We start from the raw sequence: 115,343 nt of genomic DNA on the forward strand, positions 1-115,343 counted from the left end.
CAACTAAGTTGGTGCCGGCGGCTTCAGTCGACTGAGCTCGAGCGATCGATTGGTCCTAGATCGAAGCGTCCATCGCGGCGTCTCCGCCGGGCGCCTTGAGGCTCTCGATCAACGTGATGAAGGTTTCCACCTCGGCGGATTGGGGGTCATGGGCAGGGGTTTTCACGCCATCGGCGACCCACCCCAGCCCCGTGCCGCCGAGAAAACTCACGATCAAACCGGCGATCACCCGTGTATCGACCGACCAGGTGAAACCGCCCGCCTGCGCATACAAGCGGAGAAAGTCCTCGACGTTGTCGATGAACGTCTGGAAATGCCGCAGGCGCTCCTTCTCGCCGTCGGATTCCCGCGCCGACGCCACCACGAGTTCATACAGCGTCAGCGTATGGCTCCAACTTTCCGCCATCAGCTTCGTTGCCGTGTGCATGAAGCCGCGAAGGTCGACGATCTCCTCGGAGTCGAAGCCCTCGCCCAACTCGGCGAGCAGCCGCTTGGTCATCATGGCGAAAAGTTCGTTCTTACCGTCGAAGCAATAGTGGAAGACACTCAGATGGGCGTTGGCGCGAGCGCACACGCTTCGCGTTCGGATTGCCTTGGCACCCTCTTCGGCGGCGATTTCCAGGGCCGCCTCAACGAGCATGTTCCGGCGGGCTTGTGCAGAAATGCGTAGGGACATCGAATTCTCTCCTCTCAGCTCAGGGAAGGGGGGACTGGAACTCCGGGGAGGCCCGGTTGCCCGGGCTCGTCGGGTTCACCCGGTAGACCGGGCCCGATCGGGATGTCGGGGTCCGAAGGGGCGTCGGGATCTTCGGGGCCGGTTGTCATGGCCACGCGAGAGCCTGGTCCCGCTGCGCCAGTGATGGCGAGTACGCCCATCTGAGCGATCCAATGCGTATTGGCATAGTCGTGTCCCCACTCCCAGACGGTGGGGCGGGCCATCTGCCATTCGATGAGCTCGGTGGCGTTGGCCGAAAGATCCTCCCGGCCAAGTTGTGCACTGAGCAATTTCAACGCGAAGGCCCTGCTGAAGTTCAGCGCGTTCGAATGTGCGTTACCGGCGTTCGGATACGCGGGGAAGTGAAGCCCCGAAGGGATGCGTTCCGACGCCCACTCTTTCGACGCATCGCCGTCGATGGCCATTACCGCCGCCAAGCGGAACAGGGCAGGGGCAAAATAGCCGGACCGATCCGACGATGCCGCGTCGAAGCTCGTGGGCAATGTCTCGTCGAGTGCCGGCTTCTTTAAGTGGCGGTCGGTCCTCGTGCGCACCCACTCCGCCAAATCCGAGTCCCCGGTGAATTGCGCCCACTCCCACATGTTGAGCAGGGCCCACGATGCGTTCTGGTACTCGGAGTCCCGGATGTTCCGCTGCCACGTGAGATCCGACCATCCGTCCATCCGCTTCTTCATCGCCGGCACGGCGACGTCGGCGAGCTGGCGCAATTGTGCATCGCCAGTGACCGACTCGCGTTCCCGTGCCAGGCGCAACAGCCACGCGAGACCGAACGGATTCTCATAGAGGTTCCCCGAGATGGCGTTTCCGCCCAGATAGTTGGCCTCGCGCTGCAGTCGATCCGGCGGAAGATCATCATGCGCGGCTTGTGCCCACCGAGGATCGCCGGTGTGGCCGGAAACCGCGTACAAGGCCCAATGGGCATGCACATCACTGTGCCAATCCCAGCAGTTGCCGAAAAGTGGGCTTGCCGGGTGCTTTCGCGACGGTTCGGAAATGCACTGCGCAGGAGCCGCCGCCAGCCGGGCCAACTGAGCCCGCTCGCCGGCGGTCACCGGCGTCGCCGTGGAACGTGCCACGAATGCCCCTGCGACCTCATCAACCGAGATGCTCGGTCGGGGCACGGCAGGCTCCCACGGCTGTGTGCCGTCGGGCGCGGCAGATGCAAGGGGAGCCGGGAAAAGCGCGACCAGTGGAAGTATGCAGGCCGAAACGACCGATAGTTGACGGTTCACTCCAATAATGTTAATGCACATTGGACAGTTCGGCATAGAAAATGGGGCAAAATGTCAAATGTATGGACAATCGGCGGTGTCCACGAACGGGCGGGCCCCGACCACACCGGTCGGGGCCCGCCCCATTTATCGACGCCTGAGCCCCCGCGGCCGCGCTTCCCGCCCGCCGCTCACGCCTTCGGCGGGAGATTGCGGCGGCCCCACTTCGCGATCCTCTTGAATCGCACGCCCGCGGCGCCGGCGTGGTCGTCGTCAAGCTCCAAGCCCAAGACGGCGGCCCACGCGGGGAGGGACTCGGCCTCATAACGGTGCCCATGCCCATCGCCGACGTTCACGCTGACCAGGCCATCGATGAGCACCTGCAGGAACGTCACCACCGGGAACCAGCGCATCGCCGACAACACGTCACGGCCCACCCGCTCGCGCAGCCAATCCGGCCGCCGCCACGCCAACGGATAATCCCACCACACGATCGGATCCGACGCGTGCTGCAGATACGCAACCCGCGGCCGCTCCCACTCGCCCAACGGCTCGCCGCCGAACGTCTCCCACAACTCCTGCGGCCGCGTGGCAAAGCGAATGTGCCGTCCCCCGTCCACCACCGGCGCGATCTCCGGCGACCCCGCATCGCGCCCGCGCGTCAGCTCCCGCCAAATCGGCGTGAACTGCGGCGTGCCCGTCCACAACGCCCCATCGACCGACGCCAGCATGTGCGCCGCCGAATCGAACGCCCCATTGCCGCCGAAACCGCCCAGCGACTCGCCCGCGATGATCAACTTCGGCCGATCGCCCTCCGGCAGGTGCTCCCACTCCTCGCGGATGCGCCCGAACAGCGCCCGCCCCGCGGCCGGCGGCGTCTCATGGTCCGCCAGCCACGCCACCGGCGACGGCAGATCCGAATACTGCAGCCCCACCTGCGCGCAATTGCCGCCGGTGAGGAACTCCACCGCCATCAGCCCCCACGGCGAAATCCACCCCGTCCCCGTGGTCACGTGCACCACCAGGTGATCGCGCCGGAACGCGCCGGTGCGGTGCAGCTCGCGGATGATCAGCTCCGTCTGGAATTTCAGCGGCCGCCCCCGCACCTTCCCCGCGTAGATGCGGATCGGTTCCATCACCTCATGCCGCCCCCGCTTGGTCACCGCCGCGATGTCGCGCGCCCGCGGCCCGTCGGCCACCATCGACCGCCCCTGCGCGCCCAGCGCATGCCACGGCTCCAGCGACCACGGGCTGCCCGACCGCTCCGGCTCCCACGGCTGCATCCGCCCCGGCATCACCCGCATGTTCACCCGGTGCGCGTTCCGGTAGACGCGCTCGATTGCCCTGCGCACCACGAGCTTGTCGACGACCAGCCCCACCCCACCACCGACCACCACCCCGGCGGCCACCGGCGCCACGCCGCGCGGCACCCACGGGCGGATCCTGCGGCGCAACTGGTCGAAGGCGAACTCCGCGGCGAACGTCAGCCCCTGCGTGGCCAGGTACGCCCCGGAGGCGAGGACCGTGCCGCCGAACTGGGCGCGCGCCGACGACAGCGCATCCATGCCGACCAGGCCGCCGATCGACTGCTGGTGCTCGATCGACCGCCACCACATCCACGCCGTCGCCGCCGTCATCGACCCGTGCCACGCCAGCGAGATCGCCCGCTCCGTGCTCACCGACGGCGCGAACCGGCCCAGCCGGGTGCGCCGCAACCGGGCATCGGCCAGGCGAAAGCCGTATCCGACGGCGACGCCCACGACGTGCCCCGTGACCTGCGCGCCAAACGACACCATCGCCGTCGACGCCCACGGCCGCGGCATCAGCGACGGGCTGAACGCCGCCCACGACGCGATCTCCGCCCCCACCAGACCCGGGTTCGACGGGATGCCCCGCCACGGCCGCGACCGCCGCCGGATCGGCAGCCCCGAACTCGCCGCCCGCGCCGTCTCCCGCGCCACCGACTCCCGCATCCGCGCAGCCCGCAGCCGGGTCACCGGCTTCAACGCGCGCACGAATTCCATGTTCCCAATAGTGTCAGACACCCGACGGAATGTCCGCCGGTCGGCGAGGGTGGGGCGGGGCGGGTGGCGCGCCGGAACGTCGTAAAGCAGTTACCGTGCATGTGTCCAGGGTCACCGGCCGCAACCCTGTCGCAGCCCATGCCCGTGCGGGCATACTCGGACACAGGTACACAACCATTGGGGCGTGATCGGACTTCCCGCCGCGGCACCACCACCGGCGGACGGCACCCGCCAACCCGCGCCCCGGAAGGACGCAACCATGAAGGTCTCCGCAGGAAACAAGGTCGTTCTCATCGGCGCCGGCGACGTCGGAGTCGCCTACGCCTACGCCATGGTCAACCAGGGCACATGCGACCACCTCGCCATCATCGACATCGACGAGCGCAAGACCGAGGGCAACGTCATGGACCTCAACCACGGCGTCGTCTGGGCCCCCTCCCGCACCAAAGTCACCCGCGGCACCTACGCCGACTGCGAAGACGCCGCCCTCGTGGTCATCTGCGCCGGCGCCGCCCAAAAGCCCGGCGAAACCCGCCTGCAGCTGGTGGACAAGAACATGCGGATCTTCAAATCCATCGTCGGCGACGTCATGGCCAGCGGATTCGACGGCATCTTCCTCGTCGCCACCAACCCCGTCGACATCCTGGCCTACGCCACTTGGAAATTCTCCGGCCTGCCCGCCCACCGCGTCATCGGCTCCGGCACCGTCCTGGACACCGCCCGCTTCCGCTACATGCTCGGCGAGTACTTCGACGTCTCGCCCATGAGCGTCCACGCCTACATCGTCGGCGAGCACGGCGACTCCGAACTGCCCGTCCTGTCGTCCGCCAACATCGCCGGCGTCGGCCTGCGCCGGAAGCTGGAGAAGAACCCCGAGCTTCACGACGAACTCGAAGCCATCTTCGTCCGCACCCGCGACGCCGCCTACGAGATCATCGACGCCAAGGGCTCGACGTCGTACGGCATCGGCATGGGCCTCGCCCGCATCACCCGCGCGATCATCCAGAACCAGGAAGTCGCCCTCCCGGTGTCGGCGCTGCTGCGCGGCGAATACGGGCACGAGGACATGTACATCGGCACCCCCGCCATCGTGAACCGCAAGGGCGTCCGCCGCGTCGTCGAACTCGAGCTCGACGAGTACGAGACCGCGCAGTTCGACAAGTCCGTCGCGACCCTGCGCGAGATCCAGGACCCGTTCTGGAAGGACGGCGAGTTCGTCCACCCGTAGGGGTGGGTGAGGTGGGGTGCGGGGTGTGGGGTGTGGGGTGTGCGCATCTCACCTCACTGTCGCAATTTCCATCGGGACCAGCCTGAGGCGGGCCGGCACACCGACCTTGCCTCAAACCCCATGCGCGCCGGCGCGATCTCCATCCGGACCTCGCCTCAAACCTCATGTGCGTCGGCGCGCACACCACTAACCCGGTCCGCGCCGGCGCACTTTCCATCCGGACCAGTCGATGCCGAGCTCACCCTCTTCGATTCGGCCGACCCACCGGCCGAAAACGCCCCCGCCCGTCGTCACTCCAGCACCACCAACCTCATCCGTCGTTAGCAAGTTTGCTATCGCCCAAAACGACTCACGTTCTCGTAGTCGACACTGTCCTGACCTGCCGTTTTTGAAACCGGCCATGAGTCGTTTTGGACGACTCGTGAGATTTTGGGGCGCGAGTGACTGGAGCGGCGGCCCCGCCGCGGTTTCGAGAACCGCCTGAGCGGGCTTGACGGGTATCGGCCACCGCCAACCCGAGCCCAACGCTTCTGAGAGCCTTCCGTGGTTCGTGTCAGCGGGCATGCACATCAGGGGTCATTGCGATTCGGTGGTGGACTATCTACTTCGTGGGGGTCGGCGCGCGTTCACCTCTCGTCGCACACCTTTCGTCTCGGCTGACGTGCCTTCCCATCTCCGCATCGGCCCGGTTGCCCTCCGAGCTTCACCTCGGCCCACGAGCCCTCGGGAATCCAGCTCGCGTGGCTGTCACACCAGCACCACTGACCCCTTCCGGCAATAGCGAACTTGCTATCGCCCAAAACGACTCACGTTCTGACAGTTGGCGGCGCCCTGACCTGCAAGTTTCGGAACCGGTCATGAGTCGTTTGGGGCGACTCGCCAGAATTTGGGGCACGAGTGGCTGGAGGGGCGGCGCTGCTCGGGTCCCGAGATTCGCCTGAGCGGGCTCGGCGGGTAGCGGACAGCGCCAGCCCGGGCTCAACGTCTCTGCGGGGCTTCGCGCGAATCGCCTCGGCGGTCGGCGGGGTGCGCCGATGATTACCAGTCAGCGGCGGAGTGTCGCAGATGATTGCCGGTCAGTGGCGGGGTACCTCAGATGGGTGCCGGTCACTGGCCGGGTGTCGCAAATGCGGCCCGTCAGTGGCGGGGCGCGAGGGGGATGGTCGCGACGGTTTCGTGCAGCGCACCGCCCGACCGCCCCTCGCCGAGGCGCGAGCTGACCAGCTCGATCTCCGTCGCCCGCCACGTGGGGCCGGAGTAAACGCTGAGGGCGTGGACGACATCGTGAAGAAGGCTCGCGCCATCATGCCGAGCAGGTCGTGCCAGGTCACGACCGAATTCTCCGCCGAATCCGCCATCAAACCCGCCGGCGATTCCGCTGCTCGCCTGGGGACCGGCACCGTGGCGGGATCTGCCGGTTTTGCGGTCCCCGGCCCATGCTTTACGACGGTGGTTCCGCCGCCCATCCCTGCGTCCACCCTGTTCACGGGCGCGCAAGCGGGCGACGGTGAGATGAGCGCGACGGCGTTCCTGCTGGTGGGAGCCGCTGGAGTGGGAGTTGGAGCTGCGGGAGGGGAAGGAATCGGAGTAGGAGTCGGATTCTGCGTCGGTGTCGGCGTCGGAGTCGGTGTCGAAGTCGAGATTGTGGGCGTGGGAATCGGAGTAGTCGGCGAGGGGGTCGTGGGCGCAGCCGGCCATCAGGCGCCGAAGCGGATCGACGTCCCCGCCGACGCCGATCCACAGCGTCCGGCCGGAAAAGCTCCCCGCCCCGCGAAGGTGCAGGTCGAGCGAGGGGGCATGGGGCGCTCCCGCTGGGTTCCACTCGGGGTCGGTGGAATCGGAGGGATCGGTGGGGCCGGTGGCATCGGCGGGAAAGGTTGGGGACGAGTCGTGGGGAGGGAAGTCGGTGGTGGCGACGGCGGCGGCGATGTGGCCGGCCAGCTCGTCGACGGAACCATCCGGGCGCTCGCCATAAAACGCCACCGTCAGATGCCACTGATCGGGATCGGTCCACCTCAACGACGGCCCGAGACCATCGCGGATCGGGCGCAAAGCCGTGACCAGGTGCTCCCGAACCTCTTCCGGCGGCCGGATCGACGCGAACAATCTCATGCCGCCACCGTAGCGACGGCGCGCACGCGCGGGGAGGCAACCGGTGTTGCCCATGTGAAACACGGGATGCGTGGGGGTAGTCGCCGTCACTCAACCAGGTGATCTGAGCCACATGGGGAGAGGGGGTGTGGTGTGGCACGTAGGCGTCGCAAAGCAGTGTTTTTGGCGATGCGCTGCGAAACTTGTGGACGCGTCCGCCGATTAGCGGCGGTTCAGATAGTCGCCATGAAGCCAACGAAACCCACGTGCGCGCCCGCTTTCTCCCACAATCGGGCACATTCGCGGTGCCGAAACGGCGCGAAACGGAACGCCTCGAGCGGCTGTCGCGGGCGAAAACTGAGAGAATCCTCATTAATCCACCGGGGCTGCAGCGGTCTCAAGGCTCAGCCTTGCGAAGAATGTGAACATTTCGCTGAACGTCATAAACGCAGGTCAGTGCGCCACGAACCTTTCGCGCGAATACCCCCCGCGGTGATCTTCGCTTTTTTCACCCCGAGGCTAACGCCCTTAGAATCAGTTCGTTGGGAAAAGGTACCCAAGAATTTTTTAAGGTTCCTCCGAAAGGTCAGGACATGTCACACCCCACTCCGGCGCCGGGCCACAGCCCGACGGAGGCCGAATTCGTCGAGGTCCAGGCCTCCGAAGAGTTCGCCGACCTCCGCAAGACGTTCCGCGGCTTCGTGTTTCCGCTGTTCGTCGCGTTCATCGCCTGGTACGTCTTCTACATCGTCACCGCCACGTTCTTCCCGGACGCGATGGCCACTTCCGTCTACGACAACATCAACCTGGGCATGGTCCTGGGCCTGGCGCAGTTCGTCACCGCCGGCCTGATCACCTGGGCGTACGTGAAGTTCGCCGACAACAAGCTGGACCCCGCCTCCGAGAGCATCCGCGCCCGCATGGAGGGCCGCGCCCCGAAGACCGAGGAGGTCTAGCAAATGAACACCGCATTCCTCGCGCAGGACACCGTTGAGACGGGCAACCCGATCCTCAACATCTCCATCTTCATCGCGTTCATCGTGATCACCCTGACGGTCGTCGTCCGCGCCACGCGCAAGACGTCGCAGAAGGGCACCGACTTCTACACCGGCGGCGCGTCGTTCAACGGCACGCAGAACGGCCTGGCCATCGCCGGCGACTACCTGTCGGCCGCCGCGTTCCTGGGCGTCACCGGCGCCATCGCCGTGCAGGGCTACGACGGCTTCCTGTACTCCGTCGGCTTCCTCATCGCGCTGCTGGTCGCGCTGGTGCTCGTCGCCGAGCCGCTGCGCAACACGGGCCGCTTCACCATGGCGGACGTGCTGTCGTTCCGCCTGAACCAGAAGCCGGTCCGCACGGCGGCGGCGATCTCGACGCTGACCATTTCGCTGTTCTACCTGATCGCGCAGATGGCCGGCGCCGGTGGCCTGGTGGCCCTGCTGCTGGGCATCGAGGGCGGTTTCGCGCAGTACTCGGTCGTCGCCATCGTCGGCGCGCTGATGATCATCTACGTCCTGGTCGGTGGCATGAAGGGCACTACCTACGTGCAGATGATCAAGGCCGTCCTGCTGGTCGGCGGTTCGATCATCATCGCGGGCCTGACGTTCTGGGCGCTCAAGGGCGGCTTCAACAACCTGCTCGGCGCCGCGGTGGCCAACCACCCGGACGGCGAGGCGATTCTGAAGCCGGGCCTGAAGTACGGCGGCGACGTCCTGACCCAGCTCGACTTCGTGTCGCTGGGCCTGGCGCTGGTCTTCGGTACGGCGGGCCTGCCGCACGTGCTCATGCGCTTCTACACGGTCCCGACCGCCCGCGAGGCGCGCCGTTCGGTGACCTGGACCATCGGCATCGTGGCGCTGTTCTTCCTGCTCACGGTCATCATGGGCTACGGTGCTGCGGCGCTGGTGGGCAAGGAGCAGATCATGTCGGCGCCGGGCGGCGTCAACTCCGCGGTGCTGCTGCTGGCGGCCGAGGTCGGCGGCACGATCTTCATGGCCATCATTTCGGCCATCGCCTTCGCCACGATCCTCGCGGTCGTCGCGGGCCTGGCCATCACGGCTTCGGCGTCGGTGGCGCACGACATCTACAACAACGTCCTGCGCAACGGCGAGGCGACGGAGGAGGAGCAGGTCCGCGTGTCCCGCGCGACGGTGGTCATCATCGGCATCCTGGCCATCATCCTGGGCATCGGCGCGCTGGGCCAGAACATCGCGTTCCTGGTCGCGCTGGCCTTCGGCATCGCCGCGGCGGCGAACCTGCCGACGATCATCTACTCGCTGTACTGGCGCAAGTTCAACACGACGGGCGCGCTGTTCTCGATCTACGGCGGCCTGCTGACGTCGATCATCCTGATCATCTTCTCCCCGGCGGTGTCGGGCCAGGAGACGTCGCTGATCGCGGGCGCGGACTTCGCGTTCTTCCCGCTGGAGAACCCGTCGATCGTCGCGATCCCGGCCGGCTTCCTGCTGGGCATCGTGGGCACGCTGATCGGCAAGCCGGACAATCTGCCGGGCAAGCGCGCCGAGATGGAGGTCCGTTCCATGACGGGCATCGGCGCCGAGGCGGCCGTCGAGCACTAGTCTCGCGCCGTTCCGGTCCCGGCTTTCCGGTCCTTTCGGATTCCCGCCGTCCCCCGCTTTTCGCGGGCGGCCGGCGGGTTTTCCGCTTTCCGGGTTGCTTTACGACGGCCACTGCCCGGCCGGTTTCGTCGTCAAGCGAAGGGTGCGGTGAGCGGAAGATGAATTCTCGGTGAAAACTTGTGCGAAACGCCGTTTGGGGTGTCGGTTTGCGGGCGGCGCGGGGATGATTGGGGCATACCGATCAGCCCGACGAGTCCCGGCGTCCGCGATCGGTCGTTCGCGTGGGGGCAGGCCCCCGGCGGCGGCCGCGGAGGTGGGGGAGGAGAACCCGATACACATGCAGCACGACGTCCGTCCCTTGATCGAGCAGCTCGACGAGATTCTCGGGCAGCTCGACCGCGTCACCGAGGATGCGGCGGACATGCTGGCGGCGGTGCACCCGGAGCATCGGGCGGGAGCGGAGAATCTGCTGCAGTACGCGCATCTGCGCACCATCGACATCCGGGAGCTGCAGAACGGGCTGCATGACCTGGGCGTGACCAGCCTGACCACGGCGGAGTCGGGGGTCTATGGGCGGTTGATGATCGCCCGGGCGGTGCTGCGCGCCCTCGTGGGCGACGAGGTGGACACCGACGTCGACGAGTACATCCGGCTCGACGATGCCGCGGACGTGGCGCTGGACCAGAACTCGGACCGGCTGTTCGGGCTGGAGCGCGAGGGCGTGCCGGCGCGGATCATGGTGACTCTGCCGTCGGAGGCGGCGGATGACGCGGAGCTGGTGCTGGGGTTCGCGAAGGCGGGGATGGACGTCGCGCGCATCAATTGCGCCCATGACGGGCAGGCGGCGTGGTTGAAGATGATCGCCAACGTCGAGGCCGCCGCCGAGCAGGTGGGGCGCGACATCGAGGTGTCCATGGATCTGGCGGGGCCGAAGATTCGTACCGGCGCCGTCGCCGATGGTCCGAAGGTCGGCCGGGCGCGCACGACCCGCGATGATGCGGGGACGGTGCTGACGCCGGCGAAGCTGTGGCTGGTGCCGCGGGTCGTTGACCTGGGCGGTCCCGGTGGGCCGGGTGAGCCGGACGAGGCCCGCGAGGGCGCCGTCGCCGCGATGCCCGCCCCGGTGCCGGAGGGGCTGCCCGGGCGTCCGGCGCTGCCGCTGACGGTCGATGCCGGGTGGCTGGGCAATCTGGAGGTCGGCAGCGAGATCACGCTGCACGACAATCGTTCCGCCAAGCGCCATTTCACGGTCACCCGCGTGGAGGACGGCGGCGTGCTGGCGGAGGGCGACCGCAACGCCTACATCGCCGATGGCACGCTGCTGCGCCACGACTACGACAAGACCCGGGCGACGGGCGTGCCGGCGGTGCCGCGCAAGCTGCGGTTCGAGGTGGGCGACGAGATGATCATCACCACCGAGGCCGTCGAGTCGGTGCCGGTGGAGGGTGACGGCGGGGTCCCGCGCCTGTCGTGCACGCTGCCCGAGGCGGTCGCCGCGCTGCAGGTGGGCCAGCCCGTGCTTTTCGACGACGGCGCGATCGCCGCGGAAGTCGTCTCCGTCGACGAGGTCGCCGCAGATGAGGTCGCCGCAGGTGCGGCCGCTTCGGATGGGGTCGCTTCAGGTGAGGCCGCTTCGGAGGCGGGGGCGGATGATGTTGAGGGCGGCGTCGCAAAGCAGCACGAAGCCCGCCTGAAGGTGACCCGGGCCAAGCCGGGCGGCCAGAACCTGGCCGGCCACAAGGGCATCAACCTGCCCACCACCGATCTGCCGGTGCCGGCGCTGACCGAGGAGGATGCGGCGAATCTGCGGTTCGTGGCGGAGCACGGGCACGTGGCGGCGGTGAGCTTCATTCGCACTCCCGACGATGTCGCGCACGTGCTCGGCGAGCTGGAGAAGATCGCTGCCGAGCACGAGGACGCCGGCGACGCCGAAATGGCCGAGCGGGTGCGGGGCCTGGGCATCGTGCTGAAGATCGAGACGATCCCGGCATTCGAGAACCTCCCCGAGATCCTGGTGGCGGGAATGCGCCACGCGAACATGGGCATCATGATCGCCCGCGGCGACCTGGCCGTCGAGCTCGGCTTTCAGCGCATGGGCGAGGTGCCCGGGCAGATTCTCGCGCTGGCGCAGGCCGCCCGCGTGCCCACCATCCTGGGCACGCAGGTGCTGGAGTCGCTGGCGAAGTCCGGGCTGCCGGCGCGCGCCGAGATCACCGACGCGGCGTTCGCCCTGCGTGCCGAGTGCGTGATGCTGAACAAGGGGCCGCACATCACCGACGCCATCGGCATCCTGGACAACCTGGCCAAGAAGATGGGTCGTTCGCAGCGCAAGAACCGCATCATGCTGCGGCGCATCCGCTCGTGGGACGGGGACACGCGATGACCGGGCCAGCGGGCGGGCAGGGCGTTCCGCGCGGACAGAGTGCTCCGCGTGGGCAGAGCATTGCGCGCGGGCAGGGTGTGCCGGGCGGACGGCCATCGGGACACCTGCCGTCCGCGCACGTGCCGCCGGCGTTCGGCCGCGGTTCGGTGACGGCGCCGGCCGGCCACGAGCTGCCCGGCGCCCACGGCCCCGGCCCACGCCCGATCCAGGGCGTGATCCAGCCGCGCCGCCCCGCGACCGAGCCGGTGCCGGCGCCGATCCCGATGGCCGGCGTCAACCCGTACCAGGCGCCGCCGGCCCCGGAGCCGGGGGAGGTCGTGCGGCGGCGTGCGGTGGCCTCGCGGACGTGGGCGATGGTCACCGCCGTGCTCTTCGGCCTCGCCGCGCTGGCGACGTGGGGCAGCTACCAGTCGCCCGGCGGCAGCCCGCTGATGTCGCTGCTGCTCGGGCCGCTGTCGTCGATCCTGTACTTCTGCGCCGTCGTGGCCAGCGGCGTGCTCGGCGCGTATGCCATCGCGACGCTGCGGGCGCTGGCCGAGCGTGCCCGCCGCTGGCAGCCGCCGCTGGCCCGCAGCCACAAAACCATCGGCGCCATGCACCTGTGGCCGGGCCGCAACGTCATGGGCCCGGTGGTCATCCTCGCCGAGACCGGCGTGCGCGGCCACGGCAAGTGGGCCTGGTTCGCCTCCTGCGCGCTGTGGCCGGCGGCGCTGCTGTCGGTGTTCCCCAGCAACTCGGCCGTCGGCGTCTTCCAGACCGGCGTGCTGGCCACTTTGGCCGCGGTCGCGTCCGCGCTGACCGCCGCCGCCCTGGCCCGGGCGCTGGCACCGCCGGACCCGCGCCGCATGGTGCCGGGTCAGGGAGCGCTTGACGACGCTGCCGCCGCAGCATTCGCCGACGCCGACGCAGCGGCCGAGCCGTTCTGGTCGCGCGGCCTCATCGCGCCGCAGCGCCGCGCGGCCCCGACGACCATCGTCCCGCCCATCGATGACGCGATCACGTCCCTGTACCGGGACCTGCACGAGGAGAAGCACTGATGGAGATCATCGCCCACCGCGGAGCCTCCGGCGCCCACCCCGAGCACACCATCGGCGCCTACGAGGCCGCGGTCGCCGAGGGCGCCGACGGCGTCGAGTGCGACATCCGCCTCACCGCCGACGGCCACCTGATCTGCATGCACGACCGCACCCTGAACCGCACCACCGACGGCTCCGGCCCGGTGGGCGCGGCGACGCTGGAGCAGATCCGCCGCCTCAACGCCGGGACGTGGGAGCAGCCGCAGCCGGTGCTGGAGTTCGACGTCTTCCTCGAGTTCGCCGTGGCCAACCCGGGGCTGGGGCTGTTCATCGAGACCAAGCACCCCGTCTCCACCGGCCTGCGCACCGAACGGGTGCTGCGCGAGCGGCTGCGCCATTTCGGGCTGCACCGCGATCCGCGGACGAGGATCATCAGCTTCGCCGCCCGGTCGATCAACGCCGTCGGCGAGCTGCTGCCGGATCTTGAGCGCATCCAGCTGGTCAAGACCCCGGGCGCCCGCACCGCCATGCAGCGCTATCTCGGCGGGCCGACGGCGATGGGCGTGGACATGTACGGCGCCCGCCGCGACCCGATGGGCATGATGTCGTGGAACCTGCCGCTGTACTGCTGGCTGGCCAAGACCGACGTCGACGTCACCTACGCCAAGGCCCGCGGCATCGACTGGCTGGCCACCGACTGGCCCGCCCGCGCCCGCCAGGCCATGGACTCCGTGCCGGCCATTGGTGGAGCCGGCGGATTCGGCGGCTTCGGCGCCGGCGCCACCGCCGCGATGACCTCCGGCATGAACGAGCGCGACGCCCGTGCCGCCCGCGCCGGCCGCGCACACCTCGCCGCCGATGCCATCGCCGCGCAGGACGCCGCCACCGTCGAGGCCAGCGGCACCCCGCTCGGCCAGCTCGGCCCGGTCGCCCCGGCCGATGCGCCCGGCACCGGTTCAGCGCCCGGTTCCTCCACCACCTCTTCTGCCACCACCTCTTCAGCCACCACGCCCCTCGCCGAGCGCGACACGGGCCTTCGGCCGGAGGATGCCGTCGGGTTCGACCGGGAGTCGTTGCGTCCGGAGGATGTGACGCGGGCCGTCGCAAAGCCGGGGACCGCACCCCGGAACTGACCCCGCCCCGACAACCCTGCCCCGGCCCAACCCGCGACCTGCCGCCCGGCCCTGCGCCGCCACCGCGGGCGCCCGGGCCAGTATGTTGGTGGCCGTGGGAAAAAAGTCTCGTAAGAAGAACGCCGCAGCCGACGCCAACGTGCCCGAGGGGATGAGCCGCCGCCAGGCCAAGCTCGCCGCCCGCGCCGCCGAACGCGAACGACTCGCCGGCAACCCCCGGCCCTTCGCCGGATTCGACGCCGAAGCCGACCTCGTCGCACTGCGCGAATTCGCGCCCTCGGCCACCGTGCCCGCCGAAGTCGCCGGCGCCAAGCGGTCCATCCACCTGTGCACCGTCCTGCCCGGCGGCATCGCGGCACTGACCCGTGCCACCGCCGAAGGCGGCGCCGCATACGTGGCCATGCAAACCCAGTCGCGCTCCAACGACGCCGCCGCCGACCTCGCCCGCGCCCTCGAATGGGCCCGCAACGCCGACGACGGCCAGCAGCTGGACAACGCCGTCGACGGCACCGACGGCGGGGCGCTCGGGGACATCCTCACCGGCATCAAGATCGGCGAGCTCGAGGTCCACCAGGACTTCGAATGGTGGATCCCCGCCGGCGTCGAGCGCACCCAGCTGGTGCAGCAGAACCTGGCCGTCGCCAACGACTCGATCATGCCGTCGCACCGCCTCGACCTCGACGTCCCCGGCGCCGTGTGGTGGATCGACCCCGGCGAGCGCGCCCACATCCGCTGGATCCGCCGCGAAGACGAGCGCCCCCTGCTCGACGCGCTGGCCCGCGTCCACGCCGCCGACCGCCTGAGCATGGGCGAGGGCACCAAGTTCGCCGGCGTGTTCCGCACCGACGGCGTCCTCGTGCCCGTCTGGGACCTGGACAACACCGTCGAGCACGGCGCGTGGGATGGCGTCATCGCGGAGGCGGCGGCGCGGATCGAGAAGGCCCTGGCCTCCGACGCGCCCCTGACCGCCGAGGAGCGGAAGTCCCGCGACACCATCGTGTCCCGCCAGGTCACGATCCGGTAGGTCGCGGGGCGGGGGCGAGCGCCCCTTTCCGCGGAGTGGCGCGCCATCTGGCGCAGACACCTACGTTTCGGCCAGATACCTACGTTCAAACGTGAGTATCTGGCCGAAACGTAGGTATCTCGGGGGTGTCCCGGGGCAACTCGGGGCGACTTGGGACATCTCGGGGCACCTGGGGTTCGGGGCGGCCGCTGAACCGCGTCGGAATCCTCCGGCCGGCCGTCCTGCCCGCCGCTGTGGTCCCCGGCGACTCCAAAAAGTCGTGGGGTGGACAGAAAGACTTGGTCAACCAACTCTTTCTGTCCACTCCACGTCTATCTACGAGGCGGCGGGCGCGCCGGGCGCCGAAATGGACAGGGGCGGGCGCGGGGCGGCGGAACTGGGGAGGTGGCGGGCGTGCGGGGCGACGTGGCGTCGTAAAGCCGTCACCGGCGGCGCGGATGCAACGCGATGAGCCCGTCGACAACGCCGGCGCGCCAACAGGCGTAGTCGTGGCCGCCGGCGAACTCCCGCGCGACGACCTCGGCACCGCTGCCGCGCACGATGTCGGCGAAACGGCGGTTCGACTCGAGCAGGTGCCCCTCCATGGTCCCCACCTCGTGGAAGATGCGGACTCCCGGAGCCGGATCATGGGCGGCCCACTCGCGCAGCTCGACGCCGCCGGGAACGGCGGGATCATTTGCGGGCCACCAGAACGACGCCGACTGGACGATCGCGCACGCCACCACCTCCGGCGCGACGCGGACGACGTTCGCCCCGGTCAGGCCGCCCAGCGACGCTCCCGCGATCACGCGGGCGCCCGGATCCCGGGGCAGCCGGCAACCCGCCGCCGCCTCGGCCCGCGGGATGAGCTCGTCGCGCAGGAAGCAATGGAACCGGGGGTGCCGGCCGAGCATGGTCATGCGCCCCGGGATGTCCATGGCGTTGAAGGCCACCACGGCGGTCGCCGCGGCCGCACCGGCCCCTTCGGCAGCGCGCACCTGCGGGAGGAGGGGGTAGTCGGAGGTGAAGCGGTGGCCGTCGGAAAGCAGGAGCAGCACTTCGGGGTCGGATTCGGGCAGGTCGACGCGGTATTCGACGTCGATGCCGAGGGCCTCGGACCGGAATCGCCGGGCGGGGGCGGGGTCCGGTGAGGCGGCTGCGCCGGTGGTCCACGGGTGCGTGGGCGCCCCGGGGAGTTCGAGGACGTCGGGCCCCCGGCTGCCCCGGCGAAGCGGCGCGAGTCCGTCCATCGCGCGGGCCCAGCTCGCGCGGTCGTGGCCGATGCGGGGATCCCACGGGTCGCGGGCGAGGATGCCCGCGGTCGAGCGCAGGTCGCGCGGCACGATGAAGGCGCCGACGTGGACGTCGCATCCGCCGGCGGTCACGCGCTCGAGGAGGAATGGCCGGAGGTCGCGGCGGTGCATGTGCGTCAGGGCGTCGATCATGAGAGCGGCTCGCTCGCCCGGGCCGGACGCTTGCTTTGCGACGGTCACCGTGCAGGTTCCCGCTGTTGGTTCGTCGTCGATGAAGCACCCGCCGGCCGCGTCCAACTGCCGGAAGAGTTCCTCGGGGCCGCAGGTGCCGCCGAGGATCCGCAGGGCGCGGACCGGCTGCGGGCGTCCCGGCAGGGGCGGGAAGAACGCGGGGGTGGAGGTCGGCCCGCCGACGTGCGCTGGAGGAGGGTTACTTGTGCGCGACATGAGCACAGGCTAGCCTAAGTGTGATTGATTTGGGGTGCCTGATCAGCATGATTGAAGGGCGGGCGAATGAAGCGAGTTCACGGGGCGGCGACCATGCTCTCCGAGCGGTCGACCGTTCGCCGCCTCACCGTCCTCGCCGTGGCCTCGGTGCTGTTGGCCGGGGCCATCCTCGCTTCCATCGCGGTGGGCTCGTCGACGATTCCGCTGGACCAGGTGTGGGCGCTGCTGCGCGCACCCGACCGGTCGATCGAGAGCCATACCGTCAATGAACTGCGGATGACCCGCACCATCATCGGCGTCCTCGTCGGCGTCGCGCTGGCGGTCGCCGGCGCCGTGATGCAGGCGGTGACCCGCAATCCGCTGGCCGACCCGGGACTGCTCGGGGTCAACTCCGGGGCATCGCTGGCGATCGTCCTCGGGGCGGCGCTGGGCGGGTTGACCTCACCGTCGGCGCAGTTCGCGCTGTCGGCCCTTGGGGCGATGGCGGCGACCGCGCTGGTCTACGCCATCGGTTCCGGGGCCGGGATCGCCGCCGGATTCGGATGGCGGGGACGAAGGGGCGGGCGCCGCGCAAAGCACGGAGGCATGGGCGGTGGCGTGGGCGGCGGCGCAACGCCGGTGCGCCTGGTGCTGGCGGGCGTGGCACTGTCCGCGGCGTCGACGGGCATCGTCGGGGCGATCCTGCTGCTCGACCCGGAGGTCTTCGACGCCTTCCGCTTCTGGGACGTCGGCGCCTTGACCAGGATGGACATGCCCTTGTGGATCGTCTCCGCCGCCGTACTCACCGGGGTGGCCATCGTCGTGGCGGTCGCCCGCCCCCTGTCGGACATCGCGCTGGGCGACGACGTCGCGGCGGCACTGGGCACCGACGTGGCCCGCACCCGCGCCATCGCGCTGGTCGCCCTGACCCTCCTGTGCGCGGCCGCCACCGCCGTCGCCGGCCCCATCAGCTTCGTCGGCCTGATGGTCCCCCTCATCTGCGCGTGGCTCATGGGCCCGCACCGCGGGTGGATCATCGCCGCCTGCGCCGTCACCGGCCCCGTGCTCGTCCTCGGCGCCGACCTGGTGGGCCGGATCATCGCCAGGCCCGCCGAAATGCAGGTCGGCCTGCTCACCGCATTCGTCGGCGCCCCGGTCCTGCTCCACATGCTCGGTCGTCTGCGGGAAGGACGCCGATGACGCTCGCCGGAAGACAAGGTGCGGGCCGGGCGGGAGGGGCCGTCGTCACGCAACACGGCGACCCGCCACCGGGAACCTGGCTGCTGCGCCGGGGACGCGACGGACGCTTCAGCGTGCTCGTGCCGCGGCGCGCCGCCATCGCGGGACTGTGCGTGCTGGCCGCATGCCTGATCCTCGGATTCCTGTCGCTCGGATGGGGCGCGGCGTCGTTCGGGTACGGCGACGTCATCGACGTCCTCGCCGGGCGCGGGCGCAAGTTCGCAGAACTCGTGGTCATGCAATGGCGCATGCCGCGAATCGTCCTGGCCATCGCCGTCGGCGCGGCACTCGGTTGCGCCGGCGCGATCTTCCAGGCCGTCACCCGCAACCCGCTGGGCAGCCCGGACCTCATCGGCTTCACCATGGGAGCGCAGACGGGGATCCTGTTCGCCGTGCTCATCGCCGGGACATCGCTGGCGGCGACGTCGGCGGCCGCTCTGATCGGCGGGCTGCTCGCCGGCGCGGTCATCTACGCGCTGTCCAGCCGCGGCGGTTTCGGAGGACTGCGGCTGATCCTCGCCGGCATCGCGGTCTCGGCGATGCTCGGTTCGCTGAACCGGTGGATGCTCGTCCACGCCCCCGTCGACGACGCCCACGGCGCCCAGCGCGCCATCACCGGCTCGTTGACCGGTGCCGACTGGGCCACCGCTATGCCCGTGTCCGTGCTGATCATTGCCGCGCTGATCGCCGTCGCCGCACGCTCCCGCGATCTGCGCGGCCTCGACCTCGGCCCCGACCTGGCCACCACGCTCGGGCTGCGCGTCGGGGCGGCCAGGGCGGTGCTGATCCTCCTCGGGATCATCCTCGTCGCCCTGGCCACCACCGCCGCGGGACCGATCACGTTCGTCGCGCTCATCGCCCCGCACATCGCCCGCGGGATCACCCGATCGGCCACCACGCCGCTGCCCGTCGCCGCTGGCGTCGGCGCGCTGCTGCTGCTCGCCGCGGACGTCGCCGGCACGGCGCTCCTCGACGGCCTGCCCGTCGGCCTGGTCACCGCATCCCTCGGCGGCGTCTACTTCATGGCCCTGTTGATCACCGAGGCGAGGAGAACCCCATGACCACGATTCCCGCAGGCTCCGCAGGCTCCGCAGGTCCCGCAGGCTCCGCGAACGCCGCGAACGCTGCGAACGCGGCGAACGCTGCGAGCCCCGCCACCCGTATCGCCGCCCGCGGCGTCACCGTCGGCTACGGCGCCGAGCCGATCCTCTCCGACCTGGACGCCGCCATTCCCGCGGGTGAGTTCACCGTCATCGTCGGCCCGAACGCTTGCGGCAAATCGACGCTGCTGCGGGCGATGTCGCGCCTGCAGCCGCCGTCGGCGGGCGCCGTGCTCCTCGACGGCGCCGACATCCACGCGATGAACACCCGCGAGCTGGCCAAGCGCGTCGGCCTGCTTCCGCAGAGCGCCACCGCTCCGGACGCGATGACCGTCCACGATCTGGTCGCGCGCGGCCGTTCCCCGCATCAGGGCCTGTTCCGCCAGTGGTCGCGCGCCGATGCCCGCGCGGTCGCCGAGGCCATGTCCGTCACGGGCGTCGACGCCTTTGCGGACCGCCCGGTCGACGCGCTGAGCGGCGGGCAGCGCCAGCGCGCCTGGTTGGCGATGGTGCTGGCCCAGGACACGGAGACGATCCTGTTGGATGAGCCCACGACGTTCCTGGACATGCCCCACCAGCTGGACATCCTTGAACTGTGCCGCACCCTGCACGTCGCGGCGGGCCGGACGGTCGTCGCGGTGCTCCATGACCTTAATCAGGCGAGCCGTTACGCCACGCACCTCATCGCCATGCGCGGGGGCGAGATTGTGGCGCAGGGCCGTCCGGGTGAGGTCATCACCGAAGACGCCGTCCGCGCCATTTTCGACCTCGACTGCCTCATCGTCCCTGACCCGATCACCGGAACTCCCATGGTCATTCCGCACGTCCCGGTGCGGGAAGCGGTTCCGTAGCCGGGCGGTTCTTCCACTGCCCCCATTCCGCGATTCCCCGCGCGCGCCGACGGTGCCGCGACCTCGACGATAGGATCCACGATTCCGATGAACGCGTTCCCGGGCTCCACGCCCCTTGCTTTGCGACGGCTCCTCGCCATCGCCGTCGCCATGGCTTTTGCCCTTTTCGTCGCAGCGTGCGGCGCATCCGCCGCCGGCGACGGTGATTCGGGGGCCTCGGCATCCGGTGCCGGCGACGCCGGTGCCTCCGGGGAGGGGCAGTGGCCCCGCACGGTCGCCACCGATGACGGCGATCTGACGTTGGAGGCCAAGCCCGAGCGCATCGTGTCGACGTCGATCACGTTGACCGGTGCCCTGCTTTCGATCGATGCACCGGTCGAGGCGACGGCCGTCACAAAGCCCAACATCCCGGAACTGTCAGACGCCAACGGCTTCTTCAGCCAGTGGGGCTCCGTCGCCGCCGAGCGCGGGGTGAAGGAGCTGTGGTCGATCTCCGCGCCCGACGTGGAGAAGGTCATCGCCCATGAGCCGGACCTGATCGTCGTGGCGAAGAACTCCGGTGACTCCGCATTCGACATCGTCGATCAGCTCCGTGAGATCGCCCCGGTCCTCGTCGTCGACTACTCCGGTGCGACCTGGCAGGACGTCACAGAGATGGTCGGCGAGGCCACCGGGCTCGAGGACAAGGCGGGAGAGGTCATCGGCGGCTTCGACGATCGTCTCGAGGAGGTCAAGGGCAACATCTCGGTGCCCGATGAGAAGGTCTCGCCGTTCATCGTCTTCCCCGATGACACGGGTGCCGCGGCCCTGACGGCCGAGTCTCCGCAGGTGCAGATTCTCTCGCGCCTCGGCTTCGCCATGGCGGAGGTCCCGGACGAGGTCAAGGGCGACACGTCGATGGGCAAGGACCGCAAGGACATCGTCAACTTGTCGAAGGAGAACGTGCAGAAGGGCCTGTCCGGCGCGGTGTGGATCTGCATCGCCGCCGATGACTTCGCGCGCAAGGCGGTGAACGACGATCCGGCGTTCAACACGTCGGCGGCCGTGAAGTCCGGCGACATCCACTTCACCCCGGGCGAGACGTTCCGCATCGACTACTACTCGGCGATGATCCTGCTGGATTCCCTCGAGGAGTCGTTCCGGGCGTAGCGCCGGGCCGTCGTAAAGCGACTCGCGCTCGCGGCCGGCGTAACGCAACCCGGCGCAGATACCCACGTTTCGGCCAGGTACCTACGTTCAAACGTGAGTATCTGGCCGAAACGTAGGTATCTCGGGGCGTCTCGGGGTCGACTCGGGGTGACTCGGTACATCTCGGGGCGTCTTGGGGCACCTGGGGATCACGGCGCCCGCTGAGCCGCGCCGGAATCCTCCGGTCGGCCGTCTTGCCCGCCGCCGTGGTCCCCGGCGACGCCAAAAAGACGTGGAGTGGACAGAAAGACCTGGTCAACCGCGTCTTTCTGTCCACTTCGCGTCTTTCTGCGAGGTGGTGGGCGCGCCGGGCGGTGAAATGGGCCGGAGGCTGGCGCTGGATGGCGGGATTCGCGAAGGGCGGGCGCCGGGCGCCGAAATGGCGAGGTGGCGGGGTCACGGGGGCGGTGGCCGTCGTAAAGCAGCGCCCGCCCGGCCCTACTTCAGGCCGTCGAAGAAGGCGGGCGCGGCGGAGTCGTCCCAAAGCAGCACATTGCCGGCGTGCCCGGTGTCCATGGTGCCGGAGGTGGGCACGGTCTCGGACTCGGTGCCCAGCGCCATGCGCAACATCAGCCACGCGAGGTGCCAGACGTGGTCGCCGGAGTCGACGGTCAGCGCCTTCGCGCCGGTCGACCCGAGCCGGTACCAGCGCCAGGGGTTGAGCCAGACGGCGGGGGAGGTGAGGCGGCTCATCATGGCGCCCATGAATTCGCGCTGGCGGGCGACGCGGTCGAGGTCGCCTTGGGCGGTGGCGCGGGTGCGCACGTAGCCGAGGCCGGCGGCGCCGTCGAACTCCTGGCAGCCGGCCTGGATGTCGAGGCCGGCGAGGGGGTCCTGGATGGCTTCGGCGGGGCACATCTCGATGCCGCCCATCGCGTCGACGATGGACGCGAACCCGCCGAAGCCGATCTCGGCGTAGTGGTCGATGCGGATGCCGGTGTTGTGCTCGACGGTTTGGGCGAGGAGCTGGGCGCCGCCGAAGGAGTAGGCGGCGTTGATCTTGTTCTGGCCGTAGCCGGGGATGTCGACGTAGGAGTCGCGCGGCAGCGACACCAGGCGGCCCTTCCCGACCAGGGGGAAGTGGGCGATCATGATGGTGTCGGTGCGTTGCCCGAAGTCGCCGGCGCCGGTGGAGAGGGTGGCGGCGTCGTCGTCGCTGAGGCCGGCGCGGGAGTCGGAGCCGACGAGCAGCCAGTTGCTGGCCATCGAGCGCCCGGGGCGGTCGTTGCCGCCGGCGAAGGCGTCGACGCGGCCGAGGTTGAAGTCGACCCACATGGCTCCGGCGCCGGTGATCAGCAGCAGGACCAGCAGGAACGCCTTGATTTTGAAGCCGAGGTTGCGGGGCCTGCGGTCGCGGGGGCCGCGGTCGGATCGGCGGCCGAAGGGCAGTGCTTTACGACGCCCACCTCCCCGCCCTTCGCCCCTGTCCCCACGGTCGGCGGGGTCGCCGGAGCGGCGGGGGCGGTCGGCGTAGTCGCGGTCGGGGTCGTAGCCGCGGGGCGGGAAGCGGGGATCGTCCTGGCCGCGATACAGCGGGCGGCCGGAGGGAGCGCGGTCGGAACGTGCCCGGTCGGGAGTTGCTCCCTGGGAGGAAGCGCGGTGTGAGGCGCGGCCGGCGCGGGCGTCGTCAGGGCGCTGGTACATCTGCGTCTCGTTGGCGCGGGGCCGGGCTGCGCGGGAGCCGGCGGCGCCGGCACCAGCGGCACCGGCTGCACCAGCACCGGCGGCGCCCGCAGCGCGGGCACCGGCTGCACCGCTTGCGTGGCGGGCGCGGCGGCGATCGTCCTCGGCCCGCATCCGGCGGAGCTTCTCCACGTCGGCGCGGGTGAAGTAGCCCTCGGGAGTCCGTGGCCGGGCGGGACGTTCCGGCCGAGCCGCGCGGTCCTGTCGGGCCGAGCCTTCGGGCCGTGCGGAGCGTTCCGGCCGTGCGGGGCGATCCGGGCGCGACTGCCCCGACCGCCGGTAAATCGGGCGGCCGTACCTGTCGCGCAGGGGCTTGCCGTCGCGGCCGCGAACGATGTCGCGGTCGTCGCGGGGCTGATCGCTTCCATCCATGGCTAAAGACAATAGGGCAGGGCCCGGATGCGGGATAACGATGAAGGAGCACTCCGGCGTTCTAAGTCCCTTCCAGTTATCCGGCATCACCGCGCGACGGCGATTGACACCATTGTGGTAGCGCTTCTGCCACCAGTGTGGTAGCAATGAGGCATGGCGATCACATTGAGATTGACGGACCAGCAGGACGCACTGCTGTCGCGTCTCGCGGCGGAAGATGGAATCAGCAAGCAAGAGGCGACGGTCCGGGCGATAGAGTCTGAGGCTGAGCGTCGGCTGCAAGGGGCCCTGGTGGAAGAACTGTCCGAGAAGGCCCGCAATCGATGGGCTGATGTTCTGCGTCGGCTCGGCGAATGACTCTCTACCTGAACTTCGACGACGCACTGCGGCTAGTGCGTGATTTGGGCATCGGCCCGGTCGTTGACCCGGGCATTCTCGACTCTGCGCTCCATCGACCCCGCTCCGTTATTTACGGGGAGGAGGTCTATGGGGACATTGCCGCAAAAGCAGCGGTGCTCCTGGAGTCGATTGTTCGGAACCATCCGCTGGTGGATGGGAATAAACGGCTGGGCTGGCTGTGCGTGGTCGTCTTCTGCGGGCTCAACGGCGTGGATGTCGAGGCGCGCGATGACGACGTCTTTGACCTGGTGGTGGCTGTTGCCGAAGGGAAGGCGCCGTGGCCGGAAGTGGCCGAGAAGTTGCGGCCGATGCTCCGCCTGGCGTGAGTGTCGGCGGGCGCGGGCGGCGGGATTATTCTGGGAGCATGTTCGCCAAACGCTCCGGCACCGGGTGGGAGCGCCCGGCCGCGAAGACCGCCGGCACCGCCCACGAGGGCACGCCCTCCCACGTCAAGACCCGCCCCGGCGCACCCGCCGGCTTCTTCGCCCTCGAGGCCGCCGGCCTGCGCTGGCTCAAGGAACCCGAGGCGGACGGCGGTGCGCGCGTCGTCGACGTCCTCGACGTGGGGCGCAACAAGCTGGTGCTGCGCAAGATTGAGGCGGGGCAGGCGTCGTCAAGCAAGGCCCGGGCCTTCGGCGAAGCGCTCGCCCGCACCCACGACGCCGGGGCACCCGGATTCGGCGCCGCGCCCGCCGGGTGGGACGGCCACGGGTGGTTCGGCCCGCTCGACGACCCGCGGACCATGCGCCTGGCCCCGCGCGCGACGTTCGGCGAATTCTGGGCGCACGACCGCATCGCCCCCGCCGTCGCGGAACTCGGGAGGCGGCCGGGGACGTACGCGCCGGGGGAGATGGCGGTGTTCGAGAGGCTGATGGAGAAGCTCCTCGACGGCGAATTCGACGACGACGAAGCCCCCGCCCGCGTCCACGGCGACCTGTGGTGGGGCAACCTGATGTGGGACGACGCCGGCGCGATCCTCATCGACCCCGCCGCACACGGCGGGCACCGCGAGGAGGACCTGGCGATGCTCGGGATGTTCGGTGTGCCGCACCTCGATGACATCATCGCCGGCTACGAATCCGTCCACCCGCTGCCCGGGCGCGAGGCGCGGGCGCCGCTGCACCGGCTCTACGGGGTGCTCATGCACGCGGTGCTCTTCGGCGGCGGGTACGCGGGGCAGGCGCTGGAGATCGCGAAGCGCTACGCGTAGGGCGCGGGGGGTTGGCCGGGCGGGCCGGCGCGGGCCGGCTGGCGCCCGCCGGAATCGCGCCTCGGCCTGCGTTTCCCGCGCACGTACCGTGGGGGCATGAGCGCCACCGACGACGTCATCTATCTCGTCGCGCCGACGGGCCACCCGAATTTCGGCGACGAGTACATCGCGGCCGCGTGGCTGCGGACGCTGGCTCGCCGCCGGCCGCGTTCGCGCGTGGTCCTCGATTGCCCGAATCCGGGGCTCGCGGCGGTGCTCCACGCGGGATTGCATCCGCATCTGACGGTGACGGACACGCTGTTCCGGCTTGCCGAGGACGTCCGCCACGCCATCCCGGACGGCGACCGCCACTGGCTCGACGCCGCGCGCCGGGCGGAAGATGCGGTCGGTGACCTGCGGGTTCTCGCCGACATCGCCCCGCGTCTGGAGGCCGGCCTCGACCTGCTGCGCACCGCCACCACCATCCACGCCATCGGCGGCGGCTGGGTCAACGACATCTGGCCGGACAAGTCGGTGGTCCTCGCCGCCGCGTCCGCCATCGCGGAGCAGGGCCGCGCCGCCGGGCGCGAGGTCCGGCTGCTGGCCACGGGCATGGGGCTGGCCCCTGCCGGGCTTTACGACGAGACCATGTCCCGCACCTGGCCCCGATTCGACCTCGTCGACGTGCGCGATGAGGAGTCGATGGCTATTGCCGGCGCCGCGACCCGCGTCACGCACTCCGGCGATGACGCGTGGGTGGTGCTGGGCTCGGGCGATCTCGAGGACAACGGCCTCGGCGGCGGCGAGGCGACGCCCGCCCTCGACCGGCCGATCGTCGTCTGCCTGCAGGGCGATCTGCTCGGCGCACCATCTGCCGACGGTTCCGGCTCCGACTCAGCACCTGACTCGGCACCCGACGCCACACCTGACCCGGCCACAACCGACCCCGCCGTCGCCCTCGCCGAGGCCGCGATCTCCACGCTGCGCGGATGGTCCGTCGATGGCCGTCCGGTGGAGGGCCAGGATGTGGCGGTGGTCGAGGCGATCCCGGGCGTCGACAAGCAGGTGTGGCGTGAGATCACGCGTCGCGCACCTGATCTCGCGGATGGCGCGCATGTGGTGCGGTTCGCCGAGCTCTGGGACCGTGGCCTGCCGGCGCGGGCTGGGCAGCGGTGGCTGACCACGCGTTTTCACCCGCATCTCATCGCCGCGGCGCGCGGTGCCCGGGGCGTCGCGCTCGACGTGCACGTGCGGCGGTACTACTCCATCAAGCACGCGTCGGTGGTCGCGGCGGGCAGTGGGTGGCCGGTGGCCTCGCTTGACGACGCCCACGTCGCCGAACCCGGCCCCGGCATCCCGGCGGAGGTGGCCGAGCGCAACCGTGCGGCGAAGGCGGTGACGGTGGAGGAGGCGTATCCCGTGCCCGGCGTGATGAAGGGCGTCATCGCCGCCGCCGTGAAGGGTCGCCGCGCCGTGCACCGGATCGGCGGGGATCATCCCGGGGGGATGTGACCGTTCCGTTACACTTCGGTGTTTTCGCCCGTGCCCGTTGGGTTTTCAGGCGAACACATTCGGGCGGGGGTGGGAGGCGACACGCTGGTGGCGCGGGGGTAAATGGACTTTGGCGGGGGCCGTCCCTAGTCTGATCACGGCTTGATAACGGAGCGGTTACGAACTGCTCACCACGACATCGCTCTCCCGACCAGAAAGTCGACTCATGGGTTACACCGGACGTCACCGCAAGATCAGCTCCTCGAAGATCGCCACGCGCCACATCGCGCTGGGCGCCGTCCTCGCGGGCATCGCCACCACCGGTGGCGCCGCCACCGCGACGGCCTCGCCCATCTCGAACGTGGCCGGCATCGCGCAGGAGATCCTCGGCGGCGCCGTCCAGGGTGCGGCCCCGGCCGCCGTGCAGTCCGTGGTCCGCCCGACCGACGGCACCAAGACGTCCGGCTACGGCCCGCGCTGGGGCACGATGCACAACGGCATCGACATCGCCAACGCCGTCGGCACCCCGATCTACGCCGTCATGTCCGGCACCGTCATCGATTCCGGTGCGGCCTCCGGCTACGGCAACTGGATCCGCATCCGCCACAACGACGGTGCCGTGTCCGTCTACGGCCACATGGAGACCCTGTCCGTCACCGTCGGCCAGGCCGTCTCCGCCGGCCAGTACATCGCGGGCATGGGCAACCGCGGCCACTCCACCGGCTCGCACCTGCACTTCGAGATCCAGCCCGACGGCTCCACCCCGGTCGACCCGGAGCCGTGGTTCGCCGAGTACGGCATCCACTTCTAGGCGGCTCGGCGCAGCGCAAGCGTCGATGTGGGCGAGCCGGGGTGGCTAGCCGTTGGGGGCGCATCCGCTAATGGGGAAGATTTCCGGCAAAGGTTGCGCCTTAATGAAATGAAGCATTGCGCAATGAAGCGGATATGACTACGTTCCTCTTAAGGGGTCGGGAAGGCCTCTCCACGCCGGTCACCCAGGGATTTGGGATCGGCGTGATCCAGCCTTCGAAGGGGTCACGTGGCGCGCACATTTCGAGTGGATGGCGCGACGTACCGCTACCGCCGGGCGAAAGCCGAGGTACTGAACCACATTGACGTGGAGATGACTCCCGGGCCGGTGCTCCTTCTCGGACGCAACGGCGCGGGCAAGACCACCCTGCTGAAACTCATCGCGGGCTTGATCAGGCCAACCGCCGGCAAGGTCAGCGCCGACGGCAGGGTCGTGTACCTCCCGCAGAAGTTTGTTGCCGTCAATGGATTCACGTGCCATGACTACGTCGCGTACGTGGCTTGGCTCAATGGCAGGCCGCGCGCCGCGGCGAAGCGCGATGCCGCCGGGTGGTTGGGAAAAGTGGGTTTGGCCGACCTCGTGGATCGCCCCTGCCCCGACCTCAGCGGGGGACAGCAGGCGCGGCTCGCGCTTGCGATGGCGCTGAACTCGGGAGCCGACCTCGTGCTTCTCGACGAGCCCGGTGCATCGCTCGATCCGCTCAGCAAAGAGACGCTGCGAGGCCTGTATCAGCTCGTGGTCGACTCGGGCAGCGCATTGGTCGTCTCCAGCCATGACCCGACGGACATTCATGGGCCATTCCACCGCATAGTCATCATCGATGGAGGCCGAGTCGTCTTCGATGCGGGGCCGACGGAGTTCAAGAGTTCGACGCATGCGGATCCGTTGGTCGCCGCGTTCGCCCGGTCCATGCATCCCGGGGCAGGTGAAGTGCGGTGACGAGGACATTGCGGGTTCTCCACCGCCCTTCGTGGTGGCTGCCGCCAGTGATGCTGCTCTTTTGCCTGTACGCGGCGCTGCTGAATCCGATCCCCAATGCGCGGCCCGAAACCGTCGGGGCAACGGCTCTTCAGGCGCTGACGTACTTCATCAGCGCACTGTGCGTGTGTGCGGCATGGGAAGCGGTTCGTTTTCGCGCAATCGCATCGGGCCTGGCTCGGCCGCCGAGCCTGCTCAAGCTCGTGCTCGATAGGTTGTGGCCGCTGTGGATGTGGACGGCCGTTGCCTTCCTGCTGCTGTGCCTTGATCAGGGTTCGCGTGCGGGCTCCGTTGTCGTGCCGCATCCGCTGACGATGGTTCTCGCCGCCGTTCTCGGGATCGTGTGGCCGATCGTCGGATTGGCATTCGGGTTGCGGCTGCCCCGGGCGGTTGGCCTGGTGCTCGCGGCCGCGATCCCCTTCACCGTCACGTCGTTCGCGTGGTCGCTCCCGGACTACCGGTGGCGCCACATGTTCGGGGTGCCGACCGGGTGCTGCAACACCTCGGCCACGATCAGCTCGGACATGGTGCTCGCGTCCATGCTGTGTCTCGGTGCCATCGCGCTGTCGTCGATTGCGGTGATCGGCCTCATGCGCGGTCGCCGCGAGATACCGGGTGCCCGGCTTCCGGCGGGCATGGGGCTGGCGATCATCGTTGTCGCAGGAACGGCGATCCTCGGGGCAAATTCCGTCGCGGTGGGTATGCACAATTTCGTCGCGCAGCAGTCCCGGGGCATCGACGAGATGGTGTGCAGCGAGGGGATCTGCCATTGGCCCGAGGCGACGCCCGAACAAATCCGCGCGAACCGTGCCGCCTTTGACATGCTCGCGTCATCGATGCCGCCGGAGTGGCTTCCCGACGACAAGCCCCTGATCATGCCCGACCAGCAGTATCGATACGGCGCCATCGACTTGACGCTGGAAGAGTACGGGCCGATCGGGGCCCCGCTCCGATTCATCGAGTACACCGATCCCGTGGAGATCCATCGGTCGTACGTGGATCTGCTTTTCCGCCGGGTGGGGCGTGGCGATGCGACGAACGCCGAAGCTTCCGAGTGGTGGGAGTGGGCATCCCGGCGAACTTCTCCCGCGACGCCCGAGGAGGTGTTCGCGTGGGTCGAGTCGACGAGGGCTCCGTGAGCGAATCGCCGTCGCACGATGACGCCGCCGGCGGCAACCCTGGCAGCGCGTCAGGCGACCCGGTCGGGTACTGGATCGGATGCTACTGCCGTGGGCATCGGCTTCCGTTGGCCATGGCGATGGCCTGGGGCGCGGCGGCGGTTTCGGCTCTGATCGGCGACACCGTGCTGCCCATCCCACTGTCGCTGTCCGGGATCGCGCCGCCGATCACCGTCGATGCCGCTTTGGCCCTGGTGGTGGCGGCGGCCGTGGGCATCGCCGTGGTGACGCCGTTGAGCTACTTCGAGGAAGCGTCCTCGCCGTTGTGGAGGATCGCGGATGCCCTGGTCATCGTCGTACTCGTCGTCCCGTCGATCATCGTTGCGCTGGCATCGACCGGCGACGGGTGGATTGCCCGGAACGTCGCGGTGAATCTGACGCTCGCCTTTCCCCTGGCTGCGGTGTTCGGCATCGGTACGGCGATGGTGGTGCTGGGCAGTTGGATGGTCCTCCAATGCGCCGTGTACGGCGGAGTTCACGGGCCGGTCGGCATCGTGTTCACCGTGATCATCAGAGAGACCCCGGGCTTCGTCATGCCCGTCATGTTTCTCGCGGCGGCGACGATGTGGTGGGCATGCGGCGCCCGGATCAAACGCGGCGCGTTGGTCGCTCCCAGCGACTGATCCCGCACACCCCGGCCACGCACACCCCGGCCCCTTTTTCCGGCCGTTCCACCCCGGCCGCTCTTATCCCAGCGACTCCAGCCACGGCGCGACCAGGGGGTAGCCCGTGAAGGCGACGGCGTCGATGAGGAAATGCGCGATGACCAGCGGCCACACCCGACCGGTGCGCAGGAACCACGCGGCGAAGATGACGCCCATGGCCACGTTGCCGAACCCCGCGCCGACGCCCTGATACAGGTGGTACGCGCCGCGGAGCAGCGCCGATGCCGCGATGATGGCGGCGATGGTGGTGCGCGCGGGGACGTCGTCAAGCGACCCCCGGCCCCACAGCTGCCGCAACCTGACCACGAGCCAGCCGACGACGACCAGCTCCTCGGCCACCGCATTCGCCGCCGCCCACCCGAGCAGCGGCACGGCGGTGATCGCGGTGACGCCCATCGCGGCGGGGTCGATCGGCCGCCCGAACCCCGCGACGACGCCGACGACGTAGAGCCCCATGCCGGGCACGCCGATCAGCGCCGCCAGGCCCGCGCCCCACGCCCAATCGCCGGCGCGCATCCGGCCGGGCATGCCGCGGATGCCGTCGGCGCGCAGGAGGTACCAGGCGAGGCCTCCCCACGCGAGCAGCCCCGCGATGCGGATCAGGTGCAGCGCGCCGTTGAGCCACGGGTCGTCGGCCAGCGCATCGTTGAGCGACACCGGCTGATCGCGCAGCGGGCCGTCCGCCAGCGCGCCGATCAGCCGCACGATCGCATTGAGCGCCGACGTCCCGAACGTCACCGCCAGCACCACCAGGATCTCCGCCTTCAGGCGGCGAGGTCCCGGGGTGCGGTGATTGCTTGACGACGCCACCGTCATCGCCCCGCGCCCTCATCTTCGCGGCGGCCGGACAGTGCGATGGCGCGCTCGGCGGCGTGGAGGTCCGCCGCCGGGTCGACCAGGTCGGCGGCCAGGCGCAGCAGCGCGAACTCGTCGCAGCGAACCGCCCCGACGTGCACCGATGCGCCGGCGCCGCCGAAGGGCAGCGACAGCCCCGCCCAGCCGGTGAGGTTCCACAGCGACAGCCACGGCGTCCATTCGGTCTGCGCCAGAAAATTCTCCTCCGGCGCCATCGCGGCGAAGTGCCCGATCGGCGGCGGGTCGAACGCCAGCGTCGGCGTGATCACGGCGTCGACGTCCCACCGCTCGTGGACGGCCTCGCCGAGCCCCAAGCGCGTGCGGTGGTGCGCCGCGGCTGCCTCGTCGCCGACGGCGGTGCCGCGCTCGCGTACCCAGCGCACCATCGGCGAGAAGTCGCCGTCGGGCAGCCGCGACGCGAAATACGCCATGACCTCGGTGAACGTATGAAAAATATCCGGCCCATCCGGCGCATACGGCGCCGGCACCTCCACGACCTCGTGCCCGGCGTCGGCCAGCCGGTCGGCCGCCGCCAGCGCCGCCTCGCGCCAATGCTTGTCGACGCCCACCTCCGCATGGAACGGCCGCACCGTCACCCCGACGCGCAGCCGGCCGGCGGGCGCGGGCGCCGCATCCGAGGGGGAGGGGAGGTTGGCGAGGAGTGCGGCGTCGTCAAGCGAACGCGTGAGAAAACCCGCCGTGGCCAGCCGACCCCCGCGGATGTCGTGCGCGGGCTTGAGGCCTACGAGCCCGCACGCCGCGGCGGGCACGCGGATGGAGCCGCCGCCATCGGAGCCCAGCGCCGCGGCCACCGCACCCGACGCCACCGCCACCGCCGACCCGCCCGACGACCCGCCCGGCGTGCGGCCCGGGCGCAGCGGATTGTCCGGCGCCGGCAGGCCCGTCGGCTCGGTGTAGGCCGTCGCGCCCATCTCCGACGTCGCCGTCGTCGCCGGGATCGTCGCCCCGCGCGCCAGCAGCCGCACCACCGGGTCGGCGGTGTGGTCGGCCGTCCGCGCCAACCGTGACGACCCGAACGTGCAGGTCACGCCATCGATCGTGTACAAGTCTTTGATGGCGACGGGCAAACCGGTGAGGGGGCGGGCGTCGTCAAGCGACGGCGGCCCGGAAGCACTCGGACCCGAAGCGAGCCTGGCATCGACGCCCTCCGCCGTGGCGCGCGCGAGCTCCGGCGTCAACGTGGCCACGCCCGTGACCTCCGGCGGACCCGCGAGCGTCCGCACCGCAGCCCGCGCAACCTCCACCGCCGACACCGCCCCCGACTCCACGGCGGCGACGACGCCACCGGCGGCGGACGGATCGGGCGCGCGGGTCATGGGCGAAAGTCTAACGGGCCACTTAGTCTGGAGGGCATGACCACCGTGACCTACCTGGGCCCCGCCGGAACCTTCACCGAGGCGGCCCTGCTGGCGATGGCGCGACGGGGCGAAATCGGGCCGGGGGGCGGCGAAGGGGCCGGCTCCGGCGGCCCCGGCGGCGATCTGGAGACCGTGCCCGTCGACAGCCCCGGCGCCGCGCTCGCCGCCGTGCGCAAGGGCGACGCCGACTTCGCGTGCGTGGCCATCGAGAACAGCGTCGACGGGCCGGTGACGCCGACGTTCGACGCGCTGACGCTGGGGCCCGAGCTGCAGATTTACCGCGAGACGGAAATCGGGGTGGAGTTCTCCATCCTCGTGCGGCCGGGGACGGATCCGGCGTCGATCCGGAGCTTCACCACGCATCCCGTGGCATACCCGCAGGTCAAGCAGTGGGTCGACGCGAACCTGCCCGGCGTGGACTTCCACTCGGCATCGTCGAACGCTGCGGCGGCGCACCTGGTGGCCGACGGGGTGCACGACGCGTGCGCCGCGCCGGCGCGGGCCGGGGAGCTGCTGGGGCTCGAGGCGATCGCCGAGGGCGTCGCGGACGTGCGCGGCGCCCGCACCCGATTCGTGCTGGTCGGGCGCCCCGGCGTGCCCACCGCGCGCACGGGCGTCGACCGCACCAGCGTGTCCTTCACCCTGCGCAACGAGCCCGGCACGCTCATGCGGTCGATGAACGAGTTCGCCGTGCGCGACGTCAACCTCACCCGCATCGAGTCGCGGCCGACGCGCGAGTCGATGGGCGCGTACCGGTTCCACATCGACGTCGCCGGGCACATCGACGACCCCGCGGTCGCCTCGGCGCTGGCCGCGCTGCACCGGCGGGCCGCCGACCTGCGGTTCCTCGGGTCGTGGCCGGCGGCGCAGGGGTCGGCGAGCATCGACGCCGGCCCGCCCGACGTCACCGACGCCCTCGACTGGGTGGCCGAGCTGAAGGAAGGGAAACGACGATGAGCAGCTTCGACGGCAACTTCGCCGCCGGCGAGGACCACTCCCTGGAGGAGTCGGTCGGCCGGGCGCATCGCGGCGAGGATCGGCTGATCCTCATCCGCCACGGCCAGACCCACGCGAACATCGCCCGCATCCTGGACACCGCCCTGCCCGGGGCGCCGCTGACCGACCACGGGATGATCCAGGCGCGGCGGCTGGGGCGGGTGCTGTTGCCGTCGTGGGAGCGGATGAGCGAGATCGTCACCTCCCACGCCCTGCGCGCGCGGCAGACCGGCGCGGGCTCGGTGGCGGGGCTGCATCATTTGGCGGGGCCGGGTGTGCGCCTGCGTCACGAGGCCGGTCTCCACGAGGTCCAGGCCGGCGAGATCGAGGGCCGCAGCGACTTCGACGCCCACCGCCGTTTCATGGAGATCTTCCACGGTTGGCTCCACGGCGACTTCGCCGCGAAGGTCCCCGGCGGCGAGTCCGCCGACGATGTCCTCGCCCGCTACCTGCCGGTATTGCGGACGCTAGTCGCGGAGGGCCGCGATGGGTCCCCCACGTCTTCGCTTGACGACGCCCCCTCCTCCCCCTCCGACACGCCCACCCCGTCGGCAGGGGCCACCGATTTCGGCGCGCGAGATTCCGGTGCCGGAGCTGCCGGCGCTGGAGATGCCGGTGCAGGAGCTGGCGGCGCTGGAGATGCGGGCCGCAACATTGTCGTGGTCAGTCATGGCGCGGCGATTCGCCTGATCGCGCAGCATTTGGCGAACATCGAGGGCCAGTTCATCTTCGACAATCCGCTGCCGAATGCGGCGCGGGTGGAGTTGGTGCGCGACGTCGATGCCGGCGATGGCGACAAGGCGGGGTCCTGGAAGCTGGCGCGCTGGGGCGAGCTGAGCAACGAGCCCGAGGAGCGGTAGAACCCGCGCCCGCTGGCCCCGCCCCGCATCTTCGCACTCCGAGATCTTCCGCCTCCGCGCCTCCGTGCCCCGCGCCCGCCGAAACGGTGCCCGCTGGTCACTCGCCCGCTGATGCCGCCCCACCCCAACGCCGCAGATACCTACGTTTCGGCCAGATACTAACGTTCAAACGTAGGTACCTGGCCGAAACGTAGGTTTCTGTGGATGAGGCGGCGTTGCGGTGGAGGCGGGGCCGGCCGTCGCCCCCAGAGCGGCAGAGAAAGTGGTCCAGCGGACAGAAAGACGTGGTTGACCAGCTCTTTCTGTTCACTGGGCGTCTTTCTGCGTGGGGCGTGGCCGGGGTGAAGCGGCGGGAGCTGGATGAAGAGGTGGGACCGGGGCGAAGGTGGGGGGCGGGCCCGGACGCGCGGCCGGGCTATCCGTACCCGAGGCGGTCGAGGTCGTCCTCGTCCATGCCGAAAAAGTGCCCCACCTCGTGCAGCACGGTGACGCGGATCTGCTCGACCAGCATCGACTCCGACACGCAGTAGTCGCACAAGGCATCCCGGTAGATGTGGATGCAATCCGGCGGCCCCCAATGGTCGGCGGTGCGCTCGGTCAGCGGCACGCCCTCGTACAGGCCCAGCAGGCTGGGGACCTCGGGGTTGCGCGGGGCGACGAGGATGACCACGTTGCCCATCATGTCCAGGAACTCATCGGGGATGAGGTCGATGGCCTCGTCGACGAGCTCGTCGAAACGCTCCTCGGATACGTCGATCACGGTTTCACCTCATCTGCGGTCACTGCGGCCAACCGGGGGAGGGGTGGGCGTCGTCAAGCGAAGGGCCCTCAGTACCCGGCACCCGACCCGTCGACGGTGCCGGTCGGGGCGCCGGCACCGGGCGCGGTCTGCTGCGGCGGCGGCGCGCCACCCTCCTCGCGCAGGGGGTTGCGCGGCGGCGGCGGCACCTTCGGCTCGCCGTTGATGGTGAACTCGCCGCGCGCCGACCCCGCCAGGGAGGAGAAGCCGCCGTAGCCGTTGTCCTTCATCAGCCAGCAGTTCACGGAATGCGTGCCGGCGTCGTAGGACTCGGGGGCGATGGTCATCCAGAACGGCAGCAGCGTCGACTGGTACAGGGCTTCCTCGCCGCCGAGGAATTCCTCGGCCGCGGTGACGCACGCCTGGCTGAGGTGCTCGTTCTGCTCCTCGATGGTGGGCGTGCGGTCGGGGAAGGTGTCGCGCAGGTCGAACAGGCCGACGGCTTCGAGCAGGTGGGGTTCGGCGCAGTCGATGGGCTGCAGGCCGCCGGAGTCGTCGAGGGCGACGCATTCGCCGGGCTGGACGACGTTGGCCTGGTCGAGGTCCGCAACGCGGCCGCTGACCTGCGTCGGGGCGCCGTCGGGGAGGGTGGGTTGGAGGCCGCAGAGCATGGTGCGGTCGCCGTCGGCCCAGGAGATGCTGGGCGGCAGGATCGGGGAGGGGACGAATCGGCCCTGCGGGTCGAGTTTGCCGTCCATGTATTCCTGCACGGGTTGCTGGCAGACGGCGTCGCGCAGCTGGAGCAGGGTTTCCTGGTCGGGTTCGGGGGCGTCTTCGTCGAATTGGCCGGCCCAGGCTTCGACGTTGCGCAGGTCGACGCGGTCGGCGACTTCGTAGCGGTGTTCCTGGGTGCAGGGCACGACGAGGAAGTTGCTGACGGTGCCGTCGTCGGCAATGTCCCAGGTGAGGCAGTCGCCGACGCCGGCGTTGGTGAAGGCGGCGGCTTCGACGTCTTCGACGGTGGTCGTGGTGGGGGTTGCGCCGCCGCCGGTGTCGGGGATGTCGGCGGGGCCCTGCCACCAGGCGGTGAGGCCGGCGCCGACGAGCATCGCCACGGTGGTGACCCGCAGGCCCCATCCGTCGCGCGTGCCGTTTTTGATCCGTCGCTCACCCATCCCTGCCATTGTGCATCACTCGGGCGGGCGGGCACGCACGGCTATGATTTCCGCCATGCCTGTTTTGCCGCGTTCGCCTCGCCCGTCCCCCATTTTCGGGGTGGCGCGGGGCCCGGGTTCCGGGGGTTGCTTGACGACGTCCACCGCCGATCCCCTCCGCCCCGCCCGATGAATTGGGCGGCTTTTTCGGCGATGCTGGGCCTCCACGTCGTGGGCATGACGTCGCCGGGCCCGGATATTTTCCTGATCCTGCGCATGGCGACGCGATCGCGGAAGCATGCGTTGGCGGCGGTGGCGGGGATCGTCACCGGGGCGACGGTGTGGGTGACGCTGACGGTGGTGGGCGTGGCGGCGGTGCTGTCGGCGACGCCGGCGCTGATGGGCGCGATCCAGCTGCTCGGCGGGGCGTATCTGGCGTACATGGGGTCGCGGATGTTGCTCGGCGCGGTCCGCGGGATCCGGGAGCTGCAGCGCGGCGGGGCGCCGGCGGTGGGGGCGGCGGCGCTGGGCAGCCTGGGCGGCGCGTACCGGCAGGGGCTGCTGACCAACCTGTCCAACCCGAAGATCGTCCTGTTCTTCGCGGCGGTGCTGTCGCAGTTCATGCCGGTCGGCGCGCCGTGGTGGGTGCAGCTGATCTACATTGCGGCGCTGCTGGTCAGCGCCATGCTGTGGTTCGGGTTCATCGCGGTGACGGTGTCCACGGACGTCGTGGTGCGCCGCCTGGTCACCGCCGGGCCGTGGATCGACCTGGCCGCCGGAATCGTCTTCGCCGTCCTCGGCGCCGCATTCGTGGTGCAGGGCGTGGCGACGTTGACCTGATCGCCACCGCCCCGCGACCCCCGCGGAGCCGGGACGGAACGGGCGGACCGGGTGCCGGTGGCCGTCGCAAAGCAGGGTTCGCGCGGTTGGCCGGAAAACGCCGCGGCCCTCCGGGTACCCTGGGCACGTGATCGATCTGAAATTCCTCCGCGACAACCCCGACGTCGTCCGTGAATCGCAGCGCACCCGCGGCGAGGACCCCGCCCTCGTCGACCAGCTGCTCGACGCCGACGCCCGCCGCCGCGACGCCATCGCCAACGCCGATGCGCTGCGGGCGGAGCACAAGGGCTTCGGCAAGAAGATCGGCGCCGCCTCCAAGGACGAGCGCCCCGCGCTGCTGGAGGAGGCCAAGGCATTCTCCGGCCGCGTCAAGGACGCCGAAGCCGAGCAGCGCGACGCCGAAACCGCCGTCCACGAGCTGCAGATGCGCCTGGGCAACGTCGTCGCCGGCGCGCCCCCCGGCGGCGAGGACGACTACGTGGTCCTCGAGCACGTCGGCGAGATCCCCGAGTTCGACTTCGAGCCGAAGGACCACCTCGACCTCGGCGAATCGCTCGGGCTCATCGACATGGAGCGCGGCGCGAAGGTCTCCGGATCGCGGTTCTACTTCCTCACCGGCGCCGGCGCGATGCTGCAGCTCGGGCTGCTCAACCTCGCCGCGCAGAAGGCCGCGCAGCACGGCTTCCAGCTGATGATCCCCCCGGTGCTCGTCCGCCCCGAAACCATGGCCGGCACCGGCTTCCTCGGCGCTCACGCCGACGAGATCTACCACCTGGAGGAAGACGACCTCTACCTCGTGGGCACCTCCGAGGTCGCCCTGGCCGGCTACCACGCCGACGAGATCATCGACCTGTCCGACGGCCCCGTGCGCTACGCCGGCTGGTCGTCCTGCTTCCGCCGCGAAGCCGGGTCCTACGGCAAGGACACCCGCGGCATCCTCCGCGTCCACCAGTTCGACAAGGTGGAGATGTTCTCCTACTGCAAGCCGGAGGACGCCGCCGCCGAGCACGAGAAGCTGCTGGCCATGGAGCGCGACATGCTCGCCGCCGTCCAGGTGCCCTACCGCATCATCGACGTCGCCGGCGGCGACCTCGGCTCGTCCGCGGCCCGCAAGTTCGACACCGAGGCGTGGGTGCCCACCCAGAACACCTACCGCGAGCTGACGTCGACCTCGAACTGCACCACCTTCCAGGCCCGTCGCCTGAAGACCCGCTACCGCGACGACAACGGCGGCACCCGGTTCTGCGCCACCCTCAACGGCACGCTGGCCACGACCCGCTGGCTCGTCGCCATCCTGGAGAACAACCAGCGCGCCGACGGCTCCGTCGTGGTGCCCGAGGCCCTGCGCCCGTTCGTCGGCCGCGACGTCCTCGAGCCCGTCGCGCCGAAGAAGTCGCCGGGCAAGAAGGCACCGGGCAAGAAGGCTCCGGGCAAGAAGTCCGAGGCCGCCCAGAACCCCACCACCGCCGAGTAGAAGGGCCGACGCCGCAGATGACCTTCGATGAGTCGAAGTACACGAAGATCAAGGGCTTCACGGTCCCGAAGTCCTTCCGCCCGGCGGCGCCGACCGCGGAGGCGAAGGAGTGGTTCTACGGGCGCACGATCCTGCCCGCCGCGATCAACTACATGCGGTTCCAGGGCCTGGACATCACCGTCGAGGGCGCGGAGAACATTCCCACCGACGGCGGCGCGATGGTCGCGGTGAACCACACCAGCTACTTCGACTTCATCCACGGCGGCATCCCGGCGTACCTCAACGGCCGCCGCCTGGTGCGGTTCATGGCGAAGAAGGAGATCTTCGACAACAAGATCGCCGGCCCGCTGATGCGCAAGATGAAGCACATCGAGGTCGACCGCTTCGCCGGCCGCGGCGCGTACGAGGAGGCGGTGCGCCGCCTGCGCGCCGGTGCCCTGGTGGGCATTTTCCCGGAGGCCACGATTTCGCGGTCGTTCGAGATCAAGGAGATGAAGACCGGTACCGCGCGCCTGGCCGACGACGCCGGCGTGCCCATGGTCCCGGTGGTCATGTTCGGTTCGCAGCGCGTGTGGACGAAGGGCCACAAGAAGCACCTCGGCCGCGTCAACGTGCCCATTTGGATCCGCGTCGGCGAGCCGATCTGGACCACGGGCGATGCGGTCGCGGACACGAAGACGCTTCACGACGCCATGGCCGAACAGCTCTCCGCCCTGCGAGCCGATTACATTGACCGCTACGGCGACGCGCCCGGCGCCTACTGGATGCCGGCGTCGCTCGGCGGCTCCGCGCCGACGCTGGAGCAGGCCAATGAGATGGACGAGAAGCTGCGGCTCGAGCGCATCGCCAAGCGCGACGCCAAGCTGATCAAGGAGGGCAAGGAGCCCATCGGCGACACGAAGGCCAACGGTGCCGCCGGCCGCGGCGGCGACGGCGACGGAGGGTTCGGCGACGGCGGCGGCAATGGCGGTGGCAACGGCGGCGGCAACGGCCCCGCCGGAGCGTCCGACGCCGACCCCCGGGAGCGCTGACCGGCCGTGGCCGACGAGGTTCCCCGGGGCCCCGGGGAGGAGGGCGCATCGGGTGGGCGGGGGCCGTCGCAAAGCAATGGCGGCGCACTGCCGCCGCTGCTGGTGGCCTCCGACATCGACGGCACCCTGCTCGACTCGCGTGACCGCGTGTCGCCGAGGCTGAAGGCGGCGCTCGGCCGCATGATCCGCCGCGGCGTGCCGCTGACGCTGGCCACCGGCCGGCCCGCGCGATGGCTGCAACCCGTGCTCGAGCAACTGCCCGTGCGGCCCGTGTGCGTGTGCGGCAACGGCGCCGTGCTGTACGACTCCGGCCGCGACGTCGTCCTCGCCGACCACAGCCTGCCGTCGGACGTGCAGGCCGAGATCGTGGCCATCGCCCGATCCGCCATGGCCGACGTCGGGCCCGTCGGCGTCGCCGTCGAGCGCGCCGGGCGGTCGGCGCTGGACCCGTCCGACGAGCTTTTCGTCGTCGGGCCGGCCTACGCCCACGCGTGGGAATCGACCGAACACGGCATCTGCGAGGAAATCGAGATGATGTCCGAGCCGGCGACGAAGATGCTGCTCAGCAACCCGGGGATGGCCAGCGCCGAGCTGCACTCCATCATCGCGCCGCACATCCCCGCCGACCTGGCGCACGTGACGTACTCGATGCCGGAGGGGCTCATCGAGGTATCCGCGCCGGGCGTGACCAAGCGCGCCGGGCTGGAGCAGCTCGCCGAGCTGGTCGGCGCGACCGCCGCGGACGTGGTGTGCTTCGGCGACATGCCCAACGACATCGAGATGCTGCGGTGGGCCGGCATCGGCGTGGCCATGGGCAATGCGGCGCCGGCGGTGCGGGAGGTCGCGGACGAGGTCACCGCCACCAACGACGACGACGGCGTGGCGAGGGTCCTCGAGCGCTGGTTCTAGCGGGCTCGGCGCCACTCCGGCACCACCTCGGCGTTCTGCCCGCGCCACTCCAGCACCCGCACATCCCCGCGCCAGATTCCTCCCGCACATCCCCGCGCCACTCCAGCACCACCCGCCCCAGGAGTACCACGCAGCGGTGATCGCGGCTCGGCGCCGCGGGAGTTATCCGACGAGCGCAGCCGCACGATTTCGCGTCCTGCGGTTATAACGACGTTCACTCGTCCAGTGGCTGCATCCGTCGGATAAGGGGTTGGCGCGGAGCTTCGGGGCGGCGGAAACATTGCGGACGGGGGCGAAGGGCGCACGCATCGGGGTCGGCGCGGGGCTGCGGGGCCGCGGAACCATCGCTGGTCGAGCCACGGCAACTAAACCCCGACATGAACGGCACTAACTGCCGACGCTTCCGGGGTTTGGTGCAACGAAATCGCGGAAGCGTCGGCAGTTAGTGCCATTAACCACGGGGTCGGCCGGCGATGTGGCTGGGAGCGTGGTGCGGTGGAGGTGGTTTGCGATGTCTCGGCGGGGGCGGCATTCCGTCGTAAAGCAAGGAAGCGGGGCGCGCACCGGCCGAAACCGATGCGCGCCCCGCCATCCAGCGTGGTGACCTGCTACTTCAGGTCGACCTTCACCTCGCCCGTCGCCTGATCGACGGTGACGGTGCCGCCCTGGAACTCGGCCTTCTCGACGCCATCCTCGACGGTCTGCGTCGACGTCGGGGCGCCGAGCTCGCCGATCTCGAAGCCCTGCTTCGCCCACGCATCCGCGATCGCGCCCCACAGCGCGACGGAACCGGTGGTCTCGGAATCGGTGATGATGCCCTCGTCGAACTTCACGTAGCGCAGCGTGTCCGCGCGGCCCTGCGGGTTCGCGACGGTCGCGCCCGTCTGGATGCCGGTCTGCGCCTCGCCGAGGACATCGCCGAACGTCTCGACGACGCTCTGCCACTCGGCCGCGAGATCGTTCTCCTCGTCGATGGCCATGATCTTCTCGGCCAGCACCGGGATGTCATCGATGGAGGGTCCGTCCTCGATCGACTTGCCGACGGCATCGAAAATCGCATCCGCCGACTGCCCCAGGCCCGGCGTGCCCAGGACACCGAACGCGGCGGCGAGGATGGAACGCGCGCCGGAGACGACGGTCATGGCGTCATCCTCGGAGATCGAACCGGACTCGCCGGTGTTGGTGCCGCCGGTGCCGGTGCCCGTGCCGCCGGTGTTGTTGCCGCCAGTGTTGCCCGTGCCCGGAGTGTTGGTGTTACCGGTGCCGGGGCGAGTGGTGCCGCCGGTGTTGTTGCCGCCGGTGTTGCCGGTGCCCGGGGTGGTGTTGTTGCCGCCGGTGCCGCCCGGCGTCACGCCCGTGCCCAGGCCATCGCGGCCCGGGACGTCGATGGTGATGCCGGTGTCTCCGGTCGGCGCCTCATTGGAGACGTTTCCGCGGGTCAGCGAGTCGTACTTCTGCTTGGCGATGTTGCGGATGTTGCCCATCTGCGCGTAACCGGCATTGCCCGGGCACGTGGTGTTGCCGACGTCGCGGTGCGCGAAGATGTTCGGCAGCTTCACCTGGGTTCCGTACGCGTACTTGGTGTACGACGAACCGCCCGACGTCAGCGTCGTGGACCCCTTCGGATCCACGCCGGCGACCTTGTGGCGCCAGCCGAGCATGTTGCCCACCGAGTTGATCATCGCCTGGGTCGGCTGGACGGACGAGTAGTCGCCCATCATCGAAATGCCCCAGGTGTTCTTGTTGAAGCCACCCGCGTGCGCGCCCTGGACGTTCTTGTCCAGACCGCCGTACCGGCCCTCGTAGATGTTGCCGAACTTGTCGACCATCGCGTTGTAGCCCACGTCGCACCAGCCCAGCGTCTGCGCGTGGTACTGGTACACGCCGCGCACGATGCCCGCGGCCTGCGCCTGGGTGTAGTTGTTCGAGCCCGCGGTGTGGTGGACGGTCGTCGCCTTGACCGAATCGTCGTACGTCGCATTGCGGCAGCGGGCGTTCTCGTTGGCGCCCCAGCCGGCGCGGGTGATCACGCGCGGCATGCCGGTGAGGTTCTTCGCGTCGACGATGGGGTCGATCGCGTCGCCCTCCTGGGCATTTCCGTCGATGAACACGGCCTCGACGTCGTCAAGCGGGACCTCGTCGTTGACGGCCTCGATGTCGCGCCACTGCGGCACGTCGTTGACCGTGAGGCCGTTGGCGCCCTCGGACTCCTTGACGTCGCGGGCGCGCAGGCCGGAGGAACCGCCGCCGATCTCGGCCGGCTCGCCGTCCTCGGTGCGATCGCCCAGGCTGCCGGCGCCGCCGGGGATGCCCTGGCCCTCCGCGGAACCGGTGTCGCCGGCCGCGTCGCCCTGGTCCTCGGAGCTGCCGGTCACGTCGCCGATCTCGCCGGCCTCGCCGGCGTCGCCCGTGCCGCCGCCGGAGCTGCCCGCGCCGAGGAAGTCCTCGAGGCGGCTGCGCTCGTCGTCGGTCAGGTCGGCGGAGCCCACGATGTCGTCCAGCGTCACGCCGGAACCCGGGCCGAAGACGTTGAGGCCGTGGGTGGAGATCTGCACGGCCGTCGTCGGCTCGATGAACACGAGCTCGGTGCCGTTGAGGCCGTTGCCCTCGCCCTCGGCGGGGTAGTGCGGCTCGGCGCTGTACCACTCCGACCAGGTGCCGTCCGGGCGCAGGGCACGGAAGTAGCTTGCGACGTCGGCCGACCCGGTCCAGGTCAGCGCGAACATGGAGAATTCCTCGTCGCGCCGCAGCTCCTTGACCACGCCGCGCGACGGGTGGTTCTCGTCGACGATGGACTGGGTTGCGATGGCCGCGTCCTCCACCAGCACCGAAGAGCCGGTGGACAGGGCGACCTTGTCGATGAGCGCGTCGATCGGGCCACGGCCATTGTCCTCGACGAGGTCGATGGCGGCGTTGCCTCCGAGCGCGACGAGCGGCGCGGCGATGAGCGCGGAAATCGCGCCGAAGATCAGCGGCTTCCGCGCGCCGGACTGGGCGCTGATGCGTCGTCGGTTGAACAAGGTAAGACTCCAGAGTTCGGGTGCAGGTCGTCCGCCGGGCCCACGATCCGGCCCGTTGCCGCAGGTCATGCGAATTTCGGGCAGGCTCGATTTGTGACGGATGTGCAATCAGTTACGAATGTTACCAATGTTACGGGAGTTGTCCATAGTTGTTGACGTGACAGGGGTGCATGTCACGGCCACGAAAGGCCGGCAGTAGATGCGGGACGGGCATGCCGGAGGCGAGCGGAAGGCCCCGCCGCACCACCGCACCCCGCCACCGCACCCCGCCGCCCCTGCCGCAGGCGGCGGCGGATGGCGGGGCGTCGGCACGTCGCAAAGCAAAGACACCCGGCCCGCCACCGCGATCCCATCCGCCCCACCCCCTATGCTGGCGACCGTGAACACTGACACCACGTATGACCTGTTCGTCGTCGGCTCCGGATTCTTCGGGCTGACCGTCGCGGAGCGCATGGCCGAGCAGCTGGGCAAGCGGGTGCTCGTCGTCGAGCGCCGCAACCACATCGGCGGCAACGCCTACTCCGAGGCCGAGCCGGAAACCGGCATCGAGGTGCACAAGTACGGCGCGCACCTGTTCCACACCTCCAACAAGCGCGTGTGGGACTACGTCAACCGCTTCACCGACTTCACCGGCTACCAGCACCGCGTGTTCGCCATGCACAAGGGCACGGCCTACCAGTTCCCGATGGGGCTGGGGCTGATCACGCAGTTCTTCGGCAAGTACTACAGCCCCGACGACGCCCGCGCGCTCATCCGCGAGCAGGCCTCCGAGATCGACGCCGACGCCGCCGAGAACATGGAGGAGAAGGCGATCTCGCTGATCGGCCGCCCGCTGTACGAGGCGTTCGTCCGCGACTACACCGCCAAGCAGTGGCAGACCGACCCGAAGAACCTGCCGGCGTCGAACATCACGCGCCTGCCGGTGCGGTACACCTTCAACAACCGCTACTTCAACGACGACTACGAGGGCCTGCCCGTCGACGGCTACACCAAGTGGCTGGAGAACATGGCCGACCACGAGCTCATCGACGTCGTCACCGACACCGACTGGTTCGACGTCCGCGACGAGCTCCGCGCCGCCAGCCCCGACGCGCCGGTCGTCTACACCGGGCCGCTGGACCGCTACTTCGACTACTCCGAGGGCCAGCTCGGGTGGCGCACGCTCGACTTCGAGACCGAGGTGCTGCCGACCGGCGACTTCCAGGGCACGCCGGTGATGAATTACAACGACGCCGAGGTCCCCTACACCCGCATCCACGAGTTCCGGCACTTCCACCCGGAGCGCGGCGAGTACCCGGCGGACAAGACGGTGATCATGAAGGAGTACTCCCGTTTCGCGGAGGGCTCCGACGAGCCGTACTACCCCATCAACACGCCGGACGATCGCGACATGCTGGCCAAGTACCGCGAGCGCGCCGCCGCCGAGGCCCGCGACAACAAGGTCCTCTTCGGTGGTCGCCTGGGCACGTACCAGTACCTGGACATGCACATGGCCATCGCGTCGGCGCTGACCATGGTGGACAACAAGCTCGTGCCCTTCTTCACCGAGGGCGCGGCGCTGGAGCAGGATCGCGGCCACTAGGTTGACGGTGCGAACCGCGGGTTTGCTTTACGACGTCCCGGCCTCCCCGTGACCCACCCCCGACCCGCGGGTGCGGCGGGGAATTTGCCGGGGAGCGTGCCGGGCGCCGAGGACGCGGCGGGTGCGGCGGGGAGCGCGGAGGCGCGCACCGCGCGCACGCCGCGCATTCACGGCCTGGACATTGCGCGCGCCGTGGCGATCATCGGCATGATGGGCGCGCACTTCGGCCCGTGGTCGGGCCGGCCGGCGTTGGCGGCGCCGTCGACGTGGCCGGCGGTGGTCAACGGGTATCCGTCGGCGTTGTTCGCGGTGTTGGCGGGGGTGTCCATCGGGATCATCGCCCGCCGGGGCGTGGCCGCCGGCGGCGTCGAGTTGCTCCGGTCGCGGATGCGGCTGGGCGCCCGCGCCGTCATCCTCATTGCGTTGGGGCTGGTGCTGGCGTCGGTGCAGTCCGACGTCATGGTGGTGCTGGTGCCCATGGGCGCGATGTTCCTGGTGACGCTGCCGCTGGTGTCGGCGCGGACCCGGACCGTGGCCGTAGTCGCGGCGGTGCTCGGCGTCGCCGGTCCCTTGATGATGGCGCCTGCCCGCGTGTTTCCGCAGCTCGTGACCAATCCGACGGTCGGCGATGCCATCGTTTTCACGTATCCGCTGACGGCGTGGGCGTTCTACGGGCTCGTGGGCCTGCTCGTCCACCGTCTCGTGCTGAAGTCTCCTCCGCGGTGGCCGTGGTTGGCCGCCGGCGGAGCGGTGCTGGCGTTGGCCGCGGCGTTCACGTGGAGCGCACTGGTGCCGGCGTTCGGCGTCGGCACGGGCGAGGGCGGTGGCGCCGACATCGACGTGGCCTGGGACGATGGTATGGGCGGCGTGAACTGGGCCGCCGACGTGTCCGGCGCAGAGGCCGTCCCTGAGCTCGAGGCGGGAGCCGATGGTGGGCCAGTTGGTGGACCCGATACCGGGCTCGATACCGAGCTCGACGCGGGGATCACCGATGGGCAGCGCCTGCTCGGTGCCTTCGTGGACGGGTCGGCGCATTCGGCGGGGCTTCTCGACGTCGCCGGCGCCGCCACCGCATCCATCGCCCTCATCGCGGCGCTGCTCATGGTCGGCCGCACGCGGTTCGGCGCCGCCGCCCTGCATCCGCTGAGGATGATGGGGTCGATGTCGTTGACCGTGTACGTCGCCCACGTCGCGAGCTTCGCCGTCCTCGGCGTCGCCGGCCGGTTCGTCCCCGCCATCGCGCAGGTGCCGGGGGAGATCTGGCTGGTCGTGTCCATCATCGCCGCGGTGCTGTTCGCCGTGGCGTGGAAGCGGCGGCATCGGCGCGGACCTCTCGAGGAGGCCATGCACCGGGCCACGGAACGTGCCGCCCGCATCGACGTGCGGGGCGAAGGGCGGGGCGGCGGGCCGTCGTAAAGCAATCGCGGCGCGACCGGAGCCGGAAGCCGAGCGTGGCGTGCCGGCTGAAGCGTCGCAAAGTACTACCACCGCTCCGCAAAAGCCCAGGTCGGCATTTTCCGGCCGGGAAGAATGTGCACTTTCATACGCCCGGACGCTGAGTTGGGGCAGTGCGGGGCGCTCGCGGAGGCTGAGTGGGCGCGGCGGGGGCGCGGCGGGGCCCTGCGAGGCAGCGGATAGACGCAAACCCACCCCGAATGTCTTAACCCACCCGCTGTAGCAGGTGGGTTAAGGCATTCGAGGTGGGTTAGCGGTCGGTCGGGGGAGGGCCTACGCGAAGGTGACGTTGACCGCGCGGGTGATGCCGTCGCGGGAAACGCTGCCGCCCTGGAAGTCTGCGCGATCGGCGCCCCAGTTCGGGGCCTGGGTGGTCGTCGGGGCGCCGAGCTTGCCGATCTCGAAGCCCTGCTTCGCCCACGCGTCGGCGATCTCCTCCCAAATGGCGTGGGTGCCGGTGGCCATCGACGAGACGATGACGCCGCGCTCGAACTTCACGTAGCGCACGGGGTCGGCCTCGCCGGTGTCGTTGGGCACCGTCGCGCCCTGCTGGACGCCGGTGACCGGCTGGCCCAGGACGTCTCCCCAGGCGTCGGTGACGGCGCGCCACTCGGCGGCGAACTCGTCGTCGCCCTCGTAGGTGGTGGTCGGCGGGGCCTGCACGGGGATCTCGGCGAGCGTCGGGCCCTGGTCGGCGCCGCGGCCGACGGCGCCGAGCACCGACTCCGCGTCGTTGCCCAGGCCGGGCGCGCCGGCGAGGCCGAGCGAGGCGGCGAGGATGCTGCGGCCGCCGGAGAACGTGCTGGCCTGCTCGCCCTGCGCCATGGCCTGCAGGCCCGGGATGGCGGCGATGGCCTCCGGCGGGATGTCCAGGTCCTCCATGGCCGATCCGAGGTCGGCGGCGATGTCGGAGACGTCGCGGCCGGCGATGGCGTCGGGCAGGTCGGCGCGGATGTCGGTGCCGCCGTCGGGGAATTCGTTGGTGATGATCCCGTCGCCGAGCCCCGCCGCCTTCTGCGACGCGATGGCGCGGATGCGGTCCATCTGGGCGTAGCCGGCGTTGCCGGGGCAGGTGGTGTCGCCGACGTCGCGGTGGGCGAAGATGCTGGGCAGCGTCGTCGACTGCCCGGCGCCGAAGCGTGCGCTGCGGTAGCCCTGGGACGTCAGGGTCGCCTGGCCGGAGGGGTTGAGCCCGGCGATGCGCATGCGCCAGCCGACCATCGCGCCGACGGAGTTGATCATCGCCTGGGTCGGGTGGGCGGTGGAGTAGTCGCCCATCATGGAGATGCCGAACGTGCCCTTGTTGAACCCGCCGGCGTGGGCGCCCTGCACGTTTTTGGTCAGCCCGCCGTAGCGGCCTTCGTAGATGTTGCCGAACTTGTCCACCAGGGCGTTGTACCCGACGTCGCCCCAGCCGAGGATCTGCGTGTGGTACTTGTAAATGCCCCGCACGATGCCGGCGGCCTCGGCCTGCGAGTAGTTGTTGGCGCCGGCGGTGTGGTGGACGGTGGCGGCGAGCAGTTTGTCGTCGTAGGAGGGGCCGTTGCCGCGGATCGATTCGTCGGCGCCCCAGCCGGCGCGGGTGATCACGCGGGGCATGCCGGTGATGTCGGAGTCGTTGGCCACGGGCTCGATGCCTTCGGGGGTGAGCCCGCCGTCGATGAACACGCCCTGGACGTCGTGGAGGGACACCGGGCCGAGCAGGTCGGCCAGGCCGGTGAAGTCCCCGGCTCCGGCTTGCTTGACGACGCCGATGAGCTCGTCCAGGTTCTCCCCGAAGATGTTCAGCCCGATCGTGGAGACCTGCACGGCGGTGGTGCGGCCGATGTAGACCGGCTCGGTGCCCATCAGCGCGCCGCCGGAGCCGCCGGCGACGTCGTGGGCGTCGGCGGCGAACCATTCGGACCAGGAGCCGTCGGGGCGTTCGGCGCGGAAGAATGCGGTGACCGGCGGGGCGTCGCGCCAGGTCAGCGCGAACATGGAGAATTCGCGGTCGTGGCGGAGTTCCTTGACCAGGCCGCGGTTGGGGTGCAGGGCCTCGACGAGGCCGCGGGTGGCCAGGGCGGCGTCGTCGACGAGGACGGCCGCGGCGTCGGACAGGGCGCTGGTGGCCATGTGCACGTCGACGGGGCCGGGCGCCGGGTTTTCGAGGAGGCGCAGGCCGGAGCCGACGATTCCGGAGTTCGCGATTGCCGCCGTCGATGCGGCCGCGGTGGTCACCGCCAGTCCCGCCAGGAAGGGGCGACGGCCGATCGCGGTGGAATTGATGCGACTACGAGTCGGCAAGAGAGCACTCCAGACTGATAAAAATGAGGCGTAACGGGATTGGTGAGGCGAATGTTACTCGTGTGACTGGTGATTGTCAGCCCGCCGCGACATGTTGCGCCGAATCCGGTGGCACGCACGCCGGGGGACCGTCAATGCCAGCCGCCCACCGCGCCGCCATTACTATTCGGGGTACGTGACCCACCAGTTACGAGTCGACCCGAAAGCCGTGATGCCACCCATGAGCACTGACGTCCAGACCGGAAGCCTCGCCGTCGAGAGACTCCAGCGGATCCTGCTTCCCAAGCCGGGCGAACCGCGCGACGTGCGGTCGCTGTACCTCGTCGAACCGGAGACGAACGCCTCCCGCGTCGTCGCCGCGTCGCGCACGGAAGCGACCGTCGCCGCCGGCGACGAGGTCAGCTTCGAGAGCTACTTCAACGCCTTCCCCGCCAGCTACTGGCGCCGCTGGACCTCGCTGGACGACGTCGTGCTGCGCATCGAGCTCTCCGGCGTCGCCCGCGTCGACGTCTACCGCTCCAAGATCGACGGCAGCCGCATCGCCGTGACCGGCGAGCTCGCCGGCGACCCGGCCGACCCGTCGCGGCGCACCATCGTTGAGATCCCGGTGTCGCTGGCGCCCTTCGAGGACGGCGGCTGGATCTGGTTCGACCTGACCTGCGAAACCGACGTCACCGTCCACTCCGCCGCGTGGTGGTCGCCGATCGCCGCGCCGGACCAGGTCCACCCCGACGGCTCGTCCCACCCCGCCCCCGAGGCGCGGGTGACGGTGGGCATCCCCACGTTCAACCGCCCCGACGACGCCGTCGCCGCGCTGGAGGCCCTGTCCTCCGACGCCGAAGTGGACGGAATCATCGACGCGGTGCTCATGCCCGATCAGGGCACCAGGCACCCGCACGACGAACCGGGTTTCCCTGCCGTCGCAAAGCATTTCGGCGACCGCCTGCGGATGTTCCCCCAGGGCAACCTGGGCGGCTCGGGAGGCTACTCGCGCATCATGTACGAGGCGCTCGGCGGCCCCGACGCCGATCCGGCGCGCGCGACCGACAGCCCGTTCATCCTCTACATGGACGACGACATCGCCATCGAGCCCGACTCGATCCTGCGCGCGGTGGCGGTGGGGCGTTTCGCGAAGTCGCCGATGCTCGTCGGCGGGCAGATGCTCAACCTGCAGGAACGCAGTCACCTGCACTCCATGGGCGAGGTCGTCGGCCGCCACGACTTCATGTGGACCTCCGCCCCGCACGTCCACTACGACCACGACTTCCACGCCCACCCGCTGCGCGACCGCGGCGAGCACGGCGTCAACGCCACCGGCGAGGCCATCGACTCGAAGGACCTCCACCGCCGCATCGACGTCGACTACAACGGCTGGTGGATGTGCCTGATCCCGCGCGTCGTCGCGGAGACCATCGGGCAGCCGCTGCCGCTGTTCATCAAGTGGGACGACGCCGAGTACGGCCTGCGCGCCGGCAAGAACGGCTTCCCCACGGCGACGTGGCCGGGCATCGCGATCTGGCACATGGCGTGGTCCGACAAGGATGACGCCATCGACTGGCAGGCGTACTTCCACCTGCGCAACCGCCTCGTCGTCGCCGCGCTCGAGCACGACGGGCCGGTCGACGGGATCGTGAAGTCCATGCGCAAGGCCACCGCCAAGCACCTGCTGTGCCTGGAGTATTCGACGGTGGCCATCCAGAACGAGGCGATGAAGGACTTCCTCGCCGGGCCCGAGGGCCTGTTCGACATCCTGGAGACCTCCCTGCCGCGCATCAACGCGCTGCGCAAGGAGTTCCCCGACGCCCGCGTGCTGCCCACGGCCGGCGAGCTGCCCAAGCCGACCGGCATCCCGGGCGTGCCCGTCAAGGACATTGGCGGCCGCCTGGCGCCGCTGAAGAAGTCCGTGTGGCTGGCCAAGGGCCTGCTCCACAGCCTGCGCCCGCACGACCCGGCGCACCACGAGACCCCGCAGGCGAACCTGTCGCCGCTGGAGGCGCGCTGGTTCTCCCTGTCCCGCGTCGACGGCGCGACCGTGACCACCGCCGATGGGCGGGGCGTGGTGTTCCGCCAGCGCGACCGGGACAAGGCGAAGGAGCTTCTCGACGAGTCGCGTGCACTGCAGAAGCAGGTCGCCGAAAAGTTCGACGAGATGCGCCGGCGATACCGCGGCGCGCACGCCGAGTTGACCAGCCGGAAGAGGTGGGCGGATGTCTTCGAGCAGCAGTGATCCCGTGAGCATCCCGCCGGCAGCCGGCGAGGTGGCGCTGCTCATGGCGGTGCAGGAGCGGCTCACCGACGTGCCGGGCGTGCTGCCCGCCGCGACGGCGATGAGCTTCTTCGGCGAGCACGCCGCCGGCTGGATGGGCCTGGCCGCCCTCGGCGCGGCCGCCGACGCCGACCGCCGCCGCGGATGGGCCGTCGTGGGGGTGTCGGCGTTCGCGTCGCATGCCGCGTCGGTGATCATCAAGCGCGTGGTGCGCCGCAAGCGCCCCCACCACCCGGGCATCCGGGTCGGCGTGGGCACGCCGTCGAAGCTGAGTTTCCCGTCGTCGCATGCGACGTCGACGACGGCCGCGCTGGTGGCCATGTCGCGGATGGGCTTCGGCCCGGCGCCGCTGGCGGGGGTGCCCGCCATCATGCTGTCGCGACTGGTGCTCGGCGTGCATTACCCGACGGACGTCCTCGCGGGGGCGGCCCTCGGTTGGACGACCGCGACGATCACGGACAAAATCCTCGGGGCCCCCGCTGCGGGGGACGAGGCGACGACCGCCGCTGACGGAAGGACCCACAAGTGACCGACGACCGCGAGGGCCTGAACCTCGGTTCCGAGCCGCACACCTACGGCATCGACGAGCCCGCCAATCCGCAGGGCCATCCGCCGAAGAACCTGCTCGACGGCATGTACAAGGCGCTGCGCCCCAAGCAGTGGGTGAAGAACGTCCTCGTCATCGCCGCGCCCGCCGCCGCCGGCGCCGAGGCGCTCACCGATGGCCGCACGCTGATCGACGTCCTCATCGCATTCGTGGTGTTCTGCCTGGCGGCGTCGTCGATCTACCTGATCAACGACGCCCGCGACGTCGAGGCCGACCGCGCGCACCCGACCAAGCGCTTCCGCCCCATCGCGGCGGGCGTGCTGCCGGTGTCGCTGGCCTACGTCATGGCGGTGGTGCTCATCGCGGCGTCGGTCGGCCTGTCGTTCCTGGCGTCGTCGGGCCCGGGCCTGGCCATCGTCGTGGCGGTCTACATTGCGCTGCAGCTGGGCTACTGCTTCGGCTGGAAGCATCAGCCGGTGATCGACATCGCGCTGGTCAGCTCCGGTTTCATGCTCCGCGCGATGGCCGGCGGCGTTGCGGCGTCGATCCTGCTGTCCCAGTGGTTCCTGCTGGTCGCGGCGTTCGGTTCGCTGTTCATGGCGGCCGGCAAGCGCTACGCGGAGCTGCTGCTGGCGCAGCGGTCGAAGAAGAAGATCCGCAAGTCGCTGGAGGGCTACACCGCCACGTACCTGCGTTTCGTGTGGACTCTGTCGGCCACCGCCGTCGTGCTGGCGTACTCCCTGTGGGGCTTCGAGATGGGCAACCGCGCCGGTGGCGCCGCCGCCGTCTGGTATCAGATTTCCATGGTGCCGTTCACGGTGGCGATCCTGCGCTACGCCGCCGACGTCGATCGCGGCACGGCCGGCAGCCCGGACGAGATCGCGCTGCACGACCGCGCGCTCCAGGCGCTGGCGCTGCTGTGGGTCATCTCCATCGCCATCGCGGTGTACGCCGTTCCCGCGCTGTAAAGGGCTCCCGGGCCCCTTCCGTGGCCGTGACCTCCGTCTCATTCCGGAGGTCGCGGCCACTTTTTCGCGCATTTGTCGACTGCTTGACGACGAGCGTACGCGCACGTCGTAAAGCGAAAAGCTTCGAAGTATTGCCCTCTGAAGCAACCAGGGGGAACCGATGGGGGGATGTCGCAACATTGCTGCCCGATAACGGTTTGAGAAATTGTCGCGAAACGGTAACGTAAGCGGCCACGTGCCCGATGAAACCATCGGAAAGTGCGCCCCATCCCGAATTGCCCGGGATCCCCGCCGGACAGAGTCGACGGGCGATCACCGGATGTTTTCGCGGTGCGGCGGACGCATAGGAACGTCAACGAGGAGAACTATGAGCTTCACCGCTACCGCGCGCGGGTGGAAGACCAAGGCGCTCGCCGCGCTGGTCGCCGTGGCCGCCATCTTCGGCGCCATGCAGATCGCCGGCACCGACGAGGCGGAGGCGCACCCGCACCGCGGTTGGCTGCGCCCCGGCTGCGTCTGGGACGCGCACGAATACTGGGTGCAGTACTGCCAGGTGTACTCCGCGGCCATGGGCAAGGACATCACCGTCCACGTCCGTCCGGGCCTCGCTCCGGGCAGCCCCGGCCTGTACCTCCTCGACGGCCTGCGCGCCGGCGACGTGTGGTCCGAGTACCTCACGCCCGGCATGGCGCACCAGCAGTTCGAGCACGACAACGTGACGCTGGCCATCCCGGTCGGCGGCCAGGCGTCGTTCTACACCGACTGGATCGGCCCCGCCGTCAACAGCAAGGGCGCCCCGCGCAACTACAAGTGGGAGACGTTCCTGACGCAGGAGCTGCCGGTCTATCTGGAGCAGCACTTCCAGACCAACCGCTACAACAACGCCGTCGCCGGCCTGTCCATGGGCGGCTCGGCGGCCATGTCGCTGGCGTACAACCACCGCGACCAGTTCAAGCAGGTGTCGGTCTTCTCCGGCTACTTCCAGGTGTCCAACCCGGTCATGTCCACCGCCATCGCCGGTGCGCAGATCGACCAGGGCTTCGAGCCGAACGCCATGTGGGGCCCCCCGGGCATCCCGACCCCGCAGCGCGTCTACAACGATCCGTCGATGAACCTGGGCAAGCTGCAGGGCCTGCCGATGTTCATCACCTCGGCCAACGGCTACCCGTCGCACTGGTCCTCGCCGGAGGCGCTCCTGGGCGCGCCGGCGGAGCTGCCGAACATCGGCATGGGCATCGCGCTCGAGGGCCTGTCCCGCGCGTCGACGCAGGCGTTCGAGTCGCAGGCCCGCGCCGCCGGCCTGAACCCGACCATGCACTACAGCCCGGATGGCATCCACGCCTGGTCGCTGTGGCAGCGTGACCTGGGCATGGCCCGCCCGCACATCCTGGCGGCCCTGGGCGTCTAGCCCGGTTCCGGCCGGCGGTTCGCCGCCGGCCACCGCGTTTCTCCTCGTTCACGGTGGCCGTGCCCGCGCACTCGCCGCAGGATCTTCCCGATGCCCGTCCCGACCTCTTGGTCGGGGCGGGTTTTCGCATGCCCGGGTGGCGGGTGTGCGTCGGGTCGTCGTGAAGCGCGTGCCGGCGCCGGGGAGGGGGCGATGTCGGGGTCTGGCTCGTGCGGGAGGCGGCCGGAAGGGGCGGCGCGGGGCCCGCGCGTGGAGTTTCCGCGGCCCAAACCCTAAAGTTGAACTTAAACCTGAGGTTTGTGGCGCGTCGCGCGGGAAACCGCGCCGCGCCCGGGTAAGAATCAGGGTCGAAGCGGAGGTCGGGACGCGGCCGCCCATCCGGGAGAGGGGAACTCCCGGAAGGCGAACGCCGAACGGCCGCCACGGCGATGGGCCGGGCACGCCCGGCACGCCGGCGCACCCGGGCGGCTTCGGCCGCCGCACCCGGCAACGGGCATGCGGCACCGAAACACCGCAACACCGGAACGCCGGACAAGTCCAGACGACACGTTTATCTGTAAGGGGAAGCCCTCATCATGCGAGATACCGCACACTCCCCCCGGGGCCGCTGGTCCCGGGTGCTCGCCGCCATCACGGCGATCCCGCTGGCACTGTCGCTCGCCGGGGTCCCGGCGCATGCGGCCCCCGCGGAACCCGACGCCACCGCCCTGCCGCTGCAGTCCTCCCTGTGGACCCCCGCGCCCGAGCCGGAGGGCCAGCCCGCGCCGATCCGCGAGACCGAGCAGAACCTGCCCAACCTCCCCGGCGACGTCGAGGTGGAGAAGGTCCAGTGGCTCACCGAGCGCCGCGCCCTGCTGCACATCAACTCCGCGGCGATGCCCGGCGACCCGGTGAAGGTCGACCTGCTGCTGCCGCGCGACTGGAACCGCAACCCCGAGCGCACGTTCCCGACCGTCTGGCATCTCGACGGCATGCGCGCCCGCGACGACTGGAACGGCTGGGTGCTCGAGACGAACATCGAGCGCTACTACGCCGACAAGAACGTCATCGTGGCCATGCCCATCGGCGGCGAGTCGTCGTTCTACACCAACTGGGACGCCCCGGACAACGGGAAGAACTACCAGTGGGAGTCCTTCCTCATCCAGGAGCTGATCCCGGTCCTGCGCGAGGGCTGGCGCGCCAACGAGGACCGCGCCATCGTCGGCCTGTCCATGGGCGGCACCGCGGCGTTCAACCTGGCGTCGCACCACCCGGACCTGTTCAAGTTCGCGGGCAGCTTCTCCGGCTACCTGGACACGTCGTCGACGGGCATGCCGCAGGCGATCGGCCGGGCGATGCAGGAAGCCGGCGGCTACGACGCCAACAAGATGTGGGGCCCGCCGTCGTCGCCGCGCTGGAAGGACAACGACCCGAAGCTCAACGTCGCGGCGCTGAAGGGCATTTCGCTCTACGCCTCGGCGGGCAGCGGCAACACGGGCGAGTGGGACACCCCGTCGGAGCAGTTCCCGGGCCTGCCGCAGAACACCGCGGGCTTCGGCCTGGAGGTCCTCGCGCGCATGACCACCAACACGTTCGCGTCGCGCGCCCGCGCCGCCGACGTGCCGCTGACGGTGCAGTTCCGCGATTCCGGCACGCACTCGTGGCCGTACTGGCAGTTCGAGATGAATCAGGCGTGGCCGCAGATGGCCGATGCACTGCAGCTTTCCGACGCCGACCGTGGCGCCAATTGCATCGTGGGCGGCGCGATCGGCGACCGCATCAAGGACTTCGACAACATGGGCGCGTGCCTGTCGCCCGAGTACGAGGCGGCCGATGACGGCCGGGCGCAGGACTTTACCAACGGCCGCGCCTACTGGCACCCGCGCACGGGCGCCCAGTTCGTGTGGGGCCGCATCGGCGCCCGCTACCACGAGGTCGGCGGCCCGTCGTCGCCGCTGGGCTACCCGAAGACCAGCGAGATGGCGACGCCCGACGGCGTCGGCCGCTACGTCCACTTCGAGCACGGCTCCATCTACTGGACGCCGGAGACCGGGGCGTACCTGGTCATGGGCGACTTCATGAACCTGTGGGGCGACGAGGGCTGGGAGAAGGGCCGCCTCGGCTACCCGACCTCCGACCGCCGCGACATCCCGGGCGGCGTGGTGCAGGACTTCCAGGGCGGGCAGATCGTCAAGCCCGCGGCCGGCGGCGCGCAGACGGTGCTCGGCGCGATCGGCACGGCGTACCGCGCCGGCGGCGGCCCCGAGGGGCCGATGGGCTTCGCGCTGACCGGGGAGATCGACATCCGCGGCGGCAAGTTCCAGCGCTTCGAGCACGGCAACATCTACTGGTCGCCGGAGTCGGGCGCCCACGCGGTGCCGGACGGCGCGATCATGGACCACTGGGGTTCGACCGGCTGGGAGAACGGTCCCTTCGGTTACCCGGTCGGCCCGCAGAAGCAGATCCCGGCGGGCGGCCTGGAGCAGGAGTTCCAGGGCGGCTGGATCCGCCAGGTCAACGGCAAGATCGAGGAGGCCCGGCGATGACCGGCCGCGCCCGCGCGGCCGTGCTCGCGCTGCTCGGCGCCGGCACTCTGGCGCTGGCGGCGTGCGGCGACGCGACCGTGGAGTCGTCGGACGTCACCGAGACCGCCACCGCGTCGGAGGAGACCGGCACGTCGGAGTCGGAGAGCGCGGAGACCAGCACGTCGACGTCGAGCACGTCGGAGACGACGCGGACGTCGGCGCGCAACTCCGAGGAGCGCGACATCACCGAGCCGGGCGCCGCGCGCGCCAGCTCCGCCCCGGACGGCCGCATGCCGCTGTCGGGCGACGACGAGGACTTCCTCGACGACCTCATCGCCGACGGTATCGACGTCGAGGGCGTGGAGGACCAGCTGATCGCCGCGGGCCACGTCCAGTGCGGCGCGGGCGCGAACGATGGCCGCGAGGGCGACGCGGCGGTCGTCGATGCGGTCGCCGGCCAGATCGTCGCCCAGGAGCGCACGGACGGCGATGAGGCCGCCGTGTCCCAGTCGATTGCGAAAGCGGCCGAATCGGCGTATTGCTAACGGGCATGCGCAAAACGCTCACCCTGCTCGCGGTCATCGTCCTCGTCGTCGCCATCGTCGCCGGCGTGGGGCAATGGTTGCGGCAGTCGCAGGTGGGGGAGCCGGGGATGCCCGGCCCGGGGCCGCAGGCCCAGCAGCCCGAGTGGTGCCCCGCGGTGGAGGTCATTTCCGCGCCGGGCACGTGGGAGTCGCGGGCCGACGATGATCCGGTCAACCCGACGGCGAACCCGAATTCGCTGATCCTCAAGGCGTCGGCGCCGCTGCAGGCGTCGTATGCGCCGGAGGACGTGAAGGTCTGGACGGTCCCGTACACCGCGCAGTTCCGCAACATCAACGCGCAGCACGAAATGACCTACGACGATTCGCAGGCCGAGGGCCGCGCGCGCATCCACGAGGAGATGTCGGCCACCCACGCCGAGTGCCCGCAGACCGGCTTCGTGCTCATGGGCTTCTCGCAGGGCGCGGTGATCATGGGCGACATGGCGGAGCAGATCGGCTTCGGCAACGGGCCGGTCCCGGCCGAGCGGGTGCTCGGGGTGGCTTTGCTTGCCGACGGCCGCCGCGAACCCGGCAAGGGCGTCGTCCCCGGCAATCCCGTCGCCGGCGTAGGGGCGGAGGTCTCGCTGGCCCCGGTGAATCTGCTGGTGCAGCCGATCGTGCCGGGCGCGACCATGCGCGGCGGCCGCGAGGGCTTCGGCGAGCTCAACGACCGCGTGCAGGACATCTGCGCGCCGGGCGACACGGTGTGCGACGCCCCGCCGAACGTGGGCAATGCGATCGCCCGGGCCCAGGAGCTCGTCGCGGCCAACGGCGTGCACGCGACCTACGCCGACAACCCGAACATCATTCCGGGCACGACGTCGGTGGCGTGGACGGAGAACTGGGCCCGCGGTCTCATCGACGGCGCACTCGCCCAGGGCTGATCCCCGGGGCGCGGGCCGCTTTACGGTTCGCGTCGGATCGTCGTAAAGCACAAGCCTCTCGCGTAACGTGAGTCCCAGGAGTCACACCCGTTTACACCCATAACGTGACTTATGGCACGCCGACCACCTACGGTTTTTAGCGACGAAAGTAATTTGCGCTACCGTGGCCCCCGCTGATGGTCGAGGCAATCGGCCGGCGGCGCGCCACCGCCCCAATAAATAACGGGTCGGTAACGTTATGGGTCCCCGGCGCGACAAACCACCACAGACGAAGCGAAAAACGAGGAGCACCATGGATCTGAGCATGCTGATGGGCCAGTTCATCGATGCCGAAGGCAACTTCGCCTTCCCCGAGGACATGTCCGTGCCGAACCTGTCCGAGATGATGTGGCAGATCAACACGATGAAGGGCGAGCTCGACCTGCAGCAGATCGCCTTCCACGACTACTCGGGCTCCCGCGACGGCGAACTGGTCACCTACACCCGCGCCGAGGTCAACCGCCGCATCAAGGCCGTCGCCGCACGCCTGCAGCAGGTTGGCGAGCCCGGCGACCGCGTCGCGCTGCTCATGGGCAACAGCCCCGAGTACCTCTTCGGCTTCCTCGGCGCCCAGTACGCCTGCCAGGTGGCCATGCCGCTGTACGACCCCACCGAGCCCGGCCACGGCGACCACCTCAACGCCGTGCTCGCCGCGGCGCCGCCGAACGTGGTGCTGACCAACAAGGCCTCCGCCGCCGCCGTGCGCTCCATCTTCGCCGCCAAGCCGGCCGCCGAGCGCCCCCGCGTGCTCACCATCGACGCGCTGCCGGACTCGCTCGCCGACAACTTCGTCTCCCCGGCCGAGGACGCCAAGTACGCGCCGCAGCTGGAGAAGGACGCGGTGCTGCTGTTCACCTCCGGCTCCTCGCGCACCCCGGAGGGCGTGCGCATCGCCGGGCGCTCCATCCTGTCCAACGTGTTCCAGGTGCTCTCCGCCGCCCACCTGCAGCTGCCGCTGCGCCTCGTGACGTGGCTGCCGCTGCACCACAACATGGGCATCGTCCTCGGCGCGTTCGTCACCGCCCTGGGCCTGCCGTTCGACATCATGACCCCGCGCGACTTCATCCAGCACCCCGCGCGCTGGATCGAGCAGCTGGACAAGCGCGGCGACGACGACGTGAACATCTACACCGTCGTGCCCAACTTCGCCCTCGAGCTGGCCAACCGCTTCGCCGTGCCGGAGGAGGGCGGCGCGCTGGACCTGTCCAACGTCGACGGCCTCATCGTCGGCTCCGAGCCGGTCACCGAGAAGGCGACCCGCGAGTTCCGCGCGAACTTCGAGAAGTTCGGCCTGCCCACCAACGCCATCCGCCCCGGCTACGGCCTCACCGAGGCGACGCTGCTGGTCACCCTGCCGCAGGGCGAGGAGCGCCCGCGCGTGACCTGGGTGTCCCGCGAGTCGCTCAACGAGGGCGCGCCGCAGCGCGTCGAGCCGGGCACCGAGGATTCCGTGCCGCTGATGTCGAACGGTTCGGTGGCCAAGCCGCAGCACCTCATCGTCGTCGACCCGGAGACCCGCACGGAGCTTCCCGACGGCCAGATCGGCGAGATGTGGGTCCACGGCGACAACATCCCGCTGGGCTATCTCACCGACCTGGAGCAGTCCGAGCAGGTCTTCGGCAACGAGCTCGCCGCCCGCCGCGACGGCGGCTCCCGCGCGGAGGGCGTCGGCGAGGACGCCAAGTGGATGGCCACCGGCGACCTCGGCGTCTTCCTCGACGACGAGATCCACATCACCGGCCGCATCAAGGACCTGGTGGTCATCGCCGGGCGCAACCACTACCCGCAGGACATCGAGGCCACGGTCACCGAGGCCTCCGACCACGTCCGTCCCGCGGTGGTGGCGGCGTTCTCGGTGGAGGGCGACGACGTCGAGAAGCTCGTGATCATCGCCGAGCGCAACTTCCGCCGCGACGAGTCGGGCGACGCCGAGGCAATCGGCGCCATCCGCGCCGCCGTGACCAAGCTCCACGGCATCCAGCCCGAGGACGTCCGCATCGTCGGCACGGATGAACTCCCGCGTTCGTCTGCCGGTAAGATCGCGCGACGAGTGGCCCGCGCCGCCTACCTCGACGGCGGTTTCGAGTAACCCGCGAACTATTAAGGACTAAGCCCACGATGGATGACAACAAGGGACGACCCGGCATGACGGTCGCCCAGATGCGCGACTGGCTGCGCGACTGGGTGATCGGCACCACCGGCCTGACGGCGGCGGAAGTCACGCCGGAGCGCCCGATGGAGGAGTTCGGGCTGTCGTCCCGCGACATCGTCATCCTGTCCGGCGAGCTGGAGAGCCTGCTGGACGTGCGGCTGGACGCCACGATCGCCTACGAGTACCCGACCATCGCGAAGCTCGCGGTGCGCCTGGTCGAGGGCGACGTGGACAACCCGGACGACTCGGCGTACGACGCGTTCCAGACGGGTGCGGAGGCCGCGCGGTCGCGCAGGCTTCGCGACGAAAAGCTCACCGACATGGACATCGCCGTCGTCGGCATGGCCGCCCGGTACCCCGGCGCGGGCAACATCACCGAGATGTGGGATCTGCTGGTTTCCGGCCGCGCCGGCACCGGCGAGCTGCCCGAGGGCCGCTGGTCCGAGTTCGACGGCGACGCCGACCTCGCCGCGGAGATCGCCGAGTGCGACACCCGCGGCGGCTACCTCGACGACATCGTCGGCTTCGACAACGAGTTCTTCGGGCTGTCGCCGCTCGAGGTGGAGAACATGGACCCGCAGCAGCGCATGCTGCTGGAGCTGACGTGGGAGGCGCTGGAAAACGCGCACCTGCCGGCCTCCGAGCTGCGCGGCGAGTCCGTGGGCGTGTTCATGGGCTCGACGACGAACGACTACGCCATGCTCATGGCCTCCGACCCGTCGACGGCGCACCCGTATGCGCTGACCGGGTCGTCGCCGTCGATCCTGTCCAACCGCATTTCCTACGCCTTCGACTTCCGCGGGCCGTCCATCACCATGGACACCGCCTGCTCGTCGTCGCTGGTGTCCATCCACCAGGCCGTGCGCGCGCTGCGCGACGGCGATGCCGACGCCGCCGTGGCCGGTGGCGTGAACCTGCTGGTCTCGCCGCACGCGACGCTGTCGTTCGGGCGGTTGGGCGTGTTCTCCAAGACCGGCGCCATCCATGCATTTTCCGAGGACGCCACCGGCATGATCCGCGCCGAGGGCGCCGGCGTCGTGGTGCTCAAGCGCCTCGAGGACGCCGAGGCCGACGGCGACGACGTCCTGGCCGTGATCAAGGGCACCGCGGTGACCTCCGACGGCCGCTCCAACGGCCTGACCGCGCCGAACCCGGACGCGCAGGTCGACGTGCTGCGCCGCGCCTACGCCGACGCCGGCATCCGCCCGCAGGACGTGGATTACGTCGAGGCCCACGGCACCGGCACCATCCTGGGCGACCCGATCGAGGCCTCCGCGCTGGGCACGGTGCTCGGCCGCGGCCGCGACGCCGCGAGCCCGACGCTGCTGGGCAGCGCCAAGACGAACTTTGGCCACACCGAGGCCGCCGCCGGCGTCGCCGGCGTGATCAAGGTCGTGCTGGCCATGCGCAACGACGTGCTGCCGCCGTCGCTGCACTACGCGGGCCCCAACCCGTACATCGACTTCGACGCCGGCCGCCTGGAGGTCGTCGAGGACCCGCGCGAGTGGCCCGAGTACTCCGGCCGCAAGGTCGCCGGCGTCTCCGGCTTCGGTTTCGGCGGCACCAACGCCCACGTCGTGCTGACGTCCCCGCCGGCGGCCCCGCCGCAGGAGGAGAAGACCGCGCCGATCGACGCGGCCGCCGCCCGCGAGGCCGGGATGCCGGCGCTGCTGCCGGTGTCCGGCCTGCTGCCGTCGCGCCGCCGCCTGGCTGCCGAGGACCTCGCCTCCTGGCTGCGGGCCAACCCGTCGGCCGATCTGGGCGACGTCGCCCGCACGCTGGCGTCGCGCTCGCGCGGCCGGTCGAAGGCCGTCGTGCCCGCCACGGACGTGGCCTCCGCGATCGAGGGCCTGGGCCGCGTCGCCGAGGGCAAGACCGGCCCCGGCATCGTCTCCGCCGACGCCCCGCTGGCGCAGGGCCCGGTGTGGATCTTCTCCGGCTACGGCTCGCAGCACCGCAAGATGGGCAAGGACCTGCTGGCCCTGTCCCCGGTGTTCGCCGAGACGCTGGCCAAGTGCGACCGGATCATCGTCGACTCCGTCGGCTGGTCCCTGCTGGAGCTCATCGCCGACGACGAGCGCACGTACGACCTCGAGTCCGCGCAGATCGGCATCACCGCCATCCAGGTCGCGCAGACCGACATGATGCGCGCGCTGGGCGCCGAGCCCGCCGCCGTGGTCGCCATGTCCATGGGCGAGATCGCCGCGGCCTACGCCGCCGGCGGCCTGTCGCTGGAAGAGACCATGCGCGTGGCCTGCGCCCGTTCCCGCCTGATGGGCGAGGGCGAGTCGATGCTGGCCGAGGACGAGCAGGGCGGCATGGCCATGGTCGAGCTGTCCGTCGACGAGCTCGACGAGCTGCTCGCCGCGCACCCGGAGTTCTCCGGCGTCGAGCCCGCCGTCTACGCCGCGCCGACCATGACCACCGTCGGCGGGCCGAAGCCGGCCATCGCCGCGCTGGTGGAGTTCCTCACCGGCGAGGGCAAGATGGCCCGCCCGCTGGCCGTCAAGGGCGCGGGACACACCTCCGCGCTCGACCCGCTGCTTGGCGAGCTGTGGTCGGAGTGCTCCGACGTCGAGCCGACTCCGCTGTCGGTGCCGCTGTTCAGCTCCGTCGACCGCGGCGTGACGTACCAGCCGGGCGACGTCGTCCACGACGCCGACTACTTCGTGCGCTGCACCCGCCAGTCGGTGTGGTTCTCCGACGCCGTCTCGCGCGCCTGCGCCGCCGGCTACACCACCTTCGTGGAATTCGCCCCGAACCCGGTGGCGCTCATGCCGACGATGGCCACCGCCTTCGCCGCCGGCTTGCCGGATGCGCAGCTGGTGCACCTGCTCAAGCGCAAGGAGTCCGCGGGCGAGTCGCTGGCCGCGGCCTGCGCGACGCTCTACGCCCACGGCCACGACATCGACCTCTCCGCCCTGGCGGGCCCCGGCGACTTCGCCGACCTGCCGGGCATCCACTGGCGCCACCAGCGCTTCTGGACGTCCGCGCGCCCGTCGTCCGGCGGCCGCGCCAAGCTGCCGGGCGCGCGGACGGCGCTGCCCGGCGGCGACGTCGCGTACTCGGGCGACGCGGCGACCGCGCCGTCGATCCACGCGATCATCGACGCCGCCGTCGCCGACGTGGCGCCGGGCGCGACGGTGCTGGCCGTCGAGGAGTCCGGCGCGCTGCCGGCCGCCGGCGAGCTGACCACCATCGTCTCGCGCCACCCCGGCGGCGCCGTGATCTCCGTCTACGCCGTCGAGGCCGGCCGCACCGAGCTGCTGGCGCAGGCCGGCGTCGCGACGGTGCCCGCGGGTACCGCCACCAACGCAGCCGACGCCACCAACGCCGCGACCTCGGCCAACGGCGCCACCGCCACCGCCGCCGAGTCCACCGCCGCGGGCGCGCCCGCCGGTTTCGGCGCGGCCACCCGCACCCCGGCCGCCCCGGGCATGCCGACCGCCGCCGGCGCCGCGTCCGACGCCGAGCCCGGCTGGTCGCCGGATTCGGGAGTGCCGGTGGAGACCCACCTGCGCGTCATCGTCGGCGAGGCCATGGGCTACGACGTCGACGACCTGCCGCTGGAGCTGCCGCTCATCGACCTCGGCCTCGATTCGCTGATGGGCATGCGCATCAAGAACCGCGTCGAGCACGACTTCTCCATCCCGCCGCTGCAGGTCCAGGCGCTGCGCGATGCGTCGGTCGCCGACGTCATCACCCTCGTGGAGAACCTCGTCGCCGAGGCGCACTCCGCCACGGAAACGGCCACCGAGACCGACTCCGAAACCCCCGCCGCCGCTCCCGCCGATCAAGCCCCGGCCGCCGAGACGGGTGCGCCGGAGGGCGGGGACGTGGACGTCGCAAAGCAAGGCATCAACGTGCCCCCGCGCGACGCGTCGGAGCGCATGGCGTTCGGCACGTGGGCCACCGTCGTCGGCTCCAGTGCCGGCGGCGTCACCGACGAACTGCCCGCGCTTGACGACGCCACCGCGCAGGCCCTCGCCGCCCGCCTGTCCGAGCGCACCGGCGCCCCCATCGGCGCAGACGACGTCCGCGCCGCCGGGACCATCGCCGACCTGGCCGAAACGCTGCGCCCCCACCTCGAAGTCGAGGTCGAGGGCAACATCCGCGTGCTGCGCGAACGCCCCGAAGGCTCCACCACGCCCGCGGTGTTCCTCTTCCACCCGGCCGGCGGGTCCTCCGCGGTGTACCAGCCGCTCGTCCGCCGACTGCCCGACGACGCGCCCGTCTACGGCGTCGAACGCCTCGAAGGCGAGATCACCGACCGCGCCGCCGCCTACCTCGACGACATCCGCGACCGCGCCGCCGGCCTGCCCATCGTCCTCGGCGGCTGGAGCTTCGGCGGGGCCCTGGCCTACGAAGTCGCCCACCAGCTGCGCGGCAGCGGCGTCGAGGTCGCGCAGATCATGCTGCTCGACACCGTGCAGCCCTCCGAAAAGGTGCCCGACACCCCGGAGGAAATGCACGCCCGCTGGGACCGCTACGCGGACTTCTCCAAGCGCACCTACGGCCTGGACATCCCCGTGCCCCACGACCTGCTCGACCAGCAGGGCGAGGAAGCGCTGCTGATGATGCTCGAACAATTCCTGGCCACCGCCGACTCCTCCCAGCACGGACTGTCCGGCGGCGTCCTCGAGCACCAGCGCGCATCCTTCGTGGACAACCGCATCCTTGACCAGCTCGACATGGGCCGCTGGGCCGACGTCGACGCGCCCGTCGTCCTGTTCCGCGCCGAGCGCATGCACGACGGCGCCATCGAGCTCGAACCGCGCTACGCGACGATTGATGAGGACGGCGGCTGGTCCGCTATCGTCGACGATTTGGAGATCGTGCACCTGCGCGGCGACCATCTCGCCATCGTGGATGAACCGGAAATCTCCAAGGTCGGTGCCTGGTTGGGGGACCGGCTGCAGAATCTGGACGCCGAAACCCGGAATGGACAGTAACCGAATTGACTTTCAACACCACCGCCGAAAAGCTCGCCGACCTGAAGGAACGCCTCAAGCAGGCGCAGGATCCAGGCAGCGAGCGGGCCAAGGCGCGCCGTGACGCGGCCGGGTTGACCACGCCCCGCCAGCGCATCGCCCGCCTCGTCGACGCGGGGTCCTTCGTGGAGACCGGCCAGCTCGGCCGCACCCCCGACGAAGACGGCGCCCCCTACGGCGACGGCGTGGTCACCGGCACCGCCCGCATCGGTGGGCGCCCGGTGGCGGTGTACGCCCACGACAAGTCGGTCTACGGCGGTTCGGTCGGCGTGACCTTCGGCAAGAAGGTCTGCGAGCTCATGGACCTGGCCACGAAGGTCGGCTGCCCGGTCATCGGCATCAACGATTCCGGCGGCGCCCGCATCCAGGACGCCGTGACGTCGCTGGCCATGTACTCGGAGATCTCGCGCCGCCAGCTGCCCCTGTCCGGGCAGTCGCCGCAGATCTCCATCCTGCTGGGCAAGTGCGCCGGCGGCGCCGTCTACGCGCCGGTGACCACGGACTTCCTGGTCGCGGTGAAGGATCGCACGGAGATGTTCATCACCGGCCCCGAGGTCATCCGCTCGGTCACCGGCGAGAACATCTCGTCGGCCGAGCTCGGCGGCGCGGAGCAGCAGGCCCGCAACGGCAACGTCTCCTACGTCGCCGACGACGAGGAGGACGCCTTCAACTACGTCCACGACCTCCTCGACCGCCTGCCCAGCTCGGTGCACGAGCCGCTGCCCCCGTACTGGGCGCCGTCGGAGGAGACCACCGACCGCGACCGGTCGCTGGATTCCATCATCCCGGACGACCCGAACGCCGGCTACGACATGATGGAGGTGCTGACCAGGCTTTTCGACGACGAAGATTTCGTCGAGGTCCAGCCCGACTACGCCCCGAACCTGATCACCGGCTTCGCCCGCGTCGATGGGCGCACCGTTGGCGTGCTGGCCAATCAGCCGATGCACCTGGCCGGCTGCCTCGACGCGGATTGTTCCGAGAAGGGTTCGCGCTTCTCCAACATCTGCGACGCCTACGACATCCCGATCGTGTACGTCGTCGATACGCCGGGCTACCTGCCGGGCGTGCAGCAGGAGAAGTCGGGCATCATCCACCGCGGCGCGAAGCTCGGTTTCGCGCTGGCGCAGGCGTCGGTGCCGAAGGTGACCCTCATCGTGCGCAAGGCCTTCGGCGGCGCGTACGCGGTGATGGGCTCGAAGAACCTGGGCGGCGACCTGAATTTCGCGTGGCCGACGGCGCAGATCGCGGTGATGGGCGCCGAGGCCGCCGTGGTCATGATCCAGGGCCGCCAGCTCGCGGAGATGCCGGAGGATCAGCAGCCGGCGATGAAGAAGATGTTCATGGACTTCTACAACGAGAACATGACCAGCCCGTACGTCGCCGCCGAGCGCGGGTACGTCGATGCGATGGTCATGCCGTCGGAGACGCGCGTGCAGTTGCGCCGCGCCCTCGAGCAGCTCCGCGACAAGGAGCTGCCGCAGGTGCGCAAGAAGCGTGAGATCGCCCCGATGTAGCCGGGTGCGGGTGCGGCGTGCTGGCGTTCCCCGCACCCGCCCCCGCTTCCGGCCCCGCTTCCGCCCCCGCTTTACGACGCCCTGCCTCCACCTCCGTCGCCCGCCCCGCTTCCGCCCCCGCTTTACGACGCCCCGCCTCCACCTCCGTCGCCCGCCCCTTCGCGGCGCCCGGGCCGTTGTCCGCGACGCCGCCCCGCCGCGCCTCCCGCGGCCTGGTTCCGCCGCCCCGCCCAAAAAGACGTCCCGTGAACACTTAGATGTGGTTGACCGCCTCTTTCTGTTCACTGGGCTTCTTTCTGTGCGGAGGGCGCGCGGAGGGCGCCGCCCGCCGCGCAGGTACCTACGTTCTGGCCACCTACCTACGTTCAAACGTGAGTATCTGGCCGAAACGTAGGTATCTGCGGCTGCGCTGGGTTGGACGCGGCGGCGCGGGCTACCGAACAGATGGTCGCGCCCCCGAAACGACCCTCATCCGGGTCTGGGGTTAGGCTCTTCACCGAGCAGGAGACACACAGGAGCTGATCGCGATGACCAACCCGTACGACAACCCCTTCGGCGGCCAGGACGGCAACCCCTCGAACGGTGAGGGCTCCGCGAACGGGCAGGGCGGCCAGTACGGCGGCCATGGCCAGTACGGCGGCTACGGACAGGGCGGCCAGGGCGAGTACGGCCAGAGCCCCGACCAGCCCGGTTCCGGTTACGGCCAGGCCGGCTATCAGCAGCCGAGTCAGCAGGGCGGCTACCAGCAGGGATTCCCCCAGTACGGCCAACAGCAGTACGGCCAGCAGGACTACGACCAGCCCTACGGCCAACAGCCCTACGGCCAGTCGCAGCCGCAGCAGCAGCCCTACGGCCAGTCGGGCCAGCCGGGCCAGGTGCAGCCGCATGGCCAGCAGCCGGGCTTCGGCCCGATGCAGGCCTACGGGCCCAACGGCCTGCCGCGCGCGCCGAAGTCGAAGATCGTGGCTGCGGTGCTGGCGTTCTTCCTGGGCGGCTTCGGCGTGCACAACTTCTACTTGGGCCACACCGGCCGCGGCATCACGCAGTTGGCGCTGTATTTGATCGGCTGGACCACGGCGATCGTCGGCATTGGGCTGCTGCTGATCGTGGCGGTGGGGCTGTGGGCGTTCGTGGAGTTCATCATGATCCTCGTCGGCGCCAACGGCTTCGAGCGCGATTCCGACGGGTACCCGCTGCAGTAGGGCGGCGGTGCCCGCGGGGTGGGGGCGGATGGAAAGGGGGCCGGGCCGTCGTAAAGCAAGTGCTTTGCGACGGCCCGGCCCCGACTCGACAGGCGCGCGCCCTTAGTGGACGCCCTCGAACTTGCCGACGATCCACTTCTTGCCCAGGATCAGCGCGGCACCCAGGGCGACGGACACGACGCCGAGGATGATGAAGAAGTTCGACTCCGCCGACGCATCCTCCGGGTGGTAGTAGCCGGCGAGCACGCCCGCGAGGGAGGTGCCCATGGCGACGGCCATCATCCACACGGCGTACATGCGGGTCGGGTAGGACTCCGGCGCCAGCTTCGTGGCCAGGGAGTTGCCCACCGGCGACAGCAGCAGCTCGCCCATGGTGAACAGGAACAGGATCCACACGATCACCAGCAGCGGCGTCGAATTCGCGCCGCCGCCGACGAACGGCAGGAAGAAGAACAGCGAGATGCCGATGATGATGTTGGCGACGCCGAACTTCACCGGGTACGTCCACTGGCGGGTGCCCAGCTTCGTCCACATCGCGGCGAAGATGCCGGAGAAGATGATGATGAAGATCGGGTTGATCGACTGCACCCACGCCGGGGAGAACTCGAACGAGCCGATCATGCGGTCCAGGCGCTGGTCGGCGTAGATCGCGATGACCGTGAACTGCTGCTGGAAAATGCCGAAGAACAGCACGCCGGCGACGAACATCGGGATGAAGCCGATCAGGCGGTGCTTTTCGACGGTCGTCGTCCGCTCCGACTTGTACATCTGCAGCCACAGCACCACAGCCGCGACGCCGGCGAGGACGGTGACGATGGTCGCCAGGGAGCCCAGCGGGATCAGGCCCAGGGCCACCGCCGCGACGATGGCCGCCACGCCGATGACCGCGCCGATGAACACCGGCAGGTACTTCGACTTCGGCAGCGGGTTCGGCACGTCGTGGCCGGCGGCGCCGATGGTCGACTTGCGCATGATCACGTACTGGATCAGGCCGATGGCCATGCCCACGGCGGCGAGGCCGAAGCCCCAGTGGAAGCCCTTCATGCCCCAGATCCAGCCGGTGAGCAGCGGGCCGAACAGGGCGCCGATGTTGACGCCCATGTAGAAGATGGAGAAGCCGGCGTCGCGGCGGGTGTCCTCGCGGGAGTACAACTGGCCGAGGACGACGGAGGCGGTGGTCTTCAGGCCGCCGGAGCCCAGCGCGACGAAGACGAGGCCGACGGCCAGGCCGGCGACGCCGGGCAGCACGGCCAGGGCGATGTGGCCGAGCATGATCAGGATCGCCGAGTAGAACAGCGTCTTCTCGGATCCCAGGAGGCGGTCGGCGATCCACGCGCCGACGAGCGCCGCCATGTAGACCAGGCCGCCGTACGCGCCGACGATGGAGGTGGCAACGCCGCGGTCCATGCCCAATCCGCCGTCGGTGACGGAGTAGTACATGTAGAAGATCAGGATGGCCTGCATGCCGTAGAAGCTGAAGCGCTCCCACATCTCCACGCCGAACAGGTTGGCCAGTCCCCAGGGCTGGCCGAAGAACGTTCGCTCCTTGCCGGAGCCGGTGTCCGAACCGCCGTCGATGGTCGCCGTCGCGGGGGCCGCGTGGTCCCCGGCGGTGTGCTCTCGCGCGGTGGCCGGCTGGTCGGCCGCCGCGCGGTTGTCGTGGCCGGGGGCTTGATGGTCCCCGGTCGAATCAGGTGTTTGTGCCATGCGCCCGATTATTCGCTTTTGTGCGCTCAAACTGAAACCGGCTTTGTGGTCCGGGGACCGTTGGGGCCGTGATTGAGGTGAACGTCACTTTCGGGCGGCGGCGTACCCGTCCTTGAGCACGAGCTTTGCGACGGCCCGCGCCCCGAGCAGCAGCAGGGCGCTCATGACGGTGGCGACGATGATGAACGACCAATGCGGCACCGCACCATTGCGCACCGCCCAGATGGCGAGCCCGGTGAGCGCGGTGGCGGCCCACACGATCAGCCCGCCGGGCGCGATGGGCAGCGGGTGCTTCTTCGCCGCGGCGCAGATGCCGTGGCCGATGGCGCCGCCGACGAGGAAGGGCCACAGGGTGTCCAGCACGTTGGTCAGCGTGAACGGGTCGGCCTCGGTGTTGTGCGCCAGGCGGGCGAGCACGGCGAAGGCGAAGATGGCGAAGAAGTCCATGACGATCGTGCGGGTGACGGACACTGTTGCTCCTGGGTTTCTGTTGTGGATCGGGGTCGCGGATCGGTGGCCGCGATTCGACGGCTGGCGGGTCGCCGGTCAGGTGTCGGACGGCCGGTCGGGCCCGGCTCCGGACCCGGCTCCGTTTTGGGCCTCTGCTCCGTTTTCTGCCGCTGCCTCCACGTCCTTCCGGCGATCGCCACCGTAGCCGACGAGGTAGACGGCCCAGCCGACGGCGGCGGGCAGGATGAAGGACACGAGCCGGTAGATGAGCACGGTGGCCACGGCGTCGGTGCCGACCATGCCGGCGGCGATGAGCGTGCCGGTCAGGACAGCTTCGACGGGCCCGACGCCGCCGGGGGTCGCCTGGATGAAGCCGGCGACCTTGCTGAACACGAACGCCATGAGCACGGTGTTGGCCGTGACGTCGTCGGCGCCGACGGCGCGCATGGCGGCGTAGAGGCAGATGACGTCGGTGACCCAGTTGATGAACGACCACCCGAACACGATGGTCATGCGCAGCGGGCTCAGGCGCACGCTGGTCAGCTGCCGGATGGTGGCCCGCAGCTTCGCCGCGCCGTCGTCGGCGGGCTTGCGGCGGAGGGCGTTGATGGCCTTGAGCACGTGCTTTGCGACGGTCTCGATCGCCGTGGTGTTCCGGGAAAACCACCACAGCAGCGCCGTGAGGCCCAGGACGGCCAGGCCCGCGGCGATGAGCCGGGCGGGTGCGGCGCCGCCGATGAAGAACAGTGCGCCCAGCGCCAGGGCGACGAGGCCGAGGAAGCTCAGCGCGCCGGACAGCAGGATGAACCAGCTGATGATCACCGGCGAGGCGCCCCATTTGAGCTGCCTGCGCACCTGCAGCGCGGTGGAGAACGCCACGCCGCCGGGCACCGACACCGACCAGGCGTTGGCGGCGAGCACCAGCGAGTTGGTGGCCCGCCGCGTCACGGGCACGTTCGCGGCGCGCAGCAGCAACCGCATGACCTCGGCCATGGCGTAGAGCGACAGGGCGACCATGGCGGCGGAAAACGTCACCCAGCCGAATTCGGCGCGGAGGAACGTGCGCCAGCCGTTGACCACGCTGTCCCAGTGGCCGAGGGCGAACCACAGCGCGACGCCCAGGATCACGAGGGTCAGCGCCCACCGGATCCACGAGGCCGAGGCGGCGGACGCCACCCGGCGGGCGGCGTCGCGCATGCGGGTCATCGGTTATCGACCGTCCCAGGATCGGGGTCGCCGGAGCTGCCTGCGCCGTCTGCGCTGCTCGCGCCGCTGGCACCGCCGGCACCGTCTGAGCTGCCCGGGCCGAGGGCCTCGCGCTTCTCCCATTCCAGGCGCAGCATGATGTCGCGCACGGTCAGGCGCCCCTCGGGGACGTGGACGGGTTCGTCATCGGGGACGGCGTCCTCGGGCGCGTCGGCAAAGTCGCCGCCGTAGCCCGCGGCGAGGTCGTCGTCGGGGTCGTGGCCGCCGAAGCCGGCCGCCGGGTCGTCGTCGATGAGCTCGCCCTCGTAGATGAGCTCGCCGGATTCGGTGCGGTCGGGCACCGCGGGGACGGGACGCTTGTCGACGGGCGCGTGGTCGTCGTCAAGCGGGGCATCCGCGAAGGAGATCCCCGCCGCGGCGCTCGCGGCACCCACCGCCACTGCCGAGCCCTCGGGCGCAGCCGGGGCAGACGGGACGGTCGGCGCAGACGGAGCCGACGGGGAAGACGGACCCTGCGCGGCACCGGCCATCGCGGGCACGCGGCCCACCGGCGACGGCGCCGCCGACCCGTGGCCGAGGCGCGCGGACAGGCGCTTGACCCAGCGCGGGGCCCACCAGCAATCGTCGCCGAGCAGCTTCATCACGGCCGGGACGAGCAGCATGCGGATGATCGTCGCGTCGAGGAAGAGGGCGGCGATCATGCCGAAGGCGATGTACTTCATCATCACGATGTCGGAGAAGCCGAACGCGCCGGCGACGACGATCATGATCAGCGCCGCGGCCGTGATGATGCCGCCCGTGTTCGCCGTGCCGAACTGGATCGCGTGCGGGGTGGCGGCGCCGTCGTCGCGGTCCTCCACCATCCTGGACACCAGGAACACCTCGTAGTCCGTGGACAGGCCGTAGATGATGGCGATGATCAGCACCAGCACCGGGCTCATCAGCGGGCCCGGCGTGAAGCCGAACAGCGACGAACCGACGCCGTCGACGAACATCGCCGTGAGGATGCCCAGCGTCGCGCCCAGCCCCAGGGCCGTCATGATGACCGCCTTGGCCGGCAGGATGATCGAGCCGAACACCAGCGCCATGAGGATGAACGTGGCCACCACCATGTAGAGGATCATCCACGGCAGCTTGTCGAACAGCGCCTCGATGGACTCCACCTCCATCGTCGGCGTGCCGCCGATGTAGACCGACGCGCCCTCGGGCACGTCGATGCCGCGCAGCTGCTCGACGACGCGCTCGTTGTCGCCGCGGTCGGCGATGCCCGCCGACAGCACGGTGACGCCGTCCTTCGTCGGCTGCGAGATCTTGAACCGGTCCGTCAGGCCCTCGACCTGGCTGGCCTGCTGGAACACCTGGCCCACGGCGCGGGGATCGCCGCCGTCCTGGATGACCAGCTTCACCGGGTCGGTGCGCATGGTGGGGAAGTCCTCGTCGAAGCGCTCCTGCGCCGTGCGGGTCTCGTTGGCCGGCGGCAGGTACGTCTCGTTGATGCCGCCGAACTTGATGCCGATCAGCGGCACCGTCAGCGCCAGCAGTCCCAGGCACACCGCGACGGTGACCAGCTTGGAGTGCTTCATGGCCCACGCCGGGATGCGGCCCCACAGCGAGTTCATCGACTGCTCGCGGGTGCGGCCCGCGCGTCGGACGCTCCACTTGTCGATGTTCTTGCCCAGCAGCCCGAACATCGCCGGCAGCACCGTCAGCGACAGCAGCGCGGCCAGGCCGACCGCCGAAATCGCGCCGTAGGCCACCGACTTCAGGAAGGCCTGCGGGAACAGCAGCAGGCCGGACAGCGCGACGGCGACCATCGCCGCGGAGAACACCACCGTCTTGCCCGCCGTCGCCGTCGTGTTGGCCACGGCTTGGGGGACGGGCACCCCCTCGGCCATCTCCTCTCTGAACCGGGAGACCATGAACAGGCCGTAGTCGATGGCCAGGCCCAGGCCCAGCAGCGTCACCACTGACTGCGCGAAGGCGTTGACCTGGGTGACCGTCGCCAGCATGGACAGGATGCCCAGCGAACCGGCGATGGACAGCACGCCCACGATCAGCGGCATCGACGCCGACACCACGCCGCCGAAGACGATGAGCAGCAGCAGCGCCACGATCGGCAGGCCGATCAGCTCGGCGCGCCAAATGTCGTCGGCCATGCCGGAATCCAGGGCGCCGGCCACCGGCGTCGCGCCGGCGATCTCCATGTCCACGCCCTCGATGGGCAGTTGGTCCTCGATGGCGCGGTAGTTCTTCAGCACGTCGTTGCCGGTGCCGGCCAGGCCGACGGCGACGAACGCGGACTGCTTGTCCTCGGTCGCCATCACCGCCTGGTTGTTGGCGAAGTAGCTGGTGACGTGCTCGACATACTCGGGATTGTCCGCCTGCAGGCGGGCGAAGTGGTCGTTGACCCGCTGCTTCAGCGCCGGATCGTCGACCGTGCCGCCGGCCGGGGCGTCGACGAGGACGATGACGTCGCCGGAGTTGTCGCGGCCGAAGGTCTCCTCCTCCAGCACCGCCGCGGCGGTCGAATCGGAGCCCGGGTCATCCCAGCCCTCCTGGTCGAGCCGGTCGCCCAGCTTCGTCCCGGAGAAGACGAACAGGGCCAGCAGCGCGGCGACGAGCACCAGCGGCGTGAGCACGCGGTGCCGGTACGCGAACGATCCCCATCGGTAGAACATGTGCGGGTCAGCGCTCCTTGAGCAGGGACATGAGCGAACGGAACGGCTGCAGCCAGGCGCCCTCGTCCGGCAGGGTCTCCAGGTCGACGCGCGGCAGCGGCTCGCGGAACACCCCGGGGATGTCCTCGAGGTCGATGAACTCGATGATGTCCGAGTTCACCGCCCACGCGGCGTGCTCGCGGAAGCCGATGACCGTCGTCGGGATCTGCGCGCGCTCGAGCTCCTCCAGGGTGTCCTGGAAGTTCTGGCCGTCGGCGGAGGCGACGACGACGCCCTCGAGGATGCCCTCCTCGCGGCGGCGCCGGATGTGGTCGAGCATGTCGGGGTCGACGTCGGAGTCGTCGCCGATCTTCGGCTTGGCGAACACCGCGAAACCGACGTTGCGCAGCGCCTCCACCCACGGGCGCACGATCTCGGCGCTGCCGGGGGCGATGTTGGTGAACACGGTCGCCTCGGGCTCGATGTGCGTGCCGACGTCATCGGCGAGGTCCATCGTGCGCTCCACCAGCCAGCGGCCGATGGCGTCGAAGCGCGGGCGGTGCGCGGCGGTCGGGCGGGACCCGAGGATCGCGCCGAGGCCCATGTCGATGTTCGGCGCGTCCCAGACCAGCAGCAGCGTCGGCGTGGTCTCGGGGGATTCGGCGTAGTGGTGGGTGCCGCTCATCGGGCGTCCTCTCGGGGTGCTTCTGCGTCTCCGGGGTTTCCGGCGGTGTCGCGCTTGCGCCACACGTACTCGTGGATGTCGTGGTCCAGGTTCAGGCCGCGGTTCTCGAACTTGGTGGTCGGGCGGTCGAGCAGCATCGGCGACTCGGGCCACGGCCAGGCGATGGGCTCCAGCGACGGTTCGGCGTCGCGCAGCTCGTCGATCCACTCGGCGTAGCCGGCGTGGTCGGTGGCGGCGTGGAAGATGCCGCCGGGCTTGAGGCGCGAGGCGATCAGCCGCAGGGTGCCGGTCTGCAGGATGCGGCGCTTGTGGTGGCGGGCCTTGGGCCACGGGTCCGGGAAGAAAAGGCGCACGCCGTCGAGCGACTCCGGCGCGATCATGCGCTGCAGCACCTCGACGCCGTCGCCGCGGACCATGCGGATGTTGTCGACGCCCTCGCGGGTCATCGCCGACAGCAGCTTCGCCAGGCCGGGCTTGTACAGCTCCACGGCGATGATGTTGTGGTCGGCTTCCTTCGGCGCCATGGCGACGGTGGACGTGCCGGTGCCGCAGCCGATTTCCACGATGGTCGGGCCGGTCCGGCCGAACCACTCGTCGACGTCGATCTGGTCGTCGGAAAGCACCGTGCCCACCCGGTCCCAGTGCTCGTCCCAAATGGCGGTCTGGCCGGGGGTCAGGGTGCCGCGGCGGAAGCTGACGCCGCCGATGCGCGGGTACTCCAGGCCGTCGTCGAATTCGGTCTGCATGGGCCGGCCGTAGGGCAGCGCGCCCTTGCCGAAGTCCGGCACGCGCGTGCCGTCGCTGGTCGGGGCCGTTTCGGGGGTCGCGGAATCCGCGCCTCCCCCGGCGGCGATGTTCGTATCAGGGGTATCAGAATTAGTCATCGCCCCCCATTGTTCATGACGGGAGGGGGAGGTCAATAATCCTCCGCGCGTGATTCGGCCCCTGGTGCGGGCCCCTGATCTGTTGCCGGGCCCCCGGGGCCGTGGTCTACTGGGCGCGTTCGCGCCGCGGGGGACCGGCGCGGGGGAGCGGTCGGGGAAGTGAGCGGGGGACCGGATGAGCGATCGGGCGCAGGGCGGCCGTTTGTGGGCGGCGGTGGTGGATTGGCTGGCCGATGCCGGCGTCGGGGAGGCCGCGGCGGTCGATCTCGCGGAGCTCCTCGATGCCACGTCCGGGCCGCCGACGGTCGCGGTGCGCGGGCCCGCGGGCATCGGCGCGGCTGCGGTGGCGGCGGCGTTGGGCGACCATCCTTCGGCCCGCGGCACTTGGCGGGTCGTCGCCGACGAGGGCCCCGCCCCGCGCGTCGACGCCGATGCGGTGGTCACCCTCTCCCACGATCCGGGGGCCCGTGCGCGGCCGGGCGAGGTCGTCGCCGATCCCCGCGTGTTGCTTGACGACGCCTCCTCGCCAGCCTCTCCGCCCCTCCCGCCCCTGGCGGCGGCGGTGGGTGAACTGGTCTCTCCGGAGGCGTTGGCCGCAGTGCGGGCGGGGCGATTGGAAAGGGGCGTGGCGGCCGCCGCCGCGGCGCACCCCGTGGTCCGCGATGAGCTGGAGGACCTGCTGTGGCCGTGAACGACGATCGTGCCGTCCCCCTCGAGGTGACCGGGACCGGCCCGGCGGCCGCGTGGGCGGATCCGTCGGCGCTGGAGGCAGCCGGCATTCGCCTGGTCGAGGAGCGCACTCCGGTGGTGCTCGTCCTCGTCGACGGGCGCGTGCCGCCGACCCGCGGCGACGTCGACTTCGTCGAGGCCGTCTCGGGCGCGACGGGGCGCTGCGCGGTGGGGCTCGACCTGGACGGGAATGAAGAGGTGGGCGGCGCGCCGGGCGGAGCACGGGGTGGAGCGCGGCTCGGTGAGTGTTTCGCCGCGTGGCGCGACGCCATCCACGTCGACGTCGCCGTCGGTCCCCTGGACGCCGCCATGGCGAGGACCCTGAAGCTGCTGGCCGAAGGGCCCGCCCGGCCGATCTCCCCGACCCCCGGCCAGCGCAGGCGCGCGCTGCTGGGAGCGCAGTTGTCGGCGGATCGGGCGGGGCGCGCGCGTGTCGTCGACAAGCAAGTGCGGGAGCGGAAGGCGACCGTGCCGCACGCCATCGCCGATGCGCTCGAGGCGGTGACCAGGGGCGCGGCGCCGACCGGTGCCGGGGAGCTCGATGCGGCGGTGCGGGAGGCGGCGGCCGCGGTGGCCGGGGCGCTGGACTTGCCCGAGCGCCCGGACGCGCCCGCCGCGCCGCAGCCGCCGAAGCCCGGGATCTTCACCGACGTCGGGGTGGGCCTGCTGACGCTCGGCGCGGCGCTGGGCGCGGGCGGATTGCTCGGCGGACCTCTGGAATGGGCGGGGCTGCCGGCGTGGGCTGCCGCAATGGTGACGGGCGCGGCCGGGGCGGTGCTGGCGGCGTCGCTGGCCATCGGCGGGCGGCGTCGTCGCATCGCCCGGGAGCGGGCCGGCTGGATCGCCGCCCACCTGGCCAGGGTGCGCAGGGCGTGGGACCGCGACATCGCCGCGGTGCTGCGGGCCGAATCCCGGCCGCCGCCGGACGGGTGGCGGGCGCGGCACCTCGCCGCGGCGCTGCGGGCGGAGACCAGCGCATGACGTGGCGGGCGGTGCGGGAAACGGTGATGGAGATGGCTATGGCGACGGAGACGATGGCGACGATGAAACTGGAGAAGGCGGGACGATGATGGACGGGATTCTCGGGCAGGCGAGTGCGGGAACGGGCGCGGGAGTAGGCGCGGGCGGAGTAGTCGGAGACGGTGGCGGAGCCTCTGGGCCCGCGTCGGCGTGCGGGCTCGACGGGATCATCCCCGTCGGCGCGGACTCCGGCGCACACGGTGACGCGTTCGCGGACGGCGGGGGCATGGTCCTCGAGATCGACGGCGAGTACTTCGACCTCGGGCCCGGGGCCGGCGACGCCGACGGCGATGGCGTGGCCGACTCGGTGACGCTCGCCGACGACCGGGGCTTGAGCATCTACTCGGACATCGACGGCGACGGCACGGTCGATCACGTCACCACGGTCCTGTTCGACGGGACCTACGAGACCTGGACGGCGTCCGCGACCGAACCGGCGCCGGGAGGGGCGGCGGGGGATTCCGGGGAGGTTCGATCTGGGGGCACCCCAACGGGGGTGTCGCATGAGGACGTCGCAAAGCAAGAAAACCCGTCCACCTGGGGCGTTCACGAATGGGAGCGGGGAGAACGCGGCCGTTGGGCATGAGTTTCGGCGAATCCGCCGCTGTGGGGTTCGTCTCATGCTCGTCGGCGGCAAGTTTCGGAATCCAACGGTAGCCTGATAACGAGACGCGAAATCCATAGTCAGGAGTACAGATGTCCGCACCTTCCATCCCGGGTCTGCAGGGTCAGGCCCCGACCGAGAACGCCGAGCTGCTCAGCTGGATCGCCGAGGTCGCAGAGCTCACCACCCCGGACAAGGTCGTCTTCGCCGACGGCTCCCAGGAGGAGTGGGATCGCCTGTCCCAGGAGCTGGTCGACAAGGGCACGTTCATCAAGCTCAACGAGGAGAAGCGCCCGAACTCCTTCCTGGCGCGCTCCAACCCGGCCGACGTCGCGCGCGTCGAGTCCCGCACCTTCATCTGCTCCAAGGACGAGGACGGCGCCGGCCCGACGAACAACTGGGCCGACCCGGCGAAGATGAAGGAGGAGATGACCGAGCACTACCGCGGTTCCATGAAGGGCCGCACCATGTTCGTCGTCCCCTTCTGCATGGGCCCCATCGATGACCCGTCGCCGAAGCTGGGCGTGCAGCTCACCGACTCCGAGTACGTGGTCCTGTCGATGCGCATCATGACCCGCATGGGCAAGGACGCGCTGGACAAGATCGGCGCGGACGGCGACTTCGTCCACGCGCTGCACTCCGTCGGCGCGCCGCTGGCCGAGGGCGAGGAAGACTCCACCTGGCCCTGCAACGACGAGAAGTACATCACGCACTTCCCCGAGACCAAGGAAATCTGGTCCTACGGCTCCGGCTACGGCGGCAACGCCATCCTGGCCAAGAAGTGCTACGCGCTGCGCATCGCGTCGGTCATGGCCAAGGAAGAGGGCTGGATGGCCGAGCACATGCTCATCCTGAAGCTCACCGATCCTTCGGGCAAGGCCTACTACGTCGCCGCCGCGTTCCCGTCGGCCTGCGGCAAGACCAACCTGGCCATGCTGACCCCGACCATCGAGGGCTGGAAGGCCGAGGTCGTCGGCGACGACATCGCGTGGCTGAAGTTCGGCGAGGACGGCCGCCTCTACGCCGTCAACCCGGAGAACGGCTTCTTCGGCGTCGCGCCGGGCACCAACTACGACTCCAACCCGAACGCGATGAAGACGCTGGAGAAGGGCAACTCCATCTTCACCAACGTCGCGCTCACCGATGACGGCGACGTCTGGTGGGAGGGCCTCGAGGGCAAGCCGGATCACCTCATCGACTGGAAGGGCAACGACTGGACGCCCGACTCCGACGAGCTGTCCTCGCACCCGAACTCCCGCTACTGCACCCCGATCGACCAGTGCCCGGTCGCCGCTCCGGAGTTCAACGACCCGGCCGGCGTCCCGCTCGACGCGATCCTGTTCGGCGGCCGCCGCCCCGACACCGTGCCGCTGGTGACCCAGGCGCTGTCCTGGAACCACGCCACCTTCATCGGCGCCACCCTGGCCTCCGGCCAGACCGCCGCCTCCGCCGAGGCGAAGGTCGGCTCGCTGCGCCACGACCCGATGGCCATGCTGCCGTTCATCGGCTACAACGTCGGCGACTACCTGCAGCACTGGATCGACATGGGCGTCAAGGGCGGCGACAAGATGCCCGAGGTCTTCCTGGTCAACTGGTTCCGCCGCGGCGACGACGGCCGCTTCCTGTGGCCGGGCTTCGGCGACAACTCGCGCGTGCTCAAGTGGATCATCGACCGCCTCGAGGGCCGCGTCGAGGCCAAGGAGACCGTCGTGGGCCACACCGCCCGCGCCGAGGATCTGGACCTCACCGGCCTGGACACCCCGCTCGAGGACATCAAGGCCGCTCTGAAGGCCCCGGCCGAGAAGTGGCAGGGCGACCTGGCGGACAACGACGAGTGGCTGAAGTCGCTCGGCGACCGCGTCCCGCAGGAGCTGTGGGACGAGTACGACGCCCTCAAGGCCCGCATCAAGGAGCGCACCGCGAAGAAGTAGCGCGCTCCCCATGACCCGGGCGCCAGCCCGGGCACGCACAACGCGTCCTCGAACGCCCCTTCCGCCGCCGGCATCGTGCCGGCCGCGGGAGGGGCGTTTCGCTGCCCGGGCGTCGGCGCCGAAGCCGGGTCGGGTACATTCACCGGGGTTCGTGGTCGCGTGACCAAGTAGACACCCGGGCCCCTATTTCCGCAGGTGAAATTCGGATATGCTCGGCGGTGGCAGGGATTGCGCGCCCGGGCCCGAGCAGTGGCCCCGAAGCTTCGCCAGGTCGGCGAGGCCGCGCTTCCCGCCGAAGAAAGGTTGTGTCCGCCATGCAGCTCACGGTGTTCTCCGATCTGAGCCTCCGAATCATCATGCGCATGGCGGCGGGCGAACCGGGGCAGAAGTTCACCGCGGGGGCGGTGGCCGACGAGCTCAACGCATCGCGCGCCCATGTGGCGAAGGTGGTGACCAAGCTCGTCGAAATGGGCCTGATCACCGCCGTCAAGGGCCGCTACGGCGGCATTTACCTGGAAGAAGGCGCGCTCGACCGTTCCGTCGGCCTGATCCTGCGCGAGCTCGAGCGCGGCGAGGTCGTCGACTGTGTGGGCACGAACTGCCCGCTGCTGCCGGGGTGCCGGCTGCGCGGGGCGCTCGCCGGCGCGCAGGAGGCGTTTTTCGCTCACCTCGATCCGGTGACCATCGGCGATCTCGTGCCCGAGCGCGGATCCCGGACGCCGCTGCAGCTGATCGGTGCGGGCGGCCCCGAGTAGAGGTCCCGCGGGCCGCCCCGAAGGTGGGCGGCGGAGGGGGTCGGGGGTGGCCGTCGTCAAGCGAGAACCTGCCGATTTTCAGACCGCGCACGGCTCCCGGTACCCCCGCGACCCTTAATGCGAATGCAGCATGCGCATTAGGTGCTAGCGTTGTCGGCGACCCCGATCACAACAGCCCACAGGGAGCAGCAATGGCGACCATCGACGTCAAGAAGACCGGCCTCACCGACGACCAGGCGGACATCATCCGCCAGACCCTGCCCGTCGTCGGCGCGAACATCGGCGAGATCACCCCGAACTTCTACAAGCGCATGTTCTCCGCCCACCCCGAGCTCATCGCCGACACGTTCAACCGCGGCAACCAGAAGCAGGGCGCGCAGCAGAAGGCGCTCGCCGCCTCCGTGGCCACCTTCGCCGCCACCCTCGTCGACCCCGACGCCCCCGCCCCCGAGGAGCTGCTCGCCCGCATCGGCCACAAGCACCTGGCCACCGGCATCGTCGAGGAGCAGTACCCGATCGTGCACAAGCACCTCTTCGACGCCATCGAGGAGGTCCTCACCCCCGAGGTCTTCCAGGGCGCCGTCCGCGACGCGTGGGACGCCGTCTACCTGGAGATGCAGCGCGTGCTCGTGGACTTTGAAAAGCAGCTTTACGACGAAGCCGGCGTCGCCCCCGGAGACGTCTTCCGCGCGGCCGAGGTCGTCTCCCGCGACGACCTCAGCGACGACATCGTCGTGTTCGGCGTGCGCGGCAAGGACGGCGAACTGCCCGGCTTCACCCCCGGCCAGTACATCTCCGTGCGCCAGACGCTGGCCGACGGCGCCCGCCAGCTGCGCCAGTACTCCCTGGTCGGCGTGCCCGGCGACGGCGTACTGAAGTTCGCCGTCCGCCGCGTCCGCGCCGACGAGGTCGCCGAACTGCCCGCCGGCGAGGTCTCCAACAAGCTGTGCGACGACGTCCGCGTCGGCGACGACATCGAGATCTCGCTGCCCGCCGGCGACCTCGTGCTGGACACCGACTCCGACGGCCCGGTCGTGCTGGTCTCCGCCGGCATTGGCGCCACCCCGATGGTCGGCATGCTCAACTACCTCGCCGCCAACGGCTCGCAGCGCCAGGTGCTGTCCGTCCACGCCGACCGCAGCGAGGCCTCCGACGTCCTCGCCGCCGAGCGCACCGCCGCCGTCGACGCCCTGGCCAACGGCACCGAGAAGCGCTGGCTCGAGCCCGACTTCATGGACCTCTCCGACAAGGGCGGCGTCGAGCTGCCCGAGGGCGCCGAGTTCTACATCTGCGGCGGCAACGGCTTCCTGCAGCATGTCCGCGACCAGCTCGCCGAGCGCGGCATCGACCGCTCCCGCATCCACTTCGAGCTGTTCAGCCCGAACGACTGGCTGCTCGACGCGTAGGTAGCGCGGCGGTCGGTTGCGCCAGCTTCGCATTCGGCGCCCGCTCCGCCCCGTCCCGCCCCGCTCCATCCCGGACTGCCCCCCTCCCGGACTGCCCCGTCCCGCCCCAAACTGCTTAACCCACCTCGAATGTCTTAACCCACCCGATACAACGGGTGGGTTAGGACATTCGAGGTGGGTTTGCGCTGTTGGGCGTTGGGCGGGCGGGGAGGTGCCGGATGGGCGTCGCAAAGTACTACCACCCCTCCGTAAAAGCCCAGGTCGGCATTTTTCGGCGGCCAAAAATGTGCACTTTCATACGCCGGGGCCGGGTCGGAGGGAGTGTTCGGCCCCCTTTCGCCCGCGACTTGTGATGATAATGAACCCACTCAGTCGCCGACGCCGCATCTTCCTCGGCGGGCCCGGGCGACACCGACGAGAAGGAGCGGGATTCACATGGCAGATCAGCACTCCACTACCGACACCAGTAGCACCAGCACCGGCACCAGCGCCGACCAGGCCACCACCGACGGCAGCAGCACCGGCACGGGCACGGCCAACTCCAACGCCGACGGCCGTTTCGATGCCGGCATCCGCGTGCGCCGCGAGGTGATGGGCGACGACTTCGTCGACGCCGCCCTCGAGCGCAACGCCGGCACCGACGGCGAGGGCCTGCAGCGCCACATCACGGAGACGGTGTGGGGGTCGGTGTGGACCCGCGATGGCCTGTCCAAGCGCGATCGGAGCCTGCTCAACATCGGCATGCTCGTCGCCCTGCGCGCCACCGGCGAGCTGCGCGGCCACGTCCGCGGCGGCCTGCGCAATGGCCTGACCCGCGAAGAGATCACCGAGGCCGTCGTCCACACCGCCGGCTACTGCGGCGCCCCCGCGGCCCTGTCCGCGATGAAGGTCGTGCAGGAAGTCCTCGTCGAGGAGCTCGGGCCGCTTCAGGGGGAGTAGCCGAGCAGGGGGAGTAGCGCGGACAGCCCCGGGCAACTCCCCGGGGCAGCGCGCCGAGCCGCTACTTAGCCCCTACTTCGCCGCGGCCTCCGGCGGGTCGAGCGGGTCGCCGTGGCCGGCCCGGTAGTAGGGCAGGTCGAGCGGCTCGAGTGGGGTCTTGCCGGCGATGAGGTCGGCGGCCTTTTCGGCGATCATCATGGTCGGGGCGTAGATGTTGCCGTTGGTGATGCCGGGCAGCACGGATGCGTCGACGACGTAGAGGCCTTCGGTGCCGTGGACGCCCATGGTGTCGGGGTCGACGACGGCCATGTCGTCGGATTCGGGGCCCATGACGCAGGTGCACGAGGGGTGGAGGGCGGTTTCGGCGTCGCGGCGGACCCAGTCGAGGATCTGTTCGTCGGATTCGACGTCGGCGCCGGGGGAGGTTTCGACGTCCCAGTATTCGCGCATGGCGGGGGTGTCCAGCAGTTTGCGCGAGGTGCGGATCGCTTCGACCCATTCGCGGCGGTCCTGGTCGGTGGAGAGGTAGTTGAACAGGATCTCCGGCTTCTTGGCGGGGTCGGAGGAGGTGATGCGCACGTGGCCGCGGGCGTCGGAGTACATGGGGCCGACGTGGAACTGGAAGCCGTGGTCGCCGTCGGGCTTGGTGCCGTCGTAGCGCATGGCCAGCGGCAGGAAGTGGAACATGAGGTTGGGGTAGGCCTCGTTTTCGTTGGAGCGGGCGAAGCCGCCGCCTTCGAAGTGGGAGGTGGCCACGGGGCCCTTCTTGGTCAGGATCCAGCGCAGGCCGATGAAGGGCCAGCGCCACTTGTCCAGGTAGGGCTGGGAGCTGACGGGCTGGGTGCAGTTGTACTGCACGTAAACCTCGAGATGGTCCTGGAGGTTCTCGCCGACGCCGGGCAGGTGCTTGACGACGTTGACGCCCACCTTGTTCAGCAGGTCCTTGTCGCCCACGCCGGACAGCTGGAGGAGCTGGGGCGAGTTGAACGCGCCACCGGCGAGGATGACCTTGTCGGCGCGGACCTGGTGGACGCGGCCGCCCTTGCGGTATTCCACGCCGACGGCCTTCGTGCCCTCGAAGAGGATGCGGGTGGTGTAGGCGCGGGTGCGCAGTTCCACGTTGGGGCGCTTGAGGGCGGGGTGGAGGTAGGCGCGCGAGGCGGAGAGGCGCTTGCCGCCGTCGATGTTGGCGTCGAAGGGGCCGAATCCCTCCTGGCGGTAGCCGTTGACGTCGGGGGTGTAGTGGTAGCCGGCCTGCTCGATGGACTTGAAGAAGGCCTTGAACAGCGGCGAGTCCGCCGGGCCGCGCTTCATGCGCAGCGGGCCGTCGTGGCCGCGGCGCGGGTCGTCCGGGTCGGAGCCCAGGGCGTTTTCCATGCGGTTGAAGTAGGGCAGCACGTTGCTCCAGCCCCACTTCTCCAGGCCCTCGGTGGCGCCCCACTTCTCGTAGTCCATGGGGTTGCCGCGCTGGTAGATCTGTCCGTTGATGGACGACGAGCCGCCGACGACCTTGCCGCGGGCGTGGTAGACGCGGCGGCCGTTCATCTCCGGCTCCGGCTCCGACTCGTAGGCCCAGTCGTAGAAGCGGTTGCCGATGGGGAACGAGAACGCCGACGGCATGTGGATGTACAGGTCCCACAGCGAGTCCATGCGGCCGGCCTCGAGGACGAGGACGGAGGTGGTGAAGTCATCCGACAGGCGGTTGGCCAGCACCGAGCCCGCGGAGCCGGCGCCGACGATGACGATGTCCTTGTGCTCGACGGTGTGCTCGACGGTTCCGTCGGCCGCGTTCTTCCGGCGGCGGGAGAAGGGGAATGTGGGCATGGGTCCTCCTGTGGTTCGGGGTCGGGCGGTGGTCGCTGTCCAGCGTTTTCCCGGAAAGGATGACATGACCCCGATGGATCGTGCCAATGTCGTTGCTGGCAATGAGAATCAATGCCTGCGTAAACCTGCTGGTCAGACCGGCATTTATGTTGTCATATGCTGCTTGTCACACAGGCTGCGTTAATGAACGTCCTACACTTGTACGGTCATCAGTCAACCGAGGGATTCTTCCTATGAATGAACGACCAACTTCTGCGCGCGAGACGTCGTCAAGCACGGCCGACCCCGAGCGCGACGCCCCGCACCTGCCCGCGACGGCGGCCGAACCACCCGAATCGCCGTCGGTGAACCTGCCGGTGTTCCTGATCTCCGGCATTGGCGTCATCGCCATCGCGCTGTGGGCGATCCTCGCCCCCGACAACGCCGCCGACACCCTCGCCGCGATCGTGGCCACGGTGTCGAAGAACCTCGGCTGGTTCTACGTGGTCACCGCCACCGCCGCCGTGCTGTTCATGATCTGGATCGCGACGTCCAAGGCCGGCAAGGTCAAGCTCGGCCCCGACCACGCGAAGCCCCAGTACAACCTGTTCTCGTGGGCCTCCATGCTCTTCGCCGCCGGCATCGGCGTCGACCTGCTGTTCTTCTCCGTCGCCGAGCCGGTCGCCCAGTACTACGGGCCGCCGACCGGCGACGCCGAGACCATCGAGGCCGCCCGCCAGGCCGTCGTGTTCACCCTGTTCCACTACGGCGTGACCGGCTGGGCGCTCTACGCGCTGATGGGCATGGCGTTCGGCTACTTCGCCTACCGCCTGAACATGCCGCTGACCATCCGGTCAGCGCTGTACCCGATCATCGGCAAGCGCATCCACGGCCCCGCCGGCGACGCCGTCGAGATCGCCGCGATGCTCGGCACCGTCTTCGGCGTGGCCACCTCGCTGGGCATCGGCGTCGTGCAGCTCAACTACGGCCTCAAGGTCCTGTTCGACCTGCCCGAGAACATCCCGATGCAGATCGCGCTCATCGTCGTCGCCGTCGGCGTGGCCACCATCTCCGCCGTATCCGGCGTGGACAAGGGCATCCGCCGCCTGTCCGAGCTCAACGTCGGCCTGGCCATCGGCCTGATGCTGTACATCCTCATCACCGGGCGCACCGCGTTCCTGTTCGACGCGCTGGTCATGAACATCGGCGAGTACGTGTCCAAGTTCCCCTCCATGACCATGGACACCTACGCGTTCTCCGACGCGCAGGAGTGGATGAACGCCTGGACCCTGTTCTTCTGGGCCTGGTGGGTCGCGTGGGCGCCGTTCGTCGGTCTGTTCCTTGCGCGCATCTCGCGCGGCCGCAGCCTGCGGCAGTTCATCGTGGGCACGCTGACCATCCCGTTCGTGTTCGTGCTGCTGTGGGTCTCCGTGTTCGGCAACTCCGCCCTCGACCTCGTCCTCGGCGGCGACGACGAGTTCGGCCAAATGGCCGTCGACATGCCCGAGCGCGCGTTCTACCTGCTGCTCGAGCAGTACCCGGCGGGCCTCGTCGTCGCCGGCGTCGCCTCCCTGATCGGCCTGCTGCTGTACATCACCTCCGCGGACTCCGCTGCGCTGGTGATGAGCAACTTCACCTCGAAGATCACCGACACCCGCCAGGACGGACCCGCATGGTCGCGCATCTTCTGGGCCGTGGTCGTCGGCGTGCTGACCATCGCGATGCTCTTCGTCGGCGGCATCCCCACGCTGCAGTCGGCGACCATCGTCATGGGCCTGCCGTTCGCCGTGGTCATCTACCTGATCATGTACGGCCTGTTCACGTCGCTGCGGCTGGAGATGCTGCAGAAGGACTCCGCGACGCGCACCATCCGCGGCGCCATCTCCGGCCGCACCGACGGCGCCGGCGGCAACTGGCGCCAGCGCCTGTCCCGCGCGATGACGTTCCCGGGCGCGCGCCAGTCCCGCCGCCACATCGACGACGTCGTCGCCCCCGCGCTGACCGAGGTCGCCGAGGCCATCCGCGAGCGCGGCGCCGACGTCACGCTGACCCGCGACACCGTCGACGAGGCCGGCATCGACCAGCTGGACCTGCTCGTCCGCTTCGGCGACGAGCGTGATTTCCGTTACCAGGTCTATCCCACCGCGCACCCCACGCCGTCGTTCGCCGGCCGCATCCACCTGGACCGGGACGCCGACGAGACCTACTACCGCCTCGAGGTGTTCACCCTGACCGGGTCGCTGGGATACGACGTTTACGGGTACACAGGGACGCAGATCATCGAGGACGTCCTGGATCTCTACGAGCGGCACCTGGAGTTCCTGCACTTGCAGGCCGATCTCCCGGGCAACTCGGATCTGTCGGACTCCGCGGACCCCGTCCGCGAGTGGACCGACGACTACGTCACCGACACCACCACCGCCAACGCGAAGGAGAACCGATGACCGAGGCCAACGCAGCCACCACCTCCGGCAACGCAGCCACCGGCACCACCCCCGCCACCCTGTTCATCGACGGCGCCTGGGGCCCGGCGGGCTCCGGCGAGACCCGCGCCATCACGTGCCCGGCCGATGGCGCGCACGTCGCCGACGTGTCGGAGGCCGCGGCCGCCGACACCGACCGTGCGATCGCCGCGGCCCGCGCGGCCTTCGACGCCGAGGGCGAGGGCACCTGGTCCACGTGGTCGGCCTACGACCGCGGTGAGCTGCTGCTCAAGGTCGCCGACGGCATCAAGCAGCGCCGCGACGAGTTCGCGCGCGCCGAGTCGCTGGACACCGGCAAGCGCCTGCCGGAGTCCGAGGCGGACATGGACGACATCATCGCGTGCTTCCAGTACTTCGGGAAGCTCGCGGGCCTGGACGCCGGCCGCGTCGTCGACGCCGGCGATCCGACGGTGGCCTCCCGCGTCGTCCGCGAGCCGGTGGGCGTGTGCGGCCTGATCACGCCGTGGAATTACCCGCTGCTGCAGGTGGCGTGGAAGGTCGCGCCGTGCCTGGGCGCGGGCAATACCTTCGTGCTCAAGCCGGCGGAGCTGACGCCGCACACGTCGATCCTGCTGCTGCAGCTCCTCGATGACCTGGGCTTGCCCGCGGGCGTGGCCAATCTGGTCACGGGCGCGGGTGCGGAGGCCGGCGCCCCGCTGTCGTCCGATCCCCGCGTGGACATGGTGTCCTTCACCGGCGGCCTGGTCACGGGCCGCACCATCGCGTCGGAGGCGGCGAAGACGGTGAAGAAGATCGCGCTGGAGCTCGGCGGCAAGAACCCGAACGTCATTTTCGCCGACGCCGATTACGAGGCTGCCCTGGACAACGCCCTCAACGGCGCCTTCGTCCACTCGGGCCAGGTCTGCTCGGCGGGTGCGCGCATCATCGTGGAGGAGTCCATCGCGGAGAAGTTCGTCGATGACCTCGCCGAGCGTGCGCAGCACATCGCCCTCGGCGGCCCCTTCGACGAGAAGGCGGAGACGGGCGCGCTCATCTCCGGGCAGCACCGCGACAAGGTCGCCGCGTACGTCGATCGCGCCCGCGAGCAGGGTGCCCGCATCCGCTGCGGTGGCGAGGTGGCGACGGGCCCGTCGGCGGACGGCTCCGGTTCGCTTGACGACGGCTTCTTCTACCTGCCCACCGTCATCGATCAGTGCACCCGCGAGATGGATTGCGTGCACGACGAGGCCTTCGGCCCCACCGTGACGGTGGAGACCTTCTCCTCGGAGGAGGAGGCCATCGAGATCGCGAATGACACGATCTACGGCCTCGCCGGTGCGGTATGGACCTCCGACGCGTCCCGCGCCGAGCGGGTGTCGCGCAAGCTGCGCCACGGCACGGTGTGGATCAACGACTTCCACCCGTACCTGCCGCAGGCGGAGTGGGGCGGCATGGGCCAGTCGGGCTTCGGCCGTGAGCTGGGCGAGACCGGCTTCGAGGAGTACACCGAGCAGAAGCACATCTACCAGAACACCGCTCCCGCGGTGACCGGCTGGTTCGAGGACCGCCGCTAGGAATCGCGGGGCCCCGGCACCGCGAAAAGAACCCCGCCGCCCTTTCGGGTGGTGGGGTTCTCGTGTGCTCGGCGGCGGCGTGCGGGGCGTCGTCGTTCCCCGTCCGTGCGCCGCCGGTCAGAGGCGGCGGGCGCCGGGCCCGTGCGTCTTAGGCGCGGCCGATGTGGTGGCCGACGGTCTGGACGCCGTGGTTGGTCATGTGGACGAACAGGTTGTAGTCGCCGATGTTGTCGTCGATGATGCCGACGACCCAGTTGTCGGAGTCGCAGGTGCCGTGGCCGGCGGTGATGCCCTTGATGCCGACGAACTTCGCGCCGGTGTCGCCGGCGGCCTGGGCCAGGCCGGCGTCGAGGCGATCCTCGATCTCGCGGAGGTTGACCGCCGGGGTGGGCACGCCGACGCCGCCGGTGTTGACCAGGCAGACCTCGCCGTTCGGGCCCGAGATGGTCGGGTATCCGGCGATCTTGATCTGCGCCTGCGGGGCGATCTGCTTGGCGCGGTTGATGGCGTCGCGGGCGGCGGCGCGGAGGTTCTCCTGGATCTGCGGCATGGGCATGCGGTCGTTCAGGATGTACGGGTACGTGTCGTTGGCGCCCGCGAGGATGACGACCTGGCGGGTGCCGCCGTCCAGCGCGCCGGTCTCGGCGGCGCGGTTGATCTGGTCGATGATGCGCATGCCGCCGGTGCGGAAGGACGCGCCGGCGCAGGTGTAATCGGAGATCGGGGTGCCGTTGCCGGCGCCCACCGCGTTGGAGAACAGGAAGTCCGTGCCGCAGTTCAGCTCGTTGACGCGGCCACCGGGGATCGGCGCGCCGGTCTTCGACTTGATCCAGTCGCCGACGGTCGGGTTGGCCGGCAGCGAGTCGCCGAAGACGACGGTGTTGCCGGGCGCGGCCTGCGCGGCCATCGGGAGGGACACGGCGGCGACGGCGGTCGCGGCGAGGGTTGCCAGAACGGTACGGATTCGCATTGAGCTGCCTTCGGGGGTGACGACGACGCAACCGGTTGATTCCGGCCACGATAACAACGTGCACAGCCTAATCGTTGCCGTGCCGTTATAAAAGTCAGGGGGTGAATGTAACTGAAGTGACGCATGGGGCGCGTGATGCGAGTCTAGTCCAGTGGTGCGGGACCGACCAGAGATACGGCGAAACCGGCCACCCGCGGTAATGCGGATGGCCGGTGTCGGTCCTGGAGGCGGGCAGCGGGGCAATGCCGCGCCCGCCCCGGGTCAATCGCGGATGTGCGCGTGGCCCAGCGCAATCAACCCATGGCGATTAACCCTTGAGCGAGGCGGGCGGGGCGAAGCGCTCGCCGTACTTGCCGGCCAGCTCCTCGGCGCGGGCGACGAAGCCGGCGACGCCGCGCTGCTCCGAACCGTCGGCGCCGGTGCCGTCGTAGTTCTTGATGAACTGGCGCGTGCCGCCCGTCCACGCCGGGTAGCCGATGCCGAAGATCGAGCCGATGTTGGCGTCGGCGTCGTGGAGGACCACGCCCTCGTCGACGCACTTCTGCGTCTCCACGGCCTCGATGAACAGCATGCGGTCGATGAGATCCTGCATGACCACGTCATCCGGGTCGATGGAACCGGCGCCGAGCTCGGTGCGCAGGCCCTCCCACAGGCCGGCGCGACGGCCGTTCTCGTACTCGTAGAAGCCGCGGCCCTCGAGCTTGCCCGGGCGGTCGAACTCCTCGATCATGCGGTTGACCAGGGTGGACACGCCGCCGTCGTCGAGGGTCTCGCCACGATCGCGGGCGGCGGTCTCGTTCTCCTCGCTGATCTTCTTCATCAGCTTGAGGTTCAGTTCGTCGGCAAGCTGCAGCTGCGCGGCCGGGTAGCCGGCCTGGCGCGCGGCGGCCTCCACCGTCGCGGGCTCGTGGCCCTCGGCGACCATGCGGATGGCCTCGTTGATGACCGTGCCGATGACGCGCGAGGTGTAGAAGCCGCGGGAGTCGGTGACCACGATCGGGATCTTGCGGATCTGCACCGCGAAGTCCAGCGCCGCGGCCAGCGTCTTCGGGTCCGTCTCATCGCCGGAAATGATCTCCAGCAGCTGCATCTTGTCCACCGGGGAGAAGAAGTGCAGGCCGATGAAATCGCCCGTGCGCTCCACGTGGGAGGCCAGCTCGGTGATCGGCAGAGTCGAGGTGTTCGAGCCCAGGATCGCCGTCTTCGGCACCGCGGCCTCGATCTCGGCGTGGACCTTGTGTTTGAGGTCGGTGTTCTCGAAGACCGCCTCGATGACCAGGTCGACGTCGGAGAGATCGTCGTAGGAATCGGTCGGGGTGATGCGGCCCAGCAGCTGCGCCGACTTCTCCTCCGTCGTGCGGCCGCGCTCCAGCGCCTTCGCCTCGATCTTCTCGGAGTAGTTCTTGCCGCGCTCGGCATTCTCCATGGAGATGTCCTTGAGCACGACGTCCATGCCGGCCTTCGCGCAGACGTACGCGATGCCCGCGCCCATCATGCCCGCGCCGACGACTCCGACCTTCTTGAACTCCGTCTTCGGGAACGGCGTGCCGTCCTCCTGCAGCGGGCGGGAACCGCCGCCGTTGCAGTGGTTGAGGTCGAAGAAGAACGCCTGCATCATGTTCTTCGACTGCGAGCCGGTGACCAGCTCGGTGAAGTAGCGCGACTCGATGGTCAGAGCCGTGTCGACGTCGACCTGCGCGCCCTCCACCGCGGCCTGCATCGCGCGGCGCGGGGCGACCATCGGCGAGCCCTTGAGCTGCTTGGTCAGGTTCGCCGGGAACGACGGCAGGTTGGCCGCGAACTTCGGGTTCTTCGGGTCGCCGCCCGGGATCTTGAAGCCCTTGACGTCCCACGGCTGCTCCGCGACGGCGTCATCGGACAGCAGCCACGCGCGGGCGCGGTCGAGCAGCTCCTCCGGGGCGACGACCTCGTCGACCAGGCCGGTCTTGAGGGCCTTGGCCGGGTTCATCTGCGCGCCGGTGAGCACGACCTTCATCAGCGCGTCCTGGATGCCGATCATGCGGACCACGCGGGTGATGCCGCCGCCGCCCGGCAGCAGGCCGAGCGACACCTCGGGCAGGCCGATCTTCGAGCCGCGCGCGTCGGCGGCGATGCGGTGGTTGGCCGCCAGCGCGACCTCGAGGCCGCCGCCCAGCGCCGCGCCGTTGATCGCGGCGACGACGGGCACCGGCAGCTTCTCGATGCGGCGCAGCGACTCCTTCATGTGCTGCACCATGTCGAACATCGACTGCGCGTCTTCCGGGCCGACCTGGGACATCTGCTTGATGTCGCCGCCGGCGAAGAAGGTCTTCTTGGCCGAAGCCAGGATGATGCCCTTGATCCCCGCCGCCTCCGGGCCGTCGGAAAGCTCCTGCTCGAGCCTTTCCACCGTGGCGCGGATGTCGTCCTGGAACGTCTGGTTCATGGTGTTGACGGGCGCATTCGGGTCATCCATCGTCAGCGTGACGATGCCGTCGTCGGCGCGGTCCCATCGGAACATGTTGTCGGTCATGTGGTGATCTCCCTGTAAACCTGTGTTCTGCGTTTGATGTGCCGGGTGTGAAGTGCCGGCGGGTGGGACCGGGCCTAGACCCGCTCGATGATGGTGGCCACGCCCATGCCGCCGCCGATGCACAGCGAAATCAGCGCGTAGCGGCCGCCGGTGCGGTGCAGCTCGTCGATGGCCGCGCCCGTGATCATGGCGCCCGTGGCGCCCAGCGGGTGGCCCATGGCGATCGCGCCGCCGTTGACGTTCAGCTTCTCGTCCGGGATGCCCAGCTTCTGCTGCGCGTGGAGGACGACGGCGGCGAAGGCCTCGTTGATCTCCCACACGTCGATGTCGTCGACGCCGAGGCCGGCCTTGCCCAGGACCTCGCGGACGGCCGGCTCGATGCCGGTGAGCATGATCGTCGGCTCGACGCCGTTGACGGCGGTGGCCACGATGCGGGCGCGCGGGGTCAGGCCCATGTCGGCGCCGGCCTTCTCGGTGCCGACCAGCGTCAGGGCGGCACCGTCGACGATGCCCGACGAGTTGCCCGGGTGGTGCAGGTGGTTGATCTGCTCCAGCTGCGTGTACTTCTTCAGCGCGACGGCGTCGAAGCCGCCCATCTCGCCCATCTGCGCGAACGACGGGCGCAGGCCGCCGAGCGACTCGACGGTGGTGCCCGGGCGGACGGTCTCGTCGTGGTCGAGGATGGTCAGGCCGTTCTGGTCGACGACCGGGACGACGGAATCCTTGAAGCGGCCCTCGTCCCACGCCTTCTTGGCGCGCTCGTGGGAGGTCACGGCGAGCTGGTCGAGCTGCTCGCGGGTGAAGCCGTCCAGCGAGGCGATGAGGTCGGCGGAGATGCCCTGCGGCACGAAGTCGGTGGCGAAGGACGCCTGCGGGTCCATGGCCCACGCGCCGCCGTCGGACATCATGGGCACGCGCGACATGGACTCGACGCCGCCGGCGAGGACGAGCTCGTCCATGCCGGAGCGGACCTTCGCGCTGGCCATGTTGATGGCGGTGAGGCCGGAGGCGCAGAAGCGGTTGATCTGCACGCCGCCGGTGCGGTTGGGCAGGCCCGCGGCGAGCGCGGCGGTGCGGGCGATGTCGGCGCCCTGGTCGCCGACGGGCGTGACCACGCCGACGACCATGTCGTTGATGCGCTCCTCGTCCAGGCCCGGGTTGCGGCGGCGGATCTCCTCGATCAGCCCGACGAGCAGGCTCAGGGGGCGGACCTCGTGGAGGGAGCCGTCCTTCTTGCCCTTGCCTCGGGGGGTGCGGAGGGCCTCGTAGATGAAGGCCTCGCCACCCGCGGGGATGCTGGCGTTGGTCATGGTGTGTGGTGTCCTCACATGTCGGCGAAGAGTGTCTCACGTCACTATAACGACATATGTGAAAATATCTACGTGGTCGACCGATTAACCACGCTTAACGCCGTTGCGGGTGCCCCCGCACCCCGGCTGAAACCGCACCGCCACCTACTTCTTCCGCAGCACCAGCACGAGGTTCGACACCCCGACCTCGCGCAGCACGGGCACCTTGGTCATCCACCATGCCCACCACGGGTGGTAGCGGGGGAAGGCGGCGAGCAGCTCGGCGTGCCCGGCGCGCTCCATCTCGCGTCCCCACGCCAGTCCCTCGGCGCAGCCGACCTCGAAGAGGGACTCGCCGTAGTAATTCTTGGGCCGTTTGCCGTGCTTGCGCTCGTACATGCGCCGCGCCCGGTCGCCGCCGAGGTAGTGCGTCATCCCCATCTCGTGGCCGCCGAAGGGCCCGAACCACACGGTGTACGAGTAGACGACCAGTCCGCCCGGCGCGGTGACGCGCAGCATTTCGCGGCCCATCCGCCACGGTTCGGCGACGTGCTCGGCGACGTTCGACGAGTACGTCAGGTCGAACGCCCCATCGCGGAACGGCAGCTCCAGCCCCGATCCGCGCACGGACGAATCGAGCCGGATGCCCGCCGCCGCCATCTCGCCGACGTCGGGTTCGCACGTGAAATAGTCCACGCCGCGCCGGGCGAACGCCTTGCCGAAGTACCCCGGCCCCCCTCCGACGTCCAGAATCCGGGTGCCCGTCAGGGGAGAGGCCTCCGCGTTTCCCGCCTCTTTCTTGCTTGACGACGTCCCGGCGTCCCCGGTGGCCGTCGTCAAGCAAGAATCACCCGAGCGCGGCAACCCGGACCCGGCGGCGATGCCCTCCAAAAGGGCGACCGTGTCCGCGGCGAGATGGCCGTAGAAGCGATCGGGGTCGGACTGCTCGTACTTGAAATCGCCGAGCAAGCCGAACGAGCGGCGAAGGGAGCAATGGGAGCGCAAAGCGGACAGCGCGGGCGGCGTGAAACTCACGCCCCCGACCCTATTCCACGCCCACCGTCCCAGGGCGCCGAATCCGGGGGAAGCGGCCGTGGGCGCCCGGCCCGGGGATTATGGTTGCCCCCATGAAGGTTCTCCTGCTGTGCTGGCGCGACACCGGCCACCCCGAAGGCGGCGGCAGCGAGCGCTACCTCGAGCGGGTCGCCGAACACCTCGCGCGGGAGGGCCACCGCGTCGCGTTCCGCACCGCCGCCTACCCCGGCGCACCGAAGAAGTCCCAGCGTGCGGGCGTGCGGTACTCCCGCGGCGGCGGCAACTTCTCCGTCTACGTCCGCGCCTGGGGAGCGATGCTCGCCGCGAGGATCGGCGTCGGGCCGATCGCCCGGGCGCTCGGCGGGCGACCCGACGTCGTGCTGGACACCCAAAACGGCATCCCCTTCTTCGCCTCCGTCGTGTCCGGGCGGCCGACCGTCGTGCTCACCCACCACTGCCACCGCGAGCAGTGGCCCGTGGCCGGCAAGCTGGTCGGGCGCTTCGGCTGGTTCGTCGAATCGACGCTCGCGCCGGCCGTGCAGCGGTCGTGCCGGTACATCACCGTGTCGAGGCCCAGCGCCGACGACCTGCGCGGGCTCGGCGTCGACGGCGACCGGATCTCCATCATCCGCAACGGCGTCGACCCCGTGCCCGACGTCGCCGTGGGCGCCGAAAACGCCCCCGCCGCCGCCGACCCCTGCGCCGTCGACGGGGGCCCGCGCCTGGTCACGCTGTCGCGGCTGGTGCCGCACAAGCAAATCGAGCACGCCATCGACGCCCTCGCCGCCCTCGACCCGGCGTACCCCGGCGCCGTCCTCGACGTCGTCGGGTCCGGCTGGTGGTCCGACGAGCTGCTCGCCTACGCGCGGGAGCAGGGCATCGAGGACCGCGTCGTCTTCCACGGGCAGGTGTCCGAGGAGGAGAAGCACCTGATCCTCGCCCGCGCCTGCGTCCACGTCATGCCGTCGCGCAAGGAGGGCTGGGGGCTGGCCGTCATCGAGGCCGCCCAGCACGGCGTGCCCACGGTCGGGTACCGGTCGTCGGCGGGGCTGCGCGATTCCGTCGTCGACGGGGTGACCGGGTTGCTCGCCGACACTCCCGCCGGCCTCGTCGAGGCCACCCGGTCCATCGTCGCGGACCCGGAGCTGCGATCGTTCCTGGGTGCCGAGGCCAAGACCCGCGCCGAGACCTTCAGCTGGGACGCCACCGCCCGGGCAGTGGAGCAGGTGCTTCACGACGTCGCGGCCGGCGCGGATGGTGCGGCGACCACGTAACCGGCCGCCTCGCCACCTCGTCTCGCGCCCTCCCGCCTTGTCCCGCCCCCTCTCCGGCGCAGATACCTACGTTTCGGCCAGGTACCTACGTTTGAACGTGAGTATCTGGCCGAAACGTAGGTGTCTGGCGGGCGCGGAGCGGTTTTCGGCCCCGCTCGACCCCAGAAAGACGTCCAGTGAACAGATAGATGCGGCACACCGCGTCTATTTGGTCACTGGAGCACTATCTGTGGGGCCGGGACGGGGCGGAGTCGGTGCGGAGGCGGGCTGGAGGCGGTGCGGAGTCGCCGCGGAGTCGGTGTGGAGGCGGGCCGAAGGCGGTGTGGAATCAGAGCCGAGTCAGGGCCGAGTCGGGAGGAGGCCGCGGATCGGGCCGGCCAGCGCCATCGCCACCCACGCCAGCAGCGCGACCCACGCGGGAGTGCGGTCCGCGGGTTCCACCGGGGCGATCGCGCCGGGCACCCGGTGCAGCGTCAGGTGGGCGTCGGAGTAGACGACCTCGAGGCGATCGAGGACGCGGGTGGAATCCCCGAATTCGCCCGGAGAGCTCTCCACCAGCACCCACCCGACACCGTTGTTCCGCAGCGTGGTGATCGCGGCGCCGACTCCATCCGGCGCACCATTCTCGGGCGCACCATTCCCCGGCGCATCATTCTCCGGCGCACCATTCTCGGGCGCGGCGGCATCGGGTGCGGTGACCGCATCCGCGCCGACATCTAGCGGATTGAGCAGGGCATTTTCCACCGTCGCCGCGGTGGTGCCCTCGCCGCCGACGCTGACCCCGGACACCACGAGGTCGCCGGTGGCCACGACGGGGGCGGGCAGCGTCTTCACCGCGGGATCGTAGGTGGGGCGGCCATCGATGATCCGGTACGGGCCGGCGGGCAGCACCGCCACCGCGGAGTCGTCCATGGCCACCAGACCGGACACCGCGCTCCACCCCGGCCACGGTGCGACGGGCTTCACGGGGGCCACGGCACGCGGCAGGTCCGGCACCGCGGCGATGATGACGACGACCGCGAACGTCGCCGCCAACCACCGCCGCCGGTCGGGGATCTGCCGCGCGATGGTTTCGGCGCCGGCGGCGGCGAGGATCACGTACCCCGGCACCGCGAAGGCCACCCATTTCTGGGCATCGCGAGCCAGTCCCGCGCCCGGAATCGTTTCCAGCGCCCAGGCCATCAGCGCGATTCCCGGAGGGGTGGCCATCGCGGCGACGACGAGCACGGAGGCGACGGCCAACACGATGAGGCGGCGGCGGTCCGAGCGGCGGTGGTGCTCCGGCGAAAGGGGGGCCGGGCGGCGGTCCGAGGAAAGGTGATCCGAGCGGCGGCGGCCGGAGGAAAGGTGATCGGGGCGGCGGCGGTCGGAGCGATGGGTGCGATGCGGTCCGCCGGCGCCCCAGGCCATCTTCGCGCCGACGATGAACAGCGCCAGCAGGGCGACGATGGCGAGTGCGGCAGGGCCGGTCTCGCGGGCATCGGGCACCGCCTGCCGATTCCAGATCCCGCCGAGCCCGGCGACGGCGCCGAGGGTGCCGACCCACTGCTCGGCACGCGCCGCGAAAGCCGCGGCGCCGGCGGGATCGGCGAGGATCGCGCCAGCTGCGGAGCCCGCGCCGGAGCCTGCGCCAGTGCCGGTGCCGGACCCCGCGCCTGCGCCACCGCCCGCGCCAGCAAGCGCGCCGAGCACGGTCGGCACCAGCCATGGCAGGGACACCACGACTCCGGTCACAACGGCGATGGCCCGGTCGCGCCACGACCGCGCGGCCACCACCGCCACGCCAATGCCCAGCAGGGCCCCGGTCGGCGTCAATCCGGCGCAGGCCATCGCCGTCGCCCGCCACCACGGGGCCGCCGCGATCGAGGCCAACGCGATGGCCGGCAACAGCGCCATCGCCAACACCAGCGACCACTGGCCCTGCAACAGGCGCTCCACGACGAACGGATTCCACAGCAGCATGGTCACCGCCGCGATCTGCCCGACCACCCCCGCGCCCAACGTCCGCCGGACCAGCTCCGCGGCCGCGACGCCACCGACGGCCAACGCCGCGAACATGAGCACGCGCACGACCATCCCCGCGTCGGCGACCCCGCCGACCAATGCCAGCAGCGCATCCTGCGGCGCGGCGCGGGCGGCCGACTCGCCGAGGCCCCACGCCGCATCCGTCAGCGCGGGATTCGGCGGCACCACCATGTCCCGCAGCATCGGCATCCCCGGGAACGCGAACGGCCACAGCACCGCCGCGACGAGCAGGAAGGTCCAGCCGACGACGATGAACCGGCCGGTGCGCTCGGCGCGCAACGCAGAGACATTCACGCGGTCACGGGCATCGCGGCCGGTGCGCCCGGCACGGGTGGCGGCGCCCATCGCGGCACCCCCCGCGCGCTCGGTCGTCCCCACGGCTTCATCCACGGCGACGAGTCTATCGGGGCACCCGGATGGCGGGGCCGGGTGGCGGGGAGGTGGGCGTCGTCAAGCAAGAAACCCGGGGCACGAAAAACGCCCGCCCACCGGAGAAAACCGGTGGGCGGGCGCAAACCCGTGAGCGATCGGCGGCCCGGACTGACTGGTACTGGCCCGGACCGACCGAAGCGACTAGGAGCGGCGCAGCGAGCGGATGCCCAGCAGCACCAGGATCAGGCCGATGATGCCCAGCACCCACGGCACGATGGTGCCGGCGATGTTCAGGGCGGACTTCGAATCCTTGGCCTTGGCCAGCTGGTTCTTCTTGGTCTCCTCGCTCCACTGGCCGGAGAAGTCCAGCGCGGTGCGGTTGCGCTCCTCGGCCTCCTTCTTGCGGCCCTCCTCGGTCACCATCTCCTTCGCCTCGGCGTCATCGCGGGCGTAGAACTGGAAGATCTCCTCGGTGCCGTTGACGATCATGCCGGTGGTCGGCTCGACGCGGACGGTACGGGTGGTGGTGTAGTAGCGGTCCATCTCGACCTCGTCCTCACCCTCCAGGCCCCAGACCTCGGCCGGGAACTTCAGGCGCAGCGACGCCAGCGACGACTCGTCCGCCTTGGTCAGCTCGCGGCCATCGCGGGTGGCGTGGGCGCGGGTGTTCTCGTACAGGTTCTGCGGGGGAACCGTCATGGAGTACTTGTACACGGTCTCGCCGTCCTGCTGCTCCTCCTCCTTGAAGTCGATCTCGAAGAGGTCCAGGCCGATGGCGTCGTAGTACGGGTACGACTTCTTCTCGGCGTCGAACGGGAACTGGTACTGGATGCCCGGGCGGGTGAACTGCACGGGCTCGTCGGCGCCCTCCTGGCCCGGGGCGGCGCCGGAGATGGAGGAAATCGGCTCATCCACCGGGAACGCGTTGGCGCGGTCCAGGGTGATGCGGTCGACGGTGGCGTTGATCAGGTTGCGCGGCTCGTCGCGGTCCTCGCGCATGATCACGGTGCCCGCCTCCAGGGTGACGCGCTCCTTGTCGGAGGGCTCCTCGGTGCGGACGTGGCGGGAGGACTTCAGCGGCACCTCATCGTTGATGAAGCAGTGCAGCGGCAGCGCGCCGCCGGCGTCGCCTTCGCCTTCGCCTTCCTCGGCGGTCTCGCAGCGCGGGTCGTCCTTGCGCGGGTCGACGACCTCGCCGGCGGCGAGGGCGCCGGAGTCGAGCAGGGCGCCTTCGCGGACTTCGGTGACGGTCGTGGAGACCGTGTCCAGCGGGATGACCTTCAGTCGGGGCACGAGGAAGGTCGGCAGCAGCACCGCGATGACGATCAGCGCGGCGCCGATGATGATCATCAGGTGGGAGAGAGTTCTTTTAGCCATGAGCAGTGATTTCCCTTACGTCTTCCGGGTTTCTCGTGCAAAACCTAGCAGGTTCCGAAACTAAGGTACGACAAAATCAAATATTATCCGGGAATGATCGTCCGACAGAATCAGGCACAACCCGCCGGGGTGGGCACCGAGCTGGGCGAATCCGCTTTTGCGGGGCAGCCGGGCCCGGAATTCCGGCCCGCGTTCCGCCCGGGATTCCTGCCCGCGCTGGAGGGTTTGCGGGCGGTGGCGTCGCTGGGGATCATCGGCACGCACGTGGCATTTCAGACGGGCCATGACGTCGGCGCGATGTGGGAGCGGATGCTGGGCCGGTTCGATTTTTTCGTGGCGGTGTTCTTCACGTTGTCCGGTTTCCTGTTGTGGCGCAGCCATCGGGCGGGGCAGGGCGGCGTCGTGTGGCGCCGGCGTCGCGATGGCGGCACGGACGGTGAGCGGGGGTCGACGGCGTCGGGGTGGGCGAAGTACTACCGCAAGCGCGCCGCGCGCATCCTGCCGGCCTATTGGGTGCTGGTGGTCGCCGTCATCATCGCGTTGCCGGTGGGGCAGGGCGCGGGCCTGCGCACGTGGCTGACGAACCTGACGCTCACGCAGGTTTTCTTCGCCGATTCGCTCCACGGCGGCCTGACGCACCTGTGGTCGCTGTCGGTGGAGGTCGCCTTCTACGTCACGCTGCCGGTCTTCGCCATCGCGCTGCGCGGCCTGGACCCGATGCGCCGCCAGGGCCTGCGCATTCTCGCGTTGGCGGGCCTGTCGGTGCTCAGTTTCGGCTGGGTGTGGCTGCCGATCCCGTACCCGGACGGCGTCAATCCGCACATCCAGCCCGCGGCGTATTTCTCGTGGTTCGCGGCTGGCATGATCCTCGCGGAGGTCGAGTCGCTGGCGGGTTCGGAGTCGGCCCGCGCGCGCCGGCTCCTGGAGGGCGTCAAGCGGGCGGCGCGCCTGCGGTGGCTGTGGATCGCGGTGGCGGTCGGCGCGTTGTGGCTGGCGGCGTTCATGGGGCCGGAGGGTCTGGTGGAGCTGTCGCATTGGGAGTTCCTGCGCCGCACCTGGTGTGGCCTGGTCTTCGGCGCGGCGATCATCGGCCCGTGGGCGCTGGCCCCGGAGTCGCGGGTCCTGACCACCCCGGTCATGCAGGCGCTGGGCCGCTGGTCCTACGGCATCTTCCTGTGGCACATGGCCATGTTGTCGGTGGCGTTCCCGCTGCTGGGGGTGCGCATTTTCGATGGCCACATCGCGCTGGTCTGGCTGGTCACCGTCGCGTTGACCATCCCGATGGCCGCGGCGTCCTACGCGTTGGTCGAAGAGCCCGCGCGCCGCTGGTTGGGCAGGGTCTGGGCGAATGATGCGAGGACCACGGCGCCGACCGCGACCAGCTGAAGCGGCCATTCGAAGCCCGCGTAGCCCGCGCCGGGCCATGCGTCGCGGGCCAGGATGATGCCAGCGATCCCCGCGAGTGCGGCGGTCGCCGCGATTGCTTGACGACGGATCGTCTCCGCCCCACACCGCCTCACAAGATTCACGCCGATGACAGCCAGGATGGCCGCCACGGCGGCGCCGGGCAGTCCCGCAGTAAGCCAGGCCACGGCGAATCCGGCTATGGCAGTGGTGTTGCGGTGCAGGTCGGGGACCTGCGCGGGATCCATGTCGGCGGTGTCGATGGCGGTGGGGAGGGGCCGTCGACACGCAAACCCGATGGCCACCGCAACCAGCGCGAACAGTGCCGCCAGCCCGCCGCCGGCGAGGATGCCCGTGCGCCACGTCGCGGCGGCGGGGAAATCGATGGTCAGGGTGCCTGCGACGCCCGCCGGGACCAGCCAGCCCTGCTGCCAGCCGTTGACGGTGACGGGCTCGAGCTCGCGGCCGTCGATGTCGGCGACCTGGCCGGGATTGACGGAGACGGGGCGGTAGACGATGCGGTCGGCGTCGGAGGCGGCGATGGTGCCGGAGCCGATGGCGGTGTCCGAGTCGGTGCCGGCCGCGAAGTCCTCGATGACCTGCGGGTCCTGCTGCTCGCGGGTCGGGGCGGCGTAGTCGGCGCCGGTGAGGGTGACCCAGCGGGCGCGGGAGCCGATCTCGTGCATGCCCGGCTCGAGGTCGACGGTGTCGCCGCAGGCCACCGGCTCGCCGTCGAGCTCGGTCCACGGGTCGGCGAGACCCGTGCGGCACGTGTCCGCGTCGACTGTGACCGTGATCGGCGCGGGCACGGTGAAGGCGCGGCGCAGGCGGTCCTCGGGGATCTCCTGGCCGAAGGACCAGCGCTGCACCAGCGGGGAGGCGTCCGGGACGACCGGCAGGCGGATCGGCGTGACGTCCTCGCCGGCGGAGTTCTCCAGCGTAATTTCAGCCAGCGCGAACCCGGCGGGGGCGTTGGTGGCGGTGATGCGGATGGCGCCGGCGTCAGAATCGGCATCCGAATCAGAGTCTGTGTCGGCGTCTGCATCAGAGCCACTGCCCGAGACTGCGCGCGGCAGCGGCATCGACATCGGCTCGCCCGGCGTCAGCCACTTCGACGTCGACGCGCCGCCCGCGCGGACCTGCACCTGGGCGGGGACGACGGCGGCGGTGATGGTCAGGCGGCCGCCGTCGAGATGCTCTTCGGGGACCATCTCCACCCACTCGGCCTGGCCGCCGGTGCCCGCGCGGGGCTCCCACCACGTGGTGGGATCGCCGTCGACCAGCGCATTCATGGAGTGCTCAGGGCGGGCGCCGCCGACGTTGTACGGCTCCGACGCCGACGACGACACCTCCAGCGACGCCCGGCCCGTGGCGGTCTGCGTCTCGGCGATGCCCGCGGCGGGGTAGTCGGCGACCTCGTTGGTCACGCCGGTGTCCTCGTCGGGGGCGAGCAGCCCGGAGACGGCGCCGCGGACCTCGCCGTAGTTGCGGCCGCGGCGGGTGGGGGTGTCGGTGACGGTGCCGGCGGCCTCGCCGTGGAGCATGCGCACCGGGGCGTCGCCGTCGACCTCGTCGAGGCGGGCGAGCACCTCCGGGCCGCCGGAGACCAGCGGCACCGACGACGAGTCGACCATGCGCGGCGCCAGCGCATCGGCGCCGCCGTCGACGGCCCAGATGGTCACCGCCGCAGCGGTTTTGCCGGACACCGCGCCGGTCGGGGCGCCGTCGCCGCCGTGGGCGAACTCTGCGACGCGGGACATCCCCGGCGACGCCTGCAACGTGGCGCGCAGGTCGCGCAGGCCCGTGCCGCGGTTGAACGCCGGCAGATCGGAGCGCACCAGCACGTAGCCGATGCCCTGGTTGCGCAGCGTCGCGGCCAGGGAATCGACGCCCTCGCCGCGGTCGAGAAGTTCCTGCACCCCGTCGAGGCCGCGGATGGCCTCCGGCGGCACCAGCGGCACCGCGTCGCGCACCACCCAGGGCACGTCGGTCAGCGGCTGCAGGGGTTCGTCGCGGGTGAAGCCCCAGTCCATGTCGGCGAAGGGCATCGACGGCGCCACCAGCGTGCGGGCGCCGCCGGCGTTGGCGTTGAGCCAGTCGGCGGCCTCGGTCCAGTGCGACGGCACTTCCTGGTACGCGCCCGTCGGCGCCAACCGCGCGCTCCACGCGGGGGCGGTGGCGCCGGCGGCGGCGACGAGCACGAGCATCGCCACCACGGCGGAGCGGTGCTTCTCGGGGTGGAGCCACTTCTCGCGGAGCTGCTGCTTCCGATCCGAGTCCCCGCCAACTTCCCTTCCGGAGCCCGGCCACGGCAGCATCGCCGTGGCGTGCGCCAATCCCAGCATCAGGGGGAGGCGAACGGCGGGGTCCATTTTGTGGAGGTTCCTCAAGGGGGCGAGCGGGCCGTCGAGAAGCGAACGGCCCCAGTCGCCCAGCGGCGCGAAAGGATCCGTCCACGCCGCCATCGACGCGATGCCGATCAGCGCCATGAGCAGCCAGCCGCGGCGGCCCGGCATCGACCCCATGGCCAACCCGACCAGGCCGATCGCGGCGATGGCCATCGTCGCCAGGATCAGCACCGGCTCCGAGACGATCGCGTTGCCGCCGACGCGCTCCAGCGACACGAACGGCGCCCACGACGTCGCCCCGCGCAGCGTCTCGCCGAGGTTCAGCCAGCGCGTGGTCACGCCGGAGGACTCGATGTAGTCGGTGAACGGGGGCGAGTACGAGCCGAGCATGAGCAGCGGCACGATCCACCACATGCTCACCGCCGCGCAGGCGCCCAGCCAACCGGCGAACATGGCCCACGCGCGCTTGCGGTGCGGACCGGAAAAACCGGCGAAGACCAGCACCAGCGCCGCCGGGACGCAGGCCGCGGCAGTGCCGACGGCGTTGACGGCGCCCGTGCACAGCACCGCCAGGCCCGACAGAACGACGGCGCGGACGGCGAGCTTCCAGCCCACCGCGTCGGGGCGCCTGGCCACCACCAGCAACGGCAACAGGATCCACGGCGCCAGCGCCACCGGCCACGCCTCCGACGAGATCGCGCCGAGGGTGGTCAGGATGCGCGGCGACAGCGCGTAGAGCAGCGCCGCCAGGATCCGGGACTGCCGGGTGCCGATCCCGGCGACCTCCGCCACCCGGTAGAAACCCGTGAAGGCCAGGCACAACAGCAGCGACCACCACAGTCCCTGCGTCAGCCAATCCGCCCAGATCGCGTCGGGCAGCAGGTCGAACAGCGCGAAAAACGGGCCCTGCGGGAACAGGTACCCGTATGCCTGATTCTGCAGCTGGCCCAGCGGCATGACCTCGGACCACATGCTCAGCGACCGCTCGAGGAAGCCGGTCGGGTTGGCCGTCAGGTCATGCTTCGTGTCCGCGACCGTGCGGCCGGGGGACTGGATGAAGGCCAGCAGGCACAGCAATGCCCACCAGCCGACCAAGGCGCGCGTGGGCGTGCGTCGATCGGTGGTGGGCATGACTGGGCGGGGCGGTCGGGCGAGCGGCTAGCGCTCGCCGTACTCGACCCCGCCCATCAGGGCCTGATCCGCGGAGACGGCCTGCGCCTCGGGGATCTCGGACTCCTGCGTGACCTGTGCGACGCCGAAAATGAGGGCACCGCCGAGGAGGCCGCCGACAAGGGCGCTGGCCAGGGCCGGGCCCACCGTGCGGCGCTGCTCCGACTCGGTCTCGTAGGGCATGTTTCACTCCTCGAATTAATGTTCCTGGGGAATGGAGGCAACTGTAGACCATTCCCGGGGTCACGGGGAAGTTTCGGCGAAAACGGGGGAAGTTCCCGTTCGTCCCAGGTGGGGGAGCCGCCGTTGCGGCCCCGTGACCTCCTGCGGGGTTATTTCGGCGGCGGAACGATGAGGACCGGGCGCCCGGCGTTCTTCAGCACCGCATCGGCCGTCGACGACGACAGCAGGCCGCGAAGGCCCGAATTGCCGCGGGTGCCGGAGACGATGACGCCGGCATCCAGGTCCCGTGCCGCGTCCACGATCGCCGACCAGATGGTCGTCTCCGATTCGACGAGGTAGGGCTCCGCGGTGAATCCGACGGAGGCCGCGACCTCGACGCCCTCGCGGCAGATGCGGCGGGCCTCTTCGTGGGCGGGGTCGCCGTCGTCGACGGTGGAGTCCCAGTCGGGCTGCATCATCCCGGAGGCGCCGGCGGTGCGGGCGGCCTGGCGCTGCAGCGGCTCCCACGCGGTGAGGATGTACGCCGTGCGCACCGACAGCAGCGAGCCCGCCCACTGGATGGCGCGGCGGGCCTCCTCGGAACCGTCGTAGGCGATGAGCATCGAATCCCCGCGCACGGCTGCGGGGTTCTGGCCGAGGTTGTGGGCGGCGGGGTTCTGGGCTGCGTCGGGCGCTGCGCCGGGGTTGGCGTGATCGTCGGACATCGGGCTTCTCCTTCTGGCTGACGTTTTCCTCCACGTTAGCCGCGGACGGCGCCGCTCATGACGGGATCGCGATCCGGCCGCCGGATCCCGATCCCGCCACGCCTCACTCCACCGGGGTGTTCAGGCCCGTCTTCATGTCGGCGGGGTCGGCCTCCGGCGTCGGCTCGGTGATGTAGACCTCCCAGCACGGCATCGCCGGGGTGTGCCCGTCGGCGATGAGCTCGTCGGTGAACTCCTTCCACGCCTGGCCGAGGCCGTCGTAAGCGCCCTGGTAGAGCGTGGACGCGACCTTGCCCGCCGGCAGCTCGGACGGCTCGATGGTGATGGCCGATCCGTCGGCGAGCGGCGCCTCGACCGGTCCCGGGAGCGGGGCGTCGAGGGGGACGCCGACCTCGATGTCGCAGCGCGACCAGTCCTCGCTGAAGCGCGGGTACAGCGCGAAGGCGGCGCCGGCGGGGGAAATGCCGGCGGCGCCGAGTGCGGGGAACAGTGCGGAGAAGGCGTTGTCGAACAGGCCGCTCAGATCATCCATGGGGATGTCGAAGGCGCGGACGACGGCGGTGGGCACGGCGCGGGATTCGTCGATGGTGAACTCGGGCATGGCGGGCTCCTGACGTGCGGTCGGCACCGGCGCGGACGGCCGGATCTGCCCGCCAGGATACGCAAAACCCCCCGACCGGATAGTGCAGGTCAGGGGGTTGCCGTGGAGCCGATGACGGGAATCGAACCCGCGCCGCCTGCTTGGGAAGCAGGAGTTCTACCATTGAACTACATCGGCATCGGGGCGCGCTCCGGGCATCCGGCCGCGCCTTCCGCCAATAATGTAGCACCGCCGCGGGCGCGGTCCGCAAAACCCCCTCCCGCGCTGCCGGTAGGGTGGTGGCGTGCTGCTCTCCGACCGTGACATCCGCGCCGCCCTTTCCGCCGACGATGACGCCCGCCTGGGCATCGACCCGTTGGACGAGGAGATGATCCAGCCGTCGTCGATCGACGTGCGCCTGGATCAGTTTTTCCGCGTGTTCAACAATTCGCGGTACACGCACATCGATCCGAAGCTGCCGCAGGAGGAGCTGACCACGCTGCGCGAGGTGCCGTGGGATGAGGCGTTCGTGCTGCACCCGGGCGAGTTCGTGTTGGCGTCGACGCTGGAGAAGTTCACCATCCCGCCGCATCTGGCCGGCCGCCTCGAGGGCAAGTCGTCGCTGGGCCGCCTGGGCCTGCTCACGCACTCGACCGCCGGGTTCATCGACCCCGGTTTCACGGGCCACATCACGCTGGAGCTGTCCAACGTCGCCAACCTGCCCATTTCGCTGTGGCCGGGCATGAAGGTCGGCCAGCTGGCGCTGTTCCGCATGACCTCGCCGGCGGAGGTGCCCTACGGTTCCGGCGCGCTGGGCTCGAAGTACCAGGGCCAGCGCGGGCCGACGCCGTCGAAGGCGTACCTGAACTTCCGGTAGGCCCCTGCCCGGCGGTTCGCGTTTGCTTGACGACGATTCGGGCACGCCCACCGCGCACCCTCGCGCGGCCGCCCGGTAAGCGGCGATCACCGCCGCCGTTTTGCGGCTACCGTGGTCGGTATGGCCACCGAAACTGCCGCGCCCGCCATCCGGTTCGAGGGCGTCACCAAGACTTACGGGGACGGCCCGCCCGCCGTCGACGGCGTCGATCTGGACATCCGGGGCAACGCCGTGACGGTGCTGGTCGGGTCGTCGGGCTGCGGCAAGACCACGCTGCTGCGCATGATCAACCGGATGGTCGAGCCGACGTCCGGGCGGGTGCTGGTCAACGGCGAGGACATCGCCGACCGCGACCCGGTCGAGCTGCGCCGCGGCATCGGGTATGTCATGCAGAATGGCGGGCTGCTGCCGCACCGCACGGTCGCCGACAACGTGGGCACGGTCCCGCGGCTCAACGGCGTGCCCAAGAAGAAGGCCCGTGAGCGGGCGATGGAGCTCATCGAGCTCGTCGGCCTCGACGCCTCCATCGCCGGCCGCTACCCCTCGCAGCTCTCCGGCGGCCAGCAGCAGCGCGTCGGCGTGGCCCGGGCGCTGGCGGCCGACTCGGGCATCCTGCTCATGGACGAGCCCTTCGCCGCCGTCGACCCCATCGTCCGCCGCGAGCTGCAGGCCGAGGTCACGCGGCTGCAGGCGGAGCTGGACTGCACCATCGTCTTCGTCACCCACGACATTTCCGAGGCCCTGCACCTCGGCGACGAGGTCGTGCTGCTGTCCAAGGGCGGCCGCATCGCGCAGCAGTGCCCGCCGTGGGAGCTGATCGAAAAGCCCGCCGACGACTTCGTCCGCGACTTCATCGACGCCGACTCCCGGCGCCTGCGCATCGACGGCGACCGCGTCCTCGATGCCCGCGGCCGCGTCGCCGGCGTCCTCGGCGATTACCCGGGGCCGAAGCAATGATCCGCTGGTCCTGGTTCGCCGAGAACTCCGCGCAGATCCTCGATCTGACGCTGACCCACGTGTGGCTGTCGGTGCCGCCGATCATCGCGGCGGTGCTGGTGTCGGTGCCGCTGGGCTTCGTGGCGTCGCGTCGCAAAGCAATCCGGGGGACCATCGTCGGCGGCGCGGGCCTGCTCTATGCCATCCCGTCGCTGGCCTTGTTCGTGATGTTGCCGCTGGTCCTGGGCACGTCCGTGCTCTCCCCGCTCAACGTGCAGGTGGCGTTGGCGGCCTACGGCGTGGCGTTGATGACGCGCACCGCCGCCGACGCCTTCGGCTCCGTCCCCGCCGCCGCCCGCGACGCCGCGACGTCGATGGGCTATCCCGCGTGGCGCCGGATCCTCGGCGTCGAGCTGCCGCTGTCCGGGCCGGTGCTGCTCGCCGGCGCGCGCGTCGTGTCGGCGTCGACGGTGTCGCTGGTCAGCGTCGGGTCGCTGGTCGGGGTGCACGGGTTGGGGTACTTCTTCACGGACGGGTTCAACCGCAGCTTTCCGACGGAAATCCTCGCCGGAGTCATCGGCACCGCCGTCGTGGCGCTGGTCTTCGACCTGGTGCTCGTCGCGCTGGGGAAGGTGCTCATGCCGTGGACGCGGGCGGGGGCCGGGCAGGCGGGGAAGAAGCCGGCGAAGTCGGGGAAGTCGGCGGAGAAGCTGGAGGTGGCGTCATGAGCGCCCTTTCTTTCACGACCTTCACGGCAGCCGACTCCTCCTCTTCCTCCGCCTCCGACGCGGGCATCGTTTCGCAGGCGTGGACGTGGCTGACCTCCGGAGATTCATGGGCCGGCGATGGCGGCATCGGCGCGCCGCTGCTCGAGCACCTGGGGTATTCGCTGCTGGCCACGGCCATCGCGGCGGTCATCGGCATCGCGCTCGGCGTCGTCGTCGGGCACACCGGCCGCGGGCAGGGCGTGGTGCTCGGGGCGTCGGGCATCCTGCGCGCGATGCCGTCGCTGGGCCTGCTGACCTTCCTCGCGCTGATCATCCCGGCGGGCGTGACGCTGCCGCTGATCCCGGCGACGATCGTGCTGGTCATCCTCGCGGTGCCGCCGATCCTGGCGGCGACGGCGTCGGGCTTCCGGGCCATCGACCGCTCGACCATCGACGCCGCCTATGCGATGGGCCATTCGACGAATCAGGTCATCGGCCGCGTGGAGTTCCCGCTGGCCATGCCGGTGCTCATCGGCGGGCTGCGGTCGGCGTGGCTGCAGGTGGTGGCCACCGCGACCATCGCCGCGTACCTGGGCCTCGGTGGGCTGGGCCGGTTCCTGCTCGACTCGCTGGCCGTGCGCGATTACGGCGTCATGCTCGGTGCGGCGGTGCTCGTCGCCGGGTTGGCGCTGGTCACCGACCTCGCGTTCACGGTCGCGGAGAAGGTGTTGGCGCCCGCGGGCGTCCCGACGGGAGGATCCCGATGAACCAGCCCACGCAGTTCAGCCGCCGGGCCTTCCTCGCCGGCGCCGCCGCCACGACGGCCGCGGCGCTGACCGGTCTCACGTCCTGCGCGCTCGATCCCGCGAACCCCGCCAACCGCGCGGCCGGTCAGATCCGCGTGGGCTCGGCGATGTTCCCGGAGTCGGAGATCATGGCCCGCATCTGGGCCCATGCCCTGACCGAGGCGGGCCACGACGTCGAGGTCGTCCCGCAGATCGGGGCCCGCGACGTGTATCTCGCGGCGCTGCAGGAGGGCTCCGTCGACCTCGTGCCCGAGTACTCCGGCAACCTCGCGGCCTATTTCGGCGACGTTCCCAAGGGTGCCGAACCCGATGGCGTCCTCGCCGCCCTCGACGCGAATCTGCCGCCGGACCTCGAGGCCCTCGCCCCCGCGGCGGCCGAGTCGAAGGACGCCTACCGGGTCCTGCGCACCGTCGCCGACGAGCATGGGCTGGCCAGCCTCGCCGACCTGCAGAAACTCGCCGCCGCCACGGGTGCCATCCGCATCGGCGGCTCTCCCGAACTCGCGCAGCAGCCCTACGGCCCCGACGGTCTCGCCGAGGTCTACGGCGTCGACCCGGCGGCGATGGAGATGGTCGTCTACGGCGATTCGGGCGGCCCCCTGACCATTCGCGCGCTGGCCGACGGTGCCGTCGACATCGCCGACGTCTACACCACCACGCCCATGCGCGATCCGTCCGGCGGCGACGTCGACGTGGTCACGCTCGAGGATCCGCGGCAGCTCATTCCCGCGCAGAACGTCGTCGCGCTCGCCCGTCGCGGGGTGCTGGACGAGTCCGCGCGCCGGGCCCTCGACCAGGTCGCGTCCCGCTTGACGACGGCCGACCTCACCGACATGAACCTCCGCGCCTCGGGCGACGAAAAAGCCGGCGCCGATTTGATTGCGCGGGATTGGCTGGCGGCCGGGACGTTGTAAAGCAGCCGCGCCGGCCTGCACCGGGACCTGCCATCCTGCTGAACTGTCGGCTTCCCGCCCCCGCTCCCGCCCTTTGACGCGCCGCTGCCCGCGTGCAGTCTCCACGAGTTCGACAGGTGCAGCCACACGATTTCGCCAACTGGGGATTTAACGGCGTTCATTCGGCGTGTGGCTGCATCCGTCGGATTGGGCTTGCTCCGGCGGTGTCACGGTCCCGCGATGATGAGGGTTGCTGCGTACATCAGAGGGATCAGCGCGAAGGTGACGAACGCCGCCGCGATCGTCAGGCCGTTTGCGCGGGCCTTGATCGCGCCCGCGAGGGAAACGGCACCGAACGCCGGCACGGCGACCGTCAGCGGCAGCGCCCATCCGGACGGCAGGGGACTTCCGACGAAAAAGAGGGCAGCTGCAGCAGTCAGAGCGATGGCGAGGGCGATGACCGATAGCATTCGGCTGGACATGCCCACAGGTTAACCTCGATTGCGCGGGCGTGGCTGGCGGCCGGGCCGTCGTAAAGCAGCCGCGCCCGGTGAACTGCCGGGGCCGCCCGTGTAATGCCGCGGTGATGCGCAGATGAACGGACGGTTAATGCAGGTAGTGGGCGAAAACGGGGGCGATCGCCGACTCGCCAAGTGCGGCAATGTATCTCATACTGGCCGGTATGCGAATGACCGTCATCGGAACCGGATATCTGGGTGCGACCCATGCTGCGTGCATGGCCGAGCTGGGCCACGAGGTCCTCGGCGTCGACGTCGACCCCGCCAAGATCGAGGCGCTGTCGGAGGGCCGCGTGCCGTTCTTCGAGCCCGGCCTGCCGGAGCTGCTGCGCAAGCACGTCGACTCCGGGGCGCTTCGCTTTACGACGGACTATGACGAGGCCGCATCGTTCGCCACCCTCCATTTCGTCGGCGTGGGCACCCCGCAGGTGAAGGGCTCGTACGCCGCGGACGTGCGCTACGTGGACGCCGTCGTCGACGAGCTGGCGGCGCGGATCACCGGCGACCACGTGATCCTGGGCAAGTCGACGGTGCCGGTGGGCACGGCGTCGCGGCTGCAGGAGCGGGCCGACGCGATTCTGGCGGAACGCTCGGGGGAGGGCTCGGGGGATGCCGCCGAGCCCGTGGCCACCATCGACCTGGCGTGGAACCCGGAGTTCCTGCGCGAGGGCCACGCCGTGAAGGACACCCTCGAGCCCGACCGCATGGTCTTGGGCCTGGGAGAGAACTCCACCCGCGCGGAGGCCGCGGTCCGCGAGTGCTTCGGGCCGATCCTCGACCGGGGCACGCCGATGATCGTCACGGATTTGCCGACGTCCGAGCTGGTCAAGGTCTCGGCGAACGCCTTCCTGGCCACGAAGATCTCCTTCATCAATGCCGTGTCGGAGATTTGCGAGACCACCGGCGCCGACGTCACGGTGCTCGCCGATGCGATCGGGATGGACCCGCGCATCGGGCGGCGCTTCCTCAATGCCGGCCTCGGTTTCGGTGGCGGCTGCCTGCCCAAGGACATCCGGGCGTTCATGGCTCGTGCCGGCGAGCTCGGCGCCGACCAGGCGATGAGCTTCCTGCGCGAGGTCGATGCGATCAACATGCGCCGCCGCGAGAAGTGCGTCGGCCTGGTCAAGGACGCTTTCGGAGGCATCGCCCTGGGCCGCCAGGTCGCGGTGCTGGGCGCGGCGTTCAAGCCGAATTCCGACGACGTCCGCGATTCCCCGGCGCTTTCCATCGCCGGTTCGCTGTCGCTGGCCGGTGCGGCGGTGCGCGTCTACGACCCGCAGGCGATGGACAATGCCCGCGCGCTGTTCCCGACCCTCGATTACCGCGAGTCCGCCAACGACGCCCTCGAGGGCGCGGAGATCGTGGTCGTGGCCACGGAGTGGGACGAGTTCCAGAACCTCGACCCCGTCGCCGCCGGCGAGCTCGTCGCGGACAAGAAGCTCATCGACGGCCGCAATTGCCTGCCCGTCGACCAGTGGCGCGCCGCCGGCTGGGACGTCAACTGCCTGGGCCGCGGCCAGTAGCACCCCGCTAACTCGCCGCCCGCCGGCCCTTCACAGGTGCTTGGTTGCTTCACGACGGCTCAGCGCCGCCATCCCCGGCCGCTGCGCCACGAAGGCCCGCACCCATTCGGGGTCGGTTTTCGCGTAGTCGCGCAGGGCCCACCCGATGGCCTTGCGCACGAAGAATTCGCCGTCGCCGAGGTTGGGGGCGATGACGTCGGCAAGCAGGGCCGTATCCGTCGCCGACCTGGCCTGCAGCTGGTGCAGGATGGCGTAGCGCCGCAGCCACATGTCGCCGTCGCGCGCCCACGCCCGCATCCGCGCATCCTCGCCGGCGCGATCGTGGCCGCGCACGATGAGCTGCACCTTCACCAGGTCGTCGACCAGGTCCCACCACGCGCCGGTGGTGGCCATGTGGCGGACCAGGTCCATGATGGCGGGGGTCGCGAGTTGCTTGACGACGGGTGCCTGCAGCAGCCCGATCGCCGCCCTCCGCTCTTCGCGATTGCGGGCGCCGTCCCACAGCGTGCGGGCGGCGTCGATGACCTCGCCGGTCGACGTGAACCCCGCCGCCTTCGCCGCGGAGCGGGCGATGCGCCGGACCTCGGGGACACGGACGCCGAGCATCGGCTCGTCGGTTTTCAGGTAGGCGGCCTGGCCCGCGGCCCGCTCGGGATCGGCCAGCGGGGCGAGCCCCTCGCGGACCGCGGCGATGAATGCGGCGGTGCGATCGGCCGGGGTGGCCGGGCTTGCGGGGCCCGAGTTGGAAGGGGCGGGAGTACCGGCGGCCATCACGGCACCCGCACCGTTCCGGCGGGCGACGTCGGACCAGACTGGCGGGTCTGGACGGCGGGCTTCCCGGGGCGGCTCTGTTCCCGATTCTGTTCCCGGCCCTGTTCCCGATTCTGTTCCCGCACCTGCGCCGTCACCGCCGCGATGGCCGTGGTCACCGGCACCGCCAGCGTCAGGCCGAGGGCACCGATCGCCGAGCGCAGAAGTTCGGTGGCCACGATGTCGGAGGTCAGCACCTGCATCAGCGGGCGCTCGGCGACCGACAGCAGCAGCGTCATCGGCAGCGAGGCGCCGACGTAGGCCAGCACCAGCGTGTAGACCATCGACGCGATGTGGTCGCGGCCCACCCGCATCGCGGAGGCGAACAACTCCAGCGGCCCGGCATCGGGGTCGGCCTCGGCGAGCTCGGTGACGGTGGACGCCTGCGCGATGGTGACGTCGTTGAGCACGCCCAGCGCGCCGACGATGAACCCGGCCAGCATCAGCCCCGTCACGCTGACGGCCGGGAGGTAGAGCTGGATGAGCAGGTTGGAGTCGTCGGCAAGCCCCCGCAGGTCGGCGCCGCCGATGGCCACGTGCGCCAACCCCGCCGACGCGCCCAGCGACGCCAGCGTGCCGCCGAGCGCGGCCGCCGACTTCCAGTTCACCCCGTGGACCAGGAACATCACGGGGAACAGCACCACGGCGCCGGTGACCAGCGACAGCGCCACGGGCGGGCCGCCGCGCAGCAGGGCGGGGATGAGGAAGAAACCGACGACGGCCAGCGTCAGCACCAGCCCCGCGATCGCCCGCGCGCCCCGCCACGCCGCGACGGCGACGATGGCCAGCGCCGTCACCGCCAGCCACGCCCACACCGACGTGGTGCGGTCGATGTCGAGGAACGCGTACCGCGTCTGATCTGCGCCGATGGCGTGCGACGTCAGGTGGATCCCCGTGCCCTGCGCCAGCTCCGGTTCGCCGGGCTGGCCGGACATCTCCAGCAGCGTGCGCCGGCCCTCGTCGGGGCCGCCGGTGATGTCCACGACGACCAGCTCGCACTCTCGGGGCGGTTGCGCCGGCAGCCCCGGCACCTGCGGCAACGCCGCCGCCTGCTGTGGGGCACCGTCGAACGCCACGCCCGCGTCCGGCGAGCCGCACGTCCCCGCGGCCACCTCCGCGACCCGCCCCGGAAACGACTGCGCCGCCATCGACTGCGAATCACGGAAACCCTGCCCGACCTCCGGCGCCTCGCCGCGCGGCCACAGCACCGCCAGCCCCACCAGGGCCGCCACCGCCGCCACCGCCAGCAACGCCGCGAGCACGCGCCGCGCCATCACCCCGGCGCCGGCGATGCGCCGGGCCGGATTGCGTGACGACGGACCGTCGTCAAGCGAAGAAACCGCAACCCGCGAATGCCGCCCCACCCCAACGCTCCCTTACTGCTTGTAGCTGGCCAGGAAGTTGCCCAGGCGCTCGATGGCCTCCTGCAGATCGCGCGCCCACGGCAGGGTGACGATGCGGAAGTGATCCGGCGTCGGCAGATTGAAGCCCGTGCCGCCGACCATGAGGATCTTCTCCTCGCGCAGGATGTCGAGCATGAGCTTCTCGTCGTCGTGGATCTCGTGGACCTCCGGGTCGAGCTTCGGGAACGCGTACATCGCGCCCATCGGCTTGACGCAGCTCACGCCCGGGATCGAGTTCAGGCCCTCCCACGCGACGTTGCGCTGCTCCAGCAGCCGCCCGCCCGGCAGGATCAGATCGTCGATGGACTGGTAGCCGCCGAGCGCGACCTGGATGCCGTGCTGCGCCGGCGCATTCGGGCACAGGCGCGTCGACGCCAGCAGGTTGATGCCCTCGATGAAACCCTCCGCATGGCGCTTCGGGCCGGTCAGGACCATCCACCCCGCGCGGTAACCCGCGACGCGGTACGTCTTGGACAGGCCATTGAACGTCACGCACAGCAGGTCGGGGGCCAGCGACGCCGTGGAAATGTGCTCCGCGTCGTCGTAGAGGATGCGGTCGTAGATCTCGTCCGACAGCAGCAGCAGCGAATGCTCCCGCGCAATGTCGACGATGCCCTCCAGCACCTCCCGGCTGTACACCGCGCCCGTCGGATTGTTCGGGTTGATGATGACGATCGCCTTCGTCCGATCCGTCACCTTCGCCCGGATGTCCTCCAGGTCGGGCGCCCAATCCTGCTCCTCGTCGCACACGTAATGCACCGGCTTGCCGCCGGCCAGCGTCGTCGCCGCCGTCCACAGCGGGTAGTCGGGGGCGGGGATGAGGACCTCGTCGCCCTCGTCGAGCAGGGACTGCGTCACCATCGAAATCAGCTCGGACACGCCATTGCCCAGCCACACGTCGTCGACGTCGAAGCGGGGGAAAGTCGGGTCCATCTCGTACCGCGTGACGACGGCCCGCCGCGCCGAGTAAATGCCCTTCGACTCC

Annotated in this window: 87 protein-coding genes, 1 tRNA gene and 1 pseudogene (1 of these 89 running past the window's edge); 55 read left to right on the top strand and 34 right to left on the bottom strand. The window is 70.2% G+C overall.

The genetic code is table 11. From position 1 onward, the window contains the following. Window positions 1–55: 55 nt before the first annotated feature. From ACFWGD_RS07460 to ACFWGD_RS07470, 3 genes are all read right to left on the bottom strand, one after another. Window positions 56–676 carry a hypothetical protein gene (locus tag ACFWGD_RS07460; protein ID WP_377777995.1) on the bottom strand — a complete coding sequence of 207 codons (621 nt, stop codon included), beginning with the start codon at window positions 674–676 and terminating at the stop codon, window positions 56–58. A 14-nt stretch (window positions 677–690) separates the two neighbouring features. Next, the gene (locus tag ACFWGD_RS07465) at window positions 691–1,812 is read right to left on the bottom strand and encodes a DUF2891 family protein (protein WP_377777996.1); all 1,122 of its coding nucleotides are present in this window, start codon (window positions 1,810–1,812) and stop codon (window positions 691–693) included. A 326-nt stretch (window positions 1,813–2,138) separates the two neighbouring features. Continuing rightward, a complete protein-coding gene (locus tag ACFWGD_RS07470; RefSeq protein ID WP_377777997.1) occupies window positions 2,139–3,971 on the bottom strand; it encodes an alpha/beta-hydrolase family protein in 1,833 nt (610 codons plus the stop codon). A gap of 259 nt (window positions 3,972–4,230) precedes the next feature. Between ACFWGD_RS07470 and ACFWGD_RS07475 the strand changes: the two genes are divergently transcribed. Then, window positions 4,231–5,199, top strand: coding sequence for an L-lactate dehydrogenase (locus ACFWGD_RS07475; protein WP_377777998.1), 969 nt, complete (start codon window positions 4,231–4,233; stop codon window positions 5,197–5,199). A gap of 1,137 nt (window positions 5,200–6,336) precedes the next feature. Here the strand turns inward: ACFWGD_RS07475 and ACFWGD_RS07480 are convergent. After that, window positions 6,337–7,311, bottom strand: coding sequence for a 2'-5' RNA ligase family protein (locus ACFWGD_RS07480; RefSeq protein WP_377777999.1), 975 nt, complete (start codon window positions 7,309–7,311; stop codon window positions 6,337–6,339). Between the two features lie 572 nt (window positions 7,312–7,883). On the opposite strand from ACFWGD_RS07480, the gene ACFWGD_RS07485 reads away from it, so the two are divergent. The 6 genes from ACFWGD_RS07485 (at window position 7,884) to ACFWGD_RS07510 (ending at window position 15,425) form a co-directional block, all read left to right on the top strand. Beyond that, on the top strand, window positions 7,884–8,246 hold the full coding sequence (locus tag ACFWGD_RS07485; RefSeq protein ID WP_377778000.1) for a DUF485 domain-containing protein: 363 nt from the start codon (window positions 7,884–7,886) through the stop codon (window positions 8,244–8,246). 3 nt (window positions 8,247–8,249) lie between these two features. After that, on the top strand, window positions 8,250–9,869 hold the full coding sequence (locus tag ACFWGD_RS07490; protein WP_377778001.1) for a cation acetate symporter: 1,620 nt from the start codon (window positions 8,250–8,252) through the stop codon (window positions 9,867–9,869). A gap of 337 nt (window positions 9,870–10,206) precedes the next feature. Continuing rightward, on the top strand, window positions 10,207–12,252 hold the full coding sequence (locus ACFWGD_RS07495; RefSeq protein WP_377778002.1) for a pyruvate kinase: 2,046 nt from the start codon (window positions 10,207–10,209) through the stop codon (window positions 12,250–12,252). Between the two features lie 119 nt (window positions 12,253–12,371). Next, complete coding sequence (locus tag ACFWGD_RS07500; protein ID WP_377778003.1) at window positions 12,372–13,289, top strand: hypothetical protein; 918 nt, start codon at window positions 12,372–12,374, stop codon at window positions 13,287–13,289. Next, on the top strand, window positions 13,289–14,401 hold the full coding sequence (locus tag ACFWGD_RS07505; RefSeq protein WP_377778004.1) for a glycerophosphodiester phosphodiesterase: 1,113 nt from the start codon (window positions 13,289–13,291) through the stop codon (window positions 14,399–14,401). Before ACFWGD_RS07500 ends, ACFWGD_RS07505 begins: the two co-directional genes overlap by 1 nt. 94 nt (window positions 14,402–14,495) lie before the next feature. Further along, on the top strand, window positions 14,496–15,425 hold the full coding sequence (locus ACFWGD_RS07510; RefSeq protein WP_377778005.1) for a DUF5926 family protein: 930 nt from the start codon (window positions 14,496–14,498) through the stop codon (window positions 15,423–15,425). A gap of 422 nt (window positions 15,426–15,847) precedes the next feature. Here the strand turns inward: ACFWGD_RS07510 and ACFWGD_RS07515 are convergent, their stop codons facing one another. Next, the gene (locus tag ACFWGD_RS07515) at window positions 15,848–17,104 is read right to left on the bottom strand and encodes an alpha/beta hydrolase-fold protein (RefSeq protein WP_377778006.1); all 1,257 of its coding nucleotides are present in this window, start codon (window positions 17,102–17,104) and stop codon (window positions 15,848–15,850) included. A gap of 66 nt (window positions 17,105–17,170) precedes the next feature. Between ACFWGD_RS07515 and ACFWGD_RS07520 the strand changes: the two genes are divergently transcribed. From ACFWGD_RS07520 to fepB, 4 genes are all read left to right on the top strand, one after another. Then, window positions 17,171–18,283, top strand: coding sequence for a FecCD family ABC transporter permease (locus ACFWGD_RS07520; RefSeq protein ID WP_377778007.1), 1,113 nt, complete (start codon window positions 17,171–17,173; stop codon window positions 18,281–18,283). Then, entirely contained in the window at window positions 18,280–19,383 is a 1,104-nt protein-coding gene (locus ACFWGD_RS07525; RefSeq protein WP_377778008.1) for a FecCD family ABC transporter permease, read from the top strand. Before ACFWGD_RS07520 ends, ACFWGD_RS07525 begins: the two co-directional genes overlap by 4 nt. Next, window positions 19,380–20,273 (top strand): ABC transporter ATP-binding protein, encoded by an 894-nt coding sequence (locus ACFWGD_RS07530; protein WP_377778009.1) that lies wholly within the window; start codon window positions 19,380–19,382, stop codon window positions 20,271–20,273. The genes ACFWGD_RS07525 and ACFWGD_RS07530 overlap by 4 nt, the downstream gene beginning before the upstream one ends. Before the next feature lie 87 nt (window positions 20,274–20,360). Further along, the gene (gene fepB, locus ACFWGD_RS07535) at window positions 20,361–21,422 is read left to right on the top strand and encodes a Fe2+-enterobactin ABC transporter substrate-binding protein (RefSeq protein WP_377778010.1); all 1,062 of its coding nucleotides are present in this window, start codon (window positions 20,361–20,363) and stop codon (window positions 21,420–21,422) included. 477 nt (window positions 21,423–21,899) lie between these two features. Here the strand turns inward: fepB and ACFWGD_RS07540 are convergent, their stop codons facing one another. Then, the gene (locus ACFWGD_RS07540; protein ID WP_377778011.1) at window positions 21,900–23,516 is read right to left on the bottom strand and encodes an LCP family protein; all 1,617 of its coding nucleotides are present in this window, start codon (window positions 23,514–23,516) and stop codon (window positions 21,900–21,902) included. Between the two features lie 153 nt (window positions 23,517–23,669). Between ACFWGD_RS07540 and ACFWGD_RS07545 the strand changes: the two genes are divergently transcribed. The 8 genes from ACFWGD_RS07545 (at window position 23,670) to ACFWGD_RS07580 (ending at window position 30,185) form a co-directional block, all read left to right on the top strand. Continuing rightward, window positions 23,670–23,873 (top strand): CopG family transcriptional regulator, encoded by a 204-nt coding sequence (locus tag ACFWGD_RS07545; RefSeq protein ID WP_377778012.1) that lies wholly within the window; start codon window positions 23,670–23,672, stop codon window positions 23,871–23,873. Continuing rightward, window positions 23,870–24,241: a type II toxin-antitoxin system death-on-curing family toxin gene (locus tag ACFWGD_RS07550; protein ID WP_377778013.1), complete on the top strand. Its 372-nt coding sequence runs from the start codon at window positions 23,870–23,872 to the stop codon at window positions 24,239–24,241. The genes ACFWGD_RS07545 and ACFWGD_RS07550 overlap by 4 nt, the downstream gene beginning before the upstream one ends. A gap of 38 nt (window positions 24,242–24,279) precedes the next feature. Beyond that, window positions 24,280–25,125, top strand: coding sequence for a fructosamine kinase family protein (locus ACFWGD_RS07555; RefSeq protein WP_377778014.1), 846 nt, complete (start codon window positions 24,280–24,282; stop codon window positions 25,123–25,125). A 96-nt stretch (window positions 25,126–25,221) separates the two neighbouring features. Further along, the gene (locus ACFWGD_RS07560; RefSeq protein ID WP_377778016.1) at window positions 25,222–26,616 is read left to right on the top strand and encodes a polysaccharide pyruvyl transferase family protein; all 1,395 of its coding nucleotides are present in this window, start codon (window positions 25,222–25,224) and stop codon (window positions 26,614–26,616) included. Window positions 26,617–26,821: 205 nt separating this feature from the next. Further along, entirely contained in the window at window positions 26,822–27,406 is a 585-nt protein-coding gene (locus ACFWGD_RS07565) for a M23 family metallopeptidase (RefSeq protein ID WP_377778018.1), read from the top strand. A gap of 228 nt (window positions 27,407–27,634) precedes the next feature. Continuing rightward, complete coding sequence (locus ACFWGD_RS07570) at window positions 27,635–28,345, top strand: ATP-binding cassette domain-containing protein (protein ID WP_377778019.1); 711 nt, start codon at window positions 27,635–27,637, stop codon at window positions 28,343–28,345. A gap of 47 nt (window positions 28,346–28,392) precedes the next feature. Then, entirely contained in the window at window positions 28,393–29,523 is a 1,131-nt protein-coding gene (locus ACFWGD_RS07575; protein WP_377778020.1) for a hypothetical protein, read from the top strand. Beyond that, window positions 29,520–30,185, top strand: a complete 666-nt coding sequence (locus ACFWGD_RS07580) for a hypothetical protein (RefSeq protein WP_377778021.1) — start codon at window positions 29,520–29,522, stop codon at window positions 30,183–30,185. The genes ACFWGD_RS07575 and ACFWGD_RS07580 overlap by 4 nt, the downstream gene beginning before the upstream one ends. Window positions 30,186–30,248: 63 nt before the next feature. Here the strand turns inward: ACFWGD_RS07580 and ACFWGD_RS07585 are convergent, their stop codons facing one another. Then, a complete protein-coding gene (locus ACFWGD_RS07585) occupies window positions 30,249–31,043 on the bottom strand; it encodes a CPBP family intramembrane glutamic endopeptidase (RefSeq protein WP_377778022.1) in 795 nt (264 codons plus the stop codon). Further along, window positions 31,040–32,419: an amidase gene (locus tag ACFWGD_RS07590; RefSeq protein ID WP_377778023.1), complete on the bottom strand. Its 1,380-nt coding sequence runs from the start codon at window positions 32,417–32,419 to the stop codon at window positions 31,040–31,042. The genes ACFWGD_RS07585 and ACFWGD_RS07590 overlap by 4 nt, the downstream gene beginning before the upstream one ends. 36 nt (window positions 32,420–32,455) lie before the next feature. Between ACFWGD_RS07590 and pheA the strand changes: the two genes are divergently transcribed. After that, window positions 32,456–33,418, top strand: coding sequence for a prephenate dehydratase (gene pheA / locus ACFWGD_RS07595; protein WP_377778024.1), 963 nt, complete (start codon window positions 32,456–32,458; stop codon window positions 33,416–33,418). Continuing rightward, complete coding sequence (locus ACFWGD_RS07600) at window positions 33,415–34,317, top strand: histidine phosphatase family protein (RefSeq protein WP_377778025.1); 903 nt, start codon at window positions 33,415–33,417, stop codon at window positions 34,315–34,317. The genes pheA and ACFWGD_RS07600 overlap by 4 nt, the downstream gene beginning before the upstream one ends. A 415-nt stretch (window positions 34,318–34,732) precedes the next feature. Here ACFWGD_RS07600 and ACFWGD_RS07605 read toward each other — a convergent pair whose 3' ends face one another. Next, on the bottom strand, window positions 34,733–35,077 hold the full coding sequence (locus tag ACFWGD_RS07605) for a metallopeptidase family protein (protein WP_377778026.1): 345 nt from the start codon (window positions 35,075–35,077) through the stop codon (window positions 34,733–34,735). Window positions 35,078–35,145: 68 nt separating this feature from the next. Next, window positions 35,146–36,231 (bottom strand): septum formation family protein, encoded by a 1,086-nt coding sequence (locus tag ACFWGD_RS07610; protein ID WP_377778028.1) that lies wholly within the window; start codon window positions 36,229–36,231, stop codon window positions 35,146–35,148. Window positions 36,232–36,399: 168 nt separating this feature from the next. On the opposite strand from ACFWGD_RS07610, the gene ACFWGD_RS07615 reads away from it, so the two are divergent. The 4 genes and pseudogenes from ACFWGD_RS07615 (at window position 36,400) to ACFWGD_RS07630 (ending at window position 40,464) form a co-directional block, all read left to right on the top strand. Continuing rightward, window positions 36,400–37,050, top strand: coding sequence for a LysE family translocator (locus ACFWGD_RS07615; RefSeq protein WP_377778029.1), 651 nt, complete (start codon window positions 36,400–36,402; stop codon window positions 37,048–37,050). 127 nt (window positions 37,051–37,177) lie between these two features. Beyond that, window positions 37,178–38,431, top strand: a pseudogene (gene serS, locus ACFWGD_RS07620) (serine--tRNA ligase); the annotation flags it as partial. A 110-nt stretch (window positions 38,432–38,541) separates the two neighbouring features. Then, a complete protein-coding gene (locus ACFWGD_RS07625; RefSeq protein ID WP_377778030.1) occupies window positions 38,542–39,555 on the top strand; it encodes a lysophospholipid acyltransferase family protein in 1,014 nt (337 codons plus the stop codon). A gap of 87 nt (window positions 39,556–39,642) precedes the next feature. Beyond that, complete coding sequence (locus ACFWGD_RS07630; RefSeq protein WP_377778178.1) at window positions 39,643–40,464, top strand: HAD family hydrolase; 822 nt, start codon at window positions 39,643–39,645, stop codon at window positions 40,462–40,464. 608 nt (window positions 40,465–41,072) lie between these two features. Here ACFWGD_RS07630 and ACFWGD_RS07635 read toward each other — a convergent pair. Further along, window positions 41,073–43,484, bottom strand: a complete 2,412-nt coding sequence (locus ACFWGD_RS07635) for an N-acetylmuramoyl-L-alanine amidase (protein WP_377778031.1) — start codon at window positions 43,482–43,484, stop codon at window positions 41,073–41,075. 379 nt (window positions 43,485–43,863) lie between these two features. On the opposite strand from ACFWGD_RS07635, the gene glf reads away from it, so the two are divergent. Together glf and ACFWGD_RS07645 are read left to right on the top strand one after the other, a co-directional pair. Continuing rightward, window positions 43,864–45,066, top strand: a complete 1,203-nt coding sequence (gene glf, locus ACFWGD_RS07640) for a UDP-galactopyranose mutase (RefSeq protein ID WP_377778032.1) — start codon at window positions 43,864–43,866, stop codon at window positions 45,064–45,066. 96 nt (window positions 45,067–45,162) lie between these two features. Beyond that, window positions 45,163–46,482 carry a DUF418 domain-containing protein gene (locus tag ACFWGD_RS07645; protein ID WP_377778033.1) on the top strand — a complete coding sequence of 440 codons (1,320 nt, stop codon included), beginning with the start codon at window positions 45,163–45,165 and terminating at the stop codon, window positions 46,480–46,482. A gap of 312 nt (window positions 46,483–46,794) precedes the next feature. On the opposite strand, the gene ACFWGD_RS07650 is transcribed toward ACFWGD_RS07645, so the two are convergent. Next, a complete protein-coding gene (locus tag ACFWGD_RS07650; RefSeq protein WP_377778034.1) occupies window positions 46,795–48,807 on the bottom strand; it encodes an N-acetylmuramoyl-L-alanine amidase in 2,013 nt (670 codons plus the stop codon). 220 nt (window positions 48,808–49,027) lie between these two features. On the opposite strand from ACFWGD_RS07650, the gene ACFWGD_RS07655 reads away from it, so the two are divergent. The 11 genes from ACFWGD_RS07655 (at window position 49,028) to ACFWGD_RS07705 (ending at window position 67,869) form a co-directional block, all read left to right on the top strand. Beyond that, complete coding sequence (locus ACFWGD_RS07655) at window positions 49,028–51,034, top strand: glycosyltransferase (RefSeq protein ID WP_377778035.1); 2,007 nt, start codon at window positions 49,028–49,030, stop codon at window positions 51,032–51,034. Beyond that, window positions 51,015–51,602, top strand: a complete 588-nt coding sequence (locus tag ACFWGD_RS07660) for a phosphatase PAP2 family protein (RefSeq protein WP_377778037.1) — start codon at window positions 51,015–51,017, stop codon at window positions 51,600–51,602. The genes ACFWGD_RS07655 and ACFWGD_RS07660 overlap by 20 nt, the downstream gene beginning before the upstream one ends. 17 nt (window positions 51,603–51,619) lie before the next feature. After that, entirely contained in the window at window positions 51,620–52,588 is a 969-nt protein-coding gene (locus ACFWGD_RS07665; protein WP_377778179.1) for a decaprenyl-phosphate phosphoribosyltransferase, read from the top strand. A 367-nt stretch (window positions 52,589–52,955) separates the two neighbouring features. After that, a complete protein-coding gene (locus ACFWGD_RS07670; protein WP_377778038.1) occupies window positions 52,956–53,996 on the top strand; it encodes an alpha/beta hydrolase in 1,041 nt (346 codons plus the stop codon). A 575-nt stretch (window positions 53,997–54,571) separates the two neighbouring features. Beyond that, on the top strand, window positions 54,572–56,521 hold the full coding sequence (locus tag ACFWGD_RS07675) for an alpha/beta hydrolase-fold protein (RefSeq protein WP_377778039.1): 1,950 nt from the start codon (window positions 54,572–54,574) through the stop codon (window positions 56,519–56,521). Further along, on the top strand, window positions 56,518–57,045 hold the full coding sequence (locus tag ACFWGD_RS07680) for a hypothetical protein (RefSeq protein ID WP_377778040.1): 528 nt from the start codon (window positions 56,518–56,520) through the stop codon (window positions 57,043–57,045). The genes ACFWGD_RS07675 and ACFWGD_RS07680 overlap by 4 nt, the downstream gene beginning before the upstream one ends. Window positions 57,046–57,050: 5 nt before the next feature. Then, window positions 57,051–57,968, top strand: a complete 918-nt coding sequence (locus tag ACFWGD_RS07685; protein WP_377778041.1) for a cutinase family protein — start codon at window positions 57,051–57,053, stop codon at window positions 57,966–57,968. A 292-nt stretch (window positions 57,969–58,260) separates the two neighbouring features. Continuing rightward, window positions 58,261–60,096: a FadD32-like long-chain-fatty-acid--AMP ligase gene (locus tag ACFWGD_RS07690; RefSeq protein WP_377778042.1), complete on the top strand. Its 1,836-nt coding sequence runs from the start codon at window positions 58,261–58,263 to the stop codon at window positions 60,094–60,096. Between the two features lie 29 nt (window positions 60,097–60,125). Continuing rightward, window positions 60,126–65,111, top strand: a complete 4,986-nt coding sequence (pks13, locus tag ACFWGD_RS07695; protein WP_377778043.1) for a polyketide synthase Pks13 — start codon at window positions 60,126–60,128, stop codon at window positions 65,109–65,111. A 5-nt stretch (window positions 65,112–65,116) separates the two neighbouring features. Beyond that, complete coding sequence (locus tag ACFWGD_RS07700) at window positions 65,117–66,667, top strand: acyl-CoA carboxylase subunit beta (protein WP_377778044.1); 1,551 nt, start codon at window positions 65,117–65,119, stop codon at window positions 66,665–66,667. Window positions 66,668–67,194: 527 nt separating this feature from the next. Beyond that, window positions 67,195–67,869 carry an NINE protein gene (locus tag ACFWGD_RS07705; RefSeq protein WP_377778045.1) on the top strand — a complete coding sequence of 225 codons (675 nt, stop codon included), beginning with the start codon at window positions 67,195–67,197 and terminating at the stop codon, window positions 67,867–67,869. A gap of 102 nt (window positions 67,870–67,971) precedes the next feature. Here the strand turns inward: ACFWGD_RS07705 and ACFWGD_RS07710 are convergent, their stop codons facing one another. The 6 genes from ACFWGD_RS07710 to trmB all read right to left on the bottom strand — a co-directional run bounded on the left by ACFWGD_RS07710 (window position 67,972) and on the right by trmB (window position 75,320). Then, a complete protein-coding gene (locus tag ACFWGD_RS07710; RefSeq protein ID WP_377778046.1) occupies window positions 67,972–69,576 on the bottom strand; it encodes a peptide MFS transporter in 1,605 nt (534 codons plus the stop codon). Between the two features lie 84 nt (window positions 69,577–69,660). Then, window positions 69,661–70,047 (bottom strand): DUF3054 domain-containing protein, encoded by a 387-nt coding sequence (locus ACFWGD_RS07715; RefSeq protein WP_377778048.1) that lies wholly within the window; start codon window positions 70,045–70,047, stop codon window positions 69,661–69,663. 75 nt (window positions 70,048–70,122) lie between these two features. Beyond that, on the bottom strand, window positions 70,123–71,232 hold the full coding sequence (locus ACFWGD_RS07720) for a YbhN family protein (protein WP_377778049.1): 1,110 nt from the start codon (window positions 71,230–71,232) through the stop codon (window positions 70,123–70,125). Then, window positions 71,229–73,910: an MMPL family transporter gene (locus ACFWGD_RS07725; protein ID WP_377778051.1), complete on the bottom strand. Its 2,682-nt coding sequence runs from the start codon at window positions 73,908–73,910 to the stop codon at window positions 71,229–71,231. Before ACFWGD_RS07725 ends, ACFWGD_RS07720 begins: the two co-directional genes overlap by 4 nt. Before the next feature lie 7 nt (window positions 73,911–73,917). Further along, complete coding sequence (locus tag ACFWGD_RS07730) at window positions 73,918–74,574, bottom strand: NYN domain-containing protein (RefSeq protein WP_377778052.1); 657 nt, start codon at window positions 74,572–74,574, stop codon at window positions 73,918–73,920. Further along, entirely contained in the window at window positions 74,571–75,320 is a 750-nt protein-coding gene (gene trmB, locus ACFWGD_RS07735) for a tRNA (guanosine(46)-N7)-methyltransferase TrmB (protein WP_377778180.1), read from the bottom strand. The genes ACFWGD_RS07730 and trmB overlap by 4 nt, the downstream gene beginning before the upstream one ends. A 313-nt stretch (window positions 75,321–75,633) precedes the next feature. Between trmB and ACFWGD_RS07740 the strand changes: the two genes are divergently transcribed. From ACFWGD_RS07740 to ACFWGD_RS07770, 7 genes are all read left to right on the top strand, one after another. After that, window positions 75,634–76,149, top strand: coding sequence for a hypothetical protein (locus tag ACFWGD_RS07740; RefSeq protein WP_377778053.1), 516 nt, complete (start codon window positions 75,634–75,636; stop codon window positions 76,147–76,149). Continuing rightward, window positions 76,146–77,168 (top strand): hypothetical protein, encoded by a 1,023-nt coding sequence (locus ACFWGD_RS07745; RefSeq protein WP_377778055.1) that lies wholly within the window; start codon window positions 76,146–76,148, stop codon window positions 77,166–77,168. The genes ACFWGD_RS07740 and ACFWGD_RS07745 overlap by 4 nt, the downstream gene beginning before the upstream one ends. A gap of 265 nt (window positions 77,169–77,433) precedes the next feature. Next, window positions 77,434–77,793, top strand: a complete 360-nt coding sequence (locus tag ACFWGD_RS07750) for a DUF6802 family protein (protein WP_377778056.1) — start codon at window positions 77,434–77,436, stop codon at window positions 77,791–77,793. A gap of 110 nt (window positions 77,794–77,903) precedes the next feature. After that, entirely contained in the window at window positions 77,904–79,742 is a 1,839-nt protein-coding gene (locus ACFWGD_RS07755) for a phosphoenolpyruvate carboxykinase (GTP) (RefSeq protein WP_377778057.1), read from the top strand. Between the two features lie 314 nt (window positions 79,743–80,056). Beyond that, entirely contained in the window at window positions 80,057–80,497 is a 441-nt protein-coding gene (locus ACFWGD_RS07760) for an Rrf2 family transcriptional regulator (RefSeq protein WP_377778058.1), read from the top strand. Window positions 80,498–80,688: 191 nt separating this feature from the next. Further along, window positions 80,689–81,903: a globin domain-containing protein gene (locus ACFWGD_RS07765; RefSeq protein WP_377778059.1), complete on the top strand. Its 1,215-nt coding sequence runs from the start codon at window positions 80,689–80,691 to the stop codon at window positions 81,901–81,903. Between the two features lie 591 nt (window positions 81,904–82,494). Next, entirely contained in the window at window positions 82,495–82,842 is a 348-nt protein-coding gene (locus tag ACFWGD_RS07770; protein WP_377778181.1) for a carboxymuconolactone decarboxylase family protein, read from the top strand. A gap of 72 nt (window positions 82,843–82,914) precedes the next feature. On the opposite strand, the gene betA is transcribed toward ACFWGD_RS07770, so the two are convergent. Continuing rightward, window positions 82,915–84,666, bottom strand: a complete 1,752-nt coding sequence (gene betA / locus ACFWGD_RS07775) for a choline dehydrogenase (protein ID WP_377778060.1) — start codon at window positions 84,664–84,666, stop codon at window positions 82,915–82,917. A 233-nt stretch (window positions 84,667–84,899) separates the two neighbouring features. Between betA and betT the strand changes: the two genes are divergently transcribed. Both betT and ACFWGD_RS07785 read left to right on the top strand, forming a co-directional pair. Next, window positions 84,900–87,089, top strand: coding sequence for a choline BCCT transporter BetT (gene betT, locus ACFWGD_RS07780; RefSeq protein ID WP_377778061.1), 2,190 nt, complete (start codon window positions 84,900–84,902; stop codon window positions 87,087–87,089). After that, window positions 87,086–88,642, top strand: coding sequence for an aldehyde dehydrogenase family protein (locus ACFWGD_RS07785; protein WP_377778062.1), 1,557 nt, complete (start codon window positions 87,086–87,088; stop codon window positions 88,640–88,642). The genes betT and ACFWGD_RS07785 overlap by 4 nt, the downstream gene beginning before the upstream one ends. A 148-nt stretch (window positions 88,643–88,790) precedes the next feature. Here ACFWGD_RS07785 and ACFWGD_RS07790 read toward each other — a convergent pair whose 3' ends face one another. The 4 genes from ACFWGD_RS07790 to ACFWGD_RS07805 form a co-directional block, all read right to left on the bottom strand. After that, window positions 88,791–89,612, bottom strand: coding sequence for a GDSL-type esterase/lipase family protein (locus ACFWGD_RS07790; RefSeq protein WP_377778064.1), 822 nt, complete (start codon window positions 89,610–89,612; stop codon window positions 88,791–88,793). A 307-nt stretch (window positions 89,613–89,919) separates the two neighbouring features. Beyond that, a complete protein-coding gene (locus ACFWGD_RS07795; protein ID WP_377778065.1) occupies window positions 89,920–92,124 on the bottom strand; it encodes a 3-hydroxyacyl-CoA dehydrogenase NAD-binding domain-containing protein in 2,205 nt (734 codons plus the stop codon). A gap of 74 nt (window positions 92,125–92,198) precedes the next feature. Beyond that, on the bottom strand, window positions 92,199–93,434 hold the full coding sequence (locus ACFWGD_RS07800; protein WP_377778066.1) for an acetyl-CoA C-acetyltransferase: 1,236 nt from the start codon (window positions 93,432–93,434) through the stop codon (window positions 92,199–92,201). Window positions 93,435–93,578: 144 nt separating this feature from the next. Further along, window positions 93,579–94,448 (bottom strand): class I SAM-dependent methyltransferase, encoded by an 870-nt coding sequence (locus ACFWGD_RS07805; protein ID WP_377778067.1) that lies wholly within the window; start codon window positions 94,446–94,448, stop codon window positions 93,579–93,581. Window positions 94,449–94,540: 92 nt separating this feature from the next. Here ACFWGD_RS07805 and ACFWGD_RS07810 point away from each other — a divergent pair, with 92 nt between their 5' ends. Continuing rightward, on the top strand, window positions 94,541–95,722 hold the full coding sequence (locus tag ACFWGD_RS07810) for a glycosyltransferase family 4 protein (RefSeq protein WP_377778068.1): 1,182 nt from the start codon (window positions 94,541–94,543) through the stop codon (window positions 95,720–95,722). 339 nt (window positions 95,723–96,061) lie between these two features. On the opposite strand, the gene ACFWGD_RS07815 is transcribed toward ACFWGD_RS07810, so the two are convergent. Together ACFWGD_RS07815 and ACFWGD_RS07820 are read right to left on the bottom strand one after the other, a co-directional pair. After that, window positions 96,062–98,137, bottom strand: coding sequence for a hypothetical protein (locus ACFWGD_RS07815; protein WP_377778069.1), 2,076 nt, complete (start codon window positions 98,135–98,137; stop codon window positions 96,062–96,064). 183 nt (window positions 98,138–98,320) lie between these two features. Beyond that, window positions 98,321–99,496, bottom strand: a complete 1,176-nt coding sequence (locus ACFWGD_RS07820; protein ID WP_377778070.1) for a DUF3068 domain-containing protein — start codon at window positions 99,494–99,496, stop codon at window positions 98,321–98,323. 93 nt (window positions 99,497–99,589) lie between these two features. Here ACFWGD_RS07820 and ACFWGD_RS07825 point away from each other — a divergent pair, with 93 nt between their 5' ends. After that, complete coding sequence (locus tag ACFWGD_RS07825) at window positions 99,590–100,882, top strand: acyltransferase family protein (RefSeq protein WP_377778071.1); 1,293 nt, start codon at window positions 99,590–99,592, stop codon at window positions 100,880–100,882. Here the strand turns inward: ACFWGD_RS07825 and ACFWGD_RS07830 are convergent. From ACFWGD_RS07830 to ACFWGD_RS07850, 5 genes are all read right to left on the bottom strand, one after another. After that, window positions 100,792–104,379, bottom strand: a complete 3,588-nt coding sequence (locus ACFWGD_RS07830) for an alpha-(1->3)-arabinofuranosyltransferase family protein (protein ID WP_377778072.1) — start codon at window positions 104,377–104,379, stop codon at window positions 100,792–100,794. The two genes, ACFWGD_RS07825 and ACFWGD_RS07830, sit on opposite strands and share 91 nt — an antisense overlap. A gap of 27 nt (window positions 104,380–104,406) precedes the next feature. Beyond that, entirely contained in the window at window positions 104,407–104,601 is a 195-nt protein-coding gene (locus ACFWGD_RS07835; RefSeq protein ID WP_377778073.1) for a DUF2613 domain-containing protein, read from the bottom strand. A 149-nt stretch (window positions 104,602–104,750) separates the two neighbouring features. Next, window positions 104,751–105,203: a universal stress protein gene (locus tag ACFWGD_RS07840; RefSeq protein ID WP_377778182.1), complete on the bottom strand. Its 453-nt coding sequence runs from the start codon at window positions 105,201–105,203 to the stop codon at window positions 104,751–104,753. Between the two features lie 205 nt (window positions 105,204–105,408). After that, entirely contained in the window at window positions 105,409–105,906 is a 498-nt protein-coding gene (locus tag ACFWGD_RS07845) for a GyrI-like domain-containing protein (RefSeq protein ID WP_377778074.1), read from the bottom strand. Window positions 105,907–106,009: 103 nt separating this feature from the next. Beyond that, window positions 106,010–106,083, bottom strand: a tRNA-Gly gene (locus ACFWGD_RS07850). A 106-nt stretch (window positions 106,084–106,189) separates the two neighbouring features. On the opposite strand from ACFWGD_RS07850, the gene dcd reads away from it, so the two are divergent. The 5 genes from dcd (at window position 106,190) to ACFWGD_RS07875 (ending at window position 110,125) form a co-directional block, all read left to right on the top strand. Then, entirely contained in the window at window positions 106,190–106,762 is a 573-nt protein-coding gene (dcd, locus tag ACFWGD_RS07855) for a dCTP deaminase (RefSeq protein ID WP_377778075.1), read from the top strand. Between the two features lie 120 nt (window positions 106,763–106,882). After that, window positions 106,883–107,719, top strand: coding sequence for an ABC transporter ATP-binding protein (locus tag ACFWGD_RS07860; protein WP_377778076.1), 837 nt, complete (start codon window positions 106,883–106,885; stop codon window positions 107,717–107,719). Then, on the top strand, window positions 107,716–108,426 hold the full coding sequence (locus tag ACFWGD_RS07865) for an ABC transporter permease (RefSeq protein WP_377778077.1): 711 nt from the start codon (window positions 107,716–107,718) through the stop codon (window positions 108,424–108,426). The genes ACFWGD_RS07860 and ACFWGD_RS07865 overlap by 4 nt, the downstream gene beginning before the upstream one ends. Then, on the top strand, window positions 108,423–109,172 hold the full coding sequence (locus ACFWGD_RS07870; RefSeq protein WP_377778078.1) for an ABC transporter permease: 750 nt from the start codon (window positions 108,423–108,425) through the stop codon (window positions 109,170–109,172). Before ACFWGD_RS07865 ends, ACFWGD_RS07870 begins: the two co-directional genes overlap by 4 nt. Continuing rightward, on the top strand, window positions 109,169–110,125 hold the full coding sequence (locus ACFWGD_RS07875; protein WP_377778079.1) for an ABC transporter substrate-binding protein: 957 nt from the start codon (window positions 109,169–109,171) through the stop codon (window positions 110,123–110,125). The genes ACFWGD_RS07870 and ACFWGD_RS07875 overlap by 4 nt, the downstream gene beginning before the upstream one ends. A gap of 206 nt (window positions 110,126–110,331) precedes the next feature. On the opposite strand, the gene ACFWGD_RS07880 is transcribed toward ACFWGD_RS07875, so the two are convergent. Next, window positions 110,332–110,586, bottom strand: a complete 255-nt coding sequence (locus tag ACFWGD_RS07880; RefSeq protein WP_377778080.1) for a hypothetical protein — start codon at window positions 110,584–110,586, stop codon at window positions 110,332–110,334. 200 nt (window positions 110,587–110,786) lie between these two features. Here ACFWGD_RS07880 and ACFWGD_RS07885 point away from each other — a divergent pair, with 200 nt between their 5' ends. Further along, entirely contained in the window at window positions 110,787–112,145 is a 1,359-nt protein-coding gene (locus tag ACFWGD_RS07885; RefSeq protein WP_377778081.1) for a UDP-glucose dehydrogenase family protein, read from the top strand. Between the two features lie 30 nt (window positions 112,146–112,175). Here ACFWGD_RS07885 and ACFWGD_RS07890 read toward each other — a convergent pair whose 3' ends face one another. The 3 genes in view from ACFWGD_RS07890 to ACFWGD_RS07900 are tightly spaced (at most 12 nt apart) and all read right to left on the bottom strand, a layout consistent with a single transcriptional unit that may run on beyond the window. Then, entirely contained in the window at window positions 112,176–112,916 is a 741-nt protein-coding gene (locus ACFWGD_RS07890) for a DNA alkylation repair protein (protein WP_377778082.1), read from the bottom strand. Continuing rightward, entirely contained in the window at window positions 112,916–114,319 is a 1,404-nt protein-coding gene (locus ACFWGD_RS07895) for a YibE/F family protein (protein ID WP_377778083.1), read from the bottom strand. Before ACFWGD_RS07895 ends, ACFWGD_RS07890 begins: the two co-directional genes overlap by 1 nt. Before the next feature lie 12 nt (window positions 114,320–114,331). Next, a protein-coding gene (locus ACFWGD_RS07900) for a pyridoxal phosphate-dependent aminotransferase (protein ID WP_377778183.1) crosses the window boundary here: on the bottom strand, window positions 114,332–115,343 show its 3' portion. Its footprint extends 230 nt past the window's final position; only the last 1,012 of its 1,242 coding nucleotides appear in the window; the start codon falls outside the window, past its right edge; its stop codon occupies window positions 114,332–114,334.

This window comes from Corynebacterium sp. NPDC060344 (genome assembly GCF_042725215.1).
Lineage (GTDB): Bacteria > Actinomycetota > Actinomycetes > Mycobacteriales > Mycobacteriaceae > Corynebacterium.

Excerpts from the sequence above, each read along its gene's own strand:
- ACFWGD_RS07460 (WP_377777995.1), bottom strand. The coding sequence starts at position 676 with ATGTCCCTACGCATTTCTGCACAAGCCCGCCGGAACATGCTCGTTGAG.
- ACFWGD_RS07470 (WP_377777997.1), bottom strand. The coding sequence starts at position 3,971 with ATGGAATTCGTGCGCGCGTTGAAGCCGGTGACCCGGCTGCGGGCTGCG.
- ACFWGD_RS07475 (WP_377777998.1), top strand. The coding sequence starts at position 4,231 with ATGAAGGTCTCCGCAGGAAACAAGGTCGTTCTCATCGGCGCCGGCGAC.
- ACFWGD_RS07480 (WP_377777999.1), bottom strand. The coding sequence starts at position 7,311 with ATGAGATTGTTCGCGTCGATCCGGCCGCCGGAAGAGGTTCGGGAGCAC.
- ACFWGD_RS07485 (WP_377778000.1), top strand. The coding sequence starts at position 7,884 with ATGTCACACCCCACTCCGGCGCCGGGCCACAGCCCGACGGAGGCCGAA.
- ACFWGD_RS07490 (WP_377778001.1), top strand. The coding sequence starts at position 8,250 with ATGAACACCGCATTCCTCGCGCAGGACACCGTTGAGACGGGCAACCCG.
- ACFWGD_RS07495 (WP_377778002.1), top strand. The coding sequence starts at position 10,207 with ATGCAGCACGACGTCCGTCCCTTGATCGAGCAGCTCGACGAGATTCTC.
- ACFWGD_RS07505 (WP_377778004.1), top strand. The coding sequence starts at position 13,289 with ATGGAGATCATCGCCCACCGCGGAGCCTCCGGCGCCCACCCCGAGCAC.
- ACFWGD_RS07515 (WP_377778006.1), bottom strand. The coding sequence starts at position 17,104 with ATGTCGCGCACAAGTAACCCTCCTCCAGCGCACGTCGGCGGGCCGACC.
- ACFWGD_RS07520 (WP_377778007.1), top strand. The coding sequence starts at position 17,171 with ATGAAGCGAGTTCACGGGGCGGCGACCATGCTCTCCGAGCGGTCGACC.
- ACFWGD_RS07525 (WP_377778008.1), top strand. The coding sequence starts at position 18,280 with ATGACGCTCGCCGGAAGACAAGGTGCGGGCCGGGCGGGAGGGGCCGTC.
- ACFWGD_RS07530 (WP_377778009.1), top strand. The coding sequence starts at position 19,380 with ATGACCACGATTCCCGCAGGCTCCGCAGGCTCCGCAGGTCCCGCAGGC.
- fepB (WP_377778010.1), top strand. The coding sequence starts at position 20,361 with ATGAACGCGTTCCCGGGCTCCACGCCCCTTGCTTTGCGACGGCTCCTC.
- ACFWGD_RS07540 (WP_377778011.1), bottom strand. The coding sequence starts at position 23,516 with ATGGATGGAAGCGATCAGCCCCGCGACGACCGCGACATCGTTCGCGGC.
- ACFWGD_RS07545 (WP_377778012.1), top strand. The coding sequence starts at position 23,670 with ATGGCGATCACATTGAGATTGACGGACCAGCAGGACGCACTGCTGTCG.
- ACFWGD_RS07550 (WP_377778013.1), top strand. The coding sequence starts at position 23,870 with ATGACTCTCTACCTGAACTTCGACGACGCACTGCGGCTAGTGCGTGAT.
- ACFWGD_RS07555 (WP_377778014.1), top strand. The coding sequence starts at position 24,280 with ATGTTCGCCAAACGCTCCGGCACCGGGTGGGAGCGCCCGGCCGCGAAG.
- ACFWGD_RS07560 (WP_377778016.1), top strand. The coding sequence starts at position 25,222 with ATGAGCGCCACCGACGACGTCATCTATCTCGTCGCGCCGACGGGCCAC.
- ACFWGD_RS07565 (WP_377778018.1), top strand. The coding sequence starts at position 26,822 with ATGGGTTACACCGGACGTCACCGCAAGATCAGCTCCTCGAAGATCGCC.
- ACFWGD_RS07585 (WP_377778022.1), bottom strand. The coding sequence starts at position 31,043 with ATGACGGTGGCGTCGTCAAGCAATCACCGCACCCCGGGACCTCGCCGC.
- ACFWGD_RS07590 (WP_377778023.1), bottom strand. The coding sequence starts at position 32,419 with ATGACCCGCGCGCCCGATCCGTCCGCCGCCGGTGGCGTCGTCGCCGCC.
- pheA (WP_377778024.1), top strand. The coding sequence starts at position 32,456 with ATGACCACCGTGACCTACCTGGGCCCCGCCGGAACCTTCACCGAGGCG.
- ACFWGD_RS07600 (WP_377778025.1), top strand. The coding sequence starts at position 33,415 with ATGAGCAGCTTCGACGGCAACTTCGCCGCCGGCGAGGACCACTCCCTG.
- ACFWGD_RS07610 (WP_377778028.1), bottom strand. The coding sequence starts at position 36,231 with ATGGGTGAGCGACGGATCAAAAACGGCACGCGCGACGGATGGGGCCTG.
- ACFWGD_RS07615 (WP_377778029.1), top strand. The coding sequence starts at position 36,400 with ATGAATTGGGCGGCTTTTTCGGCGATGCTGGGCCTCCACGTCGTGGGC.
- ACFWGD_RS07625 (WP_377778030.1), top strand. The coding sequence starts at position 38,542 with ATGACCTTCGATGAGTCGAAGTACACGAAGATCAAGGGCTTCACGGTC.
- ACFWGD_RS07655 (WP_377778035.1), top strand. The coding sequence starts at position 49,028 with ATGAGCACTGACGTCCAGACCGGAAGCCTCGCCGTCGAGAGACTCCAG.
- ACFWGD_RS07660 (WP_377778037.1), top strand. The coding sequence starts at position 51,015 with ATGTCTTCGAGCAGCAGTGATCCCGTGAGCATCCCGCCGGCAGCCGGC.
- ACFWGD_RS07670 (WP_377778038.1), top strand. The coding sequence starts at position 52,956 with ATGAGCTTCACCGCTACCGCGCGCGGGTGGAAGACCAAGGCGCTCGCC.
- ACFWGD_RS07675 (WP_377778039.1), top strand. The coding sequence starts at position 54,572 with ATGCGAGATACCGCACACTCCCCCCGGGGCCGCTGGTCCCGGGTGCTC.
- ACFWGD_RS07680 (WP_377778040.1), top strand. The coding sequence starts at position 56,518 with ATGACCGGCCGCGCCCGCGCGGCCGTGCTCGCGCTGCTCGGCGCCGGC.
- ACFWGD_RS07685 (WP_377778041.1), top strand. The coding sequence starts at position 57,051 with ATGCGCAAAACGCTCACCCTGCTCGCGGTCATCGTCCTCGTCGTCGCC.
- ACFWGD_RS07690 (WP_377778042.1), top strand. The coding sequence starts at position 58,261 with ATGGATCTGAGCATGCTGATGGGCCAGTTCATCGATGCCGAAGGCAAC.
- pks13 (WP_377778043.1), top strand. The coding sequence starts at position 60,126 with ATGGATGACAACAAGGGACGACCCGGCATGACGGTCGCCCAGATGCGC.
- ACFWGD_RS07705 (WP_377778045.1), top strand. The coding sequence starts at position 67,195 with ATGACCAACCCGTACGACAACCCCTTCGGCGGCCAGGACGGCAACCCC.
- ACFWGD_RS07710 (WP_377778046.1), bottom strand. The coding sequence starts at position 69,576 with ATGGCACAAACACCTGATTCGACCGGGGACCATCAAGCCCCCGGCCAC.
- ACFWGD_RS07720 (WP_377778049.1), bottom strand. The coding sequence starts at position 71,232 with ATGACCCGCATGCGCGACGCCGCCCGCCGGGTGGCGTCCGCCGCCTCG.
- ACFWGD_RS07725 (WP_377778051.1), bottom strand. The coding sequence starts at position 73,910 with ATGTTCTACCGATGGGGATCGTTCGCGTACCGGCACCGCGTGCTCACG.
- ACFWGD_RS07730 (WP_377778052.1), bottom strand. The coding sequence starts at position 74,574 with ATGAGCGGCACCCACCACTACGCCGAATCCCCCGAGACCACGCCGACG.
- trmB (WP_377778180.1), bottom strand. The coding sequence starts at position 75,320 with ATGCAGACCGAATTCGACGACGGCCTGGAGTACCCGCGCATCGGCGGC.
- ACFWGD_RS07740 (WP_377778053.1), top strand. The coding sequence starts at position 75,634 with ATGAGCGATCGGGCGCAGGGCGGCCGTTTGTGGGCGGCGGTGGTGGAT.
- ACFWGD_RS07750 (WP_377778056.1), top strand. The coding sequence starts at position 77,434 with ATGGTCCTCGAGATCGACGGCGAGTACTTCGACCTCGGGCCCGGGGCC.
- ACFWGD_RS07755 (WP_377778057.1), top strand. The coding sequence starts at position 77,904 with ATGTCCGCACCTTCCATCCCGGGTCTGCAGGGTCAGGCCCCGACCGAG.
- ACFWGD_RS07760 (WP_377778058.1), top strand. The coding sequence starts at position 80,057 with ATGCAGCTCACGGTGTTCTCCGATCTGAGCCTCCGAATCATCATGCGC.
- ACFWGD_RS07765 (WP_377778059.1), top strand. The coding sequence starts at position 80,689 with ATGGCGACCATCGACGTCAAGAAGACCGGCCTCACCGACGACCAGGCG.
- ACFWGD_RS07770 (WP_377778181.1), top strand. The coding sequence starts at position 82,495 with ATGGGCGACGACTTCGTCGACGCCGCCCTCGAGCGCAACGCCGGCACC.
- betA (WP_377778060.1), bottom strand. The coding sequence starts at position 84,666 with ATGCCCACATTCCCCTTCTCCCGCCGCCGGAAGAACGCGGCCGACGGA.
- betT (WP_377778061.1), top strand. The coding sequence starts at position 84,900 with ATGAATGAACGACCAACTTCTGCGCGCGAGACGTCGTCAAGCACGGCC.
- ACFWGD_RS07785 (WP_377778062.1), top strand. The coding sequence starts at position 87,086 with ATGACCGAGGCCAACGCAGCCACCACCTCCGGCAACGCAGCCACCGGC.
- ACFWGD_RS07790 (WP_377778064.1), bottom strand. The coding sequence starts at position 89,612 with ATGCGAATCCGTACCGTTCTGGCAACCCTCGCCGCGACCGCCGTCGCC.
- ACFWGD_RS07795 (WP_377778065.1), bottom strand. The coding sequence starts at position 92,124 with ATGACCGACAACATGTTCCGATGGGACCGCGCCGACGACGGCATCGTC.
- ACFWGD_RS07800 (WP_377778066.1), bottom strand. The coding sequence starts at position 93,434 with ATGACCAACGCCAGCATCCCCGCGGGTGGCGAGGCCTTCATCTACGAG.
- ACFWGD_RS07810 (WP_377778068.1), top strand. The coding sequence starts at position 94,541 with ATGAAGGTTCTCCTGCTGTGCTGGCGCGACACCGGCCACCCCGAAGGC.
- ACFWGD_RS07820 (WP_377778070.1), bottom strand. The coding sequence starts at position 99,496 with ATGGCTAAAAGAACTCTCTCCCACCTGATGATCATCATCGGCGCCGCG.
- ACFWGD_RS07825 (WP_377778071.1), top strand. The coding sequence starts at position 99,590 with ATGATCGTCCGACAGAATCAGGCACAACCCGCCGGGGTGGGCACCGAG.
- ACFWGD_RS07830 (WP_377778072.1), bottom strand. The coding sequence starts at position 104,379 with ATGCCCACCACCGATCGACGCACGCCCACGCGCGCCTTGGTCGGCTGG.
- ACFWGD_RS07835 (WP_377778073.1), bottom strand. The coding sequence starts at position 104,601 with ATGCCCTACGAGACCGAGTCGGAGCAGCGCCGCACGGTGGGCCCGGCC.
- ACFWGD_RS07840 (WP_377778182.1), bottom strand. The coding sequence starts at position 105,203 with ATGCTCATCGCCTACGACGGTTCCGAGGAGGCCCGCCGCGCCATCCAG.
- ACFWGD_RS07845 (WP_377778074.1), bottom strand. The coding sequence starts at position 105,906 with ATGCCCGAGTTCACCATCGACGAATCCCGCGCCGTGCCCACCGCCGTC.
- ACFWGD_RS07860 (WP_377778076.1), top strand. The coding sequence starts at position 106,883 with ATGGCCACCGAAACTGCCGCGCCCGCCATCCGGTTCGAGGGCGTCACC.
- ACFWGD_RS07865 (WP_377778077.1), top strand. The coding sequence starts at position 107,716 with ATGATCCGCTGGTCCTGGTTCGCCGAGAACTCCGCGCAGATCCTCGAT.
- ACFWGD_RS07870 (WP_377778078.1), top strand. The coding sequence starts at position 108,423 with ATGAGCGCCCTTTCTTTCACGACCTTCACGGCAGCCGACTCCTCCTCT.
- ACFWGD_RS07875 (WP_377778079.1), top strand. The coding sequence starts at position 109,169 with ATGAACCAGCCCACGCAGTTCAGCCGCCGGGCCTTCCTCGCCGGCGCC.
- ACFWGD_RS07880 (WP_377778080.1), bottom strand. The coding sequence starts at position 110,586 with ATGTCCAGCCGAATGCTATCGGTCATCGCCCTCGCCATCGCTCTGACT.
- ACFWGD_RS07885 (WP_377778081.1), top strand. The coding sequence starts at position 110,787 with ATGCGAATGACCGTCATCGGAACCGGATATCTGGGTGCGACCCATGCT.
- ACFWGD_RS07890 (WP_377778082.1), bottom strand. The coding sequence starts at position 112,916 with ATGGCCGCCGGTACTCCCGCCCCTTCCAACTCGGGCCCCGCAAGCCCG.